We start from the raw sequence: 111846 nt of genomic DNA on the forward strand, positions 1-111846 counted from the left end.
AAAAGCGCGCTTGACTGCGAGACAGACACGTCGAGCAGGTACGAAAGTAGGTCTTAGTGATCCGGTGGTTCTGTATGGAAGGGCCATCGCTCAACGGATAAAAGGTACTCCGGGGATAACAGGCTGATACCGCCCAAGAGTTCATATCGACGGCGGTGTTTGGCACCTCGATGTCGGCTCATCACATCCTGGGGCTGAAGCCGGTCCCAAGGGTATGGCTGTTCGCCATTTAAAGTGGTACGCGAGCTGGGTTTAGAACGTCGTGAGACAGTTCGGTCCCTATCTGCCGTGGACGTTTGAGATTTGAGAGGGGCTGCTCCTAGTACGAGAGGACCGGAGTGGACGAACCTCTGGTGTTCCGGTTGTCACGCCAGTGGCATTGCCGGGTAGCTATGTTCGGGAAAGATAACCGCTGAAAGCATCTAAGCGGGAAACTTGCCTCAAGATGAGATCTCACTGGAACCTTGAGTTCCCTGAAGGGCCGTCGAAGACTACGACGTTGATAGGTTGGGTGTGTAAGCGCTGTGAGGCGTTGAGCTAACCAATACTAATTGCCCGTGAGGCTTGACCATATAACACCCAAGCAATTTGCTGACCTGAGAAGGCACCAGATTGCGGTGTGTGAAGACGAAACGAACCGAAAGTTCGAAGCGCACAAACACCGAAAGCTGTCACATACCCAATTTGCTGAAGCGAGGCCATCTGGTCACGAGTCAGTACCCGAATTTCTTGACGACCATAGAGCGTTGGAACCACCTGATCCCATCCCGAACTCAGCAGTGAAACGATGCATCGCCGATGGTAGTGTGGGGTTTCCCCATGTGAGAGTAGGTCATCGTCAAGATTAAATTCCGAAACCCCAATTGCGAAAGCAGTTGGGGTTTTGTTTTGCCTGGGAAAAAGTTTTCAGCGCTATGGCGAACAAAATTGCACAGTTATTTTCGAAGCAGAACACTAGAATAGCCCCATCTTTATCGGAGTCAGAGCCTGTATGTCAGAATCGGTTGACGCCCCCGGGCTGTCAGATTTACCGCTGGAAGACTTGATAGCGTGCCACGAGTGCGACCTGCTGATGCGCAAGCCGACACTTGCCCATGGTGAGAAAGCGCTCTGCCCGCGCTGTGGTTACGAACTGTATGCCCATCGCCATAACGTGGTGCAGCGCAGCCTCGCGCTGGTGATTGCGGCATTATTACTTTACGTACCGGCAAACTTTTTACCCATCATGCAACTCAATATCCTCGGGCAATCTTCGCAGGATACGGTCTGGAGTGGCGTGGTCGGTCTGTTCAACACCGATATGCAAGGAGTGTCGATTGTCGTCTTCCTTTGCAGCATGGCCATACCGTTACTCAAGTTGTTGTGCCAGCTGTTTGTCCTACTGACGATCCGCTTCAATGTCGGCCGTAGTTATGGCTTGTTGCTCTATCGTATTTACCACCACCTCAGAGACTGGGGCATGCTCGAGGTCTACCTCATGGGCGTCCTTGTCGCGATCGTAAAGCTGGCGGATATGGCAGCCATCACCGTCGGCCTCGGGCTGGCATGTTTCATTGGCTTGTTGTTGGTACAAGTCTGGCTGGAGGTGGTGATGTCACCGCATCAGATCTGGCAGGCATTATCAGGAGAGGATGCCCATGCGGGCGATTGATGCGGGCATTCTGGTGTGCACCGAATGCCACGAACTGAACAAGCAGGAAGCTGACGTCGATGAGCAGAGCTGTACCCGCTGCGGCGCGCAGGTTCACGCTCGCCGCCCCAACAGCCTGACCCGTACCTGGGCGCTGTTGATCACGGCAGCCATTATCTATATTCCGGCCAACGTCTTGCCGATCATGACGGTCAGCTCCCTGGGCCAGGGTGAACCGAGCACCATCATGTCCGGCGTGATTGAACTGGTGCAGCACGGCATGATTCCGATCGCAAGCGTGGTGTTCATCGCCAGTATTCTGGTGCCCACGTTCAAACTGGTCGGCATCGCGTTGTTGCTGTTTTCCGTGCAGCGCCGGCAGCCATTGTCGGCCCGTCAGCGCATCTGGATGTACCGATTCATCGAGTTCATTGGCCGCTGGTCGATGCTCGATATTTTCGTGATCGCCATTCTCGTGGCGGTCGTCAACTTCGGCCGGATAGCCAGTGTCGAAGCCAATCTGGGCGCCGTCGCCTTCGCCTCTGTGGTGATTCTGACGATGCTCGCCGCAGTAACTTTCGATCCCCGACTGATTTGGGATAACACGGAGTCGGACGACGACCATGACTGATTTGCCTGTAGCGAAAACCCGACCGGCTTCGAACTGGTCGGCCATTTGGGTGCTGCCTCTGATCGCGCTGATCATCGGCGGCTGGCTCGGCTGGCGTGCTTATTCCGAGACTGGTATCGAGATTCAGGTGCGCTTTGAAAGCGGCGAAGGCATCCAGGCCAACAAGACTGAAGTGGTCTACAAAGGCATGCCGGTCGGCAAGGTCAAGACGCTCAAGCTCGACGATGAGGGCAACTCCAAAGGGGTGATCGCCACCATCGAAATGAACAAGGACGTCGAGCAGTACCTGAAGACCAGCACGCGGTTCTGGCTGGTCAAACCGAGCGTGACCCTGGCCGGTATCACTGGTCTGGAGACATTGGTCTCGGGTAACTATGTCGCGATCAGTCCCGGTGAAGGCGAGCCCGTGCGCAAGTTCAAGGCACTCGCCGAAGAGCCGCCGCTGTCCGACGCCAAGCCCGGTCTGCACCTGACCATCAAGGCCGATCGCCTCGGCTCGCTGAATCGCGGCAGCCCGGTGTTCTACAAGCAGATCAAGGTCGGTCAGGTCAAAAGCTACGTGCTTTCCGAGGATCAGAGCACCGTTGAACTGAAGGTGTTCATCGAGCCGACCTACGCCAAACTGGTGCGCAAACACACACGTTTCTGGAACGCCAGCGGCATCAGCATCGACGCCAACCTGTCCGGAGTAAAAGTCCGTAGCGAGTCCTTGGCCAGCATCGTCGCTGGGGGCATCGCCTTCGCCACGCCGGAGAATCGCAAGGACAGCCCAGCGACTGATCCGAGCCTGCCGTTCCGTCTCTATGAAGACTTCGACGCCGCCGCCGCCGGGATTCGCGTGAAGGTCAAACTCAGTGATTTCGAGGGCCTGCAGGCGGGTCGCACACCGGTGATGTACAAAGGCATTCAGGTCGGCAACCTGAAAGCGCTCAAAGTCGATCCGGACCTGAACAGTGCAACAGCCGAGCTGACCCTTGATCCGTTGGCCGAAGACTATCTGGTTGAGGGCACGCAGTTCTGGGTGGTCAAACCGTCGATTTCCCTGGCGGGTATTACCGGCCTGGAAGCGCTGGTGAAAGGTAACTACATCGCCGTGCGTCCGGGCGACAAAGGCGCTGCGCCGAAACGCGAGTTCGAGGCGCGACCGAAAGCACCGCCGCTGGATCTGCGTTCGCCGGGCCTGCATTTGGTGTTGTTTACCGATTCGCTGGGTTCGATCGATGTCGGCAGTCCTATTCTGTACAAGCAGGTCAAGGTCGGTTCGGTGCAGAGCTACCAGTTCTCCCGAACCAAGAAGCAGCTGGTCATCGGCGTGCACATCGAGAAGGAATACGAAAACCTGGTCAACGCCTCGACGCGTTTCTGGAATGTCAGCGGCATTACCCTCACGGGTGGCTTGACCGGCGGCATTCAGGTCAAGAGTGAATCTTTGCAAACCCTGATGGCCGGCGGTATCGCCTTTGAAACGCCGCAAGCCAATGCGCCGTTGAAGAAACGCATACCGCGCTTCCGTCTGTTCGCCGACCACGATGAGGCGAACAAGAAAGGCGCGGTAGTGACGATCAAGGTTGATCGCGCTGACGGCTTGAGCAGCGGTACGCCGGTACGTTTCAAGGGGCTGGATGTCGGCAAGATTGAAAGCGTCGATCTGACCGATGACATGCAGTCGGTAATCCTCACCGCACGCATCACCGAAGTACCGGAAAAGATCGCCCGGGTCGGCAGTCAGTTCTGGGTGGTCAAGCCGGAACTGGGCCTGATCAAGACGCAGAATCTGGAAACGCTGGTCACCGGAAAATACATCGAAGTCCAGCCGGCGGCGAAGAATCTCGGCCCGCAGAAGAACTTCGTTGCCTTGGCCGAGGCGCCGGAAGTCACCAAGCAAGAAGCGGGTCTGAGTCTGGTGTTGAGCGCCGCACGTCGTGGTTCGCTTAAGCCTGGCGTACCAGTGACCTACCGTGAGATCACCGTCGGAAAGGTGACCGGTTATGAATTGGGCCAGACAGCTGACCGTGTGTTGGTGCACATCCTGATCGAGCCGAAGTACGCGCCACTGGTGCGCAGCGGCAGCCGCTTCTGGAACACCAGCGGCGTGGGCTTCGATTATGGGTTGTTCAAGGGCGTGACGGTGCGCACCGAGTCGCTGGAGACACTGATTCAGGGCGGGATTGCCTTCGCCACCCCGGATGGCGAGCGCATGGGCAATCCGGCGCGGGCGGAGCAGACGTTCCCGTTGTTCGACAAATTCGAGGATGAATGGCTGACCTGGGCGCCGAAGATTCAGCTCGGTAAGTAACCTGAAGTTTATGGGGCGTCTATCAAGACGCCTTCGCGAGCAAGCTCGCTCCCACATTTTGTATGCGTTTCTATGTGGGAGCGAGCTTGCTCGCGAAGAGGCCCTCTGATTCAACCCAAATCCCAGGCGATAAAAAAGGGCCGCGATCCCATCAGATCGCGGCCCTTTTTTTGCCTTCAGCTAAAGCCGATCAAACCGCATCCAGCTCCGGCTCATCGGCCTGCACATTCAGCGTGGCCTTGACCACATCATGGCGGCGAATGTACTTCCAGTCCGCCTCATCGATGTAGATCCCCGCCGGGCCGCTGCCGCCTTCCAGGTCGATCGCGACACTGGCGCAGACTTGCGGCTTCACACTCGCCAGAATCGGCACGAAGCCCAGTTGCAGACTGGTTTCCAGCAGCGCCGCCTGGTTCTTCTCGTCGATGTCCGCCGCCTCGTCGAGGTAGTACGGCAGACGCACGCGGCCGGCCAGGTCGCGATCCATCAAGTGCAGCAACAAGTACATGTTGGTCAACGCCTTGATGGTCATGGTCGTGCCGTTGGACGCCGCGCCGTCGATGTCGGTGTGGATCACCGGTTGGCCGTTGACCTTGGTGATCTCGAAAGCCAGTTCGAACAAGTCCTTGAGGCCGAGCTGGTTGTGGTTCGCTGCCACCAGCCGCGCGAGGTATTCCTTGGCCTCTTCGTTCTTGTTGTCCTGCTCGGCGCTCTGGCTGAGGTCAAACACCGACAGTGTTTCGCCTTCCTCATACTGGCCGGCGCTGTGGATGATCTGGTCGATGTGCTTGAGCGCTTCCTTGTTCGGCGCGAGGACGATGCGGAAGCTCTGCAGGTTGGAGACCTGACGCTTGTTGATCTCGCGGTTGAACAGCGCCAGTTGATGCTCGAGGCTGTCGTAATCGCTGCGGATGTTGCGCAGGGTGCGGGCGATGTCGGTGACCGCCGCGCGCCGCGCCTTGCCCAAGGTCAGCGCTTCATCGGTGCGGTGTGCGTAAGCGTTGATCAGCAGCGACAGACGCCGCTCCATGTCGTCTTCGCTGTCGAACTTGGCCACACCTTTCAGACGCACCTGCGCGTACAGCGCCTCGATCTGCCCATCGGCGCGCAGCAGACCCTGCCAGCTGTCCTGATAGTCGTTGAGCAGCGGCAGCAGGTTGTCCATCGAGTCATCGACCGGATCCATGAACGGCGTTCCGAACGGCAGGTCCGCTGGCAGCAACTGACGACGGCGCAGCGCGTCGTCGAGGGTGCGCTGCTTGGCTTCCATGTCGGCGATCTGCCGGCCGACCAGTTGCAGCTTGGCCGACAGTTGCTGGACGCGCTCGGTGAAGGCATCGCTGGAGCGCTTGAGTTCGTCCTGCGCAGCTTCCATCTGCGCCAGTTGTTCGAGTTTGTCGCTTTCTTCGGCGCTCAGGGTCTGGGTGCGACGGAAATCTTCCAGCGCTTTCTGCGCGTCCAGTACTTGCTGATAGAGCGCTTCGGTCTGGGTCTTGCTTGCGGCGCGGTCGGCGGCCACGGCTTGCTGGGTTTTCAGTTGCTTGAGCTCTTTTTCCAGACGCTCCTTCTGATCGCGCAACGCGGCGCGGTCGGCCAGCGCTTGCAGGGCCGGCGGCTCGATGTGCGAGATGTCGATCGATAGGCCCGGCACTTCGAAGCGCTCGCCTTTGAAGCCGTCAAGAATCAGCTCGACCGATTTGACCCACTCACCGTTCTCGTCGAGGGTGATGCCGTGCTCGCCCAGCGGCAGGCTGAACAGCGCGCTGTTGAACAGGCGCATCAGGCGTTCGACGTCCTGTTGCGAGAACTCTTCGCGCAGACGGGCGTAGCTGTTGTTGTCGGCGTGATCGAGTTGTTGCTTCACCGACTTCAGGCGTTTTTCCAGATCGCGCAGACGCTCTTCGAGGTCTTCGGCGCTGAACTGACGCGACTGCGCCAGGGCACCGGCCAGTTCATCGTGAGCATCCTTGGCGGCGAGCAATTGTTGCTCGAGCACTTTGACGTCATCGACCAGCGCGAAGCGGTTCTTCAGCACCGACAGCTCACCGAGCCAGCGCTGAATGCCGGAAATCTCCCGCTCCAGACGCATCAGTTCCTGGGTGCCGCCGCGCTGATCGTTTTGCAGATCGTCCTGCTCGCGACGGTAGTGCTCGGCCTGGATGGTTAGCTCTTCCTTGCGCGCCGTGGCGTAGTCCGACCAAGTGCCGAGCAACGAGTCGAGCAGCGGTGACAGGCGATGCAATTTGCCGCGCAGCACGTCGCGCTGTTTCACGCCGTTGGCCAGCGCTTCAACCAATGGACCGGCGGCGACCAGCGAGTTGTAGTCCTGCTCCATGCGCCGCACATCGCGGAAGGCTTCTTCGCACGCGGCGATGTAATCGACGCTGCCGGAACGCAAGCTGTGTTCGAAGGCATCGAGGAACAGTTGCTTGAGCTTGGCCGCGGTGATTTCACGCATGTGCAGCAGGTTGATGAACAGCGCACGGAAGGTCTTCAGGCTCTGCTCGCTGGTGGAGCGCAGCGGGATCAGGGTCAGGTCGAGCGGGATTGACGTGTGGCCGCCAACCAGCAAGCGGCGCAGTTCATCCGGCTTGAGTTCGTAGGCTTTCAGGCCTTCTTTTTCGAGATTGCTGAACAGCTCTTTCTGACGCAGGCAAGTGTCGTTTTTCTGGTAGTGGGCCAGATCGAGCTTGCCGGCGTAGGCGAAGAACTGGTGGCCGAAACCGCCGCCCGGGCCGCGACCGACCACGCCGATTACGTGGGGGCCGTGGGGCAGGTTGACTTCGACGAGGATGTAACTGGTGTCGGAGGCGAAGTAGAAGCGCCGCGATTGTTCGAGGCTGTACTTGCCGAAACTCATGTCGGACATGCGCGCCAGAATCGGAAACTGCAAAGCGTTGATCGACGCCGATTTCCCGAGGTTGTTCGCGCCATACACCGACAAGGGTTCTTCCAGCGGGAACAGGCCAAGGCTGTAACCGGCGGTGTTCAAAAGGGCAAAGCGGCGGATGCCGTAGCGTTCCTGGCTCATGCATCGGACTCCTGTTCTTCGGCAATGGCGCGGGCCAGTGCGTCTTCTTCGCTTTCTTCTTCAAACTCGCTCAAATCCAATGGATCGTCGGTTTCGAGGAATTTCGCTTCGGCTTCTTCGTCGATCAGCACCGGCGCCGGCAGCGGCAGAACGCTGTGCACGCTGGCTGCGAGGTCGCGGTCCTGCTGTACCGACAGGCACACGTCGAGGAAACGGTGCATCGGCGGCAGGAAGCGGTAGACACCGTTTTCTTCGCCGGCAAAACCAAGCTGGGTCATGCGGCGCATGATTTTTTCTTCGAGTTCTTCGACGGTCTGCACTTCGGCCTGGATGAACAGGTCGCGGTACTTGTCCAGCAGCGACGGCAATTCTTCGCGGCCGAGGCTGCCGCCGTCGAGCACGGCAATCGGGTCGCGGCCCTGATCGGCCAGGTGCTCGACGAGGATGAAGGTGAACAGCGCCAGACGCTGGGCGGTCTTGTTCACCGCTGCGGCGGCCATGTCCGGCACGAAATAGTAGAAGCCACGGGTGTCGCAGACCAGTTCAAAGCCCAGCGCCTTGAACAGCGTCCGGTACTGGTCCTGGAAATTCGACAGTTGTGCGTACAGCTCGGGATCACGGCGGCTGACGTGGTAACCCTTGAACAACTCGCGGAAAGTCGGCGCCAGTTGCGACAGTTCGGAAAGATCAAGATGCATTTGGGATGCTCGCAGAATCCTCGGCGGCGGTATCGCTGGCCGAGAGCAGGGCGAAGGAGCGCAGGCTGACCTGGTGCTCGTGAGTGTGGTATTCGCGGCGTTCCAGACGCTCGCGCTTGAAGCGTTTTTCCCGCGACAGGCGCGAGAACCAGTAAAGCAATTCGTCGGTGGCGCCGTCCGGTTCCTGCTCCAGCAGCCAGGTCATCAGGTCCGGCATCGGCAACGATTCTTCGCAACGATCGACCATCTCGCGCACGGTGCGGGGGGCTCGTGGCGCGTCGCCCGCCTTCTGGGTTTTGTGCGCCTTGGGGAAGCGCGCCGGTTTCGGCTCGAAACGCGCCAGCGCATAGACGTAGGCTTCGACCTGACTGGCGCTGCCGAGGAAGGTGCTTTGCGGACGGGTGAACAGCGGCATCGCCGCTTGCGGCACGGCGTCGATGCCTTTACGCCGGATCGCCGCCAGCGCCAGTGCGGCGCCACGGGTCACGGCGTTGTGCCGACGCGCTTCTTCACGCAACGGCAGCAGCAGTTCGCGGGCATGGCGCAGGGTCAGTTGCGCGCTGGTCTGCATTTCGAGGATGCGCGCGTGGGTGCGCAGGAGCATGTCGTCATCGACCAGATGGCCGAGGCGCTGCTGTTCGCTGAGCATCTTCAGTAGCACCGTTTCGACCTTGCGCACGCCTTGTTCGAAGGCGCCGTCGGCGTTGACCAGATCAATCATCGGCTCGACGTATTCGTCCCACGTCGCCAGCACTTCGGCGTAACGCTGACGCAGCGGAATCTGCCGGTCGCTGGTCTTCGCCCGTTCGGCGACTGCCACCAGGGCCTGTTCATCGTTGTCGAGTTTCTTCAGTACGTCGCGCACGCGCATGTCGAGCAAGCGCAGCTGGCGCGCCAGATCGTTGCCGTCACGAACGTCGAAAGCGTCCTGGATATAACCGGCCAGACGCTCCAGGTGACGCAAATAGGCTTCGATTTCCAGGCACAGACCGAGGCGGTGTTCGCGGCGCAGGTAGGCGAGGAAGTCGTGGATCTGCGCGTTGAGCTCGAAACGGTTCGGGCTTTTCGCCACCGGAACCAGAATATCGAGGCGAATCCACACGTCGAGCAGGCTGGTGATGTCCTGCGGCGTGCTGTCGAGTTGTTGGGCTGCCAGTTGCGTGCGCAGTTCGTTGAGGCTCAGGGTGCCTTGGTCGAAGTGCTCGCACAGTGGCTCCAGAAGTGCCCAGTGTTCAGCGAGGGCGCGCAAGACGCGCTTGGGTTCGATCATCGGAATGGCCGGCTGGTTGGCGATTAAAAGCGGCGATTGTACTGCATCACAGGCGCGGCGATTCACTCTCGGGACGGGCTGTCGCATTCTTTGCCAAAAGGGCAGCGGCGCAGCGCAGCGCGGGGTCTCGATCAACAGCGAGCGATCTTGTGCGAAGGGCGGTAGAATCAGCGCACTTTCCGTTATCCACAAGTGGCCGACCTTTGCTTATCGAGTCCCGCCGCCGCGCCTATTTGAACGCCATGCAGGTGGTCAACTGGCTGCCGCGCACCGAACTGCCTTTCGCCGCACCGTCGCGGCCCGAGCTGTTGGAGATGCCCGAGCCTGAGCTTGAGGTACCGGTTGTTCCGGCGCCTCTGGCCGAAGCACCGGCGCAGCCTGCCGCGCGTCAGGCCGAGCGACCGAAAATCGAGGTGCCGCGTCCGTCGCTGGCCAGTACCCGCAACGGTGCGAAACCGGTGGAAGAAGTCGACGACACGCCGGTGGTGGTCAAGCCAGCGCCAGTGCCGCCACCGCGTTTCGCCCTGCAACTGCTGCGCGCCGGGCGTTGCCTGCTGCTGGTCGAGTTACCCACAGGCGAAGCGTTTCAGAGTCGCGATCCGGCCTACCTGCTGCTCAAGGACATGCTGCGCGCCGCCGGTCTACCGGATGCGCCGCAAATCGTCGGCGAACCTGTGCGCTGGCCGTGGCTCAATCGCGGCACGCTGGATCAAGGCCCGGAAGCGGCGCGCGATTTCGTGCAGGGTTTCCTCTCGGTGCAGATGGAAGCGGCGCCCTGCGCCTGTCTGTGGCTGATCGGCCTGCCGGCGGTGAAATTTGCCGGGGAAGCGGACGCCGAAGCGTTCAATAGTGAATTGCAGATCGAAGGTCTGGGCCTGGCTTGGGCGATTCCCGGTCTGGAACTGTTAATGGAAGAGCCACAGCGCAAGGCCGCTGTGTGGCAAGCCATGCGTCGGCTGATGGCGCGCTGGAAACAATCCGATGAGTGAGGCTGTAACCTTTCGCCCGATGACCGAGGCGGACCTGGACGCTGTGTTGAAGATCGAATACGCCGCGTACAGCCATCCGTGGACCCGGGGGATTTTTCTCGATGGCCTGGGCAAATACCAGATCTGGCTGATGTTCGAAGGGCAGCAGCAGGTGGGCCACGGTGTGGTGCAGATCATTCTTGATGAGGCGCACCTGCTCAATATCACCGTCAAGCCGGAAAATCAGGGGCGCGGGTTGGGGCTGACATTGCTTGAGCATCTGATGTCGCGAGCGTATGCGGCTGAGGCTCGGGAGTGTTTTCTTGAAGTGCGCGACAGCAACACGGCTGCGTTCAAGTTGTATGAGCGGTATGGCTTCAACGAGATCGGCCGGCGTCGCGATTATTATCCGGCGGTGGGTGGGCGTGAAGATGCGGTGGTGATGGTCTGTACCCTGGTTGACTGAGGCCATGTAGGAGCTGCCGAAGGCTGCGATCTTTTGATCCTGTTTTTGTAAGATCCAAAGCAAAATCAAAAAATCGCAGCCTTCGGCAGCTCCTACAGGGGGCAAATTTCAACTCAGCGGATCAGCGCTTGCCATCCAGCGGATCCAGATCCGCCAGTTCCGCCTCATCCAGCCCGTCACCGCCGCCGATGTCATTTTCATCGACCACGCTTAGATCCCAATCCGCCTGATTACCATCGCCGACTTCCTCGGCATCGCGCGCACCATCCTCGCGAATCAACGTTTCCGGGCTCAGGTCATCGTCAGTCGGCTGGTGATCGTCCACCGAGGCCCCGGTCATACCCGCCTCACGCACTCGCTCAGCCGGCATCAATTGTTCACGTTCACGCTCGGGCAGCTCATCGCCGATCTTCGCGCTGGGCTCTTCATCGTCGAAATCCAGCTCGTGCACCGAGCCCATGCGGTCTTCGTTATCATCGATGGGTTCCGGTTGCACCGCATCATAAGGGCGTCGTGAATCAGTCATGGCAATTCCTCATAGTGTGGGCCTTACTGAGTGGACTCACCGGGCGCGCGAGAATTCCAACGAAAACACTTTGCGCTGGCGGCGTGACTTCGACGGGTGGTCGTCTATCAAACCTGCGCATCTTTCTTGAGGCCTTATCCATGCACGATCTACAAGACCTGATTGATAACAACGAGCGTTGGGCTGACGCGATCACCAAGGAAGACCCGGATTTCTTCGCCAAACTGGCGCGCCAGCAGACTCCGGAATATCTATGGATCGGCTGCTCCGACGCACGCGTACCGGCCAACGAAATCGTCGGCATGCTGCCGGGCGATCTGTTCGTGCACCGCAACGTGGCCAACGTCGTGCTGCACACCGACCTCAACTGCCTGTCCGTGATCCAGTACGCGGTTGATGTGCTAAAGGTCAAACACATCCTCGTCACCGGCCACTACGGCTGCGGCGGCGTGCGCGCATCGATGCAGGATCGCCAGTTCGGCCTGATCGACGGCTGGCTGCGGTCGATCCGCGATCTGTACTACGAGAAACGCGAGGAGCTGGCCAAGCTGGCGACCGAAGAAGAGCAGGTCGATCGCATGTGCGAACTCAACGTGATCCAGCAAGTGGCCAACGTCGCGCACACCAGCATCATCCAGAACGCCTGGCATCGCGGGCAGCCGCTGTCGATCCACGGCTGCATCTACGGCATCAAGGATGGCCGCTGGAAAAGTCTCAATACCACCATCAGTGGTTTCGAACAGTTGCCGCCGCAATACCGTTTGCGTCCGGTCGGCGCGCCGTAACCGCAGCTTTCAGCTTCGGCCTGGATGCCGCCAGCGCTGTAAAAAGCGCTGGCCTTCAGGCGTGGGTGGTTCATCGTAACCGGTGATCCACCCACGGCAACGCGACGAACCGCAATCACAGGCGAACTGGCGTAGCAGTTTGTCTTCGGTCGATGCGTAATCGATGCTCAGATGTTCGCCGCTGTGGATATCTTTCAACGCCCACAGCCACAATTCGCTCATGTCGAGAAATACATTCGGGTCGCAGGCGTGTTCCAGCACCCCGCAAAAGCGCGGATCGTAAACGTGGATGCCGGTTTGCAGCTGACGGGTCTGTCGACAGCGATAGGGCAGCAATTGCCCGGAAACCCGGCACATTCGGCTGATGCGCAGAAACTCACGGCGCGCGACCACTGCCGTGGCGACGCCTCGTTCGTTGTGGATGATCTGGAAGTCGTCGCAGGATGGAAAACCCAGCCGCACCGGAAGTCCGGCGAACGGATAGATGCCTTCTGTGTCGCGCGGCAGGTGCCGGCCCATGGCTTGATTGTTCATAACGATCCTTGTTGTTGAGTGTTGCCTCCGGATTGTGCCCATGCCTCGCCAGGCGAAGCATGATTGGATCCAAGCGTCGCGCAATTGAAGGTACCGGTCTACTGTCAAACCTGACAGGCGCGATCACCGTTGGCCCGCGTCAGCATTGGCTGACACGGGGGCTCCGGCAGCGATTACAGAGCGGGTGCGGGCACGGCGGCCGCAGGCAAGGGCGCTTTCAGCTGTTGCAGTTGCGTCTTGACTGGTGGCGTGGCGCACTTGGCAGCCGCTTCTTCGACGCTGAGGTTGCGGATCGAGGTGTAGAACAACTCGCAGGTTTTGACCTTTTGCGTCACCTGCCATGTTTGCGTGCAACTGTTCAGCGTGGCCTGCGCATCGCTGCCCGGCTTGCTGCCCATCCCGGCCTGCCAGCAAGCCGCGCTCAAATCCTGGCCCATGACTTTCAGGCCCGCCGCGTCAGCCTTGGCCTGGGCATCGTCGCCGGTATAGCTCTTCGGATCGGCGGCGTACCAGATATAGCTCGGATGGTTGGAACCGAGCACTGGCACATTCACCCCTTCGGCCGGACTGATGCTTGCCAGCCCCAATACGCCCACCGTCGGCCCATATTGTTCCTTGATCCAGTTGCGCACCGGCGCCCCGAACGCAACCATCGGCAGCGTCGTGCCGCTGGCGGTCTGGCTGAACTGCTTGACCAGCGTGGTCTGGTAATCCTTGAAGTAGTCGTAGACGTCCTCCAGCTCCCCGCCGGCATTGGACGGCGCGGCGATCGGCGCGATGTCGATGATGGTCTGATAAGCCGGCGTCTGCCCGGCAGGGATGCCGTTATCGGTCAGCAAAGTCGCCCAGCGATCGGTGGTGTTCGAGCGCAGGTAGTCCTGCGCCTGGGTCAGCGAGTAGTCAGGCGGGAAGTGCAGCAACTCGACGCTCTTGCGATTCTCCAGGGCCATGCCCAACGGCAGGAACAGATACCAGCTATAGGCCCATTTGCCATCGGCATTCAACTTGCTGGCGCCGGCATAAGCCAGATCGCCGGCGTCGAGCAACGCCGACAGCGGCTTGTCATAGCCGTCCGGCACTCCGGTGATCTCGGCGTAGAGCTGATCGTTGTCGGTCTTCACCAGCACCTTGGCATCGGCGTAACCGTCTCGCTGTACGCTCTGGCTCAGGTAGTGAGCAACGGTCTGCTCCAGCGTCCAGTTGCGAAAGCAGATCACGCTGCAATTGTTGGGGTAGGCGAAGAGCCGGGTGACGCGCTCGGTGCTGCCCAGTTTCACGTCGATATCAGCGTGGACGGCGGCGCTTAGCGTCAGTGCAACGAGGGTAAGTCCTGCGAGTTTGAACATGCTCAGATCCTTTTCAGCGTGGGTTCCCCTTGATTTGGGGGCGCTTCATAGTGGATCAGCGGTGTTTGACAGAAAAGCGGTTGAGTATGGATTTCATGATTTCCACGCCAGACCTGTGCAAGCGAGCGCTCGCTCCCACAGGCCTGGCTCGTTTTTGCTACGGCATCACCGGCGGCGTATACGCCAATGTCGTCCCCAGCGCCCACAACAGCAGCAGCACCAGTGGCGTGTGTACCAGCAGTTGCACGAACGAGAAGCCTATCAAGTCCCGCGCCTTCAACCCGAGCACGCCCAGCAGCGGCAGCATGTAGAACGGGTTGATCAGGTTCGGCAGGGCTTCGGCGGCGTTGTAGATCTGCACTGCCCAGCCGAGGTGGTATTGCAGGTCATTGGCGACTTGCATCACGTAGGGCGCTTCGATGATCCATTTGCCGCCGCCGGACGGGATGAAGAAACCGAGAATCGCCGAATAGACGCCCATCAGCAGCGCGTAGGTGTCGTGGGAGGCGATGCTGACGAAGAAGGTCGAGATGTGATGCGCGAGGGTTTGCGCATCGGCGCCTTTGACTGTGGTCATCAGCGCGGCGATCGAGCCGTACAACGGGAACTGGATCAATACGCCAGTGGTGGTCGGCACCGCACGGGCCACCGCATCGAGGAAGCTGCGCGGGCGCCAGTGCAGCAGCGCGCCAAGCATGATGAACAGGAAGTTGTAGGTGTTCAGGCCGGAAATCGCGGTAATCGCCGGTTTGGTCGAAAACTCGTGAAACAGCCATCCCGCCGCCAGCAGCACCAACACGATGATCAGCAAAGGGCTGTGTTCCAGCCATTCGCCGGGGCGCGTGCGCGGTTGCAGTGGCGGCAGGTTGAACGCCGGGTCGATGCCGCAGGCCTTGGCGTCGCGTGCCGAGTTCGGCCCGGGCGCGGTGGCGTAGGCGATGATGATCGAGATCACGATCAGCGCCAGCAGCATGACCCCGGACTGCCAGAGAAAAATGGTTTCGGTGAACGGGATCACGCCAGTGATCGACAGGATCGACGGCGGCAGGCTGCCCGGGTTGGCCTGCAACTGTGCGGCTGACGATGACAAGCCCAGCGCCCACACCGCGCCAAGTCCCAGGTATGCCGCAGCACCGGCCGCGCGGTAATCCATTTTCAGGTCGGTGCGGCGGGCGAGGGCGCGTACCAACAGCCCGCCGAATACCAGCGACAGACCCCAATTGAGCAGCGAGGCGACCATCGAGATCAGCGCTACCCAGGCCACGGCGGAGCGGCCGTTCTTCGGGATGCGTGCCAGTTTGTCGATCAGCTTGACCGCGGGCGGCGAGCTCGCGACGACGTAACCGCCGATCACCACGAAGGCCATCTGCATGGTGAACGGGATCAGGCTCCAGAAGCCGTCGCCGAAGGCCATCGCTGCAGCGGTGGGTTTGGCGCCCATGGCCAGAGTGGCCAGCGCAACGATGATCACGGCCAACGCGGCGAATACCCAGGAGTCGGGAAACCAGCGTTCGGCAAAACTGGAACAGCGCAGGGCAAAGCGCGCGGAGCGGCTATCTTCGATATCAACGGCCACGGGAAGTACCTCGGATTTTTTATGGTTATTTTGATCCGTGGGAGCAGTCGCCCGGCTCGACCCACAGAGATCCCCTGTGGGAGCGAGCCTGCTCGCGAAGACGTCGGCACATTCAGCATCGGGTTGTCTGAACTGACGCTTTCGCGAGCAGGCTCGCTCCCACATGGGCAGCTGGTCGGTGTTGGCGTGGTCCCTTGGACAGGCGCTAACAGTAAATCAAGCGCCGCCCTTTTGTTGAGCAGGTTTTCGCAAACCGAGACTATGGTCTGACGGGTTGTCGATCCGCGCTTTTGCGTAGACCATGAGCGCCTTGTTTTTTGCCGATGCCTGAGTTCTTTGTCATGACTGCCAATTCTCCAGCCCGACCGGCGCCGTTCAGCCGTGCCGATTACAAGACCCTCGGCCTTGCGGCGCTCGGCGGGGCGCTGGAAATCTACGATTTCATCATCTTCGTATTCTTCGCACTGACCCTGAGTCAGTTGTTCTTCCCCCCGGAAATGCCCGAGTGGCTGCGTTTGCTGCAGAGTTTCGGCATCTTCGTCACCGGTTATCTGGCGCGGCCTCTGGGCGGGATTCTGATGGCGCATTTCGCCGACCGTCTGGGCCGCAAAAAGGTGTTCAGCCTGAGCATCCTGATGATGGCGCTGCCGTGCCTGCTGATCGGGATCATGCCGACCTACGCGCAGATCGGCTATTTCGCGCCCTTGCTGTTGCTGGCGCTGCGCATCCTGCAAGGCGCTGCGGTGGGTGGTGAAGTGCCGAGTGCCTGGGTGTTCGTCGCCGAGCATGCGCCTGTCGGCCATCGCGGTTACGCCCTCGGTTTCCTGCAAGCCGGCCTGACCTTCGGTTACTTGATCGGCGCACTCACCGCGACCTTCCTGGCGCAGGTTTTCACGCCTGCGGAAATTCTCGATTACGCCTGGCGCTATCCGTTTCTGCTCGGTGGCGTGTTTGGCGTGGTGGGCGTTTATCTGCGCCGATGGCTCAGCGAAACCCCGGTGTTCATGGCCATGGAGGCGCAACGCGAGGCGCGGGTCGAATTGCCGCTGCGCACGGTGTTGCGTGAGCATCGTCTGGCCATGCTCCCGGCCATGTTGCTCACCTGCGTACTCACCTCGGCGGTGGTGGTCTTCGTGGTCATCACCCCGACCATGATGCAGAAAACCTTCGGCATGACCGCCAGCCACACCTTCGGCCTTAGTGCCTTGGGCATCGTTTTTCTGAATATCGGCTGCGTGATCGCCGGTCTGCTGGTCGACCGCATCGGCGCCTGGCGCACGGTCATGCTCTACAGTCTGTTGCTGCCGCTGGGCATTGGCGTGTTGTATGGCTGTCTGATCATGGGCGGCCATTGGATCGGCATGGCCTATGCGGTCGCCGGTCTCGCTTGTGGGGTAGTGGGTGCGGTGCCTTCGGTGATGGTCGGGCTTTTTCCGGCGCGGATTCGCGTGTCGGGCATTTCCTTCACCTACAACATTGCCTACGCCGCCTGGGCAAGTATCACACCGCTGTTGCTGATAGGTCTGATGCCGTGGAGCCCGTGGGTCTGCGTGATCTTCTGTGCAGTGATGGGCGCGGTGGGAGTTCTGACAGCGGCGTATTTCGGTGCGCGCATGCCACGTACCGGACCGTGTCAGGCTGCCGGCGCTGCCTGAACCACAAGCGCCGGATTATTTTCGACTGACGGGTCTGGCGCTGGCTTCAGAAAAGCTGTGCAAGGCCGATGGCTAGGTTGTATCCGCTAACTACCCTGCCATCGGTGCTTTCCCATGTTCAATAAACGCTTGAAACAAGAGCTGGCCGCTCTGCGCGAAGAACTCTCCAGCCTTGTACAAGTGAAGGAAAGCCTGGAAAGCGAAATGCTCGCGCTGACCCTTGAGCCCGACGGGCGGATTCGTTCGGTCAACCAGAATTTTCTCGATGAAATGCTCTACAAGAGCCAGGACCTGGTCGGCCGGGCAATTGAAGACATCGTGCCGGCCCACGTCAAAACCGACGAATTCCATCAGCGCTTCAAGAACTCGATGAGCCGTGGCGAGCACTTCGCCGGCGCCGTGCGCCTGTTACGCGGCAATGGCGATGAGGCGTGGCTGCGTTCCATCGTGCAACCGGTGCGCTCGTCCGATGGCCGGATCAGACATATTTCCTTCTACGCCAGCGACCTGACCCGCACCATCGAAGCCTCCCGCGAGCATGAGAACCTGATCGGCGCGCTGGTGCGCTCTACCGCCGTGATCGAGTTTGATCTCAACGGCAATGTGCTCAGCGCCAATGACCGCTTCCTCAATGGCATGGGTTACAGCCTGGCGCAGATCAAAGGCAAACATCACCGCACGTTCTGCGCCCCGGAAGAATACAACAGCGCCGAGTACCAGAATTTCTGGCGGCGCCTGAACAGCGGTGAGTTCGTCGCTGGTCGCTTCAAACGGATCGACAGCCATGGTCGTACGGTGTGGCTGGAGGCGTCCTACAACCCGGTGGTCGATGCCAACGACAAACTGTACAAAGTAGTGAAGTTCGCCACGGTGATCACGGATCAGGTCAACCGCGAGCAGGCGGTTGCCGACGCAGCGAGCATCGCTTACAGCACCTCGCAACAGACCGACAGCACCGCGCAACGTGGCACCACGGTGGTCACCGAAGCGGTCAACGTGATGCGTGATTTGTCGCGGCACATGCAAGCCGCCGGCGAAGGTATCGAGGCGCTCAACGAGCAGTCGTTGGTGATCGGCACGATCGTCAAAACCATCAGCGGCATTGCCGAACAGACCAACCTGCTGGCGCTCAACGCCGCGATCGAAGCCGCCCGGGCCGGCGAGCAGGGCCGTGGTTTTGCCGTGGTCGCGGACGAGGTTCGGCAACTGGCCTCGCGCACCAGCCAAGCGACGGACGAAATCGTCGGCGTGGTACGGCAGAACCAGGAAATGGCGCGCAATGCCGTGGCGCTGATGACCGACGGCAAGCTCCAGGCTGAACAGGGCCTGGCGCTGGCGGCGGAGGCGGGCACGGTGATCGTCGAGATTCAGGACGGTGCGCAGAAAGTGGTGGATGCGGTGGGGCAGTTTGCCAATCAGCTCTCTCACTGATCGACACTGACCAAGTGTGGGAGCGAGCAGGCTCGCTCCCACAGGTTCTGTGTTTCTCCAGTGGCAGCGCTACAATCGGCTCCTTTTCCTCCGGAGCAGATTCCCATGAGCGTCTCCCACCGCCGCCCGGTGCCTCTGAACAAAGCCTACCGCCTGCTCAACCACGGGCCGACCGTGCTGGTCAGCGCCGCCCATGACGGCCAGCGCAACATCATGGCCGCCGCCTGGGCCATGCCGCTGGATTTCGAACCACCGAAAGTCGCCGTCGTCCTCGACAAATCCACCTGGACTCGCCAGTTGCTCGAAGCCTCCGGCACTTTTGTGCTGAATGTGCCTTGCGTCAATCAGGCAGATATCGTGCAAACCGTCGGCAACACCTCCGGCCTGGAAATCACCCGCAACCAAGGTCAGGACAAGTTTCAGGCGTACGGCCTGCAAACCTTCGCTGGCGAACAGGTTGAAGCGCCGCTGCTCGAGGGCTGTGTCGCCTGGCTCGAATGCCGCCTGCTGCCGGAGCCGCGCAATCACGAGCAATACGACCTGTTCCTCGCCGAAGTCATCGCCGCCCAAGCCGATGAGCGTGTGTTCAGCGATGGGCGCTGGCATTTCGAAGGGCAGGATGGATTGCGTACCTTGCACCACGTTGCGGGCGGGCATTTCCTGACGATCGGGGATGGGGTGGATGGCAAGACGTTGGCGGTCTGATTTACTCCCGGGAGAAGGCCTGCTGCTCGGCAGGCCTTTTTCAATGCAGTGTTTCAGTCCCCCAACGCTTCTCCCTCACGCCGAGGATCGGCACCCCCGTCAAGGTCGCTTTGCCCTGCGCATCCTTCACCCGCACGATCGCTTGGGTGCCGCTGGTCATGTCGATTTCGCTGAGCGTGTGGCCCTTGTCCTTGAGTGCCTGAATCAGCGCCGGGCTGAACTGTCCCTGTTCCAGTTCGGTGGGGCCATTGCGGCTGCCGAAGTTGGGCAGGTTGATCGCACTTTGTGCATCGAGGTTCCAGTCGAGCAGGCCGATGGTGGTTTTGGCCACGTATTCGATGATTTGCGAGCCGCCGGGCGAGCCGACTGTGGCGACGAATTCACCAGTGTTGCGATCAAAGATCAGCGTCGGCGCCATCGACGAACGTGGGCGTTTGCCCGGTTCGACGCGGTTCGCGACTTTCTGCCCGTTCTCTTCGGGGATGAACGAGAAGTCGGTCATCTGGTTGTTCAGCAGAAAACCCTGAACCATCAGGTGCGAGCCGAACGCGGCTTCGATGGTGGTGGTCATCGAAACGGCGCCGCCGAGATCATCCACCGCGACCACTTGCGAGGTCGAGATGCGCAACGGCGAGCGGTCCGGTGCGTAGGCAACCTGTACGCCCGGCGGTGTGCCCGGTTTGGCGCTGCCCATGCTGCGCTCGCCGATCAGGCTGGCGCGGCTGGCCAGATAGGCAGGATCGAGCAACCCTTTGACCGGCACCGGGACGAAGTCGGTGTCGGCCACGTATTGCGCGCGATCGGCATAGGCCAGACGCTCAGCCTCGGCGATCAGATGCACCGCTTGCGGCGCCGGTTCAATGCCGGCCGGCCTGTTGCTGTTCACTGGTTTGAGCGGGGTCAGCGACAGGCGTGGATCGCGAGTCTCCAGCGCCTGCAACGTGCCGAGAATCTGCGCCACGGCGATCCCGCCTGACGACGGTGGCGGCATGCCGCAGACCTGCCAACGCTTGTAGTCGGTACACAGCGGCGCGCGTTCCTTGGCCTGATAGCGCTGCAAATCGTTCAGCGACAGGCTGCCGGGGTTGGCGTGCTGTTGAGCCTTGGCGACGATCTCTTCGGCGATCGGACCTTTGTACAGCGCATCGGCACCTTCGCTGGCGATACGTTTGAACACGGCGGCCAACTTCGGGTTCTGCAGGCGCGTGCCGACAGCTTTGACGCTGCCATCGTCATTCAGGAAGTACGCGGCCATGTCTGGCGACTGGCGTATCAGTGGATCGGCAGTCAGCAGCGAATGTAGACGCGGGGAAATCGCAAAGCCTTGCTCGGCCAATTTGATCGCCGGCTCAAACAGCTTCGCCCACGGCAAGCGACCGTGTTGTCGATGCGCCAGTTCCAGCGCACGCAATACCCCGGGCGTACCGACCGAACGTCCGCCAATCTGCGCTTGCGTAAAGGCCATCGGTTTACCGTCAGCCTTCAGGAACAGCTTCTCGGTGGCCCCGGCCGGCGCCGTTTCGCGGCCGTCATAGGTGCGCACCTGCTTGCCATCCCACAACACAATCATCGCCCCGCCACCGATCCCGGAAGACTGCGGCTCAACCAGCGTCAACACCGCCTGCATCGCAATCGCCGCATCAATCGCCGAACCACCCTGACGCAACATCTCCCGCCCGGCTTCGGCCGCGAGTGGATTGGCAGCAGCGGCCATGTGTTTATTGGCGTGTCGGGTTTGCAGATCAGTGCGATAGCCGGATGCAGCTTCCGGTGCCAGCGGCAAGGAAGAAGAGGGCGGGGCGTTGCATGCGGTGAGGGTCAGAGCGCTGATGAGCAGTGTCAGGGCTGGCAGGCGAAAGCGCTTCAAGGGCTGGGCTGGAAACACGCGGGCTCTCCGTCCGTGGGGTAGAAGTCTTGGGGGACTTTATCGGGCGGGCGGGCGGGGTGCAAACCGCGTGGGGATTTGATGCTTGGTCAATCGTCCTCGACGGTACGTTCTAAACCCGGTTGGTTGCGATGGATTCAGTCGAATCAATAATGTCTTTGGTTGTAGTTCTTCGCCCCGGCTGGAGTACTTTTCGTACATTTCTCCTACAGAACTTTCAGGTCGACAACCTACGCGCCGCTGCCTGAGGATGTTTTCTGTAGTGTTTTCCAGGATGGATATCAGATGAAGAGGATGAGTCCGTTGCCATTCGATTTTATTTTCAGTTGGCCATTGTCATGAGCATTTCCGATGAGGACCGCGATTTTCTGGTCGCGTTGGGCAGTCGCATTGCACATTTACGCACGGTGCACGAGATAACACAGACGCGGTTTGCAAGAGCTTTAGGTCTTTCCCGGCAGACCTTTCAGGGTTACGAGGAGGGCTCGCGCAGCATGCCGGTCACGACACTGGTGAAGATGGCATTTGCGCTTCGCGTTCCCGTTGAAGACCTGCTCGGGGTTCCCTCGTACACGGAGACGCCCAGGCGCAGCTTGACCTCGACGTGGTATCGACGGCTGCAGTCCATCAATGAGCTTTCGAAGGTCCAACAGAAGGTGATTGCGCAGATGCTTGACGCGCTGATCGCACAGGCAGGGACCAAAACGAGCAACGAAGAAACAGAAGTTTGAAGTAACCCAAAGAACGCGGAACCAAGGTGCGCGAACACCCTGGCCCGCTAACCACGAAGCAGCTTAGAAGGAGCTGAACCATGGCTAAAACCAATCATACGACATCAACCCCCATCACTGAACGCCGGTTGAAAATCGCCGCAGATTTTTACCCGGTCCACACCAAGGAAAAAACCTACAGCCCCGCCAAACCCGTACCCTGGATCAGACTGCGCGGCCTGTGGTTACGGCAGGCAGGATTCGAGGTGAACGAGAACGTCAAAGTGCGTGTGATGAAAGGGTGTCTGGTGATTACAGCGGAATAGATGAATCGTCCAAGTACAGCCGCAACGCCAGTTGCGTAGGAAAAACGCCGCTAACCCTCAAGGGATAGCGGCGTTTTTTCTGAAATAGCGCTTTTGATTATTTAGAATTTTATGGCGGGTGGGGCCTGTAATACCTAGCTAAGAGCCTGGTTGTGAGGAAGGCATTATTTTGAATTTGATATTTGGCTTATGTGAAAAAAGGCGAATTGCAAACTGTAAGAAAGTCTGACGGATGAGCGGCTGCGAGCCCACTGATCAATCGAAAGGGCTGAAGATAGACCTTCTGTGGGTGGGGAACCGGAGGGGAGATTATTGCAGGCATAAAAAAACGGCCTACCTTTCGGTAAGCCGTTTTTAGTACTTGGTGGCTACACAGGGACTTGAACCCCGGACCCCAGCATTATGAATGCTATGCTCTAACCAACTGAGCTATGTAGCCAAGTGGCGCGCATTATTCCCCTGAAATGGCAAAGCGTCAAGCGTAAATCGAAAATATTTCTTCCTGTTTTCAACTGCTTATCCTCCAGCCCCGAAAATCGGGGCCGGGGAGGGCGTCAGCGCAGTTGGAATCTGGCGGTATTGGCGCTCAGGGCCTCGCTGCCCTGGCTCAAGGTGTCCGCTGCGAGGTTCACCGCACGTGCGCCTTCAAGCAAACGCACCGCCGCTTGGTCGACCTGCTGGATATTGCCGCTGACTTCGTCGGCGGTGCTGGCCTGTTCCTCAACCGCCGTGGCGATTTGCGCCAGGGTGTCGGTGACACTCTGTACGGCGCTGGCGATTTCTCCCAGGCGTTCGCCCAGTCCGGTGACCGCCTCGGCATCCGATTGCGCTTGGCCGCAGGCGGCCTCCATCAGGCTCACCGCTTCGTTGACCGTGGCGCGCAGGCTGTCGACGGTGCCGGCGATCTGCGCGGTGGACGATTGCGTGCGTTGCGAGAGGCTGCGCACCTCGTCGGCGACCACGGCAAAGCCGCGACCCTGTTCGCCGGCGCGGGCGGCTTCGATGGCGGCGTTGAGCGCGAGCAGGTTGGTCTGCTCGGCGACGCCGCGAATGGTGTCCACGACCAGTTGAATCTGCTGGCCTTGCTCGCTGACCCGGCCAAGCGCGGCGGCGGTGTCGTTCAGGCGCTGATTGAGCTGCTGAATGCTGGCCGTGGTGCGCTGGCTGTCGCGGCTGCTGTCGGCGGCGATGCGCCGGGTTTGCTGGGCGCTGCCGGAAGCCTGTTCGCAACTCTGCGCGACGCCTTGCGAGGTCGCGGCCAATTGCGTGGCGGCAGCGGCGATCTGGCTGATCTGCAACTGCTGCGCCTCAACTTCACCGAGCGCGCCGCTGGAGTGTTGGTTGAGGCTGCGCACCGCGTTGCTCAACTGCGAGGTCTCGTGGTCGGCGCCGAGCATGCTGCTGCGCAGCTGCACCACGGCGACGTTGAGCGCGGTGCTGATCGCTGCCAGCTCATCGCGCCCCACCACCGGCACTTGCAGGCTCAGGTTGCCGTCGCGCAAGGCCTCAGCGAGCAAGGTGATGCTGCTGGCACTGCGGCGGATCGAGGCTTGCAGGCAGACGAACAGGTACAACGCGGCCAACAGCAGGCAACCGAAGATTGCGGCGACAACAATGAACTGGCGGATCGCCGAGCTGTAATACGCATCAAGCCGCTGATCCAGCGCGACCAGGGATTGCTGGCGCAGGGAAGCGAGGTCGGTGAGCAGCGCGTCGAGGCTGCGTTCGAAGTCCTCTGGCTTGAGGTTGATGCTGCCGCCAAACACACCGTCGTCGAGGACTTTCAGGCCGCTGTCGAGGTGTTTCAGGCTGTCGTGATACTGACCGGCCCAGGCTTGCAGCTCGACTGGCAGACGCGCCTCCAGCAGGCCGGCGGTTTTCACCAGTTGCTCGCGGGCGTCACCAATGCGGCTGCGCAGGTCGCGCAACTGCAGGCGGCTCTGCAGGGTGAACTGCCCGGAGACCACCGAGGCCTGGCCGACCGCGGCGAGACGGCCGACCCGCTCGATCAGGTCCGGTGCGTGTTGCGTGGAAATCTGCGTCAGCAGGTAGGTTTCCAGCCACGGCGCGAGGGTCAGGCGATTGTCCATCACAATCTGCTCGCGCAAGGCTTGCAGCGCGCCCAAGGCATTGGTGAAGCGGTCATAACCGTCCGGCCACCAGCCGACATTGCTGAGGCTTTTCGTATCCAGGCCATTGAGTGCGGTTTGCAGCGCCTGAAAGCGTTCGAGGATTGCGCCGTCGGCACCTTGCTGGTTCAGGGCATTGCCCAGCTCGGTGGTGGCTTGCAGCACCGCCGGTTGCACGCCGTCGAAGGCAGCCATGGCGGCGAGGGTGGCCGGTGTCGGCTGGCGATTGGTCTCGGTGGCGCGCCAGCGGGCGGCGCGGTCGCGTTGCGCGGCGAGCAGGTTGTCCAGCGCATCCAGCGCGAGCAACTGACGCACGCCGGCACGTTCGCCCGAAATCAGGTTGAGCTTCTCGCGATAGTCATGGCCGATCATCAACAGGCTGCCGGCCAGCGGCAGAATGAACAGCAGAAACAACAATTGGAATTTACCTGCGAAGCCAAACCGCCCCAGCAATTTGATCCCCGGTGAAAGGAAAGCCTGCATGCCTCATGACTCCTCTGGACACCACGCACCATTGGCGTGCATCGCGAACCTTTCGGCTGCGGCCTGTGCCCTCTAAAAGGCCTCGAAAGTTCACCCATGCCCGCTCTGTAGGCCGGCTCTGTAGCGAAACTTCCCATTGTCGAGCGCCTTTGTAAGGCGATCGTGTTCAAGGGCAGAAGCAAGGCAAGATTCAGACCATGGCGTTGCGCTATCACTTTCGCCACCAGCGATCCCCTGTAGGAGCTGCCGAAGGCTGCGATCTTTTGACTTTGATGCTTAGAAGCAAGATCAAAAGATCGCAGCCTTCGGCAGCTCCTACACGGTGGTGTGTCATCAATAACTTAGTTAGCTGGCTAAGGGGATAGCGCTGGCGCACCGAAAAATGGCACATTGGCGCACCTGCCTGCGGGCACCCATCTGCTGTCCGGAATTTTCCATGGCTATCAGCAACGTTCAGACCGCCGCTGCCTCGGCGACCGCTGCTCCGCAAAGCAGCCCCTTGGTGATGCGCATCATCGGCGCGGTGGCGCTGGCGCATCTGATCAATGACCTGATCCAGTCGGTGCTGCCGTCGATCTACCCGATGCTCAAAGCCAATTATGGCCTGACCTTCACCCAGGTCGGCCTGATCACCTTGACCTTCCAGTTGACCGCGTCGCTCTTGCAGCCGTGGGTCGGTTATCACACTGATCGCCACCCCAAACCGTGGCTGTTGCCGGCGGGCACGGTGTGTACGTTGATCGGCATTCTGATGATGTCGGTGGTCGGCAGCTTCCCATTGATTCTGCTGGCGGCGGCGCTGATCGGCATTGGCTCGTCAACCTTTCACCCGGAAGCCTCGCGTGTTGCGCGACTGGCCTCGGGCGGCCGGTTTGGTCTGGCGCAATCGACCTTTCAGGTCGGCGGCAATGCCGGCTCCGCGTTCGGCCCGTTGCTGGCGGCAGCGATCATCATTCCCTTCGGCCAAGGCAATGTGGCGTGGTTCGGTCTGTTCGCGGTGTTTGCGCTGTTTGTGCTGTACCGCATCAGCCGTTGGTACGCCAATCACCTCAACCTGTTCAAACTCAAGGCCGGCCAAGCGGCGACGCACGGCTTGTCGAAGGGCAGGGTGACCAGTGCGCTGGTGGTGCTGGGGCTGCTGGTGTTTTCCAAGTATTTCTACATGGCCAGTTTCACCAGCTACTTCACCTTCTACCTGATCGAGAAGTTCGACCTGTCGGTTGCCAGCTCGCAGCTGCACTTGTTCCTTTTCCTGGGCGCAGTGGCGGCGGGGACGTTCTTCGGTGGACCGATTGGCGACAAGATCGGGCGCAAGGCAGTGATCTGGTTTTCCATCCTGGGGGTGGCGCCATTCACCTTGATCCTGCCGCATGTCGATCTGTTCTGGACCAGCATTCTCAGCGTGGTGATCGGCTTCATTCTGGCGTCGGCATTTTCGGCGATCGTGGTGTACGCGCAGGAACTGGTGCCGGGTAATGTCGGGATGATTGCCGGGATCTTCTTCGGACTGATGTTTGGTTTCGGCGGGATTGGCGCGGCGCTGCTCGGGCATCTGGCGGATGTGCACGGGATTGAGTATGTGTACTTCCTGTGCTCGTTTCTGCCGTTGTTTGGTGTGTTGGCGATCTTTTTACCGCGTACTAAAAAAGCTTGAGATCAAAAGATCGCAGCCTTCGGCAGCTCCTACAGGGGATAGATGTACATCTGTAGGAGCTGCCGAAGGCTGCGATCTTTTAACAATCTTTCGGGCACAAAAAAGCCGCGTATCAAACGCGGCTTTTTCTTGCCCGGCTGTTGCTTAGACGTTGAAGCGGAAGTGCATCACGTCGCCGTCCTTGACGATGTAATCCTTGCCTTCCAGGCGCCATTTGCCGGCTTCTTTGGCGCCGGCTTCGCCCTTGTACTGGATGAAGTCGTTGTAGGCGATGACTTCGGCACGGATGAAGCCTTTTTCGAAGTCGGTGTGGATCACGCCGGCGGCCTGTGGGGCGGTGGCACCGACCTTGACGGTCCAGGCGCGGACTTCTTCGACACCGGCGGTGAAGTAGGTCTGCAGGTGGAGCATTTCGTAGCCGGCGCGGATTACGCGATTCAGGCCAGGCTCTTCCAGACCCAGGGCCTCGAGGAACATGTCCTTCTCTTCGCCGTCGTCGAGCTCGGCGATTTCCGCTTCGATCTTGTTGCACACCGGAACGACCATGGCGCCTTCTTCTTCGGCGATGGCCTTGACCACGTCCAGGTGCGGGTTGTTCTCGAAGCCGTCTTCAGCCACGTTGGCGATGTACATGACCGGTTTGGTGGTCAGCAGGTGGAAGCCCTTGATCACGGCTTTCTCATCCGCGCTCATGTTTTTCATCAGGCTGCGTGCCGGCTTGGCTTCGGTGAAGTGCGCGATCAGTTGCTCGAGCAAAGCCTTCTGAACCACGGCGTCCTTGTCACCGCCCTTGGCGTTGCGCGCGACTTTCTGCAGTTGTTTCTCGCAGCTGTCGAGGTCGGCAAAGATCAGTTCCAGGTCGATGATTTCGATGTCGCGTTTCGGGTCGACGCTGTTGGAAACGTGGATCACGTTGTCGTCTTCGAAGCAGCGCACCACGTGAGCGATCGCGTCGGTTTCACGGATGTTGGCCAGGAACTTGTTGCCCAGGCCTTCACCTTTCGAGGCGCCAGCGACGAGGCCGGCGATGTCGACGAACTCCATGGTGGTCGGCAGGATGCGCTTGGGATTGACGATGGCCGCCAGGGCTTCCAGACGCGGATCCGGCATCGGCACAATGCCGCTGTTCGGCTCGATGGTGCAGAAGGGGAAGTTCTCGGCCGCGATACCGGATTTGGTCAGGGCGTTGAACAGGGTGGACTTGCCGACGTTAGGCAGGCCGACGATGCCGCAATTGAATCCCATGGTGTTTCCCCTCGGGTAAAAGTCAGGCCTTCTGGCTGTGCAGGTTTTTCATCGCGCGGTTCCATTCCCCGGCGAGGATATCCGGCAGCACGCCGAGGGCAAAGTCGATGCTGGCATCGAGTTTTTCCTGTTCGGCGCGTGGCGCACGACCCAGGACGAAATTTGAAACCATACTGGCAACGCCCGGGTGGCCGATGCCAAGCCGCAGGCGGTAGAACGTATTCTGATTGCCCAGTTGCGCAATGATGTCGCGCAACCCGTTGTGACCGCCATGGCCGCCGCCCTGCTTGAGCTTGGCAACGCCCGGAGGCAAGTCGAGTTCGTCATGCGCCACGAGGATTTCTTCAGGCTTGATGCGGAAGAAACCGGCGAGTGCCGCCACGGCCTGGCCGCTGCGGTTCATGTAGGTGGTGGGAATCAGCAGACGAACATCCTGACCCTGATGCGAGTAGCGCCCGGTCAGGCCGAAATATTTGCGATCAGCCACAAGATTCACATTCTGTGCGTGGGCGATGCGCTCAACAAAAAGGGCCCCTGCGTTATGCCGGGTCTGTTCGTATTCAGCGCCTGGATTTCCCAGGCCAACGATCAGTTTGATGGCAGTCACGATAGGGGCCCTTCCTTGGAGTGGTGGATAACATCGCCGTGATCGGGGAAAGCGGCGAAAGTGGACGAAAAATGCTCATTTACCATGGATGTAAACTCCGCGTTCTCGCCCGCTTTCTCGCTACGTTCCAGTCCGCGATGTTACTTGCTCACTCCGGCATGACAGAGTGAATTACTCTGCTGCGCCTTCTTCGGTAGGTTCTGCAGCAACACGTGGAGCGTGGACGTTGGCAACAGCCTTGTCATCGCCGTGTGCCAGAGCAACGAACTCAACACCTTTAGGAGCTTTGAGGTCCGACAGGTGGATGATGGTGCCGATTTCAGCTTTCGACAGATCGACTTCGATGAACTCAGGCAGATCTTTTGGCAGGCAGGTCACTTCGATTTCAGCAACAACGTGCGAAACTTCGCCGCCTTTCTTCACTGGAGCTTCTTCGCCAACAAAGTGTACAGGCACGATGGCGGTCAGTTTCTGGCCGGCAACAACGCGTACGAAGTCAGCGTGCATCACGTGGCCTTTGGCCGGGTGACGCTGCAGCGCCTTGATGATGACGTTCTGCTTGGTGCCACCAACGTTCAGCTCGATGATGTGGCTGTAAGCCGCTTCGTTTTCGAGCAGTTTGGCAACTTCTTTGGCCAGCATGCTGATGGATTCAGGGGCTTTGTCGCCACCGTAAACTACAGCTGGAACCAGGCTTGCGAGACGACGCAGGCGGCGGCTCGCACCTTTCCCCAGGTCGGAACGCACTTCAGCATTCAGAGTAAAATCGTTCATTTTGTATCTCCAAAATAGCCATGACCGAGTGGCGTTTGCGACCAGCGCCGAACACGGTATGGGCAAAAAAGCCCCGCCCCGACAGGAATGCCGGGGCGGGGCGCTTTTCGTCAACGAGACATTTCGCGAAGGGCAGGGCCCTTAACGGAACATCGCGCTGATCGATTCTTCATTGCTGATGCGGCGAACCGCTTCGGCAACAACCGGTGCGATATCCAGTTGACGGATACGTGCACAGGCTTGTGCTGCAGCGGACAGCGGGATGGTGTTGGTCACCACCAGCTCGTCCAGCACGGAATTTTCGATATTCTCGATGGCCCGGCCCGACAGCACAGGGTGTGTGCAATAGGCAAAGACCTTGGCTGCGCCATGCTCTTTCAGGGCCTTGGCCGCGTGGCACAGGGTGCCGGCGGTATCGACCATGTCATCGACGAGAATACAGGTACGCCCTTCGACATCACCGATGATATGCATCACTTCAGAGTGATTGGCTTTCTCACGGCGTTTGTCGATGATCCCGAGATCGACGCCCAGCGACTTGGCAACAGCCCGTGCACGCACGACCCCACCAATGTCCGGAGACACGATCATCAGGTTTTCGAAGCGCTGATCTTCGATGTCATCCACCAGAACCGGGGAGCCGTAGATGTTATCTACCGGAATATCGAAGAAGCCCTGAATCTGGTCAGCATGCAGATCAACCGTGAGAACACGGTCGATGCCGACTACGGTAAGCATGTCAGCAACGACTTTCGCGCTGATAGCCACACGTGCGGAACGCGGACGGCGATCCTGACGGGCATAACCAAAATAAGGAATAACAGCAGTGATACGAGTAGCCGAGGAGCGGCGGAAGGCGTCAGCCATCACTACCAGTTCCATCAGGTTATCGTTGGTCGGAGCGCAGGTCGGCTGAATAATGAAGACGTCTTTACCGCGAACGTTTTCATTGATCTCGGCTGTGATTTCGCCGTCGGAAAACTTGCCGACAGAGATGTCACCGAGAGGGATATGCAGCTGACGTACGACACGCCGAGCCAGATCGGGGTTGGCATTCCCCGTAAAGACCATCATCTTGGACACGCGCAGTACCTAGAGGCTGAGGGTAACCTGGATGAGTAGAGAAAATGGCAGGGGCGGCTGGATTCGAACCAACGCATGGCAGGATCAAAACCTGCTGCCTTACCGCTTGGCGACGCCCCTGTATCTGTTGCTTTCAAGTGCCGGGCACTTGATTTTCCTTTAGAACAGACTTTGCAGCTTGCGATGCAACATCGAAACGTTGCTTCCTTTCGCTACAAACCCTGTAAGGGTCTCTGTCAGAAGGGCCGAGACTTTATCAGCTTCAGCTTTGCTTGGGAAGCCCCCAAACACACAACTTCCAGTTCCGGTGAGCTTTGCTTCGGTAAATTTACCTAACAAATCCAATGCGTTACGTACCTCTGGATAACGCCTTGCTACCACCGGCAAGCAGTCATTTCGACTGTTTCCCTCGGGAACGGGGCGCACTTTAATGGGCGGTGTGTTACGTGTCAACAAAGGATCGGAAAAAATTTCTGCCGTACTAACAGCGACTTGCGGCACGAGCACCAGATACCACGGTTCTTCGGGGTCGACCGGGGTCAGTTTCTCGCCGACGCCCTCGGCAAATGCCGCATGGCCACGGACGAACACCGGTACGTCGGCACCGAGTGACAGGCCCAGTGCCGCCAGGCGATCTTCATCCCAGCCCAGTTGCCACAAATGGTTGAGCCCGAGCAGGGTCGTCGCCGCATTCGAGCTGCCGCCGCCAATGCCGCCGCCCATGGGCAGGACTTTGTCGATCCAGATGTCGATGCCGAGCGCGCAGGCGGATTGTTGCTGCAACATCTTCGCCGCGCGCACGATCAGGTTGCTGTCGTGGGGCACGCCGGCGAACTCGGTGTGCAGTTGAATCACGCCGTCATCGCGCACGGCGAAAGTGAGTTCATCGCCGTAATCGAGGAATTGAAACAGCGTCTGCAATTCGTGATAACCGTCTTCACGGCGACCGAGAATGTGCAGCATCAAGTTGAGTTTGGCCGGCGAGGGCAGGGTCAGGCGTGCAGCGGTCATGCTTTATTGCCCCAACTTGCGCGGTTGCCAGGTCTTGATCACCAGCGTCACGTCGAGGTCGGTGCCGTGCAGCTTGATGCGCTCGGGGAGCCAGTAACCATTCTGTTCGGTGTAGGCGGTGTATTCGACTTTCCAGCCGTCCTGCTCAAGGCTGGCCAGACGACTGTCGGCGTCCAGGTTCAAGCGACTTTTGCTTTCCGGAGCGGGCAGGCCACGAACCCACCAGGCCAGATTCGACACCGGTAATTTCCAGCCCAGCTGTTCTTCTAGCAGAGCTTCGGGTGATTGCGATTCGTAGCGGCCCTGGTTGGCGACTTCCAGCGACACCTTGCCCGGACGCCCGGTCAGGCGTGCCGCGCCGCGACCCAGCGGGCCGGACAGGCGAATGTCGTAGTAGTCCTGACGCTGCAGCCAGAACAGTGTGCCGCTGCCGGAATCCTTCGGCGCGCGGATGCCGATCTTGCCGTCGATCTGCCAGCCGTCGAGGCCGGTCAGTTGCTGTTTGTTTGCCGCCCACTGGGCCGGGCTGCCGTGGCCCTCGACCGATTCGCGAGTGCCGAAACCCGAGCAGCCGGCGAGCAGGGCGATGAAGCTGAAAACAATAACGTGGCGCAAAAGCATGGTTTAAAGATTCTCGGATCCGGTCAGGCGCTTGATGGTGCTGCGCAGAATGGTGCTGTCGGGCTGATCCTTGAGGAACTTGCCCCACACTTGTTTGGCTTCGCGTTGATTGCCCTTGGCCCAGAGGACTTCGCCAAGGTGCGCGGCGACTTCGTGGTCGGGGAAGCGCTCGAGCGCCTGGCGCAGGTATTTCTCCGCATCGTCCAGATTGCCCAGGCGATAGTTCACCCAGCCGAGGCTGTCGAGTACCGCCGGGTCTTCCGGATTGATCTGGTGCGCCTGCTCGATCAGCGTTTTCGCTTCAGCGTAGCGGGTGGTGCGATCGGACAAGGTGTAGCCCAGCGCATTCAGCGCCATGGCGTTGTCCGGGTCGCGCTTGATGATCAGGCGCAGGTCTTTCTCCATTTGCGCCAGATCATTGCGTTTCTCCGCGAGCATGGCGCGGGTGTAAAGCAGGTTGAGATCGTCCGGGTATTTCTGCAGCGCTTGTTGCAGAACCTTCCAGGCCTTGTCGTCCTGTTTGTTGGCCGAGAGGCTTTCCGATTCGATCAGATACAGCTGAATCGCGTAATCCGGTTGCTCGTCACGCTCGGCCGCCAGTTTGCTCTGCGCTTCGGCGGTCTTGCCGTTGCTCATCAGGATATCGGCCTGACGCAGCTGTGCCGGCAGATAGTCATTGCCCGGGCCGACCTGTGCGTATTCGATGAGCGCGCCTTGCGGGTCGTTGCGCTCTTCGGCAATCCGGCCGAGGTTCAGATGTGCCGAATCGACGTGGCTTTCGCGAGCGATCAGGTCTTCCAGATAACCTTTGGCCTCATCCCACGCCTTGGCTTCCAGGCACACCAGTGCCAGCGAATAACGCAGTTCGTCGTCTTCCGGGTATTGCTGAACGAGGGTGGAGAATTCGGCCTTGGCGTCGTCCATGCGGTCCTGTTCGACCAGCATGCGCGCGTAAGTCAGGCGCAGGCGCTTGTCTTCCGGGTATTTCCTGATGCTTTTCTGCAACAGCGGCAGCGCTTCGTCGCCACGGTTGAGCAATTGCAGCAGGCGCGCACGCAGCAGGATCGGTGCAATTTCGCCGTCTTCCGGTGGGTTGTCTTCGAGCAGAGTCAGCGCGCCTTGATTGTCGCCGTCCTGCTGCAACAGCAGAGCCTTGCCGAAAATCAGCTGATTGTTGTTCGGGTGGCGCTCAAGCAAACGGTCGAAGCTTTTCATCAGACCGTTGCGGGTTTCCTGATCGGTGTCGGCGGCCGACAGTGCGAGGAAGTCGAAATGGGTGTCGCCCTTGCCCTGCAGGACTTTCTCCATGTAGACCATGGAGTCGTCGTAACGCCCGGCGCGAGCCAGTTGTACGGCAGCGGCGCGTTGCGCTTCGAGATCGTCCGGGGCATTGCGGGCCCAGATCAGCGCGGTGTCGAGGGCCGGTTGATCGGCGCCCAGATATTCGGCGATGCGGAAAGCCCGCTCGGAGACGCCCGGATCCTGGGTGTTGATGGCCTGGGTCACGTAGTTGTCCAGGGCAATGTCGAAACGATTGCGCTGGCCAGCGAGTTCGGCGCTCAGCAGGCTGAACACGGTTTCCTCGCTGAATGAGCCGTAAACCTTGGGCTTTTCAGGTGCGGGCGTGGTGTCTTCGACCGGCGGGGTGCCGTCCGGCGCAACGGGCGCCATGGCCTGGCAGCCGCTGAGGAAGACAAAAGCGAGGAGCAACGCGGAAGATCTATTCATATAGGAAGAGGACGACTAACCTGCGGTCGGATCATCATGACACAAGCCTTCGGCCAAACATAACCGAGACTCAATTGTGGCCATTATAGGGGCTGACGATTGGGACAATAGTCAGCGGTAGTTGTTCTGAATCTTTCGAAGTAGGACAATTGCCGGCTTCACGTCACCACCAGCGACCTTGAATGGCCTTCCTTGCACTCGGTATTAACCACAAGACTGCTTCAGTAGACGTCCGCGAGCGCGTGGCCTTTACCCCTGAGCAGCTGGTGGAGGCCTTGCAGCAGCTCTGCCGACTGACCGACAGCCGCGAAGCTGCGATCCTCTCCACCTGCAATCGCAGTGAGCTTTATATAGAACAGGATCAGCTCTCGGCCGATGTCGTGCTGCGCTGGCTGGCCGATTATCACCATCTGAGCCTGGACGAGCTGCGCGCCAGTGCCTATGTGCATGAAGACGATGCGGCTGTTCGTCACATGATGCGCGTCGCTTCCGGGCTCGACTCGCTGGTGCTGGGCGAACCCCAGATTCTCGGCCAGATGAAATCGGCCTACGCCGTGGCCCGCGAGGCCGGCACCATCGGTCCGCTGCTGGGGCGGCTGTTTCAGGCGACGTTCAATGCCGCCAAGCAAGTGCGTACCGATACCGCGATCGGCGAGAACCCGGTGTCGGTGGCGTTTGCCGCAGTGAGCCTGGCGAAACAGATTTTCAGCGATCTGCAACGCAGCCAGGCGCTGCTGATCGGTGCCGGCGAGACGATTACGCTGGTCGCGCGCCATTTGCATGAGCTGGGGGTCAAGCGCATCGTCGTTGCCAACCGCACGCTGGAGCGCGCCAGTCAGTTGGCCGAGCAGTTCGGCGCTCATGCGGTGCTGCTCTCGGACATTCCGGCGGAGCTGGTGCGCAGCGATATCGTCATCAGTTCGACCGCCAGCCAGTTACCGATCTTGGGCAAGGGTGCGGTGGAAAGTGCGCTGAAGCTGCGCAAGCACAAGCCGATCTTCATGGTCGACATTGCCGTACCGCGCGATATCGAGCCGGAAGTCGGCGAGCTCGACGACGTTTACCTGTACAGCGTCGACGATCTCCACGAAGTGGTCGCCGAGAACCTCAAGAGCCGTCAGGGCGCTGCGCAAGCGGCGGAGGAAATGGTCTCGGTCGGCGCCGACGATTTCATGGTGCGCCTGCGCGAACTGGCGGCAGTCGATGTGCTCAAGGCCTATCGTCAACAGAGCGAACGCCTGCGCGACGAGGAGCTGCAAAAAGCCCTGCGTCTGCTGGCCAACGGTGGCAACGCCGAAGACGTGCTCGGGCAACTGGCCCGTGGCCTGACCAACAAACTTTTGCATGCGCCCAGCGTGCAGTTGAAAAAGCTGTCTGCCGAAGGCCGCCTCGATGCGCTGGCCATGGCCCAGGAACTCTTTGCCCTTGAGGGCTCACCGGATAGTTTTTCGGATAAAAAACCGCAATGAAAGCGTCACTGCTCAACAAGCTGGACATTCTCCAGGACCGTTTCGAGGAACTGACCGCGCTGCTCGGCGACGGTGAAGTCATTGCCGATCAGGCCAAATTCCGCGCCTATTCCAAGGAGTACGCCGAACTCGAGCCGGTAGTGGCCGCCTATAAAAAGCTGCTCGGCGTACAAAGCGATCTTGAAGGCGCGCAGGCGCTGCTCAAGGACAACGACCCGGACATGCGCGAAATGGCCGTGGAAGAAGTTCGCGAAGCCAAGGAGTTGCTGGTCACGCTGGAGTCCGATCTGCAGCGCATGCTGCTGCCTAAAGATCCGAATGACGGGCGTAACGTGTTCCTCGAAATCCGCGCCGGCACCGGTGGCGACGAGGCGGCGATCTTCTCCGGCGACCTGTTTCGCATGTACTCGCGTTATGCCGAGCGGCGTGGCTGGCGCGTAGAGATCCTCTCGGAAAACGAAGGCGAACACGGTGGCTATAAAGAAGTCATCGCGCGCATCGAAGGCGACAACGTTTACGGCAAGCTGAAATTCGAGTCCGGCGCACACCGCGTCCAACGTGTCCCCGCCACCGAATCCCAAGGCCGGATCCACACGTCGGCCTGCACCGTGGCGGTGTTGCCGGAGCCGGATGAGCGCGAAGCCATCGAGATCAACCCGGCGGATCTGCGTGTCGACACTTACCGTTCCTCTGGCGCCGGTGGTCAGCACGTCAACACCACCGATTCGGCGATCCGCATCACCCACATCCCGACCGGCACCGTCGTCGAGTGTCAGGAAGAACGTTCCCAGCACAAGAACCGTGCCCGGGCGATGGCGTGGCTGTCGGCGAAACTCAACGATCAGCAGAACGCTGCGGCGGCCAACGCGATTGCCAGTGAGCGCAAGTTGCTGGTCGGTTCCGGCGATCGATCCGAGCGTATCCGCACCTACAACTACGCCCAGGGCCGTGTCACCGACCATCGCGTCAACCTGACCCTGTATTCGCTGGATGAAATTCTCGCCGGTGGCGTTGAAGCTGTGATCGAGCCGTTGCTGGCCGAATATCAGGCTGACCAACTCGCAGCGATAGGTGAATAAATGACCATCATCGCCAGCCTGTTGCGCGCTGCCGAGTTGCCGGACTCGCCGACGGCTCGTCTGGACGCTGAATTGCTCCTCGCCGCCGCACTGGGCAAGTCGCGCAGCTTCCTGCACACCTGGCCCGAGCGCATCGTGCCGAGCGAGGCTGCGCTGACCTTTGCCGAGTATTTGCAACGCCGCCGCAGTGGCGAGCCGGTGGCCTACATTCTCGGCCAGCAGGGCTTCTGGAATCTCGATCTGGAAGTCGCGCCACATACGCTGATTCCGCGTCCCGATACAGAACTTTTGGTAGAGGCAGCCCTTGAGCTGCTGCCGGCAACCCCGGCCAAGGTTCTTGATCTGGGCACCGGCAGTGGCGCGATTGCTTTGGCATTGGCCAGCGAGCGCCCGGCGTGGAAGGTCACCGCTGTGGATCGTGTGCTTGAAGCCGTGGCCCTGGCCGAACGCAATCGCCAGCGTCTGCACCTGAACAACGCTACGGTGCTGAGCAGCCATTGGTTCAGCGCCCTTGAAGGCCAGCGCTTTCAACTGATCATCAGCAACCCGCCGTACATTGCCGCCGCCGATCCGCATCTGGTCGAGGGCGATGTACGCTTCGAACCGGCCAGTGCGCTGATCGCCGGTGAAGATGGCCTCGACGATCTGCGCCTGATTGTTGCGCAGGCGCCGGATCATCTTGAAGCCGGCGGCTGGCTGATGCTCGAACACGGCTATGATCAGGCCGAAGCCGTGCGTGATCTGCTGCTCACTCGTGGCTTTGAAGAAGTCCACAGCCGCACCGATCTGGGCGGCCATCAACGCATCAGTCTGGGGCGCCTGCCGTGCTGAATGATCAGGAATTGCTGCGCTACAGCCGGCAGATTCTGCTGCAACACGTCGACATCGACGGGCAACTGAAGCTCAAGGCCAGCCGCGTGCTGATCGTCGGCCTTGGCGGTCTCGGCGCGCCGGTGGCGTTGTATCTGGCGGCAGCCGGCGTCGGCGAGTTGCATCTGGCGGATTTCGACACGGTCGATCTGACCAACCTGCAACGGCAGATCATTCACGACACCGACAGTGTCGGCATGTCCAAGGTCGACTCGGCGCTCAAGCGCCTTGGCGCGATCAATCCCGAGATTCAACTGGTCGCCCATCGCCAGGCGCTGGACGCCGATTCCCTCGCCGCAGCGGTGGCGGCGGTGGATCTGGTGCTCGATTGTTCGGACAACTTTTCCACGCGCGAGGCGGTTAACGCCGCTTGTGTTGCCGCGTGCAAGCCCTTGGTCAGCGGTGCGGCAATTCGTCTGGAAGGGCAGTTGTCGGTGTTCGATCCAAGGCGTGCCGAAAGCCCTTGCTACCACTGCCTGTACGGACACGGCAGCGAAGCCGAACTGACCTGCAGCGAGGCCGGCGTGGTCGGTCCGCTGGTTGGTCTGGTGGGGAGCTTGCAGGCGTTGGAAGCGTTGAAGGTGCTGGTCGGCTTTGGCGAGCCATTGGTGGGGCGTTTGTTGCTGATCGACGCGCTGGGTTCGCGCTTCCGTGAGCTGCGGGTCAAGCGTGATCCGGGCTGCAGCGTCTGTGGCGCGCGCCATGCGTGAAGCGCCGATCGGCGTGTTCGATTCCGGGGTCGGCGGCTTGTCGGTCCTCGGCGAAATTCAGCGCTTGCTGCCCAACGAATCGCTGCTTTATGTCGCCGATTGCGGGCACATTCCTTACGGCGAGAAAACCCCGGAATTCATCCGCCAGCGTTGCAGTGCGATGGCAGGATTTTTTCGCGAGCAGGGTGCCAAGGCTTTGGTGCTGGCCTGCAACACAGCGACCGTGGCCGGTGTGGCCGATTTGCGTCGTGATTTCCCGGACTGGCCGATTGTCGGCATGGAACCGGCGGTCAAACCGGCCGCAGCGGCCACGCGAAGCGGCGTGGTTGGCGTCCTGGCCACGACCGGCACGTTGCAGAGCGCAAAGTTTGCCGCGTTGCTCGATCGTTTCGCGGCTGACATAAAAGTCATCACCCAGCCCTGTCCGGGACTGGTCGAACTGATCGAAACGGGTGATCTGCACAGCGCCGAATTACGCACTTTATTGCAAGGTTACGTCGCTCCATTGCTGGCGCAAAACTGCGACACAATCATTCTTGGCTGCACCCATTATCCCTTCCTCAAGCCGTTACTCAGGTCGATGATCGCCGACGATGTCAGCCTGATCGATACCGGAGCTGCCGTGGCCCGGCAGTTGCAGCGCTTGCTCGCCGAGCGTGATCTGCTAGCGCAACGTCCGAGCCAGCCGGTGAAGTTCTGGACCAGCGGCGATCCGCAATCCCTCAGAAAAATCCTACCGTTGCTGGGCCAAACTGCGTCGAATGTGCAAAACTTCGACTTGTAAAAAAAATGTGAAATAACTTAAAAAACGCTGAACTTCTGACCAAGCGCGGATTTCTATAGCGACAGCAGCAACTAAAAACCAAACGATCGTTCCGGAAAAGGAAGTTTCAAAGTGAAGCGACTATTCTGCTTGGCCGCGATTGCGGCCGCACTGATGGGGCAAAGCATTTCTGCACAAGCCGCTGGCGTTGAATTCGCCGTCGGCGGTACCAGCGATTCGACAATGACGTATCGCTTAGGCATGAATTTCGACTGGGACAAGAGCTGGCTGCAGAGCGACGTTGGTCGCCTGACCGGCTACTGGAGCGGTGCGTACACGTATTGGGAAGGTGACAAGACTTCCAGCAACAACAGCCTGTCGTTCTCGCCTGTATTCGTTTACGAGTTTGCCGGTCAGTCGGTCAAACCGTACGTTGAAGCGGGTATCGGCGCGGCGTTCTTCTCCAACACCGAATATGAGAGCAACAAGCTGGGCGGTTCCTTCCAGTTCGAAGACCGCATCGGTGTCGGCCTGCGCTTCAACGGCGGTCACGAAGTCGGCATCCGCGCCACGCACTACTCCAACGCCGGCCTGTCCAGCGACAACGATGGTGTAGAAAGCTACGCGCTGCATTACACAATGCCGCTGTAACACGCCGCTACGCGGAACCAACGTGGGAGCGAGCCTGCTCGCGAAAGCCGAGTGTCAGTCAATTCAAATGGTGGCTGACACACCGCCTTCGCGAGCAGGCTCGCTCCCACAGTTGTTTCTGCGTTGTCAAAGAAATCAGCGGTAGGCTGTCGCAATACCCCGGCGCTCTTCGATGCACTCCGGCGCGCCCATTTCAAACTCGCGGCAAATCAGCGGGCGTCGTTCATAGATCGTGCACATCATGCTGTCGCGATCCAGCGCCGCGCACCAGCCGTCGTCCAGACGCAGCATCACTTCACCGCCCCATTCATCGGTATCGATAAAGCGATCAGGCACGCCGGTGTCGGTGATCAGCATCACTTCGAGCTGGCAGCAGCACGCCGCACAGGTCGAGCAGGTGACCGCCGGTTCGGCAATTTGGGTGTGGGGGATGGTTTTCATCGTGGCAGTGTAAGGCAGTGATCGCCGTGGGTGTGAAAGCGCTGACGGACGCTCACGGCGCCAGACGCCGCGCCATCAAATGCAGCAGTGGGAACAAGCCTGCCCAGAGCAGCCCGATAACGATCAGCGTCGCCGCCTCGCCATAGGGAAATTGCACGCCTGCCAGGCGTCCGCCAGCGTAGTACGACAATGCGCCGCCCAACGCGCCAAGTCCGCTGGCCAGCCACCATGGCCGCGCGCTCCAGGCCAGGCAGTGGCGCAACGTGGTGGCGAGCAGCGCCCACAGCAGCATCAGCCACAGCGGAATCAGCGGTGACGCGTCTGCAAAGCGGAACACGTCGAGGTAACGCAAGACGCTGTCCACCGCCGTGCCGACAATCACTATGCACAGAATCAAACGACCTTCCGCCGCCCAACTGCTGATCCAGCGCAGATGAATCACCAGCACCGCCACCGCCAGCAACAGCCATAAACTGTTGCCGCCGAGCACGCAGGCCAGCCAGCCGAGCTGAAACAGCACGGCATTGGCGATTTGCTCACGCATCGAAGCGCCCGAGCAACGGCGCGGTCATCGCCGCCGGTTTGGCCAGCAGCAATTGCGCGGTGCCGATGGTGCGTTCGAGGAATCCGCCCTCGCAATAGCACAGGTAAAACTCCCACAGGCGCAGGAAATAATCGTCGTAGCCCAGTTCGCTCAGGCGACCATGGGCGAGGCGAAAGTTCTCGTGCCACAGGCGCAGGGTCTTGGCGTAATGCAGGCCGAAATCTTCCATGTGCAGCAGGTTCATGTCGGTCTCACGGCTGACCACATCGAGCATCTTGTGCACCGAGGGCAGGGCGCCACCGGGAAAGATATAGCGCTGGATAAAGTCGACGCTGCGCTTGGCCTGTTCATAGCGTTGTTCGCGAATGGTGATCGCCTGGAGCAGCATCAGGCCGTTGCTCTTGAGCAACTGCGCGCATTGCTTGAAGTAGGTGGGCAGGAACCGATGGCCGACCGCTTCGATCATCTCGATCGACACCAGTTTGTCGTACTCGCCGCTCAGGTCGCGGTAATCCTTGAGCAGCAAGGTGACGCGGTCCTGCAAGCCCAATTGTTCGATGCGTTTGGCAGTGAACGCGAACTGCTCTTTCGACAGCGTCGTGGTGGTCACGCGGCAACCGTAATGCTGCGCCGCGTACAACGCCATGCTGCCCCAGCCGGTGCCGATTTCCAGCAGGTGGTCGCTGGGTTTGAGCGCGAGTTTCTGGCAGATGCGTTCAAGTTTGTTCAGTTGCGCCTGTTCCAGGGTGTCGCTCGGCGAAAGGAACTGGGCGGCGGAATACATCATGGTCGGGTCGAGAAACTGTTCGAACAGTTCATTGCCGAGGTCGTAGTGCGCGGCGATGTTTTTCTGCGAACCCTTGCGCGTGTTGCGATTGAGCCAATGCAGGCCTTGCACGAAGGGCCGGCCCAGACGCGCCAGGCCACCTTCCATGGCGTCGAGTACATCGAGATTGCTGACGAACACGCGCACCACAGCAGTCAGGTCCGGCGAACTCCAATAGCCGTGGATGAATGCTTCGCCGGCGCCGATCGAGCCGCTGCTGGCGACCATGCCCCACAGGGCCGGGTCGAGTACATGGACTTCGCCGAGCAGAGCACTGCCCGGGGTGCCGAAAAGCATTTGTTCGCCATCCTCGACGACCATCAATTGTCCGTGTTTAAGCTGGGCCAATTGGCGCAACACGCCACGGCGCAGCAGCGAGCCGGTCAAACCGTTGGTGCTGAAGCGACCGAGCGGCAGGCTAGAGGATTTCATGGTGCGGCTCCTTCGGAGGCACAGTGGCGGTTTTAAAGCTGCCGTCGGCAGCCTGGTGAGGGAAGATCGGCGCGCGCTTGAGCAGCAGTCGCAGTGCTTGCCAATAAATCGCCAGAGCGGTTTTTGCAGTCATCCACGGGAAGCGCCGCAGGTAGCGATGCAGGCTGCGACGATCGAGCGGTTCACGGCGCAGATTGAGCGTGGCGTCGAACAGTTTCTCGTTGCCCTGCCAATCGGCCATGTGCACGCCAAGGCTTTGCGCAGCGGGGCTGAAGCTCATGCGGTATTCGAGGTCGCGGGGCAGAAACGGCGAGACGTGAAACGCCTTGGCCACAGCGAAATGCTGATGGAAATCCACCAGGCTGGTCGGCGTCTGCGCCGGCAGCACATAGTGATAACGCTCGCGCCATGGCGTGTTGGTCACTTCACAAACGATCGCCGCCAGTTGCCCGTCGGCTTCATGGCAGTAGAAGAAACTCACCGGATTGAACGACAGCCCCCAGCTGCGCGGCTGGGTCAGCAGGCATACCGCGCCTTGTGGCTCATGACCGATGGCTGCGCCGACCTGCTGGCGGACCGCGTCGATCAGGCGCATGCCCTTGCCGGTGAAGGCTTTGAGGTAATCGGTTTCGCGAAATGCGAACGGCGCGAAGCGGCTGCGCCCCGCCAGTGGCGACAGGGCCAGCACGGCATCCTGCTCGCTCAGATCGAGATAGAGCAGGCCGATGCGGTAGCGGAATTCGTGGCGGCGCGGCGAAAAACGTCGATGGCCGATGACGCCGTTGTACAGAGCGCTGTTCACAGGGTTTCACCGAACGCGGCGGCTACGCGCAGCCCGCTGACCACGCCGTCTTCGTGAAAACCGTTGGCCCAGTAGGCGCCGCAATAATGTGTGTGCTGCTCGCCATCGAGTTCGCCCCAACGGTTTTGCGCGGCCGCTGCGGCGAGGGTGTATTGCGGGTGGGCGTAGGTATAGCGGGCCAGTACCTTGTCCGGGCTGATGCCGGCAGTCTGGTTGAGGCTGACGCAGAACGTAGTGTCGCTCTCGATGCCCTGCAGGATGTTCATGTTGTAGGTGACCGCCGCGCGCGTATGGCCGGCGCCCCCGAGGCGATAATTCCAGCAGGCCCAGGCCAGTTTGCGCGTCGGCAGCAGGCGCGTGTCGGTGTGCAGCACGACATCGTTGTCGGCGTAGAGCAGGGCACCGAGAATCGAACGCTCGGCGTCGCTCGGGTTGGCCAGCAGGTTCAGCGCCTGATCGCTGTGACAGGCGAACACCACTTTGTCGAAATGTTCGAGGCCGGCCGGGCTGTGGATAACCACGCCGTGCTGGTTGCGCTCGACGCGTTTGACCGGGCAGTTCAGACGTATCCTGTCGCTGAACGAAGCGGTCAGCGGTGCGATATAGGCACTGGAACCGCCTTCAATGACCTGCCACTGCGGCCGATCGCTGACCGACAGCAGGCCATGATTCTTGAAAAAGCGCAGGAAAAACTGCAGCGGGAAATTGAGCATTTCCGCCATCGGCATCGACCAGATCGCCGCGCCCATCGGTACGATGTAATGCAGGATGAAACGCTCGCCGTAGCCGCCGGCCTTGAGGTAATCGTCGAGGGTGGTGTCGGCGGCGATGCGCAGTTCGATCAGGTCGCGCTGGGCTTCTTTGTTGAAGCGCAGAATATCGCGCAGCATGCCCCAGAACCCCGGCGACAACAGATTGCTGCGCTGGGCGAACAGGCTGTTGAGGTTGTTGCCGTTGTACTCCACCCCAGTGTCCGGGTCGGTTACCGAAAAGCTCATTTCGGTCGGCTTGAACGCCACGCCGAGCTGGTTGAGCAAGCGAATGAAGTTCGGGTAGGTCCAGTCGTTGAAGACGATAAAACCGGTATCGATGGCGAACGATTGCCCGCCCACGCTGACCGGTACGGTGTGGGTATGGCCGCCGACCCAGTCACTCGCTTCGAACACGGTGATGTCGTGGCGGCGGTTCAGCAGGTAGGCGCAGGTGAGCCCGGCGATACCGCTGCCAATTACGGCGATTTTCATATCGGGTCCCGCTGCGGTGGGTTCTTGCGCACCATGCGTTTGCCGATCGCCAGTTGCGCGCGAGCGGGCAGCTTCGACAACGGCCACAGCGCGGCCATGAACAGCCCCGGGAAGGCAATTTCCAGCGGACGGTCCTTGAGTTTGGCGAAGATGTGCCGCGCCGCTTTATCCGCAGGCCAGCTCAGCGGCATCGGGAAATCGTTCCTTTCGGTCAGCGGCGTTTCGACAAAACCCGGGCTGATGATGGTGACTTCAATGCCTTCATCCGCCAGATCGATGCGCAGCGATTCGAACAGGTAACGCAGCCCGGCCTTCGATGCGCCGTAGGCTTCGGCCCGTGGCAGCGGCAGGTAAGTCACCGAGCTGGCCATGCCGACCAGATGCGGCGCGGTGCCTTTTCGCAACAGCGGCAGGGCGGCTTCGATGCAATAGCTGCTGGCGAGCAGATTGGTGCGCACCACATGCTCGATGATCGACGAATCGAACTGGCGCGCGTCGACATATTCACAGGTGCCGGCGTTGAGAATCACGCTGTCCAGCGAACCCCAGGCCTCGGCGATCTGCTCACCGATTTCGCGCACGGTCTGACTGTTGGTCAGATCGCCGGGCACCACCAGCACCTGGCCCGGGTAGCGCTGGGACAAAACCTTGAGCGGCGCGGCCGAGCGCGAGCTGACCGCCAGGTGTGCGCCGCTTTTCAGAATGTCCTCACACAAGGCTGCACCGATGCCACTGCTGGCGCCGGTCAACCAATACCGCCGTGGAGGTGTACGACTCATCCCATTCTCCTTTTCAGCCAGGCAATCACCCGGCCCAATATTGGCAAGTGTTCATACAGCAGCGCCCCGGCATCGAAATAATCCCGATGGCGATAAACCTTGTCGCGCCAGAGCAGGTGCGAACAGCCACCGACCCTGATTTCCCGGCCCTTGGCCAGGCGCGGATGGCGATAACTCATGACCCAGCGCAGGTAACCCTCACCTTCGCGGATCTGGTCAAAACCGTGAAAATCGAAACGCAGATCGCTGACGTTGGCGTACAGCTCACTGAAGTAATCCCGAAGTTGTGCCAGGCCCTGAACTTCGTGCAGCGGATCGGTGAAATGAATGTCGTCGCTGTACAGCTCGCCGAGGCGATGCAGGTTGTCTTTGTTCAACCCGCAAAACTCGCGGGCGAAGCTGCGCAGGAATTCACTCATCGCTGCCGCCCACAGGCTGGCGCGACGGCAGGTTCTTGAACGCCGTCAGCGCACGCTCGCGTGAAGTGCTGAGGTTGACGATCGGGGCCGGATAATCGGCCACGCCGAACAGTCCTCCGGCTGCCGCCGGATTGTGCACTTCCTTCTTGTTGAGCCCGGCCAGTTCCGGCAACCAGTGCTTGATGAACACGCCTTCGGCATCGAATTTTTCCGACTGGCTCAACGGGTTGAAGATACGGAAGTACGGCGCCGAGTCGGTGCCGGTCGATGAGCTCCACTGCCAGCCACCGTTGTTGGCCGCCAGGTCGCCGTCGATCAGGTGGCGCATGAAAAAGCGTTCGCCCTCGCGCCAGTCGATCAACAGATTTTTGGTCAGGAACATCGCCACGACCATGCGCAGGCGATTGTGCATCCAGCCGGTTTCGAGCAATTGGCGCATCGCCGCGTCGATGATCGGCAGACCGGTGCGTGCCTCTTGCCAGGCCTTGAGTTCTTCCGGCGCATCGCGCCAGGCCAGCGCCTCGGTTTCCGGGCGGAAGGCGCGATGCCGCGAGACGCGTGGATAGCCGACCAGAATGTGTTTGTAGAACTCGCGCCACAGCAGCTCGTTGATCCAGGTCACTGCGCCGACCTTGCCGCTTTCGAACTCGCCCTGATTGCTTTGCAGTGCAGCGTGCAGGCACTGGCGTGGCGAGATCACCCCGGCGGCGAGGTACGCCGACAATTGGCTGGTGCCGGGTTTGGCCGGGAAGTCGCGTTCGCTGCGGTAATAATCGATCTGCGCGTCGGTGAAGGTGTCGAGGCGGCGCCGCGCCTCTTGCTCGCCGGCCGGCCACAGGGCGCGCAGGGATTCGCTCGGCGTGGCGAAGCCTTTGACCGCCTCGGGAATTGCGTCACTTTCGATATCCAGCGCGGCCTGTTTGCCCGGTGCTTTGATCAATGCCGGCATCGAGCGGTGCAGGCGTTCGTAGCAGACCTTGCGGAACTGACTGAACACCTGGAAGTAGGTGCCGGTCTTGGTCAGGATCGTGCCGGGTTTGAACAGCAACTGATCCAGATAGCTGTGGAACTCGATGCCCTCGGCCCGCATCGTTTCGGCCACGGCTTCATCGCGGCGGCTTTCGTGGACGCCGTATTCCTCGTTGACGTGCACCGCCTCGATCTTTAATTGCCGGCACAGCTTGAGCAGTTCTGCTGGCGCCTGATCCCAGTGCGGCGCGCTGCGAATCAACAGCGGAATGTTCAGCGCGCCGAGGCTCTGGCTCAGTTCGCGCAAATTGCGTAGCCAGAAATCCACTTTGCACGGCGCATCGTCGTGCTCCAGCCATTGCTGCGGACTCAACAGATACACTGCCACAGTCGGGCCGCGCGCTGCGGCGGCCGCGAGGGCGGTGTTGTCATGTTGGCGCAGGTCGCTGCGCAGCCAGATCAGTTGCATGTGATTAAACCCATCATCAAATCAATCCGCGCTCGAGCAGCGCCTGGTGTGCGGCAAGCGGATCTTCAGCCAGGAACAGATCGGCAGTCTGGGCGGTGCGTGCGGACAACTCGGTGTGGTGAATGTGCACCGTGGGGCCAGCAATCAAGGTCGGGCAATTGACGTTCGCCAACAGCTTGGGCAGCTGCGCCAGTTGCATGGCTTTGCTCGAATACAGCAGCACGCCACGGGCTTGCAGATGCTCGACGGTCAGCGCCAGTTCACCGGCCGGCAGTGGCCAGTCGAACACTTGCACCGGGCAATCGGCACTGCTGATCAGCCATGCGCACAGCCACAGATGTGGCTCCAGCGGCAGGTCGGAATGATTGATCAACAGCAGCGGCGCCGAATGCAACTGGCGGTTGTTATGGTAGATGCGTGCGCCGAATTTGCTGCGCAACCAGGAAAAGAAAAACGTCCGTTCCATCTGTGCGCCGAACTGGCCCTGCCAGCGCTGTTCGAGCTCGGCCAGCAGCGGCATCAGCAATTGCTCGCACAACGTCCGTGGCGGATACAAGGCGATGGCCTGATTGACGCTGTCATCCAGCGCGCGCTCATTGAGCGAGGTGACCGCTGACAACAACGTCTGATGCAGACGCTGCCAATCGTTTTCCACGGTTTCCGTGAAGGCCTGCGGCGCATCGAGCAGTGGCTTGACCTGGCTGACCGCAACGCCACGGTTGAGCCAGGTGAGGATGGCCATGATTCGCTGCACATGTTCAGCGCTATACAGTCGATGGCCCTTGGGCGTGCGCTGGGGCACCACCAGGCCGTAGCGACGTTCCCACGCGCGCAGGGTGATGGCGTTGACGCCGGTCTGCCGCGCGACTTCGCGAATCGGCAACCAGCCCTCGTCGAGGGCTTTCTTGAAGTCGGCGCCGAGGTCTTCCCGGGCGCTGCTGTCGGTTTTATCGTTCATTAGATCGCGTTTCGCAGACTGAGGTTTTCCGGATGCGGCTGCAGGTAAACCTGCTGCGCGATGTACGGGTCCGGATGGAGTCGAAAGTGGTGTTTGAGCAGCGTCAACGGCACCACCAGCGGCACGATGCCCTGGCGATACTGGCCGATGATCTGCTGCATTTCCTGTTTGTCTTCGGCGCTCAGCGATTGTTTCAAATAACCGCTGAGGTGCAGCAGCACGTTGCAATGGGTGCCGCGCGTGGCGCATTTCTTCAGCGCGGCCATCAGCTCGCTGAAGTAGCGCGGGCCGAGCTCGGCGGGATCGCTGTCAGCCATGTTGCCGAGCATCTTGCCGAGGTTTTTGTATTGCAGCGGGTTGTGCGCCATCAGCAGGTACTTGTAGCGCGAATGGAATTCGGTGAGGGCGCGGCGGCTCAGGCCTTCGGCGAGCACTTGTTGCCAGGCGCTGTAGGCCAGGACGCGGGTGATGAAGTTTTCCCGCAGCACCGGATCGTTGAGGCGCCCGGCTTCTTCCACCGGCAGATCCGGATGCTGTGCACAGAATGCCTGCGCATAGATGCCGCGTCCGCCACCGTTCACTGGCGCGCCGTTGTCGTGATAGACCTTGACCCGTTCCAGCCCGCAGGAGGGCGACTGCTGCATGAAGATGTAGCCGGACAGGTCCTGCAACTCGGCGGCCATTTTCTCGCCGTACTCGGCCAGCGGCCTGGTGACGTTGATGGTCCGGTCGACGGTGCCGACCGCCTCGGGTTGTTCAGGGTCGCCGACCAGCCGGATCGGCTCACGGGGAATGCCCATGCCGATGGCGACTTCCGGGCACAGCGGGACGAAGTCGAAATATTCGGTGAGGGTACGGCTGCACAGCCGCGATTCCTTGTGCCCACCGTTGTAGCGCACTTCTTCGCCCAACAGGCAGGCGCTGATGGCGATCTTCGGCTTGGACAGGGAAGCAGTAGACATGAGCACCTCGAATCTATACCTGTACAGAGAGTTATCTCTGTACAACTTTTCCTCAGCATAGATCGATGGATGTACAAGTCAAATGATTTGTATAAGATTTTTGTGCGGCGTTGATCTGTGGGAGCGAGGCTGCTCGCGAAAGCAGTGGGGCAGTCTACGAATTCGAATCTGATACAGCGCTTTCGCGAGCAGGCCCGCCACCACAAGGGAAATCTATTTCCAGCCGAGTAACCAGAGCTTGCTGTCTTTGAGCACCTGCCAATCCAGCCGCTCGCTACGCTGGGTCAGCACCGCCTGCAATTCAACTTCCAGCACCGTACCTTCCTCGTCGCGGATCAGTTCGGTGACCAGAAAATGTTTTTCGCGATTTTGCGGATAGGCTGCTGTCCACTTCGACAGCAGCAATTTGCGCGGATTGATGCGATTCATTGCAGGTGTTCGTGCAAGCGACGTGCAGCCTCCTGACCACTGAGCCAGGCGCCTTCAACGCGGCCCGACAGGCACCAGTCGCCACAGGCGTACAGGCCCAGATCGACATCGGCCAGTGTGGTCCATTCATGGCCAGTGGCGGGGCGGGCGTAGAGCCAGCGGTGGGCGAGGCTGAAGGTCGGCGCAGGCATGGCGCTGTGCAGCAGTTCGGCGAAAGCACCGTGCAGATGCTCGATCACCGCCTCCTTGGAGAGGTCGATGTGTTGCCGGCTCCAGGCGCTGGTTGCATGCAGCACCCACGTGTCGAGAGTGCTGTCGCGCCCGGGTTTGCTGCGGTTGCGCGCCAGCCAGTCGAGCGGGCTGTCCTGCACGAAGCAGCCTTCGATTGGCGTATCCAGCGGGGTTTCGAAGGCGAGAGCGACGGCCCAGGTCGGCTCCATTTTCACCCCGGCAGCGACGCCGGCAAGTTTCGGCGCGGCGGCCAGCAACGCGGTGGCTTGCGGTGCCGGTGTGGCGATCACGACGTGGCTGAAAGGGCCGTGGGTGCAGCCATCGGCGTCCTGCAGATGCCAGTGCTCTTCGCCGCGATAGACCTCGGTGATGCGGCAGGCAAACTGCACGTCCAGGCCATCGAGCAGGCCGCGGGTGATGGCGCTCATGCGCGGCGTGCCGACCCAGCGGGTCTGCTCGTCCGGCGACATGTTCAGTTGGCCGCCCTGGAAGGTGTACAGCTGCGGCGCCCACTCGGCGGCCCAGCCCTGGCTCTGCCAGCGCTGCACTTCGGTGACGAAGCGCCGGTCACGCGCGGTGAAGTATTGAGCGCCTAGGTCCAGCGAGCCGGCGTCGCTGCGCTTGCTCGACATGCGCCCGCCGCTGCCGCGGCTTTTATCGAACAGTTGAACGGTATGCCCGGTCTCTGTCAGAGCCTGAGCGGCGGAGAGCCCGGCGATGCCGGTGCCGATGATTGCGATAGGTACAGTCATAGGGGCCTCGTTTACCTTTCTGTACAGACTACGCCGTCGATCAAACCTGTACAATTATGTTTTTTGGTATAACTTCTAGCGTTCTCGTTCTGACAGCTTGGCCTATTGTTAAACCATAGAGCCTGCCCGATCGAAAAGATCCCTGCCTATAAAAATAGACTAGTGATCCGGGTTAAACGCCACGCGAGGAAGATGTCATGCACATATTGCTGACCGGCGGTACTGGTTTGATCGGACGTCAGCTCTGCCGGCACTGGCTGGAGCAGGGCCATCGGCTGACGGTGTGGAGTCGCCGCGCGGAAAAAGTCGCGCAGATCTGCGGCGCGCAAGTGCGCGGAATTTCGCGTCTGGAGGACCTCGGCGAAGAGCCGCTGGATGCGATCGTCAATCTCGCCGGTGCGCCGATTGCCGACCGCCCCTGGACCCATCGACGCAAGGCGTTGCTATGGAGCAGCCGCATCACCCTGACGGAAACGCTGCTGGCGTGGCTGGAAACTCGTGCGCAGAAACCGTCGCTGCTGATTTCCGGCTCGGCGATCGGCTGGTACGGCGACGGTGGCGAACGCGAGTTGACTGAAGAATCGCCGCCCGGCATCGACGACTTCGCCAGTCAGTTGTGCATCGCCTGGGAAGAAACCGCGCTGCGTGCCGAGAATCTCGGCATCCGTGTGGTGCTGGTGCGAACCGGTCTGGTGCTGTCGGCCGAGGGCGGCTTTTTGTCGCGGCTGTTGCTGCCGTTCAAGCTCGGGCTGGGCGGGCCTTTGGGCAATGGTCGGCAGTGGATGCCATGGATTCACATCGACGATCAAATCGCCCTGATTGATTTTCTTCTGCACCGGAATCAGGCGAGCGGTCCTTATAATGCCTGCGCGCCGAAACCTGTGCGCAACCGCGAATTTGCCAAGACGCTGGGCAGTGTGTTGCACCGCCCGGCGTTCATGCCGATGCCGACCCTGGCGCTGAAGGTCATGCTCGGCGAACTGTCACTGTTATTGCTCGGCGGCCAGCGCGCCACGCCGGCACGCTTGCTCGAAGCGGGGTTCGCTTTCCGCTTTACGGATTTACGCGCGGCTCTGGATGATCTCTCCAGCCGCCTCTGAAATAGGACGTTGCATGACCGATCACGCTTTGCTTCTGGTCAACCTGGGCTCTCCGGCCTCCACCTCGGTGGCCGATGTGCGCAGCTACCTCAATCAATTTCTTATGGACCCGTACGTGATCGACCTGCCATGGCCGCTGCGGCGGTTGCTGGTGTCGCTGATCCTGATCAAGCGCCCCGAGCAATCGGCCCATGCCTACGCCTCGATCTGGTGGGAGGAGGGCTCGCCGCTGGTGGTGCTCAGCCGCCGCTTGCAGGAGCAGATGACCCGGACGTGGAAACACGGCCCGGTGGATCTGGCGATGCGTTATGGCGAGCCGTCGATCGAAACCTGTCTGCTGCGTCTGGTCAAAGCGGGACATAAGAAGATCACGCTGGCGCCGCTGTATCCGCAGTTCGCCGACAGCACCACGACCACCGTGATCGAAGAAGCCCGGCGCGTACTGCGCGAGAAGAAGCTCGATGTGCAGTTGTCGATCCTGCAACCGTTCTACGATCAGCCGGAATACATCGAAGCACTGGCCGCCAGCGCGCGTCCGCATCTGCAGCAGGATTACGATCATCTGCTGCTGAGCTTTCACGGCTTGCCGGAGCGGCATCTGAGCAAACTCGACCCGACGGGCAATCACTGCCTCAAGGGCGCCGATTGCTGTCAGACCGCCTCGCCGGCGGTATTGGCAACCTGTTACCGCGCGCAGTGTTTCCGTACCGCCGCCGCCTTCGCCAAAACCATGGGCCTGCCGGACGGCAAATGGTCGGTGTCGTTTCAGTCACGCCTGGGCCGGGCGAAATGGATCGAGCCGTATACCGAAGCGCGGCTGGATGAACTGGCGAAAAGCGGGGTGAAAAAGATTCTGGTGATGTGCCCGGCGTTCGTCGCTGACTGCATCGAGACGCTGGAAGAGATTGGCGATCGCGGTAGGGAACAGTTCCGCGAAGCGGGGGGCGAGGAACTGGTACTGGTGCCGTGCCTGAACGACGACCCGCAATGGGCCAAGGCGCTGGCGACCCTCTGCGAAAGAGCGCCGCTGGCCCTCTGAGCAAGCCCGCTCACACAGTGATCGTTCCCACGCTCTGCGTGGGAATGCAGCCCGTGACGCTCCGCGTCACTGGACACCGGAGCGTCACCTTGAGGCATCCCCACGCGGAGCGTGGGAACGATCATTGCGGGGGGTTAAATCAGTGGCTCATCCGCCTTCTTCTGCTTCCAGCCGTCATTGCCCGGCAGGATCAGGTTCAGCGCAATCGCCACCACCGCGCACAGCGCGATGCCTTTGAGGCCGAAGTCATCCGGACCGGTGCCGGTGCCGACCAGCACACCGCCAATGCCGAACACCAGCGTCACCGAAACAATTACCAGATTGCGCGCTTCGCCCAGGTCGATCTTGTGGCGGATCAGGGTGTTCATGCCCACCGCTGCGATCGATCCGAATAACAGGCACAGAATCCCGCCCATCACCGGCACCGGAATGCTTTGCAGCAGCGCGCCGAACTTGCCGATGAACGCCAGGGTGATGGCGAAGATCGCCGCCCAGGTCATGATTTTCGGGTTGTAGTTTTTGGTCAGCATCACCGCGCCGGTCACTTCGGCGTAAGTGGTGTTGGGCGGGCCGCCGAACAGGCCGGCAGCAGTGGTGGCGATGCCGTCACCGAGCAGGGTGCGATGCAGGCCCGGCTTCTTCAGGTAATCGCGACCGGTCACGCTACCCACGGCAATCACGCCGCCGATGTGCTCGATCGCCGGGGCCAGCGCCACCGGAACAATGAACAGAATCGCCTGCCAGTTGAACTCCGGCGCGGTGAAGTGCGGCAGAGCGAACCATGGCGCTGCAGCAATTTTCGCTGTGTCGACCACGCCGAAATAGAACGACATGGCAAAACCCACCAGCACCCCGGAAATGATCGGCACCAGACGGAAGATGCCTTTGCCGAAGACCGCCACGATCAGCGTGGTCAGCAGCGCCGGCATGGAAATCATCATCGCCGTCTGATAGTGGATCAGTTCAGTGCCGTCACCGGCCTTGCCCATCGCCATGTTCGCGGCAATCGGCGCCATGGCCAGGCCGATGGAGATGATCACCGGACCGATCACTACCGGCGGCAGCAAACGGTCAATGAAGCCGGTGCCTTTGATCTTCACGGCCAGGCCGAGGAAGGTGTAGACGAAACCGGCCGCCATCACCCCGCCCATGGTCGCGGCAAGACCGAACTGGCCCTTGGCGAGAATGATCGGCGTGATGAAAGCGAAGCTCGACGCCAGGAACACCGGCACCTGTCGCCCGGTGACGATCTGGAACAGGATCGTCCCCAGACCCGCGGTGAACAGTGCCACGTTCGGGTCCAGGCCGGTGATCAGCGGCATCAGCACCAAGGCGCCGAAGGCCACGAACAGCATCTGCGCGCCGGACAGCACCGTGCGCCAGAGCGGATCGTTGAACTCTTGCTGCATGGTTACGCGTCCTTCTGCTTGGTGCCGAAGATCTTGTCACCAGCATCGCCAAGCCCAGGAATGATGTAGCCGTGCTCGTTCAAACGTTCATCGATGGACGCGGTGTAGATGGTCACGTCCGGGTGCGCCTGTTCGACGGCAGCAATGCCTTCCGGCGCGGCCACCAGGACCATGGCACGGATGTCGCGGCAACCGGCCTTTTTCAGCAGGTCGATGGTGGCAACCATGGAACTGCCGGTGGCGAGCATCGGGTCGATGATCATCGCCAGGCGCTCGTCGATTTCCGGTACCAGTTTTTCCAGATAGGTGTGCGCTTGCAGGGTTTCTTCGTTGCGGGCAACGCCCACAGCGGAGACCTTGGCGCCCGGGATCAGGCTCAGCACGCCTTCGAGCATGCCGATGCCGGCACGCAGGATCGGCACGACGGTGATCTTCTTGCCGGCGATCTTCTCCACCGACACGGTGCCGCACCAGCCGGCAATGTCGTAGGATTCGAGCGGCAGATCTTTTGTAGCTTCATAGGTCAACAGGGCGCCGACTTCCTGAGCGAGCTCGCGGAAATTCTTGGTGCTGATGTCAGCGCGGCGCATCAGGCCGAGTTTATGACGGATCAGCGGATGGCGGATCTCGAGGATGGGCATGGGAAAGGCTCCGGCGGCGGGCAAAAAAACCGGCCTAGATTAATCTATCCGAGGGTGATGTCCTATAGGACATTCTGTACGTTAGTCCATAAGAGCTTGATTCGACCTCGCGGGATGCGTACCTTTGCCCGCTTTTCCAATTCCGCCAACCCCTGGAGAGCGCCATGTCCGCTGATCTCGAGCATATCCGTCAAATCATGCGAGAGGCTGACTGCCTGTACACCGAGTCTGAAGTCGAGGCGGCCATCGCCCGCGTCGGTGCACAAATCAACGAGCAACTGGCTGACAGCAACCCGGTGGTGTTCTGCGTGATGAACGGCGGCCTGATCTTCTCCGGCAAACTGCTGACGCATCTGCAATTCCCGCTGGAAGCGTCCTACCTGCACGCGACCCGTTATCGCAACGAAACCAGCGGCGGCGACCTGTTCTGGAAAGCCAAGCCGGAAGTTTCGTTCATCGACCGCGACGTGCTGATCATCGACGACATCCTCGATGAAGGTCACACCCTGGGCGCGATCATCGACTTCTGCAAACACGCCGGCGCGCGCAAAGTACACACCGCCGTGCTGATCGACAAGGATCACGACCGCAAGGCGCGCCCGGACCTGAAAGCCGATTTCGTCGGCCTGCCATGCATCGACCGCTACATTTTCGGTTATGGCATGGACTACAAGGGCTACTGGCGCAACGCCAACGGGATTTACGCCGTTAAAGGCATGTAATCCGCGCCTCAATCTAAATGTGGGAGCGAGCTTGCTCGCGAAAGCGGTGTATCGGTCGACATCTGTTTTGAATGTCAGTCCGCCTTCGCGAGCAAGCTCGCTCCCACAGTGTTTTTGTGTGTGCTGATCCATCCGCGTTACCCATGCTAGAGTGCTCGGCCCCGCCCTCCGGAGCCTGTCATGCGCCTCTTGATCCGCAGTCTCGCCGCCCTGTTGCTGTCTCTCAGCCTGCCGCTGTCCGCCGCGCCGATGCACAGCCAGTTCCTGCCGCCGGACGATCTCACCCTGCGCGACGCTGAACCCGAGCAACAGCAACTGCTGCAGGTCAGCGAGTATTCGGTGGTGGTCGGTGCGCAGCGCCAGTCCAATCAGCAGCCGATTCCGGTCACCTCGTCCTTGTTGATCCGCCTCAAGGGCAAGTCTCTGAACAAAGGCGCGAACATCAACCAGGTGCTGGTGAGTTTCGACGGCGAAAGCAAGAGCCTGAAGAAACCGGCCTATGACGATAAAAGCAAAACCCTGACGCTGTTCTATCCGCTCGCTCAATACCGCGTGGTGATGGATCTGCTGCGCAACGACACGGTGTATGTGCAGTTCCTCAGTTATGCCAATGGCCATATCTGGGCCGATCTTCATACCGGGGCGATTCGTCCGCGTTGAGCCGGGCGGCCGGGCAAGGGTAAACTGCCCGCCCCGTGTCATGTCTGCGAGCTGGAGTCGGCAATGCGTAAAGATAAGAAACAAGTGATTGGTGACGAGATCGGCGATGAGCAGATCAAGCTGTTCCTCGATTTTGAGCCGGTCGACGCCACTTCGCCGTCGCTGCACAAACTGATCAAGGCCTATCGCGGTTTGCGCATCGATGATTTCGAGCGCTTTCTGGGCTTCTTCGTTGCGGCGGGTTATGACGTTGATGGCAAGGATGAGCAGGGCAAGACCTTTGTTGACCTGATCGCCGATCAGCGCAACGCCCCGGAATACATTGAACTGATCGAAAAGTCCCGCGGTTAAGGGCAAAAGACAAGATCAAAAGATCGCAGCCTTCGGCAGCTCCTACATGGGATTTATGTTGGCCCTGTAGGAGCTGCCGAAGGCTGCGATCTTTTGATTCTGGCGTCCGTAAAAAACGCCCCGATTGGGGCGTTTTTCATGCCGCAAGATCAAGCGAAGCTTGGTGTCTCGCTGCTTTCTTCAACCAGTTCCAGGGCGATGTTGTTCTGCGTGTTGATCTTGCGATACAGCGCAGCATCGGTTTCCAGAACCTTTTCACGGGCCGGGAAGATTTCCGCGAGTTTGCTTGCCCACTCGCCTGACGCCTTGGCCGGGAAGCACTTCTCGATCAGTTCGAGCATGATCGAAACGGTCACCGACGCGCCTGGCGAAGCGCCGAGCAGGGCGGCGAGGGAGCCGTCTTTCGCTGCGACCAGTTCGGTACCGAACTGCAGGATGCCGCCCTTTTTCGGGTCCTTCTTGATGATCTGCACCCGTTGGCCGGCCACTTCCAGGCGCCAGTCTTCGGCTTTCGCCTGCGGGTAGAAACGCCGCAGGGATTCCAGACGCTGTTCCATTGACTGCATCACTTCGCTGACCAGGTACTTGGTCAGGTCCATGTTGTTTTTCGCCACCGCCAGCATCGGCCCGATGTTGCCGGCGCGCACCGACATCGGCAGGTCCATGAAGGAGCCATGCTTGAGGAACTTGGTGGTGAAACCGGCGTATGGCCCGAACAGCAGGGATTTCTTGCCGTCGACGACGCGAGTGTCGAGGTGCGGCACCGACATCGGTGGGGAACCCACGGCCGCCTGGCTGTAGACCTTGGCCTGGTGGTGCTTGACCACTTCCGGGTTATCGCAACGCAGCCACTGGCCGCTGATCGGGAAGCCGCCGAAGCCTTTGCTTTCTTCGATGCCCGAAGCCTGCAGCAACGGCAGGGCCGCGCCACCGGCACCGAGGAAGACAAACTTTGCGTCGACTTCGCGGGTGTTGCCGTTGTTGACGTCCTTGATGCTGACGGTCCAGCCGGCGCCGTTACGCTTGAGGCCGGTCACGCGCTTGCAGTATTTGACCTGGGTGTCCGGAGCACTGCTCAGGTGCTTGAGCAACTGATTGGTCAGCGCGCCGAAGTTGACGTCGGTGCCGTTCATCACGCGAGTGGCGGCGAGGACTTCGTCGGGCGAGCGGCCCGGCATCATCAGCGGCATCCATTCGGCCATCTTGCCTTTGTCTTCGGTGTACTCCATGTCGGCAAACGCGTGGTGCTTGCTCAACACGTTGAAGCGCTCCTTGAGGAACGACACACCGCTTTCGCCCTGAACGAAACTCAGGTGCGGAACCGGGCTGATGAAGGATTTGCACGAGCCGAACGTGCCCTTTTTGGTCAGGTACGACCAGAACTGCTTCGACACCTCGAACTGGGTGTTGATGTGCACGGCTTTCTTGATGTCGACGCTGCCATCGGCAGCCTGCGGGGTGTAGTTCAGCTCGCACAGGCCGGCGTGACCGGTACCGGCGTTGTTCCACGGATTGGAACTCTCGGCGGCGCCGGAATCCATCAGCTCGACGACTTCCAGCTTGATCGCGGGGTCGAGCTCTTTGAGCAGTACGGCCAGGGTGGCACTCATGATGCCGGCCCCTACCAGAACTACGTCGACTGCTTCGTTATGCGCCATTTAACGCGTCTCCCAAATCTGCAGCACCAAATTGTCGGCATGGCTGCCAGGCGTTCCAGGGCAGGTCAGTGGGCCCGGGCTATCCGTGGTCAGGTTGGCCATGTCCGAATCTTCGCAATTTTTCGCAACTTCGACGGATGCGTGCGGCCTGGTTTCAAGCGTTCCATGAACGCATTTTCACGCAGGGCTGGCAATTCGACTTATGGTCGAGTCATCCGTTTTCGTGCAACCAAATCCGTAGCGGACAGGCTTCAGGCTCCGATGTTCGAGGTATACCCGGTCCTGTGTCGTTGGGCTGTTTCGGACGCTAATGGTGCATGTTCAGACGCAAAACTATTCATTTGCTCGCCACACTCTTGTGAAGTTGTGAAAACCCGTTTTTTTCACGCTCTTTTGAAGACGTGAACCTCAAAAAAGGGCTGCCTTGGCCTGGCACCTGCCCGCTAGGGCAAAACAACGCGGTGGCCGAGCGAATGACAGCTCTGCAGATTCGCGAAAAGCGGGTTTTTGCCGGAAGAACAGGCAAGCGCGCCAACTTCACTCGATCTGTGTGGGCGGCTCTCTGTGGGCGATTTTGATGTCGATGCATGCGCATTGACGCTGTTGCGGGGCCCGATCAGGAGACGTCCTTATAATCGGGGGGAGATTGTAGCGAAGAAATGCGCGCAGTTGCTCGTGTTTAATGACTTTTATTAGGCATCCGGTCAGATGCTCAACTGCACCTGACCCCGTGCGCGCATTTGTCGCGGTACGACCCGGGCGCTGGCGGGGAGCGGCTGGTTCAGCCAGGTCAGGCGGATTTCTTCGATTTCCACCCAGCCGTCGCCCATCGGTTGCAGGCTGCACTGCTTGAAGGCCTGGCAACGGCCGTTGCGGTCGAGCAGGGCGAAGCTACGATGCAGCGGGCGTGGGGCGAACAGCGAGATCAGATAGCGCATGGCAGAGTTCCTTGAAGGAGGACTGCTTTGAAGCTTGTCGGCAAGCCATGACGCCAGGGTGTATGGACGGTGAAGAATGTGTGACAGGAACCGCTTTCGGTGGGGTTTGTCTGACATTGCAGTATTCACTGTGCGGCGCTGGTTACGCGCAGTGGCCCACCGCTATACTGCCGGCCTGTTTGTGCCTGATTCTGGAGAGAAGAGCATGTTGCAACGCCTGTTGTTCGGTTTGATCACTGTCGCCGGTTTGACCCTCGCCGGCTGCGCCCACAGCCCGCAACAACTGAATCCGGAGCCGAAGCTGACCACGCAACTGCCAGCGGTCGGTCGCGGCCAGCCTGTCATCGTGCGTGTGGTCGACGGTCGTCCGTCGCCAACCCTCGGCACCCGTGGCGGTCTGTACCCGGAAACCAGCGCCATCACCGTACAGCGCGAGCAGATCCTGCCCAAGCTGCAGGCCCAGGCCGAAGCCGCCGTGCGTCTGCTCGGCTTCACCCCGACCACTAACGCACCCAACGCGCCGCAGCTGACCGTGACCCTGGCCGAGCTGAAGTACCAGTCGCCGAAAGAAGGCATGTACGTGACCGAAGCGACCATCGGCGCGACCTTCCGCTCCGACGTGCAGAACGCCAACCGCCGCTACAGCGGCCGTTACGGTGCGTCGCTGGACCAGCGCTTCGGCATGGCGCCGAATCAGGAGACCAATACCAAACTGGTCAGCGATGTATTGAGTGATGCGCTGACGCGTCTGTTCAAGGACCCGACCGTGGGTCAGGTGCTCGCTGAGTAAGTTTGCAGCGAATGTGAAAAAGCCCGGGGCCAGTGATGGTTCCGGGCTTTTTTGTGGATCTGAGATTTGTGTCGTATGGGAAATCGATTCCCCTCACCCCAGCCCTCTCCCGAGGGAGAGGGAGCCGATCGCGTGTGCTTCAAAACCTGAATTCGGCGCGGTATCTCATGTCGGCGCATCTACCGCAAACACCTCGGTCAGTCCCCTCTCCCTCTGGGAGAGGGCTAGGGTGAGGGTGCTTTTGACGTTCAGGCAGCCTGAGAATAGAAATCAAGCACGCTCACGCCAGTCAGCAAATCGGTCTCGGGCAAGTCCGCATGCTGATGCCCGCCCAGCGCGCAATACACCAGCCAGTGCCGGTCCTGCACGTTGAAGGCGAGGCTGCCGACCAGGCTTTGCTGGTCGTCGTAAGGAGTGATGAGGTACAGGCGATCCTGGTTTTCCGCGTGCAGCATGTCGCATTCCATTCGGGTTTCGAGGCGCGCAGGGTGAAGCATCCACGTGACGATGCCATGACACAGGACAGCCATCGGTCGATTGTCAGGTTATTTGTCGCAAAGGCTGGGGCAGGGCGTCAGGGTTTGGGTAGAATCCGCGCCGCGGTCGTCGGTCTGGCGTCTGCCACACCGGTTAAGTTCGAGGTCTGTGATGTCGCTGCACTTGATGACGCTGTTTACCGCCCATCCCGCCAAGTTGATCAACCTGCTGGCCTTGCTGCTGGCCTTTCCGGGCAGTTGGCTGCTGCACGCGACCCGCCGCCGTGAGCAACGCGCGCAGGCCAGTCTGGCGGCACAGCGCCAAGCGCAGCCGAATGCCGAGCCGATGCTCGATTGGGCGACGTTGCGCATGAACCGGTTTTTCTATCGTTTTGGTTTTGCTTGCCTGGGGCTTGCTTTGATCGTCTCCTGGATCAGCACCCGCTTCTGAAGCAATAGCAAACCTGTGGTGAGGGGATTTATCCCCGCTGGACTGCGTAGCAGGCCCTGTTTTTCTCAGGTAAAAACTTGGGAGCGCTGCGCACTCCAACGGGGATAAATCCCCTCGCCACAGCTGTTGCCTACAGCGGCAATCCAGCCTTGACCCGATACTGATTGCGCACCGGCGTCGCATATTGCAGCACCAGGTACGGCCGATGCTCAGCGGGGCAGGCGTCCAGTCGGCTCTGCCATTCATCCTGCGCCTTGGCCAGTTCGTCAGCCGGGAACACCTCGGCCGCTTTCGGCACGTTCAGTTGCGAATCGGCATCCGCCCACTGCGCGTACGCCAGGTAATGCACCGGGAACAACCGGTAGCCGCCGAGAATCTGCTTGTCCATTTCGATCGCCAATTGCTTGGTGTCTTCGAACACCTCGGTGATCGGCGCGGCAAAGTTCACGTGGACCCGGCCCTTGTAGCCGGTGATGCCCTTGGCGATGCTCACGTCATCCTCGCCCGGCGCCTTGGCGTAGGTGCCGGTGGTGGCGCGGATGTATAGCTCGCGGGCCTTGGCCTGATCGCACGGGTCGTACTCATAGCTGATCGACACCGGCGTCACGTTGAGCGAGCGGATCACTTCGCCGAACGGCTCGTCCTTGCGGCTCATGTGGAACATCTTGAGGATCGCCGACTCGGTGCGGTCGTCGCCGTCCTTCGCCCGACCTTCCGCCTGAGCAATCCAGATCGAGGCGCAATCGTTGCGTATCGAGTGATTGATGTACGCCGACAGCAATTGATACGCCGCCATTTTCTCGCGACGGCCGGTGATCGAACGGTGGACGATGAAGCTCTTGTTCAAGCGCATCAGGTCACTGACAAACGGCTTTTGCAGCAGGTTGTCGCCAATCGCGATGCGCGGTGTCGGCAGGCCGGCGTGGTATACGGCGTAGTTGACGAAGGCCGGGTCCATGACGATATCGCGGTGGTTGGCGATGAACAGGTAGGCGCTGCCGGACTTGAACTGCTCGACACCGGTATACGTTACGCCGTCGGTGGCGCGCTCGATGGTGTGGTCGACGTAGAACTCGACTTTGTCCTGTAAGGTAGCCACGGAATTCACGTCGGCAAACTCACGACGCAGCCGATGGGCTATAAGAGGTTTGAGCATCCAGCCGAAGGCACCGGCAAAACGCGGGAAGCGGAAGTGGGTGAGGATATCTAGAAACGCCTTGTCGCCGAGCAGCCTTGCCAGTACCGCAGGTACTTCGCTGTCGTCGTAAGGTCGGATGGCATCGAATTCGCCCATCATGCTCTCTTGTTGGAAACGGCTAGGGTAAGTAAAGGGTTTGATCGAAAACCCGCGGGGCACGGTCTGAAAAGTAGTCAGACAAAAATAGCCCTGCAAATAGACCGGCGATTATACGCACAAGTCACTGGGGAGACCGCGATGCTGGAAAATGCACTGTATGAATGTCCGTATTGCGGTGAGGAAATCGAGACCACTCTGGATTTGTCCGCTGGGGATCAGACGTATATCGAAGACTGCCAGGTGTGCTGTCGTCCGATCACCTTTGTCCTGCAAGTACATGAAGAAGAGTGGCATCTGGAAGTCTTCAGCGAAAACGAGTGAGGGCCGCGTATGCAGCGAATCTACGAACCGGCGAACCTGATGGAGGGTGAAATGCTCAAGGGCATGCTTGCCAGTGAGGGGATCGAGGCGCATCTGATCGGCCGTGATCTGGTGGGCGGTGCGGGTGAATTGCCGATCTTCGGCCTGCTCTGGCTGTCGGTGGATAACGATCAGGCCGAATACGCCCGCGAGTTGATCACCGCGTACAATGCCGCGCTGCCGCTGCCCGGCGACGAACCGGAAAGCTTTCCCGGCACGCTGGTCTGTTAGGCTGGCCTTCGTTTTATTCAGAGTCGTGTTGCCCCATGTGTGGACGTTATGCCCTGTTTCGCTGGAACCGCGAGTTCGCGGCCCTGCCAGGTTTTCCCGCCGATCAGCAGGCGCAGTGGAACATTTCTCCGAATGACTCGGTGTTGATGCTGCGTGCCGAAGAAGATGGCCAGCGCACCTTGGCCCGTGCACGCTGGGGGCTGACGCCGCCGTGGCTGACCGATCTGTCGAAGACCCCGGCCCATGCCCGCGCCGAAACCGTGGCCGAGCAGCCGATGTTTCGTGAAGCGCTGCGTCTGCGGCGTTGCCTGCTGCCGGCTAACGGTTTCTACGAATGGCGCGGCATCCAGCGCAAGCGACCGTACTGGTTGACGCCGGGGGAGGGCTCGTCGTTGTTTTTCGCCGCGATCTGGGAAGCGTATCCGGTGCAGGAACAGGTCTGGCTGAGCACGGCAGTGATCACTCAATCGGCGGCGAGTCAGCGGCGACCGTTGATTCTCGATGAAGCGGGGCAGGCTGCCTGGCTTGATCCTGAAACGCCGCTGCATGTCTTGCAGGGTTTGCTCGCCAGTGAACCGGCGGCGCTGCGCGAGCGGGTGCTGGCGAATCTGGTGAATGATCCGAAGTTGAACGGGCCGGAGTGCCTCACCCCGGCTTGATGAGTGATCTGTGCCGGCATATTCGCGAGCAGGCTCGCTCCCACATGTGAATGCAATCCAACTGTGGGAGCGAGCCTGCTCGCGAAGAGGATCTAAAGATCAGACCTTGAACTGATTGATCAACCGCCGCTGCTGTTCCGCCAGTTTGGTCAACCCGGCGCTCGCCGAGCTCGATTCATCCGCACCGCCCGCCACTTCATTCGCCACCTTACCGATGTTGATCACATTGCGGTTGATGTCGTCGGCTACTGCACTTTGCTCTTCCGCCGCACTGGCAATCTGCGTGTTCATGTCGTTGATCACCGACACGGCCTGAGTAATGGTCTCCAGCGCTTCGGCCGCTTTCGCCGCGTGCTGCACGCTTTCGTCGGTGCGGTTCTGGCTGTCTTCCATGACGCGCACCACATCGCGGGTGCCTTGCTGCAATTGCTGGATCATCGCCTGGATTTCTTCAGTGGCCTTCTGGGTTTTCTGCGCCAGATTGCGCACTTCATCTGCGACCACGGCAAAACCGCGACCCTGCTCGCCGGCCCGGGCGGCCTCGATTGCCGCGTTCAGTGCCAGCAGGTTGGTCTGTTCGGCGATGCCGCGAATGGCGGTGAGGATGGCGTTGATGTTTTCGCTGTCCTTGGCCAGCGTCTGCACCACCTCGACAGCCTTGCCGATTTCCACCGCCAGTACGCCAATCGAATTCGATGTGTCGCGCACGATCTGCATGCCTTGGCTGGCGGCCTGATCGGCGTGGCTTGCCGCTTGTGCTGCCTGGGTGGCGTTGCGCGCGACGTCCTGGGCGGTGGCGGTCATTTCCTGCACCGCGGTCGCTACCTGATCGATTTCGGCCATTTGTTTCTGCACGCCGATGTTGGTGCGAATGGCGATGTCGGCGGTGTGTTCCGAGGAATCGCTGACGCTCTGCACCGAGGTCACCACTTGCGTAATCATCGCCTGCAACTTGGCGAGGAAGGTGTTGAAGCCTTTGGCAATCGAGCCCAGTTCATCGCTGCGGTCGCTGCTCAAGCGACGGGTCAGATCGCCTTCGCCCTGAGCGATGTCATCAAGCATGGCGACCATTTGCTTGAGTGGCCGCGCAATGCCGTGACCCACCAGCCAGATCACCAGCAGGCCGATGCCGGCGATGATCAGGCCGACCATGGCCATGCCGAAGGTGTCGGATTTGCGCTGGGCATCAAGATCAGCCTGGAGGTTTTGCAGATCGGCCATGACCGCGTTTAGCGGCAATTGCAGCATCAGTGTCCAGCGTGCGTCGGTCTGGCCGATGCCGAACGGCAGGTACAGTTCGATGCGGCCCTTGGCCTGATTCACCGAATAGGTGACCTCGTCGCGCTTGAGATTGGCGAGACTGCTGGCCTGTTCGGCGTCGAGGATGTCGCTGACTTTTTCACCAAATTTGCTCGAGTCCTTGGTGTAGGCAACGATCCGCCCGTTGCCGCCGACCAGAGCCATTTCACCGGCGCCGCTGTAAAGCTTCTGGTTGGCGGCGAGCAGCATGTCCTGAATGAAGTTCACCGAGAGGTCGGCGCCGACGATGCCCTGGAACGCGCCGTTGACCATGATCGGTTCAATGAACGAGGCGAGCATGACAATCTTGTCACCGACCTTGTACGGTGCCGGGTCGATCACGCAGGCTTTCTTCGTCTCTTTCGAGCACAGGTAGTACTCGCTGGCGCGTATGCCGGTGGACAAGGTTTTCTGGTCGTCGACATCGGCCAGTTTGTCCACGCCCAGGCTGCCGTCGGTATTGCGGAACCACCACGGCAGGAAACGTCCATTGGCTGGATCGATACCGACCACGGCGCTGCCGATGTAGGCCGCGTCATTGTGGTCCAGTGCGTTTTTTTCCCAGCCGATGTATGTGCCGAGAATTTTCGGGTTCTTTTCGACGTTTTCCTTGATCAGGCTGATCAGTTGCTCGCGGCTGACGCTCAGGCGCGGCTGGCCGTCGGCGGCGGTTGTGCCGAGCAGGGCGTTGACCCGTACCAGGCCGCCGGCAATCAGCAGCGGCGCTTCGAGTTCGCGCTGGATCTGGCTGACCTGGGTCTGCGCCAGCGAAGTCAGGCGCTGTTCGATGACTTGCTCGAACTGCGCCTGGGTGCGCTGTTGCACCATTTCTTGCGTGCGAGCGCCGGAGAACAGCGCGTACAGCACCAGCGCCGCGACCACGCTTAGAACGATGGCGCCGGCCAGAGCGGCGACGGAAAACTGGATCGACTTGAACTTCATGGGAGCTCCGCACGCAAGAGGACAATCTGCGAGGGATTTATCGGCGCGGTGGGCGCGGCCATTAGAGACGCTGGTCGGAATCGGCCCGCGATGTCGCTGATGGATCGGTGCACGGCGGATTCAATGCGCCTTGAGGAATTTCCAGCCAGACTTGCGGCCTTAGGTGGATGTACGCGCAATGCGTCCGTTGTATCTGGCGCCAATACAATTAGCCGCCTAGGATACGCCTCAGGTTTTCAGGGAGCTTTTGAATGAACAAGACATTAGTGGTAAGTGCTTTGAGCGCAGCGCTGTTGCTGGCCGGTTGTCAGTCGGTCAACACCACCAGCGGCGGTGCCGTGGGCGTGGAGCGCAAGCAGTACATGTTCAGCATGCTGTCCTCGCAAGAGGTCGATCAGATGTACGCGCAGTCGTATCAGAAGACCGTCGGCGAGGCGTCGAGCAAAGGTGTGCTGGACAAGACCAGCCCGGAAGCCAAGCGCGTGCAGACCATCGCCAACCGCTTGATCGCCCAGGCGCCGACCTTCCGCCCGGACGCGGCGCAGTGGCAATGGGAAGTCAATCTGATCAAGAGCGATGAGCTCAACGCCAACTGCGGTCCCGGCGGCAAGATCATCTTCTACACCGGGCTGATCGACAGTCTGAAACTCACCGACGATGAAATCGCTGCGGTCATGGGCCATGAAATCGCCCACGCCCTGCGCGAGCACGGTCGTGAAGCGATGTCCAAGGCTTACGGTATGGAGATGGCGAAGCAGGGCGCCGGTGCCTTGTTCGGTCTGGGTCAGGACAGCCTGGCGCTGGCCGACACCGTGGCCAACTACGGCATGACCTTGCCCAACAGCCGCGCCAACGAAAACGAAGCCGACCTGATCGGCCTGGAACTGGCCGCCCGCGCCGGTTACAACCCGAACGCGGCGATCACCCTGTGGGACAAGATGAGCAAGGCTTCCGAAGGCGCGCCACCGGAATTCATGAGCACTCACCCGGCATCGAGCAGCCGCATTGCTGCGTTGCAGGCAGCGATTCCGAAGGTGATGCCGCTGTACGAAAAAGCCCCGAAGTCTTAAAAGTCGAAGGACACAACGATTCTTCAGGTTGGGAGGGCTGTTGTGGCGAGGGGATTTATCCCCGATGGGCTGCGAAGCAGCCCCCAAAACCTGCAAATGCGCTATGTATGACACTCTGAGGCAGCAGGTTTGGGGGCGCTTCGCGCCCCATCGGGGATAAATCCCCTCACCACAGGTTTTGGGTAGTTCAGTAGACGGGGTTAAACCCAGCCGCTGCTCTGCATGGCCTTGTATACCGCAACAATCGCCAGAATCATGAACGCCGAAGCCGCGAGGCGGCGGATCAGGGTCAGCGGCAGTTTCTCTGCAGCAAAGTTACCCGCCAGGACCACCGGCACGTTGGCAATCAGCATGCCCACGGTGGTGCCGATAATCACCAGCCAAAGTTCCGGATATTGCGCGGCGAGCATCACCGTGGCGATCTGCGTCTTGTCGCCGATTTCCGCGATGAAGAACGCGATCAGCGTGGTCAGGAACGGCCCGAACTTGCGCGCCGTGCTGGCTTCGTCGTCATCCATTTTGTCCGGGACCAGGGTCCACAGCGCCGTGGCGGCGAAGCTGGCGGCGAGGATCCAGTGCAGGACGGCGTCGGAGAAGAAACTGCCGACCCAGGCACCTACCGCACCGGCTGCTGCGTGGTTGGCCAGAGTCGCGGCAACAATCCCGGCGATGATCGGCCAGGGTTTGCGAAAGCGAGCGGCGAGAATCAGCGCGAGCAGTTGCGTCTTGTCGCCGATTTCGGCCAAGGCAACGATAGCGGTGGGAACGAGTAGCGAGTCCAGCATCAGGGATTTCCTAAGGGGCGGGTCGACACGGCTATGACACGTACAGCCTTCCCGCCCCGGGTAAGGTGTGCGTGTCATAGGTCTTGTCAAACCCTGCGATCCGTCTGGTGCGGACGCTTGGGTCGCATACGCCATGATCTGAGGATCAAGTATGTTGACGTATGCCGGACGAGCTTGGCGCTCGTGGGAGACTACTCCCCTAGGACGGAGCGGATTCTGCCTAGGCAAATCCGATTGGGCAAGAACAAATTTTCAACCGCGCTTGGCCCGGTAAATCCGGAAACCATTGCCTTCAGCCTTGATCGCACACACGCCCAGGTGCTCCTCGATCAACGGCTGATACTTGAGGAAGCTGTTCGCCACAAGGCGCAGTTCGCCACCGTTTTTCAGATGTTTCGCCGCTTTTCGCAGCAGGTTCTCCGTAGCGAAATAATCGGTGTGCACGCCGACATGGAACGGCGGATTGCTCAGAATCGCGTTCAAACCCATCGGCGCGGCATCGATGCCATCACCGGTCAGCACTTCGGCCTCCAATCCATTGGCGGCCAGGGTCAGACGGCTGCTGGCGGCGGCGAACGCGTCGACATCCAGCAACGTCACCTGATTGTGCGGATAGCGACGTTTCACCGCAGCCCCGAGCACGCCGGCGCCGCAACCGAAGTCGAGCAGATGGCCGCTCGGCAGTTTGTCCAGATGCTCCAGCAGCAGGGCGCTGCCGCGATCCAGGCGCCCATGGCTGAACACGCCCGGCAGGCTGATGACTTTCAACGGCCCTTCGGCCAGCGGCAGTTCGTAAGTCTGCGCCAGGCTTTCCAGCGGTTTCGCTTCAGGCGCATTGGCCACGGTGACTTGCCAGAGCTGGCAGTGGCGAGCGCTGTCGAGTTTGCGTGGCTTGCCGAACGGGTTGAGCTGTTTGGACGCGCCTTCGATGCCGCTGCGTTTTTCCCCGACCAGAAACACCTCACGCCCGGCCAGACGCGACGCCACGGCGTTGAGGATGTAGTCGGTCAGGTCCTTGGACTTGGGCAGGAACACCACAGCGCTGTCGAACTCGCGCTCCGGGACATTCACGCCGAACTGGCTGCGGCCCTCGAAACGCGCGTCCAGTGCGGCTTGGTCGCCAGCGTGCCAGCACCAGCCGAACGCATTCGGCAGACGCCCGAGCAAATCATCGGCGGGCAGGCCGGCCAACAGCAGCGAACCCTGGAATAACTCGGCCTGACGAAGCAGTACTTCACTGCGCGGATCCATAACTGCTCCTTGAAAAAAGTGCCGCAGTTTATCAACTGACGACCCGCAGCGCCTCACCGCTGAAGAACGCCTGGGCGTTTTCGCTCAGTTGCCCGACGATACGCTGGCGCGCCTCGCGACTGCCCCAAGCGTTATGCGGGGTGACGATCAGGCGCGGGATATCGGCGGCGAGCAGCGGATTGCCCTGGGTCGGTGGCTCGACACTCAACACATCGGTCGCCGCACCGCCGAGGTGGCCGCTACGCAAAGCGTCGGCCAGCGCTTGCTCATCGATCAGGCCGCCCCGGGCGGTATTGACCACAAATGCGCCGGGCTTCATCGCGGCCAGTTCGCGGGCGCCGATGAAATGCCGGGTGTGCTCGTTGAGCGGGCAGTGCAGGGTAAGGGCGTCGATCTGCGGCAGCAGTTCTTCCAGCGGCAAGCGATCCGGTCGAGCAGGGCGCCCCGGAATCTGCCCGAGCAAAACGCGCATGCCGAACGCCTCGGCCAATCGCGCCACGGCACCACCGAGCTCGCCATGGCCGAGCAGGCCGAGGGTTTTGCCTTGCAGTTCGACGATCGGGTAGTCGAGCAGGCAGAACTGCTTCGCCTGCTGCCAGCGGCCTGCGCCCACAGCCTTTTGATAGTCGGCCAGGCGCGTGGCGAGGTTGAGCAACAGCATGATCGTGTGTTGCGCCACCGACGGCGTGCCGTAAGCCTGGCAATTGCACACAGTGATGCCGTGGGCGCGGGCGGCAGTGAGGTCGACATTGTTGGTGCCGGTGGCGCTGATCAGGATCAGTTTCAGTTGCGGGTTGGCAGCCATCGCGGCCGCGTCGATCACGACTTTGTTGGTGATCGCCACACTGGCGCCGTGCAGGCGTTCGCTGACCTGTTCCGGCAGAGTCTGGGCGAACAGCTGCAAGTCGCTGAAGCATTCGCGCAACGGACCGAGGTCCAGATCGCCGAGGTCCAGCGAAGGGTGATCAAGGAATACCGCGCGGCGCGTGTTCGTCATCAACTGTACCTTTTGTGCTGTGAGCGGAGGGCGTACTCTGCCGAGCGTACCAGATGAAACAAATCGTTACGCTGACCCCACAGTGGACACATAACCCTGTGGCGAGGGGATAAATCCCCTCGCCACAGGACTGTGTTCTTTACAGATGTTTTATTGACCAAGCTGCCACAAAGGAGCCCCCATGTACTGGACCGAGTTCTTGACCGTTGCCCTGATCCATCTGCTCGCCGTGGCCAGCCCCGGCCCGGACTTTGCCGTGGTCGTGCGCGAGAGCGTGACCCACGGGCGCCGCGCCGGCACCTGGACCGCGCTGGGCGTGGGCTCGGCGATTTTCCTGCATGTCGGCTATTCGTTGCTCGGCATCGGTCTGATCGTGTCGCAATCGATCGTGCTGTTCAACGCGCTGAAGTGGGCCGCCGCCGCGTATCTGCTTTACATCGGCTTCAAGGCCTTGTGCGCGCAACCGGCGAAAACCGTCACCGATGACTTGCACCGGGAAACCGGCGTACGCACCGCGCGGGGCGCGTTTACCTCGGGCTTCGTCACCAACGGCCTGAACCCGAAAGCCACGCTGTTTTTCCTCTCGCTGTTCACCGTGGTGATCAACCCGCACACACCGCTGGCGGTGCAGGCCGGTTACGGCGTTTACCTGGCGGTGGCGACGGCGATCTGGTTCTGCCTGGTGGCGATGCTGTTCAGCCAGCAACGCGTGCGCGCCGGCTTCGCCCGCATGGGCCACTGGTTCGACCGAACTATGGGTGCCGTGCTGATTGCTCTCGGCGTGAAAATCGCGTTCACCGAGATGCACTGACCGGGCCGCATTGTTCTCTTGTAGGAGCTGACGAGTGCAACGAGGCTGCGATCTTTTGATCTTGTCTTTTCATAAGCAAATCAAAAGATCGCAGCCTTCGGCAGCTCCTACAGGGGCCATATCCAATTTCCAGACACCTGGGGGGCTGGCGCAAAGCTAGCATTTGTACGGCTCTGCAAATCATTCCTTTGGCTGATTTTACTGTCATGCAGGCGCACTAGAGTACGAATCTCTCCGCCAACACCGTGCAGTCAGAAAAGGGATTCTTATGTTGCAGACTCGGGTCATTCCGCCGGCCGATGGGGCCTACCAGTATCCATTGCTGATCAAACGGCTGCTGATGTCCGGCGCCCGTTACGAGAAAACCCGCGAAATCATCTACCGCGACCAGTTGCGCTACAGCTATCCGACCCTGATCGAGCGGGTTGCGCGGCTGGCCAATGTGCTGACGGCTGCTGGCGTGAAGGCCGGTGACACCGTGGCGGTGATGGACTGGGACAGCCACCGTTACCTGGAATGCATGTTCGCCATTCCGATGATCGGCGCGGTGATTCACACCATCAACGTTCGTCTGTCGCCCGAGCAGATCCTCTACACCATGAACCACGCCGAGGACCGCTTCGTGCTGGTCAACAGCGAGTTCGTCGGGCTGTATCAGGCCATCGCGCCGCAGCTGACCACGGTGGAGAAAACCCTGCTGCTGACCGATCTCCCGGAGAAAACCGCGGAGCTGCCGAACCTTGTCGGCGAATACGAGCAACTGCTGGCCGCCGCGAGTGCGCAATACGATTTTCAGGACTTCGACGAAAACTCGGTCGCCACCACGTTCTACACCACCGGCACCACGGGCAATCCGAAAGGCGTGTATTTCACCCATCGGCAACTGGTGCTGCACACCATCGGCGTGGCGACGATCATGGGTTCGATCGACAGCGTACGGCTGCTCGGCACCAACGATGTGTACATGCCGATCACGCCAATGTTCCACGTCCACGCCTGGGGTTTGCCGTACGTGGCGACCATGCTCGGGCTCAAGCAGGTCTACCCAGGGCGTTACGATCCGGAATATCTGGTGGAGTTGTGGCGCAAGGAGAAGGTCACCTTTTCCCATTGCGTGCCGACCATCCTGCAAATGCTGCTCAACGCCAAGGCCGCGCAGGGTGCCGACTTCGGCGGCTGGAAGATCGTGATCGGCGGCAGCGCACTCAATCGCAGCCTCTATGAAAACGCCAAGGCCCGTGGCATTCAGCTGACGGCCGCGTACGGCATGTCGGAAACCGGGCCGCTGGTGTCTTGCGCGCACCTCAACGACGAACTGATGGCCGGCAGCGAAGACGAGCGCACTACTTACCGGATCAAGGCCGGCGTGCCGGGGCCACTGGTCGAAGCGGCGATTGTCGACGGCGAGGGCAATTTCCTTCCGGCCGACGGCGAAACCCAGGGCGAACTGGTGTTGCGCGCGCCATGGCTGACCGAAGGTTATTTCAACGAGCCGCAGAAGGGCGCCGAGCTCTGGGCCGGTGGCTGGTTGCACACCGGTGACGTCGCCACGCTCGACAGCATGGGTGTGATCGATATTCGTGATCGCATCAAGGACGTGATCAAGACCGGCGGCGAGTGGATCTCCTCCCTCGACCTCGAAGACCTTATCAGCCGGCATGCGGCGGTACGCGAAGTAGCAGTGGTGGGCATCGCCGATCCCCAGTGGGGCGAGCGTCCGTTTGCCTTGCTGGTGGTCCGCGAAGGGCAGGTGATCGGTGCACGGGAACTGAAGGAACACCTCAAGCCGTTCGTCGAACTGGGGCACCTGAGCAAGTGGGCGATCCCCAGTCAGATCGCCCTTGTTACCGAAATTCCCAAGACCAGTGTCGGCAAGCTCGACAAGAAGCGCATCCGCCTCGACATCACCGAATGGCAGGCCAACAACAGCACCTTCCTTTCGACGCTTTAGGTGCCTGCTGGCGCGCCGAAACCGGCGCGCCAGACCCACCAAGCAAGCGCTTGGCTTGTGAAATCGAAAAAATCAGCCATCCTTGCCGTGCCGACGTGTGTCGGACTGGCGAAAGGACTGTTCCAGAGTGGTTGGCGGCTGCAAATCACACTTTAGAGGGATCAAGCACTACCACCCGCTGGCTATAGTCCGCTTAAGGACTTTTTGAAAACGGAGCACACGCACTGAACGGGGCGAGCAACTCTGGAACGATTTCGGGCAGCCCTGGCGCCCGGTCCTCCACAGCGTTTTTAAAAGTACTCACTGCCATAACAATAATGCACATGGAGTAGCGTCGATGACCTCAGTAAACCAGTTCTGGCGCCGGGCGAAACTGCCTCTGGCGGTCAGTCTTGCCTCCTCGCTCGCCGGGCCTGCATTCGGCGTCAGTTTCAACGTCGGTGAAATCGAAGGCCAGTTCGACTCGTCCCTGTCGATCGGTGCCAGTTGGTCTACTCAGAGCCCGAACAAGAACCTTATCGGCGTCAACAACGGCGGCCGTGGCCTGTCGCAGACCTCCGATGACGGTCACGCCAACTTCAAGAGCGGCGAAACCTTCTCGAAGATCTTCAAGGGCATCCATGACCTCGAACTGAAATACGGCGACACCGGCGTGTTCGTCCGTGGCAAGTACTGGTACGACTTCGAACTGAAGGACGAGAGCCGCGAGTTCAAGGACATCAGCGACAGCAACCGTAAAGAGGGCGCCAAGTCCTCCGGCGGGCAGATCCTCGACGCCTTCGTCTATCACAACTACGCGATCGCCGATCAGCCGGGCTCCGTGCGTCTGGGCAAGCAGGTAGTGAGCTGGGGTGAAAGTACCTTCATCGGCGGCGGCATCAACTCGATCAACCCGATCGACGTCTCCGCGTTCCGTCGTCCGGGCGCCGAGATCAAGGAAGGCCTGATTCCGGTCAACATGTTCTACGTGTCCCAGAGCCTCACCGATAACCTCTCGGCCGAAGCGTTCTACCAACTGGAATGGGATCAGACCGTCGTCGACAACTGCGGCACCTTCTTCTCCCAGCCGGACATCGTTGCCGACGGTTGCGACAACAATTTGCGCGTACTGAACAAGCGTTCGCAGATTCCGGCGATCGCTTTGGGGCCGTTGGCCGCCAACGGTGTGAACGTCGACCAAGAAGGCGTGCTGGTGCGCCGTGGGCCGGACCGTGACGCGCGCGATAGCGGTCAGTGGGGCGCGTCCCTCAAATACATGTTCGAGCCACTCGACACCGAGTTCGGCGCCTACTTCATGAACTACCACAGCCGTGCGCCGATCTTCAGCGCCACCGGCGCACCGCAATCGGTCTACAACACCGCTGCCGCGCTGCCGGGGCCGTTTGCCGCGCTCGCACCGCTGCTGGTTGCGGGCAACTCCAATTACTTCATCGAATACCCGGAAGACATTCGTCTCTACGGTCTGAGCTTCTCCACCACCCTGCCTACCGGTACGGCGTGGAGCGGTGAGATCAGCTACCGTCCGAACGCGCCGGTACAACTGAACTCCACCGACATCCTGTTTGCCGGTGTGCGTCCACTGGGCGGCGCGCTGACCAACGCTTCGCTGCTCACTGGCGTGCCAGGCCAGGATCTGCATGGCTATGAGCGCAAGGAAATCACCCAGATCCAGACGACCTTCACGCACTTCTTCGATCAGGTCATGGGCGCCAGCCGTCTGACCCTCGTCGGTGAAGTCGGCGCCACCTACGTCGGTGGCCTGGAAAGCCGTTCCGACAAGCGCTATGGCCGCGATCCGGTCTACGGTCCGGGTGAGTTGCCGGCCACTGGCGGTATCGATACCTGCGCCAACATCCTCAACAACAGCACCATCAACGGCGCAGGCCCGGGTTCGCCGCAGAACAACCGCAGCCGCAATTGCGAAAACGACGGTTTCACCACGTCGATGTCGTGGGGCTACCGTGGTCGGGCGATCTGGGAATACAACGACGTGTTTGCCGGTGTGAACCTCAAGCCGAACGTGGCCTGGTCCCACGACGTGAGCGGTTACTCGCCAGGCCCTGGCGGCAACTTCGAGGAAGGTCGCAAAGCGGTCAGCCTGGGCGTCGATGCCGAGTACCAGAACACCTACACCGCGAGCCTGGCCTACACCAATTTCTTCGACGGCAAGTACACCACCGTGGATGACCGCGACTTCGTGGCGCTCAGCTTCGGCGTGAACTTCTAAGCACTGCATTTCAGGACGAACGAATTTATGAAAATAACAAAGAGTCTGTTCCACGCCGGTGTTCTGGGCCTGTCGCTGCTGGCGACCAGTGTCATGGCGGCGGTGCCTGCTGCCGAAGCGGACAAACTGGGCAAGAGCCTGACGCCGATGGGCGCGGAAATGGCCGGTAATGCCGACGGTTCGATCCCGGCCTGGAAACCACTGCCGAAGAATGCCGGCAGCGTCGACAGCAAAGGCTTCCTGTCCAACCCTTACGCCAGTGAGCAGCCGCTGTTCACCATCACCGCCAAGGACGTAGACAAGTACAAGGACAAGCTTGCCCCGGGCCAGTACGCGATGTTCAAGCGCTACCCGGAAACCTTCAAGATGCCGGTCTATCCGTCCCATCGCGGCGCCACCGTGCCGGATGACGTGTTCGCCGCGATCAAGAAGAACGCCACCAGCACCAACCTGGTGTCCGGCGGCAACGGTCTGGAAAACTTCGATACCGCCGTGCCGTTCCCGATTCCGAAAACCGGTGTGGAAGTGATCTGGAACCACATCACCCGCTATCGCGGCGGCAGCGTGACCCGTCTGGTGACCCAGGCCACGCCGCAACCGAACGGCTCGTACAGCCTGGTGTACTTCCAGGATCAGTTCGTGTTCCGCGACAAGATGAAGGACTACGATCCGGCGAACCCGGGCAACATCCTGTTCTACTTCAAGCAGAAAGTGACCGCGCCGGCGCGTCTGGCCGGTGGCGTACTGCTGGTGCACGAGACGCTCGATCAGGTCAAGGAACCGCGTTCGGCGTGGGTCTACAACGCCGGTCAGCGTCGTGTGCGCCGTGCACCGCAAGTGTCGTATGACGGCCCGGGTACTGCCGCCGACGGCCTGCGTACCTCGGACAACCTCGATATGTACAACGGTGCGCCGGATCGTTACGACTGGAAGCTCGAAGGCAAGAAAGAGATGTACATCGCCTCCGACAGCTACAAGCTCGACGATCCGAAACTGAAGTACTCGGACATCATCAAGGCCGGCCACATCAATCAGGACCTGGCTCGCTACGAGTTGCGCCGCGTCTGGCACGTGGTCGCGACCCTGAAGGAAGGCCAGCGCCACATCTACGCCAAGCGTGACTTCTACATCGACGAGGACACCTGGCAGGCAGCGGTCATCGACCACTACGACGGTCGTGGCCAACTGTGGCGTGTAGCCGAGGCGCATGCCGAGAACTACTACGACAAGCAAGTGCCGTGGTACGCCCTCGAAACCCTCTACGACCTGCAGTCCGGCCGCTATCTGGCACTGGGCATGAAGAACGAAGAGAAGCAGGCGTATGACTTTGGCTTCACCGCCACCACCAGCGACTTCACCCCGGCCGCTCTGCGTCAGGATGGTGTTCGCTAAACCTGCGTAAACCCGAGGCCGCATCCTCGTGAAAACGCCCCGACCGGTTCGGGGCGTTTTTGTGTCTGTAGCCTTTTTGTAGCCATTTGTAGCAGTGACCTTCATTACCTCTTCGTTTAAGGCTAGGCTGCGGACATCTGCAACGCCGCCAATCGCCTTCGAACAAGAGCCGGCCATGACTGATCTGTCCCCACTTCCGGGTCCCGCAAGCATCACTGTCGCAGCACTGGACGGGCGTTTTTTCCGCCCGCCGCTGCCTGATGGCTATGTCTTGCGGCCGCGCCTTTGCCAGCGTCTGCAGGCCGGGCTCGGAGGTCGGTTGCTGCTGGTCAGCGCCCCGGCCGGGTTCGGCAAAAGCTCGCTGGCGGTGGAGTTCTGTCAGAGTCTGCCGGCGCACTGGCAAAGTCTCTGGCTGGGCTTGAGTCCGCGTGACAGCGATCCCGGACGTTTTCTTGAGCGCTTGCTCGAAGGTCTGCAGGACTATTTTCCGGCCTTGGGCGCTGGTGCCCTCGGTCTGTTGAAAATGCGTCAGCGTCATCAGCCGTTTGCTTTCGAAGAATGGCTCGACGGTCTGCTCGATGAGCTGGCGCTGCATCTCGATCCTGCTGCACCGCTGCTGCTGGTCCTCGACGACTACCACCTCGCCCAGGGGCCGGTGCTGGATCGTTGCCTGCAATTCTTCCTCAATCACCTGCCCGATGGCTTGCTGGTGATGGTCACCAGCCGCCAGCGCCCGGACTGGCATCTGGCGCGTCTGCGCCTGTCGCGGCAGTTGCTTGAGCTGCACGAACAGGATTTGCGCCTGACCCACGACGAAGCCCTGACTCTGCTCGACCGCCACAGCATCTCACTGCGCGGCGAGGCACTGGAAAGCCTGATCCAGCGCAGCGAAGGCTGGGTCGCCGGCCTGCGCTTCTGGCTGCTGGCGGTGGCCGAGGCGGGCAACGATGCCGCGCTGCCGCAAGGACTGAACGGCGGCGAGGGGTTGATACGCGACTATCTGCTCGAAGAAGTCATCGATTGCTTGCCGGCCGAAGTGCAATCGTTTCTCTACGAAACCGCTCCGCAGGAACGCTTTTGCAGCGAGCTGTGCGACGCCGTCCGCGAAGCCCATGACAGCGCCGAGATCCTGCGCTTTCTGCTCGCCCACCAGGTGTTTCTTGTGCCGCTGGACGAGCACGGTCACTGGTATCGCTATCACCATTTGTTTTCTGACTTGTTGCGCAGCCGGCCGATCGCCCAGGCGATGGTGCCCAACGCCACCCTGCATTTGCGCGCCTGCCGCTGGTTCAATGCGCAGGGCCTGCTCGACGAAGCGGTGGAGCAGGCGTTGCGTGCCGGGCATCTCGACGTCGCGGCGAATCTGGTACAGAACCTGTCCGAAGAACAGCTGCTCGCCGAGCAGAACGTCGGCATGCTGCTGCGCTGGAAAATGGACTTGCCCGACAGTCTGCTGATCAGCACGCCTCGGCTGATCGTGCTCTACAGCTGGGCACTGGGCTTGGCCTGCCAGCTCGACGCCGCCGAAGAGTTGGCCAGCCATTTGAGCCGCTTCCTGCCGGCGCCTTCGGCCACCGCGCAGAAATCCATGCTGGCGCAGTGGCTGGCATTGAGCGGGATCATCGCTCGCGGACGCGGCCATCGCGAACTGACCCTGCGCTATTGCAGTGAAGCGCTGGAGAGCCTGCCGGCCAAGCGTTACGGCCAGCGGCTGATGTGCCTGTCGACCTTGTCCAATCTGGCCATTGCCGACGGAGATCTGTGGCGCGCCCGTGGGCTGAACCGCGAATCCCTCGAGCTGGCGCAACGGGTCGGCAATCCATTATTCGAAGCGTTGGCGCATTACGACAGGGCGCGGGTTTTGCAATCGCGTGGCGAGATTCTGCGCGCGCTGGATGAAGTGCATCAGGGCCTGGAGCGCTTGCGGGGTCTGTCGCCGCAACGCCTGTACGCCGTGCGCGCGCGGCTGACGTTGTACGAAGGTTTCCTGCTGGCGATGCGTTTGCAGCCGCAGGCCGCACGTGTACGCCTACTCGCCGGGATTGGCGAAGCACGGGCCTGTCGCGACATCAGCGTGCTGATCGGTCACTGCGTGATCGCCCGCCTCGACGGCGCTTGTGGCGAGTTCGCCAAGGCCTTCGCCGAACTCGCCGAGGCCGAACGCCTGATGCACATCTGGGACGTACCGCCGATCTACTATCTGGCGATGATCACCCTGGTCAAATGCGAACTGTGGCTGGCCCAGGGCCGCATCGATCTCGCCGAGGCGTGGCTTGCACGATTGGGCCAGACCTACACCGGCGAAAACGCTGCGGCACCGCCGGAGTTTCATCCACAGCTGCCACTGCACGTGGAACTGCAACAGGCGCTGCTCGATGTGATTCAGGAGCAACCGATGCTCGCCGAAGGGCGGTTGAACGTGTTGCATGAAAACGGCCAGCGGACCGGGCGGCAGTTGCTCAGTGTGATGGCGCTGACGCAGAAGGTGGCGCTGTTGCTGTCGAGTGGGCGCGAACCAGAAGCACGCAAAACGTTGAGCCAAGCTCTGGAAGCCGCTGCCGGCGGCGTCTTCCAGCCCTTCGATGCGCTGCTGAAAATTCATGCCGACTGGATGCGCGGGCAGTTGCAGGCGCTCATTTGCAACGCGGTGAGCCAGCAATTGCTCACGCACTTCCCAACAGCCGCGCCGCGCCCGACAGTGGAAAGCTCAGCGACCGAACAACTCAGCAGCCGTGAACTGGCCGTACTGCGTCTGATCGCTCAGGGTTGTTCCAATCAGGAAATCAGTGAGCAGTTGTTCATTTCGCTGCATACGGTGAAAACCCATGCCAGTCACATCAACAGCAAACTTGGCGTCGAACGGCGTACTCAGGCAGTGGCGCGCGCCAAGGAACTGGGATTGCTCTTTTGAGATCGCGCCATGACCCGGCAGAAAAACAAACGCCCCGAACCAATCGGGGCGTTTGTTTTCAGTTCACCGGCCGGGGGTGCAGGCCTGGCAAGTGAACAGGGCGTCAGGCCACCAGATCGTTGGCACTGAAGCTGTTCACACCCACCAGCTGGATTTCAAAGTCCGCGCCGGCATTGCCGCTGACGTTGCCCGACAGTACGTGGTCGACGAAGCGCAGTTGCCCGGCACCGGTGAAGTCATTGGCACCGATGAAGGTGAAACCGTCCATGCCGCCTTGCAGCAGGTTCGCATCGAATTTCGTCAGGTCGATTTTGTCGCCCTGCAGGCTGCTGAAATCGGTGATCACGTCACGGCTGGCGCCCACGCCCATGTCGGTAAGCGAGCTGAACACGAAGGTGTCGGCGCCAGCACCGCCTGTGAGCGTGTCCGTCCCCGCGCCGCCATCCAGTACATTGTTTGTGTCGTTGCCGTAAATGGAGTTGTTCAACCCGTTGCCGGTACCTTTGCTGGCGGACCCGACAAGATTCAGAATCTCCAGGTTGGCCCCCAAGGTGTAATCGACGTACGAATAGACGCTGTCGATTTCCGAGACCGACGTGCCGGTTTCGGTGACCACATCGCCGATGTTGTCGACGATATACGTGTCGTTGCCACCGCCGCCGGTCATGGTGTCAGCACCTTTGCCACCGTTGATGAAGTTGGCATCGGCGTTGCCGACCAGGATGTTGTCCAGGCCGTTACCAGCCAGGGTAAATGCGCCGGCGCCGAGTACAGTGACGTTTTCGACGTTTTGCAGGTTGCCAATGTTCAGATCAATGATGGTGCTGGTTGACGTCGCGTTGAACAGCGTGATCAAAGTATCGCTTCCTTCGTTGGCGTTTTCCTGGATCAGCGCCAGTTCGGCGTACTGGTCGAGGGCGTAGGCATCGCTGCCTTTGCCACCAATCATGGTGTCGACACCGGCACCCCCATTGAGTTGGTTATTGCCGTCGTTACCGGTCAGCAGGTTGTTCTGGTCGTTGCCGATGGCGTTGGTGCCGGCCGTCCCCGTCAGAATCAGGTTTTCCAGATTCGCACTGAGGGTGTAACTGACCGAGGCGCGGACCGTGTCGATCTCATTGGCCAGAGTGCTGGTTTCGCTGATCACGTCACTGACGTTGTCGACGATATACGTATCATTGCCAGTACCGCCCGCCATGAAGTCGGCGCCCGCACCACCGTCGAGGATGTTGTTGCCGGTATTACCGTAGATCACATTGTTCAGGGCGTTACCGTTGGCATGCAAGTGGCTGCCCCCGGCCAGGGTCAGGTTCTCGACATTGGTACCCAAGGTGTAATCAATGTAGGAGTACACCGTGTCGATTTCTGACAGCGATACGCCGGTCTCGATCACTGCATCGTTGATGTTGTCGACAATGTAAGTGTCATTGCCAGCGCCACCAGTCATGGTGTCTGCGCCCTGGCCCCCGTTGATGAAGTTGGCAGCAGCGTTGCCTACCAAGACGTTGTTCAGGCTGTTGCCGGCCAGCGTGAATTCACCGCCACCCAGCAACATGACATTTTCGACTTGCTGCAGATTGGTCAGATTCAGGTCGACGATGCTGGTCTGCGCGTTGGCGTTGTATTGGATGAGCAGCCTGTCGACGCCTTCGCTGGCGTTCTCCTGGATGAGTGCCAGTTCGGCGAACTGGTCGAGGGCGTAATCGTCATTGCCTTTGCCACCGATCATGGTGTCGATACCCAGGCCGCCATTGATCTGGTTGTTGCCGTCGTTACCGTAAATGACGTTGTTCAGCGCGTTACCAACGCCTGTAAGGTCAGTGCTGCCGACCAGTGTAAGGTTTTCGACATTGGCACTCAGATAGTGGCTTACGTAGGAGTAGACCGTATCGATTTGCGACGGTGTTGCATCGGTTTCGATGACCTGGTCGAGGATGTTGTCGACGATGTAGGTGTCGTTACCACCGCCGCCCTGCATGATATCGATGCCTTTGCCACCGTTGATGAAGTTGGCATCGGCGTTACCGATCAGGGTGTTGTTCAGTTCGTTGCCTGCCAACGTAAAGGCGCCTGCGCCCGACACGCTCAGGTTCTCGACGTTCTTCAAATTTGCGATGTTGAGGTCGATCGTACTGTTCAACGCGGTCGCGTTGAACAGCGTGATCAGGGTGTCGTTGCCTTCGTTGGCGTTTTCCTGGATCAGCGCCAGTTCGGCGGACTGGTCGAGGGCATACGCATCGTTGCCCTTGCCACCGATCATGGTGTCGACTCCGGCACCGCCATTGAGCTGGTTATTACCGTCGTTGCCTGTCAGCACGTTGTTCTGCCCGTTGCCGATCGCGTTGGTGTCGGCCGTGCCAGTCAGAACAAGGTTTTCCAGATTCGCACTGAGGGTGTAACTGACCGAGGCGCGGACAGTGTCGACCACCCCGACCAGATCCCAATCCTCAAAGATCACATCGCCAGTGTTGTCAACGATGTAGGTGTCGTTGCCGAACCCGCCTGCCATATAGTCGGCACCGAGGCCGCCATCCAGAATGTTGTTGCCCGCATTACCGTAGATAGCGTTGTTGCGTGCATTGCCGGTAGCGTTCAGATTTGCTTCGCCGGCCAGATTCAGATTCTCAAGATTGTCGCCCAGGGTGTAATCGATATAGGAGTAGACCGTATCGATCTCCGTAAGCGAGGCACCGGTCTCGATCACTGCGTCGTTGACATTGTCGATGATGTAGGTGTCATTGCCGGCGCCGCCGGTCATAATGTCGGCGCCTTGGCCGCCATTGATGAAGTTTGCGTCAGCGTTACCGATCAGGACGTTGTTCAGGCTGTTGCCGGCGATGGTAAACGCCCCCGCACCCAGCACGGTCACGTTTTCGACGTTCTGCAGATTGCTCTGGCTGAGGTCGATGAGGTTGTATTGCGCGTTGGCGTTGAAAAGCGTGATCAGCGTGTCGTTGCCTTGGTTGACATACTCGCGGATCAGTCCCAGTTCGGCACCTTGATCGAGAGCGTAAGCATCATTGCCATCGCCGCCGATCATGGCGTCAATGCCGGCGCCACCGTTGAGCTGATTATTGCCCGAGTTGCCGACCAGGATATTGCCGAGCGCGTTGCCAATAGCGTTGATGTCAGCAGTGCCGGTGAGAATCAGGTCTTCAACATTCTTACCCAGGGTATAGCTGATTGAAGACTGTACCGTATCGATCTCGCTGTACAGCGCACGGGTTTCGATGACCACATCGGCAACGTTATCGACGATGTAGATATCGTTGCCGGCACCGCCGGTCATGATGTCGGCCCCCAGGCCACCGTCCAGAACGTTATCGCCGGCATTGCCCGTGAGTTCGTTGTTCAGTGCATTGCCCGTGGCGGTCAGATTCGCAGCACCGGACAGCGTAAGGTTTTCGACATTGTCGCCGAGGGTGTAGTCGATATACGAAAAGACACTGTCGATTTCAGAGCGTGAGCTGCCGGTTTCAACCACCACATCGCCCGCGTCATCGACAATGTAGGTGTCGTTGCCGGCACCGCCAGTCATGGTATCGGCCCCGGCCATGCCATTGAGCAGGTTGTCCAGTGCGTTGCCGATCAATGTGTCGTTGAAACCGGAACCGACGGCGTTTTCGATCTTGGCGCCGAATGCAATCGCCAGCCCTTCGTTGAAGTCAGCGCCATCAGGGTCGCTGAAGACTTTGCCGATCTTGCTGAACGCGCCTTCGTTGAGGTCGATGCGCACGGCCGCTGCCTGGTTGCTGCCGTCGATCGCGTCGACACCGCCGGCGTCCCATATCGTTTCGAAAACCGATTGATTGGCTGCCCAGGAGTAGACGGTGTTGCCTGTCGCCCACATAGTATTGGCGCCGTAGAGGTTCTGGATCGCCAGAATGTCCAGCAGCATCGGAGTGGTCGGGTGGTAAGAGTATGAGTTGTTGTAACTCATGATCGTATGGGTAATGTCGTCCAGCGCCGGATCCATCGTCGTCGCGTTGCCCGGCGTCGGTGCGAACGGATGTTTGAGTCCGAGTGCATGTCCGATTTCATGAACGAATGTCATGAAATCGTAGGTACCTTTGACCGGCGATGGGTCATCGGTGTTCGGGCCGATCCAGATGTCGCCGGCATTGGGGGTGTCGCCCGGCGTGTATGCCCAAGCGGCAGCGTCGGCGTCCATGAGTGCGTAGCCGCCAAACCGGATGTCCCCAACGTTGGCCCAGTTGTCACTGGTCTGGCGGAAAGTGATGTCGGCCACTGCGCTCCAAGTGCTTAACGCGGCGGTCGCTGCGGCCCGCTGGGTCGCAGTCAGCTCGTATCCCGCTTCGTATTCATTGGCTGCGCTGTAATCTGACGCGAAATACGAATTTCCCAGGCTTATAAAGCTGTAAGTCAGGCTGACGCCCATTCCATCATCAGCCCACTTGGTACCGGATAGAAGACTGTCGAGATATTTGATTCCGGTCAGTGAAACATACTGGCTTTCGGTCGATTCGGTTGGGCGTGGCATTGCGCAATTCCTGAAATGGGCTGCGGCCCTTCCTGAAATGTGGCCGCTACAGACATTGATTTTGCACCAGTATTGGATGGTTTGACATCATTGGGCCACTATTTTCTGATTAGTGGCGTCAATTAACTGACCTGGCGTTATATATCGGCAGGTGCAGTAGAATCCTGAAGCCAATGTCAGTGCCGCCTGTCCAGGATCCTTCCATGTCAGCCTCAATCCCAGTGCTCATCCGCGAAACCTTCCCCGTCGGCCCTTTGCAGTGCAACTGCACCATCATCGGCGACCCGATCACGAAGAAAGCCATCGTCGTCGACCCGGGCGGCAACCCTGACCTGATCATGGCGCGCCTCGATGCCCATGGCCTGAAAGTCGTCAGCATCATCCATACCCACGCGCATCTCGATCACTTCCTCGCTTCCGGGCAGATGAAGGAGAAAACCGGTGCGACCCTGCATCTGCACAAGGAAGATCAATTCCTCTGGGACAACCTGGAAATGCAATGCCAGATGTTCGGTGTGCCCTACACCCCGGTGCCCTCGCCGGATCGCTGGTTGAGCGATGACGAAGAACTGGCCTGCGGTTGCGGCGTGGCACTGCATACGCCGGGCCATACACCCGGTTCCATGAGCTTTTGGTTTTCCGAGGCTAAGCTGTTGATAGCCGGCGACACGTTGTTTCGTCGCGGGGTAGGGCGCACGGATTTGTGGGGTGGCGATCAGGCGACCATCGTGCGTTCGATCAAGCAGCGGCTGTATACGCTGGATGAGGACGCAACGGTTGTCACCGGGCACGGTCCGGATACGCGTCTGGGTGATGAGATGCGCGAGAACCCGTTTGTGCGTGCCTGAATTTTTTGTCACGGGTGTGCGGCGGAATTTTTGCGCATTGTCATGATCCAACGCCCGCGCAGGTCCATTGATTGATCAGTGGCCGCTGCACCACAGAATGCAAAAAACCAGGAGCTCTCCATGTTCACCACGCGTCGTTTGATTATTGTCGCTACTGCCGTGGCCGTGCTGTCCGGCTGCGCCTCGCCCAATCCGTATGACAATCAGGGTCAGGCCGACGGTGGCTCGCAGGGCATGAGCAAAACCGCCAAATACGGTGGCCTCGGTGCGCTGGCCGGTGCACTTGCCGGTGCCGCCATCGGCCACGACAACCGTGGCAAGGGCGCCTTGATCGGCGCCGCCGTGGTCGGTGCTTCCGCAGCAGGCTACGGCTACTACGCCGACCAGCAGGAAAAGAAACTGCGCGCGAGCATGGCCAACACTGGCGTTGAAGTGCAGCGTCAGGGCGATCAGATCAAGCTGATCATGCCGGGCAACATCACCTTCGCCACCGATTCGGCGAACATCGCTTCCAGCTTCTATCAACCGCTGAACAACCTGGCCAACTCGCTAAAAGAGTTCAACCAGAACCAGATCGAAATCGTCGGCTACACCGACAGCACCGGCAGCCGCCAGCACAACATGGACCTGTCCCAACGTCGTGCACAGAGCGTGGCGACCTACCTGACCTCGCAAGGTGTCAGCGGTGCCAACCTGTCGGCCCGTGGCGCCGGCCCGGATAACCCGATTGCCAGTAACGGTGACGTCAACGGCCGCGCGCAGAATCGCCGGGTCGAGGTCAACCTGAAGGCAATTCCGGGTCAGCAGTATGGTGGTCAGCAGCAACAGCCGGGCACGGTACAGCAGTATCCGTAAGCGATTGCCTGATTGAAGAAATGCCCGGTCCTGTGATCGGGCATTTTTTTGTGTCATCTGTGCCGGCCCTTTCGCGAGCAGGCTCGCTCCCACATTTGAAATGCATTCCCCTTGTGGGAGCGAGCCTGCTCGCGAAAAGGCCGGCGAGGGCAGCGAAGATTGCAGATACAAAAAAGCCCCCGGACAACAGCATTGTCCGGGGGCTTTTTGTTGGGCGCGAAACCCGATTACTTCTTCAGACCATAATGCTCATCGAGCATGCCCGGCGAATTCGGGCTCTTCGGCGCGTAATCACGCGGTGGTTCCTGATCGCGCGGTGGCGTCAGGCGTTCGCGTGGTGCCTGCGCTGCGTCGGCGTGCAGGGCGGCGATCAGGCGCTGGCGGGTCTGCTCGTCCAGGGCCAGACGATTGGCGCCCTCGGCGAGGTGGTCCTGCACTTCCTGATAGCTCTGGGTCAGCTTCTTGACCAGCATCGCGGTGCTGTTGAAGTGGGTGACCACTTCGTTCTGATAACTGTCGAAACGCTCCTGGATATCATCCAGTTGACGCTGCGTGCGGCTCGGTGCGGCGTTCGGCGCAACGCGCGCGATCAGGAATCCAATGGCGACACCCACAACCAGGGCAAGAGTCGGTAACAACCAAACTAAGAGCGAGTGTTCCACGAGTCCTTCCTCTATAAACGGCTTTGCTTTACGTTAACGGCTCGAACCTGCGCTGTATACCGCGATTCACTCGCAATAGATTGGCACAGACAATTTGCTAGACGAGTCGACCCGATTCGAGGTCACGGAGTTCCTCCCTTGCTGATGCGTGAAACCCCTGTAGTGATTGACGGCCCGGTGGGTCAATTGGAAAGCCTTTACCTGGATAACGAGCAGCCGCGCGGCATCGCGCTGATCTGCCATCCGAACCCGGTGCAGGGCGGCACCATGCTCAACAAGGTCGTCTCGACCCTGCAGCGCACCGCGCGCGACGCAGGCCTGATCACCTTGCGTTTCAACTATCGCGGCGTCGGCGCCAGCCAGGGCACGCACGACATGGGCGCCGGTGAAGTCGATGATGCCCAGGCCGCCGCCGCATGGCTGCGCGAAAAACACCCGGACCTGCCGTTGACCCTGTTCGGGTTCTCCTTCGGCGGATTTGTTGCAGCAAGTCTCGGCGGCCGTCTCGAAGCCCAAGGCGTGCAGCTTGCACACCTGTTCATGGTTGCCCCGGCGGTGATGCGTCTGGGCGAGCAGGATCAACTGCCGCAGCACGGCGAGTTGACCGTGATCCAGCCGGAAACCGATGAAGTCATTGATCCGCAACTGGTCTACCAGTGGTCGGAACAACTCCAGCGCCCCCATGAGCTGCTGAAAGTGGCAGAATGCGGACACTTTTTTCACGGCAAGCTGACCGATCTCAAGGATCTGCTGCTGCCGCGTCTCTCGAATTGATTGCAGTCTGACAAGCGATTACCCATGACCAACCGTACCCGCATTCTCACCGGCATCACCACTACCGGCACGCCGCACCTGGGCAACTACGCCGGCGCGATTCGCCCGGCAATCCTCGCCAGCCGCGACAGCCAGGCCGATTCGTTCTATTTCCTGGCCGACTACCACGCCCTGATCAAATGCGATGACCCGCTGCGTATCCAGCGCTCGCGTCTGGAAATCGCCGCGACCTGGCTGGCCGGTGGCCTCGATGTCGATCGGGTGACCTTTTACCGCCAGTCCGACATCCCGGAAATACCCGAGCTGACCTGGCTGCTGACCTGCGTCGCCGCCAAGGGCCTGCTCAACCGCGCGCACGCCTACAAGGCGTCGGTGGACAAGAACGTTGAAACCGGTGAAGACCCGGATGCCGGCATCACCATGGGCCTCTACAGCTACCCGGTGCTGATGGCCGCGGACATCCTGATGTTCAACGCACACAAGGTGCCGGTCGGTCGCGATCAGATTCAGCACGTGGAAATGGCTCGCGATATCGGCCAGCGTTTCAACCATCTGTTCGGCCAGGGCAAAGAATTCTTCACCATGCCCGAAGCGCTGATCGAGGAAAGCGTGGCCACCTTGCCGGGCCTCGACGGTCGCAAGATGTCGAAGAGCTACGACAACACCATTCCGCTGTTCTCCAGCGCCAAGGAAATGAAGGACGCGATCTCGCGGATCGTCACCGACTCCAAGGCCCCGGGCGAAGCGAAAGATCCCGATAACTCGCACCTGTTCACTCTGTTCCAGGCCTTCGCCACCCCTGCACAGGCCGACGAGTTCCGCAGCGAGCTGCTCGGTGGTCTGGGCTGGGGTGAAGCGAAGAATCGCCTGTTCCAGTTGCTCGACAACGAGCTGGGCGAGGCGCGCGAGAAGTATCACCAGTTGATCGAGCGTCCTGCGGATCTGGAAGACATTCTGCAGATCGGTGCGAAGAAGGCTCGTGCGGTTGCGACGCCGTTCCTCAATGAATTGCGCGAAGCCGTTGGCCTGCGTTCTTTCGTCAATCAGGTACAGGTCGCCGCCACCACCAAAAAGAAAGCCGCGAAAGCCGCACGTTTCGTCAGCTTCCGCGAGGACGACGGCAGCTTCCGTTTCCGTCTGCTGGCGGCCGATGGCGAGCAATTGCTGCTGTCGCGCAACTTCGCCGACGGCAAAACTGCCGGCCAGGTGACCAAACAGTTGCAGTCCGGCGAGCCGCTGGACGTGCGTACTGAAGAATTGAGCTTCAGCGTCTGGCTTGCCGCTGAGTGCGTGGGCGACAGCCCGGCGTTTGCCGACATCGGTGCGCGGGACGCCGCCATCGAGGCGTTGCGCGTCGCACTGACTCCAGCTCAGGACTGATCGGCGGCACGACCCGACCAAGGGCCGATTGCCATTCCCACAGGCCGTCGCTACAGTGACGGCCCGTTTTTGTTGCCTTGCTAACGAATTATGACGCCCCTAGAACGATATCAAGCTGATCTGAAACGCCCGGACTTCTTCCATGACGCCGCGCAGGAAACTGCTGTGCGTCACTTGCAGCGTCTGTACGACGACTTGATCGCCGCTGACCAGAACAAGCCGGGTTTGCTCGGCAAGCTGTTTGGCAAAAAGGATCAGGCACCGGTCAAGGGCCTGTATTTCTGGGGCGGCGTCGGTCGCGGCAAGACTTATCTGGTCGACACCTTCTTCGAAGCGTTGCCGTTCAAGGAGAAGACCCGCACGCACTTCCACCGCTTCATGAAGCGTGTGCATGAAGAAATGAAAACCCTGGGCGGCGAGAAGAACCCGCTGACCATCATCGCCAAGCGCTTTGCGGCCGAGTCGCGGGTGATTTGCTTCGATGAATTCTTCGTCTCCGACATCACCGACGCGATGATCCTCGGCACGCTGATGGAAGAACTGTTCAAGAACGGCGTGACCCTGGTCGCGACGTCGAACATCGTTCCGGACGGCCTGTACAAGGATGGCCTGCAACGGGCGCGCTTCCTCCCGGCCATCGCGCTGATCAAGCAGAACACCGAGATCGTCAACGTCGACAGCGGCGTCGATTATCGTCTGCGTCACCTCGAGCAAGCCGAGCTGTTCCACTATCCGCTCGACGAAGCCGCGCACGAAAGCCTGCGCAAGAGCTTCAAGGCGCTGACGCCGGAGTGCACGGCGGCGGTGGAAAACGATGTGCTGATCATCGAGAACCGCGAAATCCGCGCTCTGCGCACCTGCGACGACGTGGCCTGGTTCGACTTCCGTGAACTGTGCGACGGCCCGCGCAGCCAGAACGACTACATCGAACTGGGCAAGATCTTCCACGCCGTGCTGCTCAGCGGCGTCGAGCAGATGAGCGTCACCACCGACGACATCGCCCGCCGCTTCATCAACATGGTCGACGAATTCTACGACCGCAACGTCAAACTGATCATTTCTGCTGAAGTCGAGCTGAAGGATCTGTACACCGGCGGACGCCTGACCTTCGAGTTCCAGCGCACGCTGAGCCGACTGCTGGAGATGCAGTCTCACGAATTCCTGTCGCGGGCGCACAAGCCTTAAACGGAGTTTCGGCAACGAAAAAGGGCCTGCGATTGCAGGCCTTTTTTATGCGCTGAAGTTTTTCCCTGTGGGAGCGAGCCTGCTCGCGAAAGCGCAGTAACTGATCGTTCCCATGCTCCGCGTGGGAATGCATCCCGTGACGCTCCGCGTCACTTGCGAGGCGGACGCAGAGCGTCCAGTGGCGGCATTCCCACGCAGAGCGTGGGAACGATCATCAGGCCGGATCAGGCAGCCTGCTGAAACTGCTGCCGATACTGATTCGGCGACAGCTCGGTATGCTGGCGGAACAGTCGCGCGAAGAAGCTCGCATCGTCGTAACCGACCTCATAACTGATGGTCTTGATGCTCTTGCGCGTGCCAGAAAGCAGGCCCTTGGCCGTCTCGATGCGCAGGCGCTGCAAGTAGTGCAGCGGTTTGTCGCCGGTGGCGGTCTGGAAGCGGCGCATGAAGTTGCGGATGCTCATGCCATGCTCGCGGGCGACGTCTTCGAAGCGGAACTTGTCGGCAAAGTGTTCTTCGAGCCACTGCTGGATCTGCAGGATGATCACGTCCTGATGCAGCTTTTGCCCACCAAAACCGATACGTCCCGGCGAATAGCTGCGCTGCACTTCGTAGAGAATGTCGCGGGCCACGGCTTGCGCCACGTTCGCGCCGCAGAAGCGTTCGATCAGATAGATGTAGAGATCGCAGGCCGAGGTCGTGCCGCCGGCGCAATAGAGATTGTCAGCGTCGGTCAGGTGCTTGTCCTGATTCAGATAGACCTTGGGGAAACGCTCGGCGAAGGCATTGAAGAAGCGCCAGTAGGTGGTCGCTTCCTTGCCGTTGAGCAGCCCGGCTTCGGCGAGCCAGAACACTCCGGTGGCTTCGCCGCATAACACCGCGCCGCGCGCATGCTGTTCGCGCAGCCACGGCAGGATTTGCGGGTAACGGCTGCACAGCGTGTCGAAATCGTCCCAGAACGCCGGGAGGATGATCACGTCGGCGTTTTCCAGGCCGCCGTCGACCGGCATCACTACGTCGCTGAAGCTTTTTACCGGTTTGCCATCCGGGCTGACCAGGCGAGTTTCAAACGCCGGTGTCAGGCCGTGGCCCAGTTGTTTGCCGTAACGCAGGCTGGCCACATGGAAAAAATCCTTGGCCTGCATGAGGGTGTAAGCGAAAACCCGGTCGATGGCCAGGATGCTGACGCGCCGCAAGGGCGGGGAGACGTGCTTAGACATAATTCAACTTTTGTTTTGTTTTTATAAGGGAAAGTGGTCACCAGACGGCTGGATCGTCTTATTTTTTGTCGGATGTGTCCAGTGTCCCGTAGCAGGAGTCGGGCTTAGTCTCTGAGAGCCGTATCCCTCCAACAACAAAGAAAGGTGCCGCATGATCCCCAGAACCCTGTTCAGCTCCGAGCACGAATTGTTCCGCGACAGCGTGCGAACTTTCCTCGAAAAAGAGGCCGTGCCGTATCACGCGCAGTGGGAGAAGCAGGGGCACATTGATCGCGCGCTGTGGAACAAGGCGGGGGAGGCGGGGATGCTCTGTTCGCATCTGCCGGAAGAGTACGGCGGGCTCGGCGCGGATTTCCTCTACAGCACCGTGGTCATCGAGGAAGTCGGGCGTCTGGGGCTGACCGGTATCGGTTTCTCGCTGCACTCGGACATCGTCGCACCGTACATCCTGCATTACGGCAGCGAGGCGCTGAAACACAAATACCTGCCGAAACTGGTGTCGGGGGAAATGGTCACGGCGATTGCCATGACCGAGCCTGGCGCCGGTTCCGACCTGCAAGGGGTGAAAACCACGGCGGTGCTCGACGGTGACGAATATGTGATCAACGGTTCGAAAACCTTTATCACCAACGGTTTTCTGGCTGACCTGGTGATCGTGGTGGCCAAGACCGACCCCAAGGCTGGGGCCAAAGGCACCAGCCTGTTTCTGGTGGAGGCGAATACGCCGGGCTTCGAGAAGGGCAAGCGCCTGGAGAAGGTCGGCATGAAGGCGCAGGACACCTCGGAACTGTTCTTCCAGGACGTGCGCGTGCCGAAGGAAAACCTTCTCGGCCAGGCGGGTGCCGGGTTTGCCTATCTGATGCAGGAGTTGCCGCAGGAACGTCTGACCGTGGCTATCGGCGGCCTGGCCTCGGCCGAGGCAGCGCTGCAATGGACGCTGGATTACACCCGCGATCGCAAGGCGTTCGGCAAGGCGATTGCCGATTTTCAGAACACCCGCTTCAAACTGGCCGAGATGGCTACCGAGATCCAGATCGGCCGGGTCTTCGTCGATCGCTGCCTGGAGCTGCACCTGCAAGGCAAACTCGATGTGCCGACGGCGGCGATGGCCAAATACTGGGGCACTGACCTGCAATGCAAAGTGCTCGACGAGTGCGTGCAACTGCATGGCGGCTACGGCTTCATGTGGGAATACCCGGTGGCCCGGGCGTGGGCGGATGCGCGGGTGCAGCGGATTTATGCCGGCACCAATGAAATCATGAAGGAGATTATTGCGCGGTCGCTTTGATGATCGTTCCCACGCGCAGCAAAGGAATGCCGCCGGGGACGCTCCGCGTTCCGCTGTTGAGGTAATCCGACTGGCCCCTTCGCGAGCAGGCTCGCTCCCACAGGCACAGTATTCCACTGTGGAAGCGAGCCTGCTCGCGAAGCTTTTGGCGGTCAGTTATGGCGCGGGATTCGGATGATCCCTGTGAATCGCCTCGATCCCGGCCAGCACTTCATCGGACAGTTTCAGATCAAAACTGGCAATGTTGCTGTCCAGCTGCTCCAGCGTCGTTGCGCCGATGATGTTGCTGGTCACGAACGGTTGCTGGGTCACGAAGGCCAGGGCCATTTGCGCCGGGTCCAGACCGTGTTCACGGGCCAGGGCTACGTAACGGCTGCACGCCGCCTCCGATTGCGGGTTGAAATAGCGGCTGAAGCGGCTGTAGAGGCTCAGACGGCCTTTCGGTGGTCGGGCGCCGCCTTCGTACTTGCCGGAGAGGAAGCCGAACGCCAGTGGCGAGTAGGCGAGCAGGCCGCACTGTTCGCGAATGGCGATCTCGGCCAGGCCGACTTCGAAGCTGCGGTTGAGCAGGTTGTACGGGTTCTGGATCGATACCGCACGCGGCCAGCCACGGGCTTCGGCCAGAGCCAGAAAGCGCATCGTGCCCCACGGCGTCTCGTTGGACAGACCGATGTGGCGGATCTTGCCGGCCTTCACCTGTTCGTCGAGGGCTTCGAGGGTGTCTTCCAGTGGCGTCAGATTCGCTTCGATCTTGTGCTTGTAGCCCAGCTGTCCGAAAAAGTTGGCGCTGCGTTCCGGCCAGTGCAATTGATACAGATCGATGTAATCGGTCTGCAGGCGCTTGAGGCTGCCGTCCAGTGCTTCGGTGATGTGCTGGCGGTTGTGGCGCAGGTTCTTGTCGCGGATGTAGTCGATGGTGTTGCCGGGGCCGGCGATCTTGCTGGCGAGGATCCAGTCGGAACGATCACCGCGACTCTTGAAGTAATTGCCGATGTAGCGCTCGGTGGTGGCGTAGGTTTCGGCTTTTGGCGGCACCGGATACATTTCGGCGGTGTCGAGGAAATTGATCCCCGCCTCTTTGGCCCGTTCAATCTGGGCGAAGGCTTCAGCCTCAGTGTTTTGCTCGCCCCAGGTCATGGTGCCGAGGCAGATTGCACTCACGTTCAGGTCGGTACGGCCTAGCTGGCGATAGTCCATCGGGTGCTCCTTGGGCAAAACAATCATAAAAGCAGGTTGAAAAATTTTTCGCAATCTGCATAATTGCCGACCTCTTTCTGCAGTGGAAGTGATGCGCCGCCGCCGAAGAATCTTGCCGTTGAACGGACGCGCCGACCCGAGCCCCCGAAAGCGTCTGTATCCGGCTGCCTTTGACTTGTCAAAGTACGCACTATTCAGTAAGATCCGCCGTCTTATTTACAGGCGGCCCCTGAGGCTATAAAGAATGAAAACTTTTACTGCTAAACCGGAAACAGTAAAGCGCGACTGGTTTGTCGTCGACGCTGCTGGTCAGACCCTGGGTCGTCTGGCCACCGAAATCGCGAGCCGTCTGCGTGGCAAGCACAAGCCTGAGTACACTCCTCACGTTGACACCGGCGACTACATCGTCGTCATCAACGCCGAGCAGATCCGTGTTACCGGCGCTAAAACCACTGACAAAATGTACTACTCCCACTCCGGTTTCCCGGGCGGCATCAAGTCGATCAACTTTGAAAAGCTGATCGCCAAAGCCCCTGAGCGCGTGATCGAGACCGCGGTTAAAGGCATGCTGCCTAAAAACCCACTGGGTCGCGACATGTACCGTAAGCTGAAAGTCTATGCGGGCGCTGCACACCCTCATACTGCTCAGCAGCCCCAAGAACTGAAGATTTAACGGAATAGTTCATTATGTCGGCGACTCAAAATTACGGCACTGGCCGTCGCAAGACCGCAACCGCACGCGTTTTCCTGCGTCCGGGTACTGGTAACATCTCCATCAACAACCGTTCGCTGGATAACTTCTTCGGCCGCGAAACTGCCCGCATGGTAGTTCGTCAGCCGCTGGAGCTGACCGAGACTGTCGAGAAGTTCGACATCTACGTCACCGTGATCGGCGGTGGTGTAAGTGGTCAGGCTGGCGCAATCCGCCACGGCATCACTCGCGCTCTGATGGACTACGACGAAACCCTGCGTAGCGCTCTGCGCAAAGCTGGCTTCGTTACCCGCGACGCCCGTGAAGTTGAACGTAAGAAAGTTGGTCTGCGTAAAGCGCGTAAGCGTCCGCAGTACTCGAAGCGTTAATTCCGCTTCCACGTTCAAAAAAGAACGCCCGCCTCCTCACGGAAGCGGGCGTTTTTTTATGCCTGCGATTTATCAAAGAATTGCGTTGTGACAACTTGCCACAGCCGTAGACCCCCTATACTCCAAGGCTTAAGGGGCTGAGCCCCGGGGAATTAACCTTGTCAGAATTGGGGGTTTTCATTACCATTCGGGCAAAATTTTTATAAGTAACATTTGATTTATTTAGTAGACGCCTGATTTAACAGGCCAAAAAAGCTGATGGGAGAGGACTGAATGAGCAATGACGGCGTGAATGCAGGCCGGCGTCGCTTCCTGGTGGCAGCCACATCCGTGGTGGGTGCTGCAGGAGCGGTGGGGGCTGCGGTCCCGTTCGTGGGGTCGTGGTTTCCCAGTGCCAAGGCGAAAGCTGCCGGTGCACCGGTGAAAGTGAATGTCAGCAAAATCGAGCCAGGCCAGCAGATGATTGCTGAATGGCGCGGCCAGCCGGTGTTCATTGTCCGCCGTACCGAGGAAATCCTGGGGAATCTCAAGAAGATCGAGGGTCAGCTCTCCGATCCGACCTCCAAAAACTCCACGCAACCCACTTATGTCGACCCTGAAGTACGCTCGATCAAGCCGGAAATTCTCCTGCTGATCGGGATCTGTACGCACCTGGGTTGCTCACCGACCTTCCGTCCCGAAGTGGCACCTGCGGATCTGGGCAAGGACTGGGTAGGCGGCTATTTCTGCCCGTGCCACGGTTCCCACTACGATCTGGCTGGCCGCGTCTACAAGTCGCAACCTGCGCCTTTGAACCTGCCAGTTCCCCCGCATTCCTATGAGACCGATGACCTGATTGTCATTGGCGTCGATACGGAGAAAGCGTGATGAGCAAGTTCATGGATTGGGTTGATGCGCGCTTTCCCGCGACCAAAATGTGGGAAGACCATCTCAGCAAATATTACGCACCAAAAAACTTCAACTTCTTCTATTTCTTCGGCTCGCTGGCGCTGCTGGTGCTGGTCAACCAGATCGTCACCGGCGTCTGGCTGACGATGAGCTATACGCCGTCGGCAGAAGAAGCCTTTGCTTCCGTTGAATACATCATGCGCGACGTCGAGTACGGTTCGATCCTGCGTCTGCTGCACTCGACCGGCGCCTCGGCGTTTTTCATCGTCGTCTATCTGCACATGTTCCGCGGTCTGCTCTACGGCTCGTACCAGAAACCGCGCGAGCTGGTCTGGGTGTTCGGCATGCTGATCTACCTGGCACTGATGGCCGAAGCGTTCATGGGCTATCTGCTGCCGTGGGGCCAGATGTCCTACTGGGGTGCTCAGGTGATCATCTCGCTGTTCGGCGCGATTCCGCTGATCGGCGATGACCTGACCCAGTGGATTCGTGGTGACTACCTGATCTCCGGAATCACCCTGAACCGCTTCTTCGCCTTGCACGTGGTCGCGTTGCCGATCGTGATTCTCGGTCTGGTGGTCTTGCACATTCTGGCGCTGCACGAAGTCGGTTCGAACAACCCTGATGGCGTGGATATCAAGAAGCACAAAGACGAAAACGGCATCCCGCTGGATGGCATTGCGTTCCACCCGTACTACACGGTGAAGGACATTGTCGGCGTTGTGGTGTTCCTGTTCATCTTCTGCTTCATTGTGTTCTTCTTCCCGGAAATGGGCGGCTACTTCCTCGAAAAACCGAACTTCGAGCCGGCCAACCCGTTCAAGACGCCTGAGCACATTGCCCCGGTCTGGTACTTCACTCCGTTCTACGCAATCCTGCGTGCGGTGCCGGACAAACTCCTGGGCGTTATCGCCATGGGTGCGGCGATTGCGGTGCTGTTCGTGCTGCCATGGCTGGATCGCAGCCCGGTGAGATCGATGCGCTACAAGGGCTGGCTGAGCAAAATCTGGCTGGTGGTGTTCTGCATCTCCTTCGTGATTCTCGGCATCCTTGGCGTTCTGGCGCCGACGCCGGGGCGCACGTTGCTGTCGCAGGTCTGCACCTTCCTGTATTTCGCCTACTTCATTCTGATGCCGTTCTACACCCGGCTCGAGAAGACCAAACCGGTTCCGGAAAGGGTGACTGGCTGATGAAAAAGTTATTTCTTGCTCTGATTTTTGCTGCGCTGCCTTCCCTGGTTTTTGCTGCCGAGGGTCATGGTCCGGAACTGGAAAGTGTCGATATCGACGTCTCCGACAAAGCCGCCCTGCAGGATGGTGCGCGGACCTTTGCCAACTATTGCATGGGTTGCCACAGTGCCAAGTTCCAGCGTTACGAGCGCGTCGCCGATGACCTCGGCATCCCGCACGAGTTGATGCTGGAGAAGCTGGTGTTCACCGGTGCCAAGATTGGCGACCACATGAACATCGGCATGCAGCCGGCCGACGCCAAGACCTGGTTCGGCGCAGCGCCGCCGGACCTGACGCTGGTAGCGCGAGTACGCGGCACCGACTGGCTCTACGGTTACCTGAAGTCGTTCTATGAAGATCCGGCGCGTCCATGGGGCGTGAACAACAAGGTCTTCCCGAACGTCGGCATGCCTAACGTGCTGGTCGGCCTGCAAGGTCGTCAGGTCGTCGGCTGCAAACAGGTGCAGATCGTCGAGGACGGCAAGAAGCAATACGATCCGCTGACCGGCACGCCGCTGACCCATGAAGCGTGCGATCAGTTGACCATCGTGCCGAAGTCCGGTGCTCTGAACGAAGAGCAGTTCGATGAGAAGGTCAAGAATCTGGTAACCTTCCTGGCTTACTCGGCTAACCCGGTTAAGCTGCAACATCAGCGCATCGGTACTTATGTCTTGCTGTACCTGGCGTTCTTCTTTGTGTTCGCCTACCTGCTCAAGCGTGAATACTGGAAAGACGTGCACTGATACGCTTCAAGCATTGCTGTTAATCGCGCGCGCCCAAGGGCGCCTCCGCTAAAGCAGGATCTGCTCAGTCAGACTCTGCGGGAGGTGCCCTCTGGGCGCGCGCGTTTTTCCGGTTCCGACAAATTCAACAAGCGAGGAGGATCGCCATGGGCGTGACCAATCGGTTGGCCTGTTACTCCGACCCCGCCGACCACTATTCCCACCGAGTGCGCATCGTGCTTGCAGAGAAGGGTGTCAGCGCCGAAATCATTTACGTGGAAGCGGGCCGACAGCCGCCTAAACTGATTGAGGTGAACCCTTACGGCAGTCTGCCGACGCTGGTCGATCGTGACCTGGCGTTGTGGGAGTCGACCGTGGTGATGGAGTATCTGGATGAGCGTTACCCGCACCCGCCGCTGATGCCGGTTTATCCGGTGGCGCGGGCCAACAGCCGTCTGCTGATCCACAGGATTCAGCGTGACTGGTGCGGGCTGGTGGATCTGATTCTGGATCCCAAGAGCAAAGAGGCCGCACGGGTCGTGGCGCGCAAGGAATTGCGCGAAAGCCTGACCGGCGTTTCGCCGCTGTTCGCCGACAAGCCGTTCTTCCTCAGTGAGGAACAAAGTCTGGTGGATTGCTGCCTATTACCCATACTCTGGCGTTTGCCGATTCTGGGTATTGAACTGCCGCGGCCGGCCAAGCCGCTGCTTGATTATATGGAGCGCCAGTTTGCGCGTGAGGCTTTCCAGGCGAGTCTGTCTGGTGTCGAACGCGATATGCGCTAAGGCTTAAGGAGCCGCTATGAACTCCAGTCGACCTTATCTGGTCCGCGCGCTCTACGAGTGGATTGTGGATAACGATTGCACCCCGCACATGCTTGTCAACTCCGAGTACCCGGCGGTGCAGGTGCCACAGGGTTTTGCCAGTGACGGCCAGATCGTCCTGAACATCTCGCCGAGTGCCGTGCGTCATCTGCACATGGATAACGACGTGGTGACGTTCGAAGGCCGCTTCGGCGGTGTTCCGCACAGTCTCTACGTGCCGATCAGCGCGATCCTGGGCATTTATGCGCGGGAGAACGGCCAGGGCATGGTGTTTGACCTCGAGTTGCCGATGGACGACGAGGAAGACATCGATCCGGATGACGACTCGCCGCCACCGGGCAGCGAGCCGCCACGCCCGAGTGGCCGGCCAAGTTTGAAGGTTGTGAAATAAAAAAAGGCGATCCGGATGGATCGCCTTTTTTGTGTCTGCCTTTTACGGTCAGTCGATGTATTCGAACAGCTTCACGATCTTCTGCACACCGGACACACCCTGAACCAGATTGGTTGCCTGAGTGGCTTCCTGTTTGGTCAGCAGGCCCAGCAGATAGACGATGCCGTTCTCGGTCACGACCTTGATACGCGAGCCCGGGATGCTGGCGTCGGTGAGCATCTGGGTCTTGATCTTGGTGGTCAGCCACGCGTCGTTCTGGCGCGCGAGCAGGGAGGAGGGTTGCAGCACTTGCAGCTCGTTGTGCACTTTCTTCACGCGCTGGACGTTGGCGGCGGCCTGTTCGGCTTTGGCCTTGAGGTCTTCGCGCGGAGTCTGGCCGGCGAGCAGGACGACGCCGTTGAAGCTGGTGATGACGATGTGCGAGTCGTTGTCCAGTGCCGGATCGGCCTTGGCGATGTTCACGCCTGCTTTGGTTTCGATCAGCGAGTCGTCGATCTTGCTGCCGAAGGTGCGCGTGCCACGGTCGTCTTCGATCGGCGCTTCACGGCTGGCGTTCACCACCGAGGTGCAGCCGCTGATGCCGAGGCACAGGGTCAAGGCCAGAAGGCCAAGGCGATTAGGGGTCATTCTTCACTCCCGAACAGTTGGCTGTCGATCAGATCGCAGAGGCAATGGATCGCCAGCAAGTGGACTTCCTGAATACGTGCAGTGACGTTGGCCGGTACGCGAATCTCGACGTCCTCGGGCAACAGCAGCGACGCCATGCCGCCGCCATCGCGTCCGGTCAAAGCTACGACAATCATTTCGCGATCATGTGCGGCCTGGATCGCTTGAATAATGTTCGCCGAGTTGCCGCTGGTCGAAATCGCCAGCAACACATCGCCCGGCTGGCCGAGCGCGCGGATCTGCTTGGAGAACACTTCGTTGTAGCTGTAATCGTTGGCGATCGAAGTGATCGTCGAAGTGTCCGTGGTCAGCGCAATCGCCGGCAGGCTCGGACGCTCGCGCTCGAAGCGGTTGAGCAGCTCCGAAGAAAAATGCTGGGCATCGCCGGCCGAGCCACCGTTGCCGCACGAGAGCATTTTGCCTTCGTTGAGCAGGGCGTTGACCATGATCTGGCTGGCTTGCTCGATGTGCGGTGCAAGTACGTCCATCGCCTGTTGCTTGGTGTCGATACTGGCCTGGAAAAGCTGGCGAATTCGGGATTGCATGTCCATCTGTGTGACCTTAAGTGGCGCGGCTGTTCGGCACGTGAATGTGCAGCCGGCAAAGCAAAGAGCAAAATGTGTCGGACGAAAACAGGGCAGGGTGCAGGCGATCAACTGTCGAAAGCATTCTGCAACCAGTTCAGCTGATTCGGGTGGCTGTCGATCGCCACCACATCGAAGCGGCAGGGGGAATTGGCCCAACGCGACTCGCGCTGAAGAAAATACTGTGCTGCAAAGATCAGTTTCTGCTGCTTGCGCTCGTCGATACTGGCGAGCGCGCCACCCCATTGAGTGTTTTTTCTGTAGCGAACTTCAACGAATACTACTGTATCGCCATCAAGCATGACCAGATCAAGCTCGCCGCGTTTGCATAACCAGTTCTGCGCCAACAGGCGCAGACCTTGTTGTTGCAGATGTTCGAGCGCTTGGCGCTCGGCATCCTTGCCGCTTTGCGAGCGTGACCTGTCGGACATCAGCGCGGAGTGTCCGGCAGACGCTGCACCTGACCGCTGACGAACTGTGCCCATGGCAGCTGGCGCACTACGCGTTGGGTCTGGGTCATGCCGAGGCTGCCCGACTGACCTTCGATGCGGCTGTCCGGCAGGGCCTTGAGTTGGCCAAGGCGCGGTGCCAGGCGATAGGCGTCGGCGCCCATGGCGTACAGGCGACCGAGGCTGCCATTGGCTTGCGGCCATTGCGCAGCTACTTGCTGGCGCAGCGGATCGCTGGTTTCCAGCAGCCATGGGGTTTCGCAGAAGCGAATGCCGTTCATGTCGTTGTACTGATTGACGTCGCCGCTGGCGCTGTACACATGGGAGGTCGCGTAGACGGGAACGTCACCGGCGTACTGGAAGTTCAGGGTCGGCTTGATCTGCTGGGCCTGTTGCGGCGTGGCGGCCAAGAAGATGAATTCGATGTCCTGACGACGCGAAGGCTGCGCGGCGACATTGGTGCCGGCAACATTCTGCAGGCTCTTGGCTCGAGCTTCGCTCTGACGCAGCTGGAACATGTCGGCGATCTGCTGGGCCAGTTGCACCGGCTGATCGACACGTTCGGTGGCAACGATGCTGCCGCCATTGGCTTGCCAGTCCTGGCTGAAGGCGCGCAGGACTCGATCGCCCCATTCGCCCTTCGGCACCATGATCGCGGCGCGATGCAGGCCGTCGGCACGAGCGCGACGGGAAACTTCGCGAGCTTCGTCTTCAGCAGCGAGACCGAACTGGAACAGTTGCGCCGGGCCTTGCTCGCCTTCGCTGTAGTTCAGCGCCAGGGTGGTGATCGGCAGTTGCGGGCGAGTGCTCAGTTGCTTGACCAGTGTTTTTTCCAGTGGGCCGACTACCAGTTGCACGCCGTCAGCCTGGGCCTTGCGATAGAACTCGTCCATCGAGGTCAGCTTCGAGCTGTCGTAGAACTCGATGGCAGGTGGGTTCTGGCCGGCCTGTTGCGCCTGATAATGCGCGGCCATGAAGCCTTCACGCAGCGCTTTGCCGACCGATGCCAACTGGCCGTCCTGTGGCAGCAGCAGGGCGATTTTGCTCAGGGGCTGGCTGGCCAGTTCCTTGAGTTTGGTCAATGGCAGCGGCAGGTTGACAGCCGCCGGGTGCTTTGGATTCTGCGCACGCCAGTTGTCGATTGCGGCTTGTTGCTGTTCCAGCGTGCCTGCGGTTTTCACCGCTTGCGCCAGAGCCATCCAACCGCCGAGATCGTCGGTGTTGTTCGGTTGCAATTGATCGGTTGGCAGCGACGCGATCAGGGTCCAGATCGCTTCGTGGTTCTTGCTCGCCGCTTCGCCTTCCAGCATCGGTGCAATGAACACACGCTCACGGGCAGCGGCCAGTGTCTGGCCATCGGCTTCAAGGGCGCGGGCGTGAACAGTGCCGGTACGCACTTGCTGCTCTTCCGGCATTTCCCCGAGCTTCTGGAAGCTCGGATGACTCAGGGCGGTCAGCGCAGCTTTCGGCTGATTGCGCGTCATGGCCAGTTCGGCGGACAGCGTATTGGCGAAAATCTGCTGGCCTGGCTTGAGTTGCTCCACCGGCACTTGTTGCAGGATTTGCGCGGACTGGCCGGCATTGCCTTGGCGGTAAGCCTGGTCCGCCGCGCTCAGGCGCAGCAGCGCGGCTTGTTCCGGGGTTTTAGCCTGGGCAGCCTGTTCGAGCAGTTGCTCGATGCTGGCGTCCGGAGTCCGTGGAAGTTCGCCAAGGCTGGAGGAAGGGGAGCTGGCACACGCGGCCAACAAGGCAGCGAGGCAGAGGGCAGTGAACAGCCGCAGGCAAGCGATCATGTAAGTGTTCCTGATACTCGATCAAATTAGCGTGGAATTGTACCCAAGCACTGGCCGGGGCGCGATGTTACTGGCGTGAATCGGTCAATTTAGCTGGAGTAAATGTTGCGGCAGCGCACAACCGGGCGAAAAACCGCGCTCGGCCGGAGCGCATCGCAAACCTCATGACGCGCTACAATGGCCGCTTTTACCGATCACGAGGTGTGCGCTTTGACTGCTCCAGGTCCTTTGAATTCCGCTGCTGGCTCGCTTTATGTGGTGGCGACGCCCATCGGCAACCTGGACGACATCAGCGCCCGGGCCTTGAAAATCCTCCGTGAAGTGGCCCTGATTGCAGCGGAAGACACGCGGCATTCGGCGCGCCTGATGCAGCACTTCGGCATCGGCACGCCCTTGGCCGCATGTCACGAACACAACGAGCGGGATGAGGGTAGCCGCTTTATTACCCGGTTGCTGGCGGGCGACAACGTCGCGCTGATCTCTGATGCCGGCACGCCGCTTATCTCCGATCCGGGTTATCACCTGGTGCGTCAGGCCCGTGCGGCCGGCATCAACGTGGTGCCGGTGCCGGGTGCCTGCGCGTTGATCGCAGCGCTGTCGGCGGCGGGCTTGCCGTCCGACCGTTTTATCTTCGAAGGCTTTCTGCCGGCCAAGTCGGTCGGACGCAAGGCGCGTCTGGAAGCGGTTAAAGAAGAGCCGCGCACATTGATTTTCTATGAAGCGCCGCATCGCATTCTCGAATGCCTGCAGGATATGGAAGCAGTGTTTGGCGGCGAGCGTCAGGCTCTGCTGGCGCGGGAAATCACCAAAACCTTCGAAACCCTCAAAGGCCTGCCGCTCAGCGAACTGCGTGCGTTCGTCGAGTCCGACAGCAATCAGCAGCGCGGCGAGTGCGTAGTGCTGGTGGCCGGCTGGACCGCGCCGGAGTCGGAGGACGCGGTCAGCAGCGAAGCCATGCGCATCCTCGATCTGCTTCTTGAGGAAATGCCGCTCAAGCGCGCCGCCGCACTGGCAGCGCAAATCACCGGCGAGCGCAAAAACGTGCTGTATCAGGTGGCGCTGGATAAACAGAAAGGCGTGTAAGCCTTCGCCCATGGCGTTCTTGAGGGTTTTAGCGCTTGTTCTTCCGGCGCTCTGCCGTTAACCTTCGCGGCGGAGAGTCGATCGGACAGTCGCTGCCCTCTATGAAAATTAGGGGGGGAGGAAAGTCCGGGCTCCATAGGGCGAAGTGCCAGGTAATGCCTGGGAGGCGTGAGCCTACGGAAAGTGCCACAGAAAATAACCGCCTAAGCGCGCAAGCGCCGGTAAGGGTGAAAAGGTGCGGTAAGAGCGCACCGCACGTCTGGCAACAGTTCGTGGCTAGGTAAACCCCACTTGGAGCAAGACCAAATAGGGTCCCAAGGCGTGGCCCGCGCTGGGACCGGGTAGGTTGCTAAAGATGTCCAGTGATGGCCATCGTAGACGAATGACTGTTCAAGACAGAACCCGGCTTACAGATCGACTCTCCACCTTTTTCTTCCCTGCTTGAAACAATGAAGACGCGGCTGTGTAATATCAGCTGGCCTGGTCTGAAATTCCGGCAGCGGCAAATGCGGTAATAGCCTTTTCCCACCCTGCTTCAATCAACAGCCGAAGCGCCTTTGTAATACCGAAAAAATCTTACTCTTAACAAACTACTTTAACTTTCGAGCGCAGCTTTCAGTGCTGCATCAAGTTATTGACCAAAACTTCACGTCAGATTCTCGTTGAGCCTCCTTTTACGTCGCTAAATCTCCGTTCTGTAAGGCTTTTCCTTTAATCCGCGCCTTGACGGTGTGGTGGGCGCATTCCTATAGTGTGCGCAAGTGGCGGAAAGTGGCATGAAGTGGGTTTTTTGAGCTCAAAACGATAAAAATTGGAGAAACGCTGACGTGTTTCGCGGAGCTAACGCTATCAGTCTCGATGCAAAGGGCCGTCTCGCCATGCCGAGCCGGTACCGTGACGAGCTCGATTCGCGCAGTTCCGGCCAATTGATCGTGACCATTGATGCCGTTGATCCATGCCTGTGTGTCTATCCGCTCGATGAGTGGGAAATTATTGAAACCAAGTTGCGCGCACTCCCTTCGCTTCGCGAAGAGAACCGTCGCCTGCAACGTTTATTGATTGGTAATGCCGTCGACCTCGAACTCGATGGCAGTGGTCGTTTCCTGGTTCCGCCGCGTTTGCGCGAATACGCCAAGCTCGATAAGCGCGCGATGCTGGTCGGCCAACTGAACAAGTTCCAATTGTGGGACGAGGATGCATGGAATGCGGTATCTGCCGCTGACCTTGCTGCTATTCAACAACCGGGCGCGATGCCTGATGAACTGCGTGATTTGATCCTGTGACTATTGATAGCGGCTTTAACCACATCACCGTACTGCTTGACGAAGCCGTCGAGGCTCTCGCCGTACGTCCTGATGGCTGCTATCTGGACGGCACGTTCGGGCGCGGAGGGCACAGCCGGTTGATCCTCAGCCAGCTCGGGCCGGACGGTCGACTCATCGGATTCGACAAGGATCCTCAAGCGATTGCCACCGGGCAAACGCTAGCGGCCGAAGACGGCCGCTTTGTCGTTGTGCAGCGCAGCTTTGCCGAGCTCGGTTCGGTGGTTGCCGAGCAAGGCCTGACCGCCAAGGTCAGCGGCATTCTGCTCGACCTCGGCGTGTCGTCGCCGCAGCTCGATGACGCCGAGCGCGGCTTCAGTTTCCTCAATGACGGGCCGCTGGACATGCGCATGGACCCGTCCCGTGGCATCAGCGCTGCCGAATTCGTCAACACCGCGCCGGTGGAAGAAATCGCCCGGGTGTTCAAGGAATACGGCGAAGAACGTTTCTCCGGGCGCATGGCCCGTGCCGTCGCCGAGCGTCGTGACATCAAGCCGTTCGAGCGCACCGCCGATCTGGCCGAAGTGCTGAAAGTCGCCAACCCGGCGTGGGAAAAGGGCAAGAACCCGGCCACCCGCGCATTCCAGGGTTTGCGCATTCACGTCAATAACGAACTCGGCGATCTGGAAGCCGGTCTCGACGCCGCGCTGGAAGCGCTGGAAGTTGGCGGCCGTCTGGTGGTCATCAGCTTCCACTCGCTGGAAGACCGCATCGTCAAACTGTTCATGCGCAAGCTGGTGAAAGGCGAGGCCGACAATCTGCCGCGCAACCTCCCGGTTCGCCACGTCGCCTTCGAACCGAAAATCAAAATCCACGGCAAAGCGCAGACGGCCTCCGACGCCGAACTCAAAGCCAACCCACGTTCCCGTAGCGCCGTCATGCGTGTCGCGGAGAAGTTGCGGTGAGCAAGCTTTTCGCCAAACCACTGCCCGGCGGCAGCTTTCTGATGCTGCTGCTGTTTATCGGCGTGCTGTTTTCGGCCATTGCCGTGTCGTACAGCGCGCACTGGAACCGGCAGTTGCTCAACACCCTTTATAACGAACTCAGCGTGCGCGACAAGGCGCAGGCCGAGTGGGGCCGGCTGATTCTCGAGCAGAGCACCTGGACTGCGCACAGTCGTATCGAAGTGCTGGCCACCGAACAATTGAAGATGCACATTCCTGGCGCGGCTGACGTGAAGATGGTGGCGCCATGATGAAACTCGAAGGCGCACTGTTCCCATGGCGCTTCCGCCTGATGGTGGCGCTGCTCGGTCTGATGGTCGCGGCGATCTGCTGGCGGATCATCGACCTGCAAGTGGTCGACCGTGACTTCCTCAAGGGCCAGGGCGACGCGCGCAGCCTGCGCCACATTCCGATTCCGGCGCACCGTGGCCTGATCACCGACCGTAACGGCGAGCCTCTGGCCGTCAGTACGCCAGTGACCACGCTGTGGGCCAACGCCAAGGAAATGCAGTCGGCCAAAGAGAAGTGGCCGGCACTTGCCGCCGCGCTGGGCCAGAACCCGAAAGCGCTAAGCGAGCGCCTCGAAGCCCAGGCCAACAAAGAATTCATTTATCTGGTGCGCGGGCTGACCCCCGAGCAGGGCCAGGCTGTGCTCGATCTGAAAGTGCCGGGCGTCTATGGCATCGAAGAATTCCGCCGCTTCTATCCGGCCGGTGAAGTCACCGCGCACATGGTCGGCTTTACCGACATCGACGATCACGGTCGCGAAGGCGTCGAGCTGGCCTATGACGAATGGCTGGCCGGGGTGCCGGGCAAACGACAAGTCATCAAGGATCGCCGTGGCCGGCTGATCAAGGATGTTCAGGTCACCAAAAACGCCAAGGCCGGCAAGCCCTTGGCGTTGTCGATTGATCTGCGTCTGCAATACCTGGCCAACCGCGAACTGCGCAACGCGATCATCGAGAACGGCGCCAAGGCCGGCAGTCTGGTGATCATGGACGTGAAGACCGGCGAGATCCTGGCCATGGTCAACCAGCCGACCTACAACCCGAACAACCGTCGCAACCTGCAACCGGCGATGATGCGCAACCGCGCCATGATCGACGTGTTCGAGCCGGGTTCGACCATGAAAGCCATTTCCATGAGCGCGGCGATCGAAACCGGCCGCTGGAAACCGAGCGACACCGTCGAGGTGTATCCGGGCTCGTTGCAGATCGGCAAATACACCATCAAAGACGTGTCGAAGACCGAAGGGCCGGTGCTCGATCTGACCGGCATCCTGATCAATTCCAGTAACGTCGGCATGAGTAAAGTCGCCTTCGATATCGGCGGCGAAACCATTTTCCGTCTGGCGCAGAAAGTCGGCCTCGGTCAGGACACCGGCCTGGGCTTCCCCGGCGAACGTGTCGGCAATCTGCCGAACTACCGCGAATGGCGCAAGGCTGAAACTGCAACCTTGTCTTACGGCTACGGTATTTCCGTGACCGCGATCCAGCTGGTGCATGCGTTCTCGGCACTGGCCAACAACGGTCGCCTCGCGCCGCTGACGCTGATCAAAACCGACAAGATGCCGCAGACCACCCAAGTGCTGCCGGAAGCTGTGGCAAAAACCATGCAGGGCATGTTGCAGCAAGTGATCGAAGCGCCGCGCGGCGTGTTCCGTGCGCAGGTGCCGGCTTATCACGTCGGCGGCAAGTCGGGTACCGCGCGCAAGACCTCGGTCGGCACCAAGGGCTACGCGGAAAACTCCTACCGTTCGCTGTTCGCCGGCTTCGGCCCGATGAGCGATCCGCGTTACGCGATTGTTGTGGTGATTGATGAACCGACCAAGGCCGGTTACTTCGGTGGCCTGGTGTCGGCGCCGGTGTTCAGCCGTGTGATGTCCGGCACCCTGCGCCTGATGAACGTGACCCCGGACAACCTGCCGACCACCCAACAGGCCAATGCCACCCCGGTCGTTCCGCTGAAAGCCAATGGAGGGCGCGGCTGATGTCATTAAGTCTGAACAAGATATTCCCCCACGCCGGCCACGATCTGTTGATCCGTGAACTGGCGCTGGACAGCCGCAACGTGCGCGCCGGCGATCTGTTTCTCGCCGTGCCCGGTGGCCGCTTCGATGGCCGTGCGCACATCGCCGATGCCTTGCAACGCGGCGCGGCTGCCGTGGCTTATGAAGTCGAAGGCGCCACCGTGCTGCCGATCACTGACGTGCCGCTGATTCCGGTCAAGGGGCTGGCGGCGCAGCTGTCGGACATTGCCGGGCGTTTTTACGGTGAGCCGAGTCACCACCTGAACCTGATCGGCGTCACCGGCACCAACGGCAAGACCAGCGTGACCCAACTGGTCGCGCAGGCGCTGGATCTGCTCGGCCAACATTGCGGCATCGTCGGTACGCTGGGTTCCGGCTTCTATGGCGCGCTGGAAAGCGGCCTGCACACCACGCCGAATCCGATTGCCGTGCAAGCGACCCTGGGTGATCTGAAAAAGGCCGGCGCGAAAGCCGTGGCCATGGAAGTGTCGTCCCACGGTCTGGATCAGGGCCGGGTCACCGCGCTGGCGTTCGACGTGGCGGTGATGACCAACCTGTCCCGCGACCATCTGGATTATCACGGCACCATGCAGGCGTACGCCGAGGCCAAGGCCCGGCTGTTCGCCTGGAATGACCTGAAGTGCCGCGTGGTCAACCTCGACGACGATTTCGGCCGGCAACTGGCGGCGGAAAAACGCGAGTCGCGTTTGATCACCTACAGCCTGCTCGACAGCAGCGCCTACCTGTTTTGCCGCGAAGCGCAGTTCGACGACCACGGCGTACGCGCCACGCTGGTCACGCCGCAGGGCGAGCATCACCTGCGCAGCACATTGCTCGGGCGTTTCAACCTGAGCAACGTGCTGGCCGCAGTCGGCGCCTTGCTCGGTCTGGATTACGCCCTCGACGAAATTCTCAAAGTGCTGCCGAAGCTCGAAGGCCCGGCCGGGCGCATGCAGCGTCTGGGTGGCGGCACGCAGCCGCTGGTGGTGGTCGATTACGCCCATACCCCGGATGCGCTGGAAAAAGTTCTCACCGCACTGCGCCCGCACGTCAAAGGCCAACTGCTGTGCCTGTTCGGCTGCGGCGGTGATCGCGATCGTGGCAAACGTCCGTTGATGGCCGAAGTGGTCGAGCGTCTCGCCGACCAGGTGCTGGTCACCGATGACAACCCGCGCACCGAAGATCCTGCGGTGATTTTCGACGACATCCGTGCCGGTTTCACCGCTGTGGATAAAGTCACTTTCGTCGCCGGTCGCGGCCAGGCCATTGCGCAATTGATCGCCGGCGCGACCGCTGACGACGTGATTGTGCTCGCCGGCAAGGGTCACGAGGACTATCAGGAAATCAACGGCGTGCGCCATGCGTTTTCCGATCTGGTCGAGGCTGATCATGCCCTGACCGCGTGGGAGGTGGCCCATGCTTAAGGCCCTGACACTCAGCGAATTGACCAACGCACTCGAAGCCCGTTTGATCGGCGCTGACGCGAGTTTCGACGGCGTCAGCATCGACAGTCGGGCGATTCAGCCGGGCCAGTTGTTCATCGCCCTGACCGGCCCGCGTTTCGATGGTCATGATTATCTGAACGACGTTGCCGGCAAAGGTGCCGTGGCGGCACTGGTCGAGCGCGAAGTCGCCGACAGCGCGCTGCCGCAATTACTGGTCAAGGACACCCGTCAGGCCCTCGGCCAACTCGGCGCGTTGAACCGTGCTGCGTTCACCCAGCCAGTGGCGGCAGTGACCGGTTCCAGTGGCAAGACCACGGTCAAGGAAATGCTCGCGAGCATCCTGCGCACGCGCGGTCCGGTGCTGGCGACCCGTGGCAACCTGAATAACGACCTCGGCGTACCGCTGACCCTGATCGAACTGGCGCCGGAGCACACTTCCGCCGTGATCGAACTGGGCGCTTCGCGTCTCGGTGAAATCGCCTACACCGTCGGCCTGACCAAGCCGCACGTAGCAATCCTGAACAACGCCGGCACCGCTCACGTCGGTGAGTTCGGCGGTCCGGAAAAAATCGTCGAAGCCAAAGGCGAAATCATCGAGGGTCTGGCCGCCGATGGCATCGCCGTGCTCAACCTCGATGACAAGGCTTTCGGTATCTGGAAGACCCGCGCTGCCGGTCGTCAGGTGCTGACCTTCGCCCTGAGCAACAGCGAGGCGAATTTCCACGCCAGCGATCTGGCCACTGATGCCCGTGGTTGCCCGGCGTTCAACCTGCACACCCCTGAAGGCAGTGAGCGCGTGCAACTGAACCTGCTCGGTACTCATAACGTCGCCAATGCCCTGGCTGCCGCCGCTGCTGCCCACGCCTTGGGCGTGTCGCTGTTCGGCATCGCCACCGGACTGGGCGCGGTGCAACCGGTCAAGGGTCGCACCGTCGCGCAACTGGCGAAAAACGGCATGCGCGTGATCGATGACACCTACAACGCAAACCCCACCTCGATGTGCGCGGCCGTTGATATACTCGCCGGCTTTTCCGGCCGCACCGTCCTGGTGCTCGGGGATATCGGCGAGTTGGGCGACTGGGCGGAGCAGGGGCACCGCGACGTGGGCGAGTACGCCCGAGGCAAGGTTTCCGCGCTTTACGCGGTCGGGCCGAACATGGTCCACGCGGTGAACGCTTTCGGTGAGCAGGCGCAGCACTTCGGCACCCAGGCCGAGCTGATCCAGGCCCTCGCCGCCGAGCAGGACACAAACACCACCATTTTGATCAAGGGTTCGCGCAGCGCAGCGATGGAAAACATCGTTGCGGCTCTGTGCGGGTCCAGTCTGGAGAAACATTAATGCTGCTGCTGCTAGCGGAGTATCTGCAACAGTTCTACAAAGGCTTCGCGGTCTTCCAGTACCTGACCCTGCGCGGGATTCTCGGTGTACTGACCGCGCTGGTCTTGTCGCTGTGCTATGGCCCGTGGATGATCCGTACTCTGCAGAACCGTCAGATCGGCCAATCGGTACGTAACGACGGCCCGCAATCGCACCTGTCCAAATCCGGCACCCCGACCATGGGTGGCGCGCTGATTCTGTCTTCGATCGGCGTCAGCACCTTGCTCTGGGCTGACCTGAGCAACCGCTACGTCTGGGTGGTGCTGCTGGTGACCCTGCTGTTCGGCGCCATCGGCTGGGTCGACGATTACCGCAAAGTCATCGAGAAAAACTCCCGTGGCCTGCCGAGCCGCTGGAAGTATTTCTGGCAGTCGGTGTTCGGCCTCGGCGCAGCGATCTTCCTTTATATGACTGCGGCGACGCCGGTGGAAACCACGCTGATCCTGCCGATGCTCAAGGACTACAGCATCCCGCTGGGCGCCGGTTTCATCGTGCTGACCTACTTTGTGATTGTCGGTTCGAGCAACGCGGTCAACCTGACTGACGGCCTCGACGGCCTGGCGATCATGCCAACCGTGATGGTCGGCGGCGGCCTGGGGATTTTCTGCTACCTGTCGGGTAACGTGAAATTCGCTGAATACCTGCTGATCCCTTACGTGCCCGGCGCGGGCGAGCTGATCGTGTTCTGCGGCGCGCTGATCGGTGCCGGCCTCGGTTTCCTCTGGTTCAACACCTATCCAGCGCAGGTGTTCATGGGCGACGTCGGTGCCCTGGCACTCGGCGCGGCACTGGGAACCATCGCGGTGATCGTCCGTCAGGAAATCGTCCTGTTCATCATGGGCGGCGTGTTCGTGATGGAAACCCTGTCAGTGGTCATTCAGGTTGCCTCCTTTAAGCTGACCGGTCGCCGCGTGTTCCGCATGGCGCCGATTCACCACCACTTTGAACTCAAGGGCTGGCCCGAGCCGCGCGTGATCGTCCGTTTCTGGATCATCACCGTGATTCTCGTCCTGGTCGGCCTTGCCACCCTGAAGCTGAGGTAGAACGAGTGTCTCTGATCGCTTCTGACCACTTCCGCATCGTTGTCGGCCTCGGCAAGAGCGGCATGTCCCTGGTTCGCTTCCTGGCGAACCGGGGCACGTCGTTTGCTGTGGCCGACACGCGGGAAAATCCACCGGAACTGGCCACGCTCAAGCGTGACTATCCGCACGTGGAAGTGCGTTGTGGCGAGCTGGACGTCGAATTCCTCTGCCGTGCCGACGAGCTCTACGTAAGCCCCGGCCTGGCGCTGGCGACCCCGGCCCTGCAAGCCGCCGCTGCCCGTGGCGTGAAAATGTCCGGCGACATCGAACTGTTCGCGCGTAATGCGCGGGCGCCGATCGTCGCGATCACCGGTTCCAACGCGAAAAGCACCGTCACTACTCTGGTCGGCGAGATGGCGGCTGCGGCCGGCAAGTGCGTCGCCGTTGGCGGCAACCTCGGCACGCCGGCGCTGGATCTGCTCAGCGATGATGTCGAGTTGTACGTCATGGAGTTGTCGAGTTTCCAACTGGAAACCACCGACCAGCTCAACGCCGAAGTCGCCACCGTACTGAACATCAGCGAAGACCACATGGATCGCTACAGCGGTCTGCCGGCGTATCACTTGGCCAAGCACCGGATTTTCCGGGGCGCGAAGCAGTTTGTGGTCAACCGTCAGGATGCCCTGAGCCGTCCATTGATCGGTGAAGGTCAGCCATGCTGGACCTTTGGCCTGAGCAAACCGGATTTCAAGGCGTTCGGCATTCGCGAAGAAGACGGCGAGAAGTACCTCGCCTTCGAATTCCAGAACCTGATGCCGGTGCGTGAACTGAAGATTCGCGGTGCGCATAACCAGTCCAACGCTCTTGCTGCATTGGCACTGGGTCACGCTGTGGGTCTGCCGTTCGACGCCATGCTCGCGGCGCTGCGCACGTTTGCCGGGCTCGAACATCGCTGCCAGTGGGTGCGCGATCTCGACGGCGTGGCCTATTACAACGATTCCAAAGCCACCAACGTTGGCGCCGCTCTGGCCGCCATCGAAGGTTTGGGCGCAGACATCGACGGCAAGGTCATTCTGATCGCCGGCGGTGACGGCAAAGGCGCCGAATTCAACGATCTGCGTGATCCGGTGGCGGCCAACTGCCGCGCTGTGGTGCTGATGGGCCGCGACTCCGACAAGATCGGCGCAGCCATCGGCGATGCCGTGCCGCTGATCCGCGCGTCCTCGCTGGTCGACGCCGTCGCGCAATGCCGCGCCGCTGCCCAATCGGGTGATGTGGTGCTGCTGTCTCCGGCCTGCGCCAGTTTCGACATGTTCAAGAATTACGAAGACCGTGGTCACCAGTTCGTCCGCGCTGTGGAGGAACTGGCATGAACCTGAGAAACATCATCAAGCCGTACCCGTCGCCGCTGATCACCGGGCGTGGCATCGACCTCGATTTCCCGATGCTCGCCGGTTGCCTGGCGCTGCTGGGTCTGGGGCTGATCATGATCGCCTCGGCTTCCACCGAAGTGGCGGCGGCGCAGTCGGGCAGTCCGCTGTATTACATGATTCGCCACCTTATCTATGTGGTGCTGGGCCTGGGCGCGTGCATCGTCACCATGATGATCCCGATCGCCACCTGGCAGCGCCTCGGCTGGATGATGCTGATCGGTGCGTTCGGCCTGCTGGTGATGGTGATCATCCCCGGCATCGGCCGCGAAGTGAACGGTTCGATGCGCTGGATCGGTTTCAGCTTCTTCAACGTGCAGCCGTCGGAAATCGCCAAGGTGTTCGTGGTGATCTACCTCGCCGGTTATCTGGTGCGCCGGCAGAAAGAAGTACGCGAGAGCTGGATGGGCTTCTTCAAGCCGTTCATCGTCCTGCTGCCGATGGCCGGTCTGTTGCTGATGGAACCGGACTTCGGTGCCACCGTAGTCATGATGGGCGCGGCGGCGGCGATGCTGTTTCTTGGCGGGGTCGGGCTGTTCCGTTTCTCGCTGATGGTGGTGCTGGCGGTTGGCGCGGTGGTTTTGCTGATCCAGATGCAGCCCTATCGAATGGCGCGTCTGACCAACTTCGCCGACC

General features: G+C 60.3%; 101 protein-coding genes, 2 tRNA genes, 2 rRNA genes, 1 other RNA gene, 3 pseudogenes and 1 riboswitch (2 of these 110 running past the window's edge). Of the genes and pseudogenes, 61 read left to right on the forward strand and 48 right to left on the reverse strand.

The window, feature by feature from the left end; all coding sequences use genetic code 11:
• The 5 genes from AB4N47_RS01105 to AB4N47_RS01125 all read left to right on the forward strand — a co-directional run.
• Positions 1-572, forward strand: a 23S ribosomal RNA gene (locus AB4N47_RS01105) (it extends 2322 nt beyond the left edge of the window).
• Positions 573-728: 156 nt separating this feature from the next.
• Positions 729-844 (forward strand): 5S ribosomal RNA (gene rrf, locus AB4N47_RS01110).
• 147 nt (positions 845-991) lie between these two features.
• Complete coding sequence (locus tag AB4N47_RS01115; RefSeq protein WP_071173598.1) at positions 992-1651, forward strand: paraquat-inducible protein A; 660 nt, start codon at positions 992-994, stop codon at positions 1649-1651.
• Positions 1638-2261: a paraquat-inducible protein A gene (locus AB4N47_RS01120; RefSeq protein WP_071173597.1), complete on the forward strand. Its 624-nt coding sequence runs from the start codon at positions 1638-1640 to the stop codon at positions 2259-2261. The genes AB4N47_RS01115 and AB4N47_RS01120 overlap by 14 nt, the downstream gene beginning before the upstream one ends.
• The gene (locus AB4N47_RS01125; protein ID WP_016773187.1) at positions 2254-4557 is read left to right on the forward strand and encodes a PqiB family protein; all 2304 of its coding nucleotides are present in this window, start codon (positions 2254-2256) and stop codon (positions 4555-4557) included. The genes AB4N47_RS01120 and AB4N47_RS01125 overlap by 8 nt, the downstream gene beginning before the upstream one ends.
• Before the next feature lie 190 nt (positions 4558-4747).
• Here the strand turns inward: AB4N47_RS01125 and mksF are convergent, their stop codons facing one another.
• From mksF to mksB, 3 genes are read right to left on the reverse strand one after another with little or no spacing between them, the layout of a single operon-like run.
• Positions 4748-7588, reverse strand: a complete 2841-nt coding sequence (gene mksF, locus AB4N47_RS01130) for an Mks condensin complex protein MksF (RefSeq protein WP_041480021.1) — start codon at positions 7586-7588, stop codon at positions 4748-4750.
• A complete protein-coding gene (gene mksE, locus AB4N47_RS01135; RefSeq protein ID WP_341639422.1) occupies positions 7585-8286 on the reverse strand; it encodes an Mks condensin complex protein MksE in 702 nt (233 codons plus the stop codon). Before mksE ends, mksF begins: the two co-directional genes overlap by 4 nt.
• Positions 8276-9556: an Mks condensin complex protein MksB gene (mksB, locus tag AB4N47_RS01140; RefSeq protein ID WP_160768349.1), complete on the reverse strand. Its 1281-nt coding sequence runs from the start codon at positions 9554-9556 to the stop codon at positions 8276-8278. The genes mksE and mksB overlap by 11 nt, the downstream gene beginning before the upstream one ends.
• Positions 9557-9798: 242 nt before the next feature.
• On the opposite strand from mksB, the gene AB4N47_RS01145 reads away from it, so the two are divergent.
• Together AB4N47_RS01145 and rimI are read left to right on the forward strand one after the other, a co-directional pair.
• Complete coding sequence (locus tag AB4N47_RS01145; protein ID WP_110602976.1) at positions 9799-10545, forward strand: energy transducer TonB; 747 nt, start codon at positions 9799-9801, stop codon at positions 10543-10545.
• Positions 10538-10990, forward strand: a complete 453-nt coding sequence (rimI, locus tag AB4N47_RS01150; protein WP_016773192.1) for a ribosomal protein S18-alanine N-acetyltransferase — start codon at positions 10538-10540, stop codon at positions 10988-10990. Before AB4N47_RS01145 ends, rimI begins: the two co-directional genes overlap by 8 nt.
• A gap of 121 nt (positions 10991-11111) precedes the next feature.
• Here rimI and AB4N47_RS01155 read toward each other — a convergent pair whose 3' ends face one another.
• Positions 11112-11516 carry a serine kinase/phosphatase gene (locus AB4N47_RS01155; protein WP_264365766.1) on the reverse strand — a complete coding sequence of 135 codons (405 nt, stop codon included), beginning with the start codon at positions 11514-11516 and terminating at the stop codon, positions 11112-11114.
• Positions 11517-11656: 140 nt separating this feature from the next.
• Between AB4N47_RS01155 and can the strand changes: the two genes are divergently transcribed.
• Positions 11657-12301, forward strand: coding sequence for a carbonate dehydratase (gene can, locus AB4N47_RS01160; RefSeq protein WP_039761245.1), 645 nt, complete (start codon positions 11657-11659; stop codon positions 12299-12301).
• A gap of 9 nt (positions 12302-12310) precedes the next feature.
• Here the strand turns inward: can and AB4N47_RS01165 are convergent, their stop codons facing one another.
• The 3 genes from AB4N47_RS01165 to AB4N47_RS01175 form a co-directional block, all read right to left on the reverse strand.
• Positions 12311-12835, reverse strand: a complete 525-nt coding sequence (locus AB4N47_RS01165; protein WP_016770725.1) for an SET domain-containing protein — start codon at positions 12833-12835, stop codon at positions 12311-12313.
• A gap of 173 nt (positions 12836-13008) precedes the next feature.
• Positions 13009-14181 (reverse strand): hypothetical protein, encoded by a 1173-nt coding sequence (locus AB4N47_RS01170; RefSeq protein WP_341639423.1) that lies wholly within the window; start codon positions 14179-14181, stop codon positions 13009-13011.
• Positions 14182-14338: 157 nt separating this feature from the next.
• Positions 14339-15757 (reverse strand): short-chain fatty acid transporter, encoded by a 1419-nt coding sequence (locus tag AB4N47_RS01175; RefSeq protein ID WP_016773194.1) that lies wholly within the window; start codon positions 15755-15757, stop codon positions 14339-14341.
• Between the two features lie 341 nt (positions 15758-16098).
• On the opposite strand from AB4N47_RS01175, the gene AB4N47_RS01180 reads away from it, so the two are divergent.
• The 4 genes and pseudogenes from AB4N47_RS01180 to AB4N47_RS01195 all read left to right on the forward strand — a co-directional run bounded on the left by AB4N47_RS01180 (position 16099) and on the right by AB4N47_RS01195 (position 19548).
• Complete coding sequence (locus AB4N47_RS01180) at positions 16099-17412, forward strand: MFS transporter (RefSeq protein WP_223630756.1); 1314 nt, start codon at positions 16099-16101, stop codon at positions 17410-17412.
• 204 nt (positions 17413-17616) lie between these two features.
• A pseudogene (locus tag AB4N47_RS01185) lies at positions 17617-18303 on the forward strand (PAS domain-containing protein); the annotation flags it as partial.
• A gap of 102 nt (positions 18304-18405) precedes the next feature.
• Positions 18406-18843 (forward strand): annotated as a pseudogene (locus AB4N47_RS01190) (methyl-accepting chemotaxis protein); the annotation flags it as partial.
• A gap of 105 nt (positions 18844-18948) precedes the next feature.
• Positions 18949-19548 (forward strand): flavin reductase family protein, encoded by a 600-nt coding sequence (locus tag AB4N47_RS01195; RefSeq protein ID WP_341639424.1) that lies wholly within the window; start codon positions 18949-18951, stop codon positions 19546-19548.
• 53 nt (positions 19549-19601) lie between these two features.
• Here AB4N47_RS01195 and ggt read toward each other — a convergent pair.
• Positions 19602-21433 (reverse strand): annotated as a pseudogene (ggt, locus tag AB4N47_RS01200) (gamma-glutamyltransferase).
• Positions 21434-21771: 338 nt separating this feature from the next.
• On the opposite strand from ggt, the gene AB4N47_RS01205 reads away from it, so the two are divergent.
• Both AB4N47_RS01205 and AB4N47_RS01210 read left to right on the forward strand, forming a co-directional pair.
• Positions 21772-22164 carry a helix-turn-helix domain-containing protein gene (locus AB4N47_RS01205; protein ID WP_341639426.1) on the forward strand — a complete coding sequence of 131 codons (393 nt, stop codon included), beginning with the start codon at positions 21772-21774 and terminating at the stop codon, positions 22162-22164.
• A gap of 80 nt (positions 22165-22244) precedes the next feature.
• A complete protein-coding gene (locus AB4N47_RS01210; RefSeq protein ID WP_039761255.1) occupies positions 22245-22469 on the forward strand; it encodes a SymE family type I addiction module toxin in 225 nt (74 codons plus the stop codon).
• Between the two features lie 362 nt (positions 22470-22831).
• Here AB4N47_RS01210 and AB4N47_RS01215 read toward each other — a convergent pair.
• Positions 22832-22908 (reverse strand) — tRNA-Met (locus AB4N47_RS01215).
• Between the two features lie 115 nt (positions 22909-23023).
• Positions 23024-25081, reverse strand: coding sequence for a methyl-accepting chemotaxis protein (locus AB4N47_RS01220; RefSeq protein WP_460154388.1), 2058 nt, complete (start codon positions 25079-25081; stop codon positions 23024-23026).
• A 436-nt stretch (positions 25082-25517) separates the two neighbouring features.
• On the opposite strand from AB4N47_RS01220, the gene AB4N47_RS01225 reads away from it, so the two are divergent.
• A complete protein-coding gene (locus AB4N47_RS01225; protein ID WP_039761258.1) occupies positions 25518-26735 on the forward strand; it encodes an MFS transporter in 1218 nt (405 codons plus the stop codon).
• Positions 26736-26879: 144 nt separating this feature from the next.
• Here AB4N47_RS01225 and ychF read toward each other — a convergent pair whose 3' ends face one another.
• From ychF to AB4N47_RS01265, 8 genes are all read right to left on the reverse strand, one after another.
• Positions 26880-27980: a redox-regulated ATPase YchF gene (ychF, locus tag AB4N47_RS01230; RefSeq protein WP_016773202.1), complete on the reverse strand. Its 1101-nt coding sequence runs from the start codon at positions 27978-27980 to the stop codon at positions 26880-26882.
• A 22-nt stretch (positions 27981-28002) separates the two neighbouring features.
• The gene (gene pth, locus AB4N47_RS01235) at positions 28003-28587 is read right to left on the reverse strand and encodes an aminoacyl-tRNA hydrolase (RefSeq protein ID WP_016773203.1); all 585 of its coding nucleotides are present in this window, start codon (positions 28585-28587) and stop codon (positions 28003-28005) included.
• Between the two features lie 171 nt (positions 28588-28758).
• Positions 28759-29361 carry a 50S ribosomal protein L25/general stress protein Ctc gene (locus tag AB4N47_RS01240; protein ID WP_110602994.1) on the reverse strand — a complete coding sequence of 201 codons (603 nt, stop codon included), beginning with the start codon at positions 29359-29361 and terminating at the stop codon, positions 28759-28761.
• A gap of 141 nt (positions 29362-29502) precedes the next feature.
• Positions 29503-30444 (reverse strand): ribose-phosphate pyrophosphokinase, encoded by a 942-nt coding sequence (locus AB4N47_RS01245; protein WP_003171603.1) that lies wholly within the window; start codon positions 30442-30444, stop codon positions 29503-29505.
• A 45-nt stretch (positions 30445-30489) separates the two neighbouring features.
• Positions 30490-30564: transfer RNA gene (locus tag AB4N47_RS01250), tRNA-Gln, on the reverse strand.
• 39 nt (positions 30565-30603) lie between these two features.
• Positions 30604-31455, reverse strand: a complete 852-nt coding sequence (ispE, locus tag AB4N47_RS01255) for a 4-(cytidine 5'-diphospho)-2-C-methyl-D-erythritol kinase (protein WP_341639428.1) — start codon at positions 31453-31455, stop codon at positions 30604-30606.
• A 3-nt stretch (positions 31456-31458) separates the two neighbouring features.
• Positions 31459-32076, reverse strand: coding sequence for a lipoprotein insertase outer membrane protein LolB (lolB, locus tag AB4N47_RS01260; RefSeq protein WP_016773207.1), 618 nt, complete (start codon positions 32074-32076; stop codon positions 31459-31461).
• Positions 32077-32079: 3 nt separating this feature from the next.
• Positions 32080-33804 carry a tetratricopeptide repeat protein gene (locus AB4N47_RS01265; RefSeq protein WP_041480005.1) on the reverse strand — a complete coding sequence of 575 codons (1725 nt, stop codon included), beginning with the start codon at positions 33802-33804 and terminating at the stop codon, positions 32080-32082.
• Positions 33805-33986: 182 nt separating this feature from the next.
• Here AB4N47_RS01265 and hemA point away from each other — a divergent pair, with 182 nt between their 5' ends.
• From hemA to AB4N47_RS01295, 6 genes are all read left to right on the forward strand, one after another.
• Positions 33987-35273, forward strand: coding sequence for a glutamyl-tRNA reductase (gene hemA / locus AB4N47_RS01270; protein ID WP_016773209.1), 1287 nt, complete (start codon positions 33987-33989; stop codon positions 35271-35273).
• The gene (gene prfA / locus AB4N47_RS01275; RefSeq protein WP_016773210.1) at positions 35270-36352 is read left to right on the forward strand and encodes a peptide chain release factor 1; all 1083 of its coding nucleotides are present in this window, start codon (positions 35270-35272) and stop codon (positions 36350-36352) included. The genes hemA and prfA overlap by 4 nt, the downstream gene beginning before the upstream one ends.
• On the forward strand, positions 36353-37183 hold the full coding sequence (prmC, locus tag AB4N47_RS01280) for a peptide chain release factor N(5)-glutamine methyltransferase (protein ID WP_341639429.1): 831 nt from the start codon (positions 36353-36355) through the stop codon (positions 37181-37183).
• Positions 37177-37932: a molybdopterin-synthase adenylyltransferase MoeB gene (locus tag AB4N47_RS01285; protein ID WP_341639430.1), complete on the forward strand. Its 756-nt coding sequence runs from the start codon at positions 37177-37179 to the stop codon at positions 37930-37932. The genes prmC and AB4N47_RS01285 overlap by 7 nt, the downstream gene beginning before the upstream one ends.
• On the forward strand, positions 37925-38716 hold the full coding sequence (murI, locus tag AB4N47_RS01290; RefSeq protein WP_024014292.1) for a glutamate racemase: 792 nt from the start codon (positions 37925-37927) through the stop codon (positions 38714-38716). The genes AB4N47_RS01285 and murI overlap by 8 nt, the downstream gene beginning before the upstream one ends.
• Positions 38717-38827: 111 nt before the next feature.
• Positions 38828-39346, forward strand: coding sequence for an acyloxyacyl hydrolase (locus tag AB4N47_RS01295; protein ID WP_122507863.1), 519 nt, complete (start codon positions 38828-38830; stop codon positions 39344-39346).
• 135 nt (positions 39347-39481) lie between these two features.
• On the opposite strand, the gene AB4N47_RS01300 is transcribed toward AB4N47_RS01295, so the two are convergent.
• From AB4N47_RS01300 to AB4N47_RS01355, 12 genes are all read right to left on the reverse strand, one after another.
• Positions 39482-39787: a YkgJ family cysteine cluster protein gene (locus tag AB4N47_RS01300; protein WP_024014290.1), complete on the reverse strand. Its 306-nt coding sequence runs from the start codon at positions 39785-39787 to the stop codon at positions 39482-39484.
• Positions 39788-39839: 52 nt separating this feature from the next.
• Positions 39840-40331 carry a DUF2878 domain-containing protein gene (locus AB4N47_RS01305; protein ID WP_341639431.1) on the reverse strand — a complete coding sequence of 164 codons (492 nt, stop codon included), beginning with the start codon at positions 40329-40331 and terminating at the stop codon, positions 39840-39842.
• Positions 40324-41589 carry an SAM-dependent methyltransferase gene (locus tag AB4N47_RS01310; protein WP_016773216.1) on the reverse strand — a complete coding sequence of 422 codons (1266 nt, stop codon included), beginning with the start codon at positions 41587-41589 and terminating at the stop codon, positions 40324-40326. Before AB4N47_RS01310 ends, AB4N47_RS01305 begins: the two co-directional genes overlap by 8 nt.
• Positions 41576-42391 carry a DUF1365 domain-containing protein gene (locus AB4N47_RS01315; RefSeq protein ID WP_341639432.1) on the reverse strand — a complete coding sequence of 272 codons (816 nt, stop codon included), beginning with the start codon at positions 42389-42391 and terminating at the stop codon, positions 41576-41578. Before AB4N47_RS01315 ends, AB4N47_RS01310 begins: the two co-directional genes overlap by 14 nt.
• The gene (locus AB4N47_RS01320; protein ID WP_341639433.1) at positions 42388-43635 is read right to left on the reverse strand and encodes an NAD(P)/FAD-dependent oxidoreductase; all 1248 of its coding nucleotides are present in this window, start codon (positions 43633-43635) and stop codon (positions 42388-42390) included. Before AB4N47_RS01320 ends, AB4N47_RS01315 begins: the two co-directional genes overlap by 4 nt.
• Positions 43632-44414: an SDR family NAD(P)-dependent oxidoreductase gene (locus AB4N47_RS01325; protein ID WP_016773219.1), complete on the reverse strand. Its 783-nt coding sequence runs from the start codon at positions 44412-44414 to the stop codon at positions 43632-43634. The genes AB4N47_RS01320 and AB4N47_RS01325 overlap by 4 nt, the downstream gene beginning before the upstream one ends.
• Positions 44411-44833 (reverse strand): nuclear transport factor 2 family protein, encoded by a 423-nt coding sequence (locus AB4N47_RS01330; protein WP_341639434.1) that lies wholly within the window; start codon positions 44831-44833, stop codon positions 44411-44413. The genes AB4N47_RS01325 and AB4N47_RS01330 overlap by 4 nt, the downstream gene beginning before the upstream one ends.
• Positions 44826-46271: a deoxyribodipyrimidine photo-lyase gene (phrB, locus tag AB4N47_RS01335; RefSeq protein WP_341639435.1), complete on the reverse strand. Its 1446-nt coding sequence runs from the start codon at positions 46269-46271 to the stop codon at positions 44826-44828. Before phrB ends, AB4N47_RS01330 begins: the two co-directional genes overlap by 8 nt.
• A 16-nt stretch (positions 46272-46287) precedes the next feature.
• Entirely contained in the window at positions 46288-47229 is a 942-nt protein-coding gene (locus AB4N47_RS01340) for a MerR family transcriptional regulator (protein ID WP_016773222.1), read from the reverse strand.
• Positions 47229-48191, reverse strand: a complete 963-nt coding sequence (locus tag AB4N47_RS01345) for a YbgA family protein (RefSeq protein ID WP_041479992.1) — start codon at positions 48189-48191, stop codon at positions 47229-47231. The genes AB4N47_RS01340 and AB4N47_RS01345 overlap by 1 nt, the downstream gene beginning before the upstream one ends.
• Positions 48192-48404: 213 nt before the next feature.
• On the reverse strand, positions 48405-48620 hold the full coding sequence (locus tag AB4N47_RS01350) for a TIGR02450 family Trp-rich protein (RefSeq protein ID WP_341639436.1): 216 nt from the start codon (positions 48618-48620) through the stop codon (positions 48405-48407).
• Entirely contained in the window at positions 48617-49603 is a 987-nt protein-coding gene (locus AB4N47_RS01355; protein ID WP_024014282.1) for an NAD(P)/FAD-dependent oxidoreductase, read from the reverse strand. Before AB4N47_RS01355 ends, AB4N47_RS01350 begins: the two co-directional genes overlap by 4 nt.
• A gap of 197 nt (positions 49604-49800) precedes the next feature.
• Here AB4N47_RS01355 and AB4N47_RS01360 point away from each other — a divergent pair, with 197 nt between their 5' ends.
• Together AB4N47_RS01360 and hemH are read left to right on the forward strand one after the other, a co-directional pair.
• Entirely contained in the window at positions 49801-50703 is a 903-nt protein-coding gene (locus AB4N47_RS01360) for a TIGR01777 family oxidoreductase (RefSeq protein ID WP_130900215.1), read from the forward strand.
• Between the two features lie 13 nt (positions 50704-50716).
• Positions 50717-51742 carry a ferrochelatase gene (gene hemH, locus AB4N47_RS01365; protein ID WP_137214151.1) on the forward strand — a complete coding sequence of 342 codons (1026 nt, stop codon included), beginning with the start codon at positions 50717-50719 and terminating at the stop codon, positions 51740-51742.
• A gap of 134 nt (positions 51743-51876) precedes the next feature.
• Here the strand turns inward: hemH and AB4N47_RS01370 are convergent, their stop codons facing one another.
• Positions 51877-53151 carry a uracil-xanthine permease family protein gene (locus tag AB4N47_RS01370; protein ID WP_016773229.1) on the reverse strand — a complete coding sequence of 425 codons (1275 nt, stop codon included), beginning with the start codon at positions 53149-53151 and terminating at the stop codon, positions 51877-51879.
• Between the two features lie 2 nt (positions 53152-53153).
• Entirely contained in the window at positions 53154-53792 is a 639-nt protein-coding gene (upp, locus tag AB4N47_RS01375) for a uracil phosphoribosyltransferase (RefSeq protein ID WP_024014279.1), read from the reverse strand.
• Between the two features lie 164 nt (positions 53793-53956).
• Here upp and AB4N47_RS01380 point away from each other — a divergent pair, with 164 nt between their 5' ends.
• The 3 genes from AB4N47_RS01380 (at position 53957) to AB4N47_RS01390 (ending at position 55525) form a co-directional block, all read left to right on the forward strand.
• Positions 53957-54514: a hypoxanthine-guanine phosphoribosyltransferase gene (locus tag AB4N47_RS01380; RefSeq protein ID WP_016773231.1), complete on the forward strand. Its 558-nt coding sequence runs from the start codon at positions 53957-53959 to the stop codon at positions 54512-54514.
• A 180-nt stretch (positions 54515-54694) separates the two neighbouring features.
• The gene (locus AB4N47_RS01385; RefSeq protein WP_056790257.1) at positions 54695-55174 is read left to right on the forward strand and encodes a hypothetical protein; all 480 of its coding nucleotides are present in this window, start codon (positions 54695-54697) and stop codon (positions 55172-55174) included.
• 63 nt (positions 55175-55237) lie between these two features.
• Positions 55238-55525 carry a PA4642 family protein gene (locus tag AB4N47_RS01390; RefSeq protein WP_150652030.1) on the forward strand — a complete coding sequence of 96 codons (288 nt, stop codon included), beginning with the start codon at positions 55238-55240 and terminating at the stop codon, positions 55523-55525.
• Positions 55526-55674: 149 nt separating this feature from the next.
• Here AB4N47_RS01390 and mqo read toward each other — a convergent pair whose 3' ends face one another.
• Both mqo and AB4N47_RS01400 read right to left on the reverse strand, forming a co-directional pair.
• Complete coding sequence (mqo, locus tag AB4N47_RS01395; protein ID WP_024014277.1) at positions 55675-57183, reverse strand: malate dehydrogenase (quinone); 1509 nt, start codon at positions 57181-57183, stop codon at positions 55675-55677.
• A 704-nt stretch (positions 57184-57887) separates the two neighbouring features.
• Positions 57888-58121 (reverse strand): hypothetical protein, encoded by a 234-nt coding sequence (locus AB4N47_RS01400; protein WP_016773235.1) that lies wholly within the window; start codon positions 58119-58121, stop codon positions 57888-57890.
• Positions 58122-58326: 205 nt separating this feature from the next.
• Here AB4N47_RS01400 and AB4N47_RS01405 point away from each other — a divergent pair, with 205 nt between their 5' ends.
• A complete protein-coding gene (locus AB4N47_RS01405) occupies positions 58327-58911 on the forward strand; it encodes a YajG family lipoprotein (protein ID WP_024014276.1) in 585 nt (194 codons plus the stop codon).
• Positions 58912-59159: 248 nt separating this feature from the next.
• On the opposite strand, the gene AB4N47_RS01410 is transcribed toward AB4N47_RS01405, so the two are convergent.
• On the reverse strand, positions 59160-59366 hold the full coding sequence (locus AB4N47_RS01410; protein WP_016770662.1) for a hypothetical protein: 207 nt from the start codon (positions 59364-59366) through the stop codon (positions 59160-59162).
• 193 nt (positions 59367-59559) lie between these two features.
• Here AB4N47_RS01410 and AB4N47_RS01415 point away from each other — a divergent pair, with 193 nt between their 5' ends.
• Entirely contained in the window at positions 59560-59838 is a 279-nt protein-coding gene (locus tag AB4N47_RS01415; protein ID WP_016770663.1) for a hypothetical protein, read from the forward strand.
• 130 nt (positions 59839-59968) lie between these two features.
• On the opposite strand, the gene AB4N47_RS01420 is transcribed toward AB4N47_RS01415, so the two are convergent.
• A complete protein-coding gene (locus AB4N47_RS01420) occupies positions 59969-61132 on the reverse strand; it encodes a 1-acyl-sn-glycerol-3-phosphate acyltransferase (protein ID WP_177434129.1) in 1164 nt (387 codons plus the stop codon).
• Between the two features lie 141 nt (positions 61133-61273).
• Here AB4N47_RS01420 and AB4N47_RS01425 point away from each other — a divergent pair, with 141 nt between their 5' ends.
• Genes AB4N47_RS01425 through AB4N47_RS01435 form a run of 3 tightly spaced genes read left to right on the forward strand, consistent with a single transcriptional unit; the run spans position 61274 to position 62385 of the window.
• The gene (locus AB4N47_RS01425; protein WP_122706669.1) at positions 61274-61456 is read left to right on the forward strand and encodes a CPXCG motif-containing cysteine-rich protein; all 183 of its coding nucleotides are present in this window, start codon (positions 61274-61276) and stop codon (positions 61454-61456) included.
• A 9-nt stretch (positions 61457-61465) separates the two neighbouring features.
• Positions 61466-61726 (forward strand): putative signal transducing protein, encoded by a 261-nt coding sequence (locus AB4N47_RS01430; protein WP_024014272.1) that lies wholly within the window; start codon positions 61466-61468, stop codon positions 61724-61726.
• A gap of 35 nt (positions 61727-61761) precedes the next feature.
• Complete coding sequence (locus tag AB4N47_RS01435) at positions 61762-62385, forward strand: SOS response-associated peptidase (RefSeq protein WP_341639438.1); 624 nt, start codon at positions 61762-61764, stop codon at positions 62383-62385.
• A 99-nt stretch (positions 62386-62484) separates the two neighbouring features.
• On the opposite strand, the gene AB4N47_RS01440 is transcribed toward AB4N47_RS01435, so the two are convergent.
• The gene (locus AB4N47_RS01440) at positions 62485-64626 is read right to left on the reverse strand and encodes a methyl-accepting chemotaxis protein (RefSeq protein WP_341639439.1); all 2142 of its coding nucleotides are present in this window, start codon (positions 64624-64626) and stop codon (positions 62485-62487) included.
• A 251-nt stretch (positions 64627-64877) separates the two neighbouring features.
• Between AB4N47_RS01440 and AB4N47_RS01445 the strand changes: the two genes are divergently transcribed.
• Complete coding sequence (locus tag AB4N47_RS01445) at positions 64878-65696, forward strand: M48 family metallopeptidase (protein ID WP_016773242.1); 819 nt, start codon at positions 64878-64880, stop codon at positions 65694-65696.
• Positions 65697-65896: 200 nt separating this feature from the next.
• On the opposite strand, the gene AB4N47_RS01450 is transcribed toward AB4N47_RS01445, so the two are convergent.
• From AB4N47_RS01450 to AB4N47_RS01460, 3 genes are all read right to left on the reverse strand, one after another.
• On the reverse strand, positions 65897-66481 hold the full coding sequence (locus tag AB4N47_RS01450) for a TMEM165/GDT1 family protein (protein ID WP_341639440.1): 585 nt from the start codon (positions 66479-66481) through the stop codon (positions 65897-65899).
• Positions 66482-66569: 88 nt separating this feature from the next.
• Positions 66570-66694, reverse strand: a riboswitch (yybP-ykoY riboswitch).
• A 39-nt stretch (positions 66695-66733) separates the two neighbouring features.
• Complete coding sequence (locus tag AB4N47_RS01455; protein WP_341639441.1) at positions 66734-67732, reverse strand: class I SAM-dependent methyltransferase; 999 nt, start codon at positions 67730-67732, stop codon at positions 66734-66736.
• Positions 67733-67763: 31 nt separating this feature from the next.
• On the reverse strand, positions 67764-68729 hold the full coding sequence (locus AB4N47_RS01460) for a 2-hydroxyacid dehydrogenase (protein WP_280038387.1): 966 nt from the start codon (positions 68727-68729) through the stop codon (positions 67764-67766).
• 181 nt (positions 68730-68910) lie between these two features.
• Between AB4N47_RS01460 and AB4N47_RS01465 the strand changes: the two genes are divergently transcribed.
• The 5 genes from AB4N47_RS01465 to AB4N47_RS01485 all read left to right on the forward strand — a co-directional run bounded on the left by AB4N47_RS01465 (position 68911) and on the right by AB4N47_RS01485 (position 78021).
• The gene (locus AB4N47_RS01465; protein ID WP_341639442.1) at positions 68911-69540 is read left to right on the forward strand and encodes a LysE family translocator; all 630 of its coding nucleotides are present in this window, start codon (positions 68911-68913) and stop codon (positions 69538-69540) included.
• Between the two features lie 268 nt (positions 69541-69808).
• Entirely contained in the window at positions 69809-71491 is a 1683-nt protein-coding gene (locus AB4N47_RS01470) for a fatty acid--CoA ligase (protein WP_073473480.1), read from the forward strand.
• Between the two features lie 337 nt (positions 71492-71828).
• A complete protein-coding gene (locus AB4N47_RS01475) occupies positions 71829-73718 on the forward strand; it encodes a DUF1302 domain-containing protein (RefSeq protein ID WP_110603014.1) in 1890 nt (629 codons plus the stop codon).
• A 27-nt stretch (positions 73719-73745) separates the two neighbouring features.
• Positions 73746-75110, forward strand: coding sequence for a DUF1329 domain-containing protein (locus AB4N47_RS01480; protein WP_024014265.1), 1365 nt, complete (start codon positions 73746-73748; stop codon positions 75108-75110).
• Positions 75111-75285: 175 nt separating this feature from the next.
• On the forward strand, positions 75286-78021 hold the full coding sequence (locus tag AB4N47_RS01485; RefSeq protein WP_341639444.1) for a LuxR C-terminal-related transcriptional regulator: 2736 nt from the start codon (positions 75286-75288) through the stop codon (positions 78019-78021).
• Positions 78022-78124: 103 nt separating this feature from the next.
• On the opposite strand, the gene AB4N47_RS01490 is transcribed toward AB4N47_RS01485, so the two are convergent.
• Complete coding sequence (locus AB4N47_RS01490) at positions 78125-82522, reverse strand: M10 family metallopeptidase C-terminal domain-containing protein (RefSeq protein WP_341639445.1); 4398 nt, start codon at positions 82520-82522, stop codon at positions 78125-78127.
• Positions 82523-82725: 203 nt separating this feature from the next.
• On the opposite strand from AB4N47_RS01490, the gene AB4N47_RS01495 reads away from it, so the two are divergent.
• Both AB4N47_RS01495 and AB4N47_RS01500 read left to right on the forward strand, forming a co-directional pair.
• Positions 82726-83370, forward strand: coding sequence for an MBL fold metallo-hydrolase (locus tag AB4N47_RS01495; RefSeq protein ID WP_129997658.1), 645 nt, complete (start codon positions 82726-82728; stop codon positions 83368-83370).
• Between the two features lie 120 nt (positions 83371-83490).
• The gene (locus AB4N47_RS01500) at positions 83491-84225 is read left to right on the forward strand and encodes an OmpA family protein (RefSeq protein ID WP_016773250.1); all 735 of its coding nucleotides are present in this window, start codon (positions 83491-83493) and stop codon (positions 84223-84225) included.
• A gap of 227 nt (positions 84226-84452) precedes the next feature.
• Here AB4N47_RS01500 and AB4N47_RS01505 read toward each other — a convergent pair whose 3' ends face one another.
• Positions 84453-84887, reverse strand: a complete 435-nt coding sequence (locus tag AB4N47_RS01505; RefSeq protein ID WP_016773251.1) for a Z-ring associated ZapG family protein — start codon at positions 84885-84887, stop codon at positions 84453-84455.
• 144 nt (positions 84888-85031) lie between these two features.
• Here AB4N47_RS01505 and AB4N47_RS01510 point away from each other — a divergent pair, with 144 nt between their 5' ends.
• The 3 genes from AB4N47_RS01510 (at position 85032) to zapE (ending at position 88226) form a co-directional block, all read left to right on the forward strand.
• The gene (locus AB4N47_RS01510) at positions 85032-85661 is read left to right on the forward strand and encodes an alpha/beta hydrolase (RefSeq protein ID WP_341639452.1); all 630 of its coding nucleotides are present in this window, start codon (positions 85032-85034) and stop codon (positions 85659-85661) included.
• Between the two features lie 24 nt (positions 85662-85685).
• Positions 85686-87041 carry a tryptophan--tRNA ligase gene (locus tag AB4N47_RS01515; protein ID WP_341639446.1) on the forward strand — a complete coding sequence of 452 codons (1356 nt, stop codon included), beginning with the start codon at positions 85686-85688 and terminating at the stop codon, positions 87039-87041.
• A 90-nt stretch (positions 87042-87131) separates the two neighbouring features.
• Positions 87132-88226 (forward strand): cell division protein ZapE, encoded by a 1095-nt coding sequence (gene zapE / locus AB4N47_RS01520; RefSeq protein WP_016773254.1) that lies wholly within the window; start codon positions 87132-87134, stop codon positions 88224-88226.
• A gap of 224 nt (positions 88227-88450) precedes the next feature.
• On the opposite strand, the gene AB4N47_RS01525 is transcribed toward zapE, so the two are convergent.
• Complete coding sequence (locus AB4N47_RS01525; RefSeq protein ID WP_162999820.1) at positions 88451-89347, reverse strand: GlxA family transcriptional regulator; 897 nt, start codon at positions 89345-89347, stop codon at positions 88451-88453.
• 250 nt (positions 89348-89597) lie between these two features.
• Here AB4N47_RS01525 and AB4N47_RS01530 point away from each other — a divergent pair, with 250 nt between their 5' ends.
• Entirely contained in the window at positions 89598-90734 is a 1137-nt protein-coding gene (locus tag AB4N47_RS01530) for an acyl-CoA dehydrogenase family protein (protein WP_024014254.1), read from the forward strand.
• 156 nt (positions 90735-90890) lie between these two features.
• On the opposite strand, the gene AB4N47_RS01535 is transcribed toward AB4N47_RS01530, so the two are convergent.
• Positions 90891-91931: an NADP(H)-dependent aldo-keto reductase gene (locus AB4N47_RS01535; RefSeq protein WP_341639447.1), complete on the reverse strand. Its 1041-nt coding sequence runs from the start codon at positions 91929-91931 to the stop codon at positions 90891-90893.
• Positions 91932-92175: 244 nt separating this feature from the next.
• On the opposite strand from AB4N47_RS01535, the gene rplM reads away from it, so the two are divergent.
• The 7 genes from rplM (at position 92176) to AB4N47_RS01570 (ending at position 97065) form a co-directional block, all read left to right on the forward strand.
• Positions 92176-92604 (forward strand): 50S ribosomal protein L13, encoded by a 429-nt coding sequence (gene rplM / locus AB4N47_RS01540; protein ID WP_003228062.1) that lies wholly within the window; start codon positions 92176-92178, stop codon positions 92602-92604.
• A 14-nt stretch (positions 92605-92618) separates the two neighbouring features.
• Positions 92619-93011 (forward strand): 30S ribosomal protein S9, encoded by a 393-nt coding sequence (gene rpsI / locus AB4N47_RS01545; protein ID WP_003228056.1) that lies wholly within the window; start codon positions 92619-92621, stop codon positions 93009-93011.
• A gap of 273 nt (positions 93012-93284) precedes the next feature.
• Positions 93285-93878 carry a ubiquinol-cytochrome c reductase iron-sulfur subunit gene (gene petA, locus AB4N47_RS01550; protein WP_007917031.1) on the forward strand — a complete coding sequence of 198 codons (594 nt, stop codon included), beginning with the start codon at positions 93285-93287 and terminating at the stop codon, positions 93876-93878.
• The gene (locus tag AB4N47_RS01555; RefSeq protein WP_024014252.1) at positions 93878-95089 is read left to right on the forward strand and encodes a cytochrome b; all 1212 of its coding nucleotides are present in this window, start codon (positions 93878-93880) and stop codon (positions 95087-95089) included. Before petA ends, AB4N47_RS01555 begins: the two co-directional genes overlap by 1 nt.
• On the forward strand, positions 95089-95871 hold the full coding sequence (locus AB4N47_RS01560; protein ID WP_024014251.1) for a cytochrome c1: 783 nt from the start codon (positions 95089-95091) through the stop codon (positions 95869-95871). The genes AB4N47_RS01555 and AB4N47_RS01560 overlap by 1 nt, the downstream gene beginning before the upstream one ends.
• A gap of 146 nt (positions 95872-96017) precedes the next feature.
• Positions 96018-96635, forward strand: coding sequence for a glutathione S-transferase N-terminal domain-containing protein (locus AB4N47_RS01565; RefSeq protein ID WP_007961620.1), 618 nt, complete (start codon positions 96018-96020; stop codon positions 96633-96635).
• Between the two features lie 16 nt (positions 96636-96651).
• Positions 96652-97065 carry a ClpXP protease specificity-enhancing factor gene (locus AB4N47_RS01570; RefSeq protein WP_016773263.1) on the forward strand — a complete coding sequence of 138 codons (414 nt, stop codon included), beginning with the start codon at positions 96652-96654 and terminating at the stop codon, positions 97063-97065.
• Positions 97066-97113: 48 nt separating this feature from the next.
• Here the strand turns inward: AB4N47_RS01570 and AB4N47_RS01575 are convergent, their stop codons facing one another.
• The 4 genes from AB4N47_RS01575 to AB4N47_RS01590 all read right to left on the reverse strand — a co-directional run bounded on the left by AB4N47_RS01575 (position 97114) and on the right by AB4N47_RS01590 (position 100557).
• Positions 97114-97692 (reverse strand): BON domain-containing protein, encoded by a 579-nt coding sequence (locus AB4N47_RS01575; RefSeq protein ID WP_024014250.1) that lies wholly within the window; start codon positions 97690-97692, stop codon positions 97114-97116.
• Positions 97689-98282, reverse strand: a complete 594-nt coding sequence (locus AB4N47_RS01580; RefSeq protein WP_008082788.1) for a phosphoheptose isomerase — start codon at positions 98280-98282, stop codon at positions 97689-97691. Before AB4N47_RS01580 ends, AB4N47_RS01575 begins: the two co-directional genes overlap by 4 nt.
• A gap of 101 nt (positions 98283-98383) precedes the next feature.
• Positions 98384-98746 (reverse strand): YraN family protein, encoded by a 363-nt coding sequence (locus AB4N47_RS01585; protein ID WP_341639448.1) that lies wholly within the window; start codon positions 98744-98746, stop codon positions 98384-98386.
• Positions 98746-100557, reverse strand: coding sequence for a penicillin-binding protein activator (locus AB4N47_RS01590; protein WP_341639449.1), 1812 nt, complete (start codon positions 100555-100557; stop codon positions 98746-98748). Before AB4N47_RS01590 ends, AB4N47_RS01585 begins: the two co-directional genes overlap by 1 nt.
• A gap of 177 nt (positions 100558-100734) precedes the next feature.
• Between AB4N47_RS01590 and rsmI the strand changes: the two genes are divergently transcribed.
• The 11 genes from rsmI to ftsW all read left to right on the forward strand — a co-directional run.
• Positions 100735-101640 carry a 16S rRNA (cytidine(1402)-2'-O)-methyltransferase gene (gene rsmI / locus AB4N47_RS01595; RefSeq protein ID WP_016773267.1) on the forward strand — a complete coding sequence of 302 codons (906 nt, stop codon included), beginning with the start codon at positions 100735-100737 and terminating at the stop codon, positions 101638-101640.
• A gap of 73 nt (positions 101641-101713) precedes the next feature.
• Positions 101714-102066, forward strand: an RNA gene (gene rnpB, locus AB4N47_RS01600) — RNase P RNA component class A.
• Positions 102067-102467: 401 nt separating this feature from the next.
• A complete protein-coding gene (gene mraZ / locus AB4N47_RS01605; protein WP_007917012.1) occupies positions 102468-102923 on the forward strand; it encodes a division/cell wall cluster transcriptional repressor MraZ in 456 nt (151 codons plus the stop codon).
• Complete coding sequence (gene rsmH, locus AB4N47_RS01610; RefSeq protein ID WP_445941224.1) at positions 102920-103867, forward strand: 16S rRNA (cytosine(1402)-N(4))-methyltransferase RsmH; 948 nt, start codon at positions 102920-102922, stop codon at positions 103865-103867. Before mraZ ends, rsmH begins: the two co-directional genes overlap by 4 nt.
• Positions 103864-104157: a cell division protein FtsL gene (ftsL, locus tag AB4N47_RS01615; protein ID WP_016773269.1), complete on the forward strand. Its 294-nt coding sequence runs from the start codon at positions 103864-103866 to the stop codon at positions 104155-104157. Before rsmH ends, ftsL begins: the two co-directional genes overlap by 4 nt.
• Positions 104157-105896 (forward strand): peptidoglycan D,D-transpeptidase FtsI family protein, encoded by a 1740-nt coding sequence (locus AB4N47_RS01620; RefSeq protein WP_174823877.1) that lies wholly within the window; start codon positions 104157-104159, stop codon positions 105894-105896. Before ftsL ends, AB4N47_RS01620 begins: the two co-directional genes overlap by 1 nt.
• Entirely contained in the window at positions 105896-107359 is a 1464-nt protein-coding gene (locus AB4N47_RS01625; protein ID WP_016773271.1) for a UDP-N-acetylmuramoyl-L-alanyl-D-glutamate--2,6-diaminopimelate ligase, read from the forward strand. The genes AB4N47_RS01620 and AB4N47_RS01625 overlap by 1 nt, the downstream gene beginning before the upstream one ends.
• Entirely contained in the window at positions 107352-108719 is a 1368-nt protein-coding gene (locus AB4N47_RS01630; protein ID WP_024014246.1) for a UDP-N-acetylmuramoyl-tripeptide--D-alanyl-D-alanine ligase, read from the forward strand. Before AB4N47_RS01625 ends, AB4N47_RS01630 begins: the two co-directional genes overlap by 8 nt.
• A complete protein-coding gene (gene mraY / locus AB4N47_RS01635) occupies positions 108719-109801 on the forward strand; it encodes a phospho-N-acetylmuramoyl-pentapeptide-transferase (RefSeq protein WP_016773275.1) in 1083 nt (360 codons plus the stop codon). Before AB4N47_RS01630 ends, mraY begins: the two co-directional genes overlap by 1 nt.
• Positions 109802-109806: 5 nt before the next feature.
• On the forward strand, positions 109807-111153 hold the full coding sequence (gene murD, locus AB4N47_RS01640; RefSeq protein WP_341639450.1) for a UDP-N-acetylmuramoyl-L-alanine--D-glutamate ligase: 1347 nt from the start codon (positions 109807-109809) through the stop codon (positions 111151-111153).
• On the forward strand, positions 111150-111846 hold the 5' portion of the coding sequence (gene ftsW, locus AB4N47_RS01645; protein WP_016773276.1) for a putative lipid II flippase FtsW. The gene runs 521 nt beyond the window's last position; the window shows 697 of its 1218 coding nt (coding positions 1-697); the start codon lies at positions 111150-111152; its stop codon lies off the right edge, out of view. The genes murD and ftsW overlap by 4 nt, the downstream gene beginning before the upstream one ends.

This window comes from Pseudomonas sp. S3_G06, assembly GCF_054667565.1.

What these genes read in the sequence shown, in the direction of transcription:
- AB4N47_RS01325 (WP_016773219.1), bottom strand. Translation starts at nt 44,414, where the DNA reads ATGAGTCGTACACCTCCACGGCGGTATTGGTTGACCGGCGCCAGCAGT.
- AB4N47_RS01390 (WP_150652030.1), top strand. Translation starts at nt 55,238, where the DNA reads ATGCGTAAAGATAAGAAACAAGTGATTGGTGACGAGATCGGCGATGAG.
- AB4N47_RS01435 (WP_341639438.1), top strand. Translation starts at nt 61,762, where the DNA reads ATGTGTGGACGTTATGCCCTGTTTCGCTGGAACCGCGAGTTCGCGGCC.
- AB4N47_RS01220 (WP_460154388.1), bottom strand. Translation starts at nt 25,081, where the DNA reads ATGCAGGCTTTCCTTTCACCGGGGATCAAATTGCTGGGGCGGTTTGGC.
- AB4N47_RS01350 (WP_341639436.1), bottom strand. Translation starts at nt 48,620, where the DNA reads ATGAATCGCATCAATCCGCGCAAATTGCTGCTGTCGAAGTGGACAGCA.
- AB4N47_RS01320 (WP_341639433.1), bottom strand. Translation starts at nt 43,635, where the DNA reads ATGAAAATCGCCGTAATTGGCAGCGGTATCGCCGGGCTCACCTGCGCC.
- AB4N47_RS01430 (WP_024014272.1), top strand. Translation starts at nt 61,466, where the DNA reads ATGCAGCGAATCTACGAACCGGCGAACCTGATGGAGGGTGAAATGCTC.
- AB4N47_RS01465 (WP_341639442.1), top strand. Translation starts at nt 68,911, where the DNA reads ATGTACTGGACCGAGTTCTTGACCGTTGCCCTGATCCATCTGCTCGCC.
- AB4N47_RS01530 (WP_024014254.1), top strand. Translation starts at nt 89,598, where the DNA reads ATGATCCCCAGAACCCTGTTCAGCTCCGAGCACGAATTGTTCCGCGAC.
- AB4N47_RS01310 (WP_016773216.1), bottom strand. Translation starts at nt 41,589, where the DNA reads ATGAAATCCTCTAGCCTGCCGCTCGGTCGCTTCAGCACCAACGGTTTG.
- AB4N47_RS01480 (WP_024014265.1), top strand. Translation starts at nt 73,746, where the DNA reads ATGAAAATAACAAAGAGTCTGTTCCACGCCGGTGTTCTGGGCCTGTCG.
- AB4N47_RS01225 (WP_039761258.1), top strand. Translation starts at nt 25,518, where the DNA reads ATGGCTATCAGCAACGTTCAGACCGCCGCTGCCTCGGCGACCGCTGCT.
- AB4N47_RS01145 (WP_110602976.1), top strand. Translation starts at nt 9,799, where the DNA reads ATGCAGGTGGTCAACTGGCTGCCGCGCACCGAACTGCCTTTCGCCGCA.
- AB4N47_RS01510 (WP_341639452.1), top strand. Translation starts at nt 85,032, where the DNA reads ATGCGTGAAACCCCTGTAGTGATTGACGGCCCGGTGGGTCAATTGGAA.
- can (WP_039761245.1), top strand. Translation starts at nt 11,657, where the DNA reads ATGCACGATCTACAAGACCTGATTGATAACAACGAGCGTTGGGCTGAC.
- AB4N47_RS01485 (WP_341639444.1), top strand. Translation starts at nt 75,286, where the DNA reads ATGACTGATCTGTCCCCACTTCCGGGTCCCGCAAGCATCACTGTCGCA.
- AB4N47_RS01440 (WP_341639439.1), bottom strand. Translation starts at nt 64,626, where the DNA reads ATGAAGTTCAAGTCGATCCAGTTTTCCGTCGCCGCTCTGGCCGGCGCC.
- AB4N47_RS01620 (WP_174823877.1), top strand. Translation starts at nt 104,157, where the DNA reads ATGAAACTCGAAGGCGCACTGTTCCCATGGCGCTTCCGCCTGATGGTG.
- hemH (WP_137214151.1), top strand. Translation starts at nt 50,717, where the DNA reads ATGACCGATCACGCTTTGCTTCTGGTCAACCTGGGCTCTCCGGCCTCC.
- petA (WP_007917031.1), top strand. Translation starts at nt 93,285, where the DNA reads ATGAGCAATGACGGCGTGAATGCAGGCCGGCGTCGCTTCCTGGTGGCA.
- AB4N47_RS01560 (WP_024014251.1), top strand. Translation starts at nt 95,089, where the DNA reads ATGAAAAAGTTATTTCTTGCTCTGATTTTTGCTGCGCTGCCTTCCCTG.
- rsmI (WP_016773267.1), top strand. Translation starts at nt 100,735, where the DNA reads ATGGCCGCTTTTACCGATCACGAGGTGTGCGCTTTGACTGCTCCAGGT.
- AB4N47_RS01565 (WP_007961620.1), top strand. Translation starts at nt 96,018, where the DNA reads ATGGGCGTGACCAATCGGTTGGCCTGTTACTCCGACCCCGCCGACCAC.
- AB4N47_RS01345 (WP_041479992.1), bottom strand. Translation starts at nt 48,191, where the DNA reads ATGTCTACTGCTTCCCTGTCCAAGCCGAAGATCGCCATCAGCGCCTGC.
- AB4N47_RS01575 (WP_024014250.1), bottom strand. Translation starts at nt 97,692, where the DNA reads ATGACCCCTAATCGCCTTGGCCTTCTGGCCTTGACCCTGTGCCTCGGC.
- AB4N47_RS01630 (WP_024014246.1), top strand. Translation starts at nt 107,352, where the DNA reads ATGCTTAAGGCCCTGACACTCAGCGAATTGACCAACGCACTCGAAGCC.
- AB4N47_RS01195 (WP_341639424.1), top strand. Translation starts at nt 18,949, where the DNA reads ATGAGCGTCTCCCACCGCCGCCCGGTGCCTCTGAACAAAGCCTACCGC.
- AB4N47_RS01470 (WP_073473480.1), top strand. Translation starts at nt 69,809, where the DNA reads ATGTTGCAGACTCGGGTCATTCCGCCGGCCGATGGGGCCTACCAGTAT.
- AB4N47_RS01460 (WP_280038387.1), bottom strand. Translation starts at nt 68,729, where the DNA reads ATGACGAACACGCGCCGCGCGGTATTCCTTGATCACCCTTCGCTGGAC.
- murI (WP_024014292.1), top strand. Translation starts at nt 37,925, where the DNA reads ATGCGTGAAGCGCCGATCGGCGTGTTCGATTCCGGGGTCGGCGGCTTG.
- AB4N47_RS01305 (WP_341639431.1), bottom strand. Translation starts at nt 40,331, where the DNA reads ATGCGTGAGCAAATCGCCAATGCCGTGCTGTTTCAGCTCGGCTGGCTG.
- AB4N47_RS01590 (WP_341639449.1), bottom strand. Translation starts at nt 100,557, where the DNA reads ATGATCGCTTGCCTGCGGCTGTTCACTGCCCTCTGCCTCGCTGCCTTG.
- mksE (WP_341639422.1), bottom strand. Translation starts at nt 8,286, where the DNA reads ATGCATCTTGATCTTTCCGAACTGTCGCAACTGGCGCCGACTTTCCGC.
- AB4N47_RS01515 (WP_341639446.1), top strand. Translation starts at nt 85,686, where the DNA reads ATGACCAACCGTACCCGCATTCTCACCGGCATCACCACTACCGGCACG.
- AB4N47_RS01170 (WP_341639423.1), bottom strand. Translation starts at nt 14,181, where the DNA reads ATGTTCAAACTCGCAGGACTTACCCTCGTTGCACTGACGCTAAGCGCC.
- phrB (WP_341639435.1), bottom strand. Translation starts at nt 46,271, where the DNA reads ATGCAACTGATCTGGCTGCGCAGCGACCTGCGCCAACATGACAACACC.
- AB4N47_RS01125 (WP_016773187.1), top strand. Translation starts at nt 2,254, where the DNA reads ATGACTGATTTGCCTGTAGCGAAAACCCGACCGGCTTCGAACTGGTCG.
- AB4N47_RS01410 (WP_016770662.1), bottom strand. Translation starts at nt 59,366, where the DNA reads ATGCTGCACGCGGAAAACCAGGATCGCCTGTACCTCATCACTCCTTAC.
- AB4N47_RS01300 (WP_024014290.1), bottom strand. Translation starts at nt 39,787, where the DNA reads ATGAAAACCATCCCCCACACCCAAATTGCCGAACCGGCGGTCACCTGC.
- rpsI (WP_003228056.1), top strand. Translation starts at nt 92,619, where the DNA reads ATGTCGGCGACTCAAAATTACGGCACTGGCCGTCGCAAGACCGCAACC.
- AB4N47_RS01585 (WP_341639448.1), bottom strand. Translation starts at nt 98,746, where the DNA reads ATGTCCGACAGGTCACGCTCGCAAAGCGGCAAGGATGCCGAGCGCCAA.
- lolB (WP_016773207.1), bottom strand. Translation starts at nt 32,076, where the DNA reads ATGCTTTTGCGCCACGTTATTGTTTTCAGCTTCATCGCCCTGCTCGCC.
- mqo (WP_024014277.1), bottom strand. Translation starts at nt 57,183, where the DNA reads ATGGCGCATAACGAAGCAGTCGACGTAGTTCTGGTAGGGGCCGGCATC.
- AB4N47_RS01400 (WP_016773235.1), bottom strand. Translation starts at nt 58,121, where the DNA reads ATGCGCTATCTGATCTCGCTGTTCGCCCCACGCCCGCTGCATCGTAGC.
- AB4N47_RS01370 (WP_016773229.1), bottom strand. Translation starts at nt 53,151, where the DNA reads ATGCAGCAAGAGTTCAACGATCCGCTCTGGCGCACGGTGCTGTCCGGC.
- AB4N47_RS01405 (WP_024014276.1), top strand. Translation starts at nt 58,327, where the DNA reads ATGTTGCAACGCCTGTTGTTCGGTTTGATCACTGTCGCCGGTTTGACC.
- AB4N47_RS01535 (WP_341639447.1), bottom strand. Translation starts at nt 91,931, where the DNA reads ATGGACTATCGCCAGCTAGGCCGTACCGACCTGAACGTGAGTGCAATC.
- zapE (WP_016773254.1), top strand. Translation starts at nt 87,132, where the DNA reads ATGACGCCCCTAGAACGATATCAAGCTGATCTGAAACGCCCGGACTTC.
- AB4N47_RS01475 (WP_110603014.1), top strand. Translation starts at nt 71,829, where the DNA reads ATGACCTCAGTAAACCAGTTCTGGCGCCGGGCGAAACTGCCTCTGGCG.
- AB4N47_RS01385 (WP_056790257.1), top strand. Translation starts at nt 54,695, where the DNA reads ATGCGCCTCTTGATCCGCAGTCTCGCCGCCCTGTTGCTGTCTCTCAGC.
- AB4N47_RS01210 (WP_039761255.1), top strand. Translation starts at nt 22,245, where the DNA reads ATGGCTAAAACCAATCATACGACATCAACCCCCATCACTGAACGCCGG.
- prfA (WP_016773210.1), top strand. Translation starts at nt 35,270, where the DNA reads ATGAAAGCGTCACTGCTCAACAAGCTGGACATTCTCCAGGACCGTTTC.
- AB4N47_RS01425 (WP_122706669.1), top strand. Translation starts at nt 61,274, where the DNA reads ATGCTGGAAAATGCACTGTATGAATGTCCGTATTGCGGTGAGGAAATC.
- AB4N47_RS01495 (WP_129997658.1), top strand. Translation starts at nt 82,726, where the DNA reads ATGTCAGCCTCAATCCCAGTGCTCATCCGCGAAACCTTCCCCGTCGGC.
- ispE (WP_341639428.1), bottom strand. Translation starts at nt 31,455, where the DNA reads ATGACCGCTGCACGCCTGACCCTGCCCTCGCCGGCCAAACTCAACTTG.
- mksF (WP_041480021.1), bottom strand. Translation starts at nt 7,588, where the DNA reads ATGAGCCAGGAACGCTACGGCATCCGCCGCTTTGCCCTTTTGAACACC.
- rimI (WP_016773192.1), top strand. Translation starts at nt 10,538, where the DNA reads ATGAGTGAGGCTGTAACCTTTCGCCCGATGACCGAGGCGGACCTGGAC.
- AB4N47_RS01240 (WP_110602994.1), bottom strand. Translation starts at nt 29,361, where the DNA reads ATGAACGATTTTACTCTGAATGCTGAAGTGCGTTCCGACCTGGGGAAA.
- mraY (WP_016773275.1), top strand. Translation starts at nt 108,719, where the DNA reads ATGCTGCTGCTGCTAGCGGAGTATCTGCAACAGTTCTACAAAGGCTTC.
- AB4N47_RS01330 (WP_341639434.1), bottom strand. Translation starts at nt 44,833, where the DNA reads ATGAGTGAATTCCTGCGCAGCTTCGCCCGCGAGTTTTGCGGGTTGAAC.
- AB4N47_RS01120 (WP_071173597.1), top strand. Translation starts at nt 1,638, where the DNA reads ATGCGGGCGATTGATGCGGGCATTCTGGTGTGCACCGAATGCCACGAA.
- AB4N47_RS01380 (WP_016773231.1), top strand. Translation starts at nt 53,957, where the DNA reads ATGTCCGCTGATCTCGAGCATATCCGTCAAATCATGCGAGAGGCTGAC.
- AB4N47_RS01580 (WP_008082788.1), bottom strand. Translation starts at nt 98,282, where the DNA reads ATGGACATGCAATCCCGAATTCGCCAGCTTTTCCAGGCCAGTATCGAC.
- AB4N47_RS01415 (WP_016770663.1), top strand. Translation starts at nt 59,560, where the DNA reads ATGTCGCTGCACTTGATGACGCTGTTTACCGCCCATCCCGCCAAGTTG.
- AB4N47_RS01155 (WP_264365766.1), bottom strand. Translation starts at nt 11,516, where the DNA reads ATGACTGATTCACGACGCCCTTATGATGCGGTGCAACCGGAACCCATC.
- ychF (WP_016773202.1), bottom strand. Translation starts at nt 27,980, where the DNA reads ATGGGATTCAATTGCGGCATCGTCGGCCTGCCTAACGTCGGCAAGTCC.
- mksB (WP_160768349.1), bottom strand. Translation starts at nt 9,556, where the DNA reads ATGATCGAACCCAAGCGCGTCTTGCGCGCCCTCGCTGAACACTGGGCA.
- AB4N47_RS01455 (WP_341639441.1), bottom strand. Translation starts at nt 67,732, where the DNA reads ATGGATCCGCGCAGTGAAGTACTGCTTCGTCAGGCCGAGTTATTCCAG.
- AB4N47_RS01265 (WP_041480005.1), bottom strand. Translation starts at nt 33,804, where the DNA reads ATGAATAGATCTTCCGCGTTGCTCCTCGCTTTTGTCTTCCTCAGCGGC.
- upp (WP_024014279.1), bottom strand. Translation starts at nt 53,792, where the DNA reads ATGCCCATCCTCGAGATCCGCCATCCGCTGATCCGTCATAAACTCGGC.
- AB4N47_RS01355 (WP_024014282.1), bottom strand. Translation starts at nt 49,603, where the DNA reads ATGACTGTACCTATCGCAATCATCGGCACCGGCATCGCCGGGCTCTCC.
- AB4N47_RS01165 (WP_016770725.1), bottom strand. Translation starts at nt 12,835, where the DNA reads ATGAACAATCAAGCCATGGGCCGGCACCTGCCGCGCGACACAGAAGGC.
- AB4N47_RS01450 (WP_341639440.1), bottom strand. Translation starts at nt 66,481, where the DNA reads ATGCTGGACTCGCTACTCGTTCCCACCGCTATCGTTGCCTTGGCCGAA.
- AB4N47_RS01115 (WP_071173598.1), top strand. Translation starts at nt 992, where the DNA reads ATGTCAGAATCGGTTGACGCCCCCGGGCTGTCAGATTTACCGCTGGAA.
- AB4N47_RS01420 (WP_177434129.1), bottom strand. Translation starts at nt 61,132, where the DNA reads ATGGGCGAATTCGATGCCATCCGACCTTACGACGACAGCGAAGTACCT.
- AB4N47_RS01205 (WP_341639426.1), top strand. Translation starts at nt 21,772, where the DNA reads ATGAGCATTTCCGATGAGGACCGCGATTTTCTGGTCGCGTTGGGCAGT.
- AB4N47_RS01570 (WP_016773263.1), top strand. Translation starts at nt 96,652, where the DNA reads ATGAACTCCAGTCGACCTTATCTGGTCCGCGCGCTCTACGAGTGGATT.
- prmC (WP_341639429.1), top strand. Translation starts at nt 36,353, where the DNA reads ATGACCATCATCGCCAGCCTGTTGCGCGCTGCCGAGTTGCCGGACTCG.
- rplM (WP_003228062.1), top strand. Translation starts at nt 92,176, where the DNA reads ATGAAAACTTTTACTGCTAAACCGGAAACAGTAAAGCGCGACTGGTTT.
- AB4N47_RS01625 (WP_016773271.1), top strand. Translation starts at nt 105,896, where the DNA reads ATGTCATTAAGTCTGAACAAGATATTCCCCCACGCCGGCCACGATCTG.
- AB4N47_RS01500 (WP_016773250.1), top strand. Translation starts at nt 83,491, where the DNA reads ATGTTCACCACGCGTCGTTTGATTATTGTCGCTACTGCCGTGGCCGTG.
- AB4N47_RS01555 (WP_024014252.1), top strand. Translation starts at nt 93,878, where the DNA reads ATGAGCAAGTTCATGGATTGGGTTGATGCGCGCTTTCCCGCGACCAAA.
- AB4N47_RS01360 (WP_130900215.1), top strand. Translation starts at nt 49,801, where the DNA reads ATGCACATATTGCTGACCGGCGGTACTGGTTTGATCGGACGTCAGCTC.
- AB4N47_RS01340 (WP_016773222.1), bottom strand. Translation starts at nt 47,229, where the DNA reads ATGAACGATAAAACCGACAGCAGCGCCCGGGAAGACCTCGGCGCCGAC.
- AB4N47_RS01445 (WP_016773242.1), top strand. Translation starts at nt 64,878, where the DNA reads ATGAACAAGACATTAGTGGTAAGTGCTTTGAGCGCAGCGCTGTTGCTG.
- hemA (WP_016773209.1), top strand. Translation starts at nt 33,987, where the DNA reads ATGGCCTTCCTTGCACTCGGTATTAACCACAAGACTGCTTCAGTAGAC.
- AB4N47_RS01490 (WP_341639445.1), bottom strand. Translation starts at nt 82,522, where the DNA reads ATGCCACGCCCAACCGAATCGACCGAAAGCCAGTATGTTTCACTGACC.
- AB4N47_RS01180 (WP_223630756.1), top strand. Translation starts at nt 16,099, where the DNA reads ATGACTGCCAATTCTCCAGCCCGACCGGCGCCGTTCAGCCGTGCCGAT.